We start from the raw sequence: 115343 nt of genomic DNA, 5'->3' as shown, positions 1-115343 counted from the left end.
ATAGACCACAACCCCCAGTATTCGAGCGAGTTGAAGACGAACGTCTGCACCGTAAGCAACGCCTCGCCGCTGCCTTTCGCCTGTTTGGTAAGTTTGGGTTCAGTGAAGGAATCGCAGGCCATATTACGGCTCGCGATCCTGAGTTTACAGACCATTTTTGGGTCAATCCATTCGGGACATACTTCGGTCATATCCGAGTTTCTGACCTGATTCTAGTTAACAGAGAAGGTGAGGTGGTTAAAGGCGATGCAGAAGTAAATCAAGCTGCTTTCGCCATCCATTCTCAGATTCATGAATCTCGACCTGATGTAATCGCAGCGGCTCACGCTCATTCACTTTATGGTAAAGCCTGGTCTAGTTTGGGGCGTCTCCTTGACCCCTTGACTCAAGATTCTTGTGCTTTTTACGAAGATCATGTCCTGTTTGACGATTTTACAGGTGTTGTTTTAGAAACTTCTGAAGGTCTGCGACTGGCGCAAACCTTGGGGCCAAAGAAAGCCATAATCCTACGTAACCACAGCATTTTAACTGTGGGACATACAGTCGATGAAGCTGCCTTTTGGTACATTAGTTTGGAGCGATCGTGCCAAGCCCAACTGTTGGCAGAAGCTGCGGGTAGACCGACTACGATCAAACACGAAACAGCCCGTTTAACACAAACTCAAGTGGGGTCACATGTCAGTGGGTGGTTCAGTTTCCAGCCCCTTTACGACCGGATTGTGCGCGAAGAACCTGATTTACTGAATTAGTGCTGTGTTTTTTGGCACTGGGATAATAGGCGGGCAAGTATCAAGTTAACCCACTTCCCGCTATTTTGATGTCAATTAAAGCTGAACTTTTTTATACTCCGGTAAACCTATAAGTTTATAGTATTAATATAGTTCGGAGAAATCATTTTGATGATTAACCAAATCTTTCGCCGCTTAATTCCCAAGTGGATATCGTTGATAAAATTCAGGAATATCCTCTTTAACAACCAACATAAATTATTCTTTTCTTCTGCTTTGCCAATGCTGGGGGCTTTTGTTACAGGTCTTTGTCTGAGCTTGCTATTTGCTGCCTGTTCATCGACACCGACTGTTAATGCCCCTAATCCCAGTGCCACATCTGTTAGTAATTCGGCTTCCAATAATAAAGCAACAGTAGTCAGATTTGGCTATCAAAAATCGACCATTTTGCTGAGAAATAAAGGTGTTTTAGAAAAACGTTTAGCACCAGAAGGTATTACTGTCCAGTGGACTGAATTTCAAGCGGGGCCACAACTACTAGAAGCGATGAATGTGGGTAGTATTGACATTGGCCCTGTGGGAGAATCACCGCCAATATTTGCCCAAGCAGCGGGAGCATCACTAACTTATGTTGTTGGTATTGCGGCTACTCCGGCTGGTTCCGCAATTCTTGTTCCTCAAAATTCGCAAATTCAAAAAGTTACTGACCTAAAGGGCAAAAGAGTTGCCTTTCAGAAAGGATCTAGTGCCCACTTATTGTTAGTCCAAGCTTTAGAAAAAGCTGGATTAAAATATACAGACATTGAACCTAAATATTTGGCTCCGGCTGATGCGCGTGCTGCATTTGTGAAAGGGAGTGTAGATGCTTGGGTAATTTGGGACCCCTTCTATGCAGCGGCTCAAGAGGCAACTAAAGCTAGAGTCCTGATTGATGGCACAGGAATTAATAAACAGGGAGGATATTATTTGATGACTCGCAAATTTGTCACTGAAAATCCCCAAACTGTCAAGGCAATACTGGAGGAAATTCAAAATCTCGAAGAATGGTCTAAACAGAATCGAGAAGAAGTAGCAAAAACTCTCGCACCTGTGTTAGGAATTGATTTAGAAACGATGAAAAAAGCAACTAACAGGCGGACTTTTGGGATTGTGCCAATTGACGACAATTTGATAAATCTACAACAAGGTGTTGCAGATACATATTACAAATTGAAGTTAATTCCCAAAGAGGTAAATGTGAAGGATGAAGTGTTGACAAAAGAAGAATATGCTGCTTTTTCACCAAAAACTTAAACTAGTACAATGAATCCACTGTAGGAGCATAGAGATGTTATTGGTGTCAACGTTTTGCCCTCACCCCCAGCCCCTCTCCCCAAGAGAGAGGGGAGCTAGACATTCAATTCCCCTTCTATTTTGGGAGAAGGGGTTAGGGGATGAGGGCGTGATGGATTTGCAAAACGCCTGTCTGATATAGTTTTCGGCTTAAGTTGACACCAAACAGAGATGTATCCCCCGACAAATGAAATTGGTATTAGTAGCAAAACAACTGACAATTTTGGAAATGTAAATCTTGGAATTGATTATGACTGATCCTACAGAACTACTGCGATCGCGCTACGGTGAAATTCCCTTCAATCCCGAAATTGAATGGAATGATTCGCTAACAGCACTACTATCTCACCGTTCAATTCGGTCTTATCTAGCCGATCCTTTACCACCGGGAACTCTGGAGTTGCTAATTGCAGCCGCCCAATCTGCATCTACTTCCTCGAATTTGCAAACCTGGAGTGTCGTAGCAGTCGAAGATCAACAGCGCAAAGAGGAGTTATCGAAGCTGGCGGGAAACCAAGCACATATTAAGCAGGTGCCTTTATTCTTGGTTTGGTTAGCGGATTTGGCGCGTCTAAGTTCCGTTGCTGACAGTCGTGGCATATCTCATGATGCGCTGGAATATTTAGAAATGTTTGTGATGGCAACAATCGATGCAACGTTGGCGGCACAAAATGCAACTGTAGCAGCTGAGTCACTCGGTTTAGGAACAGTATATATCGGTGGAATTCGCAACCGCCCGCAAGAGGTAGCACAGATATTGAATTTACCCTCCTCTGTGTTCGCTGTATTTGGGTTGTGTGTGGGCTATCCGAATCCTGAAGTAGAAGCGGCGATTAAGCCACGCTTACCCCAGTCAGCGATACTGCATCGTGAAACTTATAAATTGGCAGAACAAGAAGAAGCGATCGCTCACTACAACGACATCATCAAAGAATTCTATACTGAACAAAAGATGAATGTTCCTGGCGATTGGTCAGAACACTCAGCCCAACGCATCGCCACTGTTGAGGCTTTGAGAGGACGCGAGAGCTTGCGTGAAGCTCTCAATAACCTTGGCTTCAAATTGCTGTAAACAACAAGAATCAAGATTATGGATTTGGCAACTTGGGAAACTTCGATGGGGAAACCGGAAAATCCAGTTCCCTCTCCTTTGCAACTACGGTGTACACAGAAGTCTTCTAGAGTTTCAGGGGATTCCTCATAGGCTTTTGATCCCCCCAACCCCCCGATAAATTGGGGGGCAAAAGCCTCTCAAAGTCCCCCAATTTATCGGGGGATTTAGGGGGATCTCCAACGATTTTGGGTTTGTACAGAGATGTGTATACACCGTAGCCCCTTTGCAAGGGGGGAAACCGGAAAATCCAGTTCCCTCCCCGATCCATTGGGGAGGGTTAGGGTGGGGTAAAACCGATATTTATCAATGACTTCAGACTTGTGTATAGACCGTAGCGGCAAGCGGGGAGGGGCGCGATGACTGTGGGAATCATAACTAATTAGCCGGACTTGATATAAAAACTAACTTTGACTACTTTCATCATTTCTTCAATTGTTCTAAATAGACAGCAACTAGTATCATAATGCTGTTACATCTTTGTTAAGAATAGTTACAACTTCTTAACACAAGGAAATATTTATTATGGTAGTCTCACTTGAAAAGAATGCACCACATCGGGTTGTTATCGTTGGTGGCGGCTTTGGTGGACTGTATGCAGCAAAGGGTCTGAATGCAGCGAATGTAAATGTTACTCTCATTGATAAACGTAACTTTCACCTATTTCAGCCGCTTTTATATCAAGTTGCCACAGGTACGCTATCACCTTCTGATATTTCCGCACCATTGCGATCTGTATTTAGCAAAAGCAAGAATACAAAAGTGTTGTTGGGAGAAGTAAATGAGATTGATCCAAAAGCGCAACAAGTTATTTTGGGCGATGAAGTAGTAGCTTATGATACATTAATTGTCGCCACAGGTGCGAACCATTCCTATTTTGGTAAAGATCACTGGGAAAAAGTTGCTCCTGGTTTGAAAACTGTGGAAGATGCGATAGAAATGCGTCGCCGGATATTTGGTGCATTTGAAGCAGCAGAAAAAGAAACTGATCCTGAAAAACGGCGTGCTTTCTTGAATTTTGTGATTGTGGGGGGTGGCCCGACTGGTGTAGAATTAGCAGGTGCGATCGCAGAATTGGCATACAAAACTCTCAAAGAAGATTTCCGCAGCATCGACACCTCAGAAACGAGAATTTTACTATTACAAGGGGGCCCTCGCATCCTCCCACACATGGCGCCAGAGTTATCGGCATCAGCAGCAGTATCTTTGCAAAAGTTGGGTATAGAACTCCACACTCACACCAGGGTGACAAATATTGAAGGTGATATTGTTACTTTCAAGCAAGACAATGAATTTACAGAAATTGCCTCAAAAACTATATTGTGGGCAGCAGGTGTTCAAGGTTCCCCAATGGGGAAAGTCTTAACAGAAAGTACAGGTGTAGAGTGCGATTTTTCAGGACGTGTAATTGTAGAACCTGACTTGTCTATCGAGGGTTATAACAACATTTTCGTAATTGGAGATTTAGCTAACTTCTCCCACCAAGATAGTAAAGTCTTACCTGGTGTTGCACCCGTAGCTAAACAACAAGGAGAGTATGTAGGTAAACTAATTCAACGACGGCTTCAAGGTAAGACTTTGCCACAATTTCGTTACAGTGATGTGGGTAGTTTGGCGATGATTGGGCAAAATTTAGCTGTTGTAGATTTAGGCTTAATCAAACTCACAGGTTTCATTGCTTGGGCATTTTGGCTATTAGTTCACATCTACTTCTTAATTGAGTTTGACACTAAATTACTAGTAGTATTTCAGTGGGCGTGGAATTATATCACTCGTAATCGTCGCTCTAGATTGATTACAGGTCGAGAAGCTGTTGTAGAACCAAAAACTGTTAACAAGAGGGTGCAACAGCCTTCTGGCACACCTCTGTAACTTCAGGGATTGCACCCGATCGGACTCACAAGCTAGGTAATTGCTATACTTGCAAACTGCTGTAATTTAGTGCGATCGCGATCGCACTACACAAGATAGGACTTGGTTGAAAATCCCTATTTTGTTAGGGTAGCAAAGGCTATAAACCCCTTAAATTATTTACTGTCGTAGCTGGCGATCGCAACAATCGTAGATAAAGGAACTTCCGCAAAATACTGTTGCTGAAATTGTTCTTCTCGAACAGCAGCTAAAAATCGTGCAACGGCTTCCTTAGCAAGGTTTTCGGTACTATCGTTTGGATGCCAGGTAATTTGTAAACAACGATCTTGTCGTTTAACTGTGAACCCTAAATATTTTAAAGCTTTGATGCCAACAAGTAAAGTTTGGTCGCTGATGCCGATTTTCTCTAAAAGTTGTCTGCGGGTAACTAGTTGATTTGTGCGACTGAGATATTTGGCAATTCCGACAAGAGTCAGCCAAATTTGAATAGGTGGTTCGTGCTTAGGTTTTGACCAAGCGATCGCTAATTGTTGCTGATTGTCAAGCCCAGACGTAGAACGGCTTATAGCCAAACATCGTTGCAACCACATACGTAAATCATCCCAATTCGTGGGACAATCTTCAATAATCAGTCCTGTTAGCGGATAGCTAAGGTTTAGCCCATGTTGAGTTGCTGAGTGTTCCTGATTCCGTAAGTCTAGGATGAAGGGTGGATGCTGAGTAGTGAGTGCTGAGTTAACAGAAGAACGCACAGCAATTAATCTGATTTCATAACGTTTTTTGAAGGTGTTGTAGTCTAGTTCTGCTATGCAATCACACCTTCCTATGGGCAATTCATCTTTATAGTGTCCCCACCATAAACCAGGAAAAGCACTTCTGCTAGAATCATCCCGAATATCAAACTCAGTTTTAATGTACTGCACCTTTTTCCCTTGCCAATCCTGCTGATTACGATGCCAAGAATTTTCAAACCAGCAGTTTTGAATTAGCAATTTCGGAACAGGATTACCCATTCCACAAGGTTCTAGCAGTTTCAGTTCCAAAAATAACTCTTTCCCCAAGTCTGCAACTGTTACCGTCAAGTCTGCTTGTACGGTTGGCGTTAGGGTTGTACTTCCTAAAGATTGCCGCAACTGCTGATTAATCGCCGCTGTAAATAAAGGAATATTTTCGACCAACAAACTCAAACCCGCTGCAAAAGGATGTCCTCCAAAGCGATGTAACAAATGCGCTTGGTCTTTCACCAATTGGTATAAATCGACAGAATTCACCGAACGGGCGGAACCACGGGCGAGGGATTGGGAAGAGTCTTCTCCAGTACATAATCCTTCCGTACTCAACAAAATCGTCGGGCGTCCTGTTTCTTGTGCTACCTGTCCAGCGACTAAGCCCAATACACCCGCAGGCCATTGGGCATCTTCTAGGACAATGACGCTGGTGGTTGATAAATCTAATTGGGTGAGTTTTTGCGCTACTTGTGCTTGCACATCTTTTTGTAAAGATTTGCGGCGGGCGTTAGCGAGTTCTGTAACTTCGGCTAGTTCGTTACAACGTTTGACATCGCGACTAGTTAATAATTCCACGCAAAAACTGGCATCACCTTGGATGCGACTAACGGCGTTAATTCTTGGCCCCAAACCAAAAGAAATATCTGTGGGGCGATCGCCACTTTTCTGGCACAATTCTAATAATCGCCCCACACCTGGCCGCCGCCGCGCTGCCGTTGGCTGTTGAAAATCTGCTTGCAGTCGTTGAATTCCCATCTGTGCCAAGTAGCGGCAATCTCCACTTAACTGCACTAAGTCGGCAATTAATCCCACTGCGACTAAATCCAGTAAATCCTCTAAGGGATATTTTGCCACATTGGGCAAAGTTTGATATAATGCTTCCACCAATTTATAGGCTACCGCCACCCCAGAAAGATTAAATAGCTGATGTTCTTTTGGAAAATAGCGGGGATTGATAATTGCTGCAACAGGTGGGCGTTCGGCTGGTAAGGTGTGATGGTCTGTAACTATTACATCTATACCTAGCTGTTTAGCATAAATAATTTCCTCAACATTTGTGCTACCTGTATCGCAAGTAACAATTAATTTACAACCTTGTTTTGCTAAATTATCAATTCCTTGATTATTAAGTCCGTGGGATTCTTTGAGGCGATTGGGAATGTAGTAAATTAACTGGGTATTTTCAGCGAAAAACTGCCCCAATCCATCCCAAAGTACAGATGTGGCGGTAATGCCATCGGCATCGAAGTCACCCCAGATGACAATCTTTTCTTTAGTATTATATGCTTGTTGCAACCGTGCGATCGCTAGATGCATTTCTTGCCCAAACTCAAAGGGACTTGCTGGTTGATAAGCTTTATGGTTGATAAAAGCTGTTAATTGTTGATTATCTTTAATTCCCCGTTGCCACAACAATTGTGCTGCATACAGTCCACTTGATGCGGGTGTATACTGTTTTACTGCTTGGATAAACCACTCTGGTGGTTGTTCAGTTGCTAATATAGTCCACTGCTGTTGTTCTGGCATATAAATAAAGTTAGGAGTTATAAGTTAAAACTCTTAAAATACAAGGGTGTGTTAAAGCATTTAAAATTGCTAACACAGAATTAGAAATCTCTCCAGAAAGTCAAGTAACTAAAATCATACGACTTAAACCTCATCGTACTATAAAACTCCTTCTTTTCTATTCCCTATTCCCCACTTTCTCCAGTAGATTCAGGAATAGAATCGAATTGCTATACCTGCAAAGATTCAGCAGGCAGCGGAATAATTTCAAGACCATATTTTGAAGCAGCAGCCAAAGCTTTTTCTATGTCTGCGGGATTAACGCTAGGTAATTGCGTCCTCTCTGAGACTGGCACACCTACTTCCATAAAAAACTTCTCTAACCCTGCTGGTGTGTACCAGCAAAGTAATTTTGCTGGCTTTGTACCGATATTTGTCAACCTGTGGAGTTGACCTTTAGGAGAGTGAAGAAAGGTTCCAGGAATTGCTAAGATAATCTCCTCATCAAGCTGAAATTCCAATTCTCCCTCCTGAATATAAAAAGCTTCATCTTCGTGACTATGAATGTGGGGAGGTGTACCGTTTTGTGGTTGAACGGTGATCTCAATTAGAGCATAAGCTTGACCAGTTTCTTCACCTATCGCTTTATCTTCACCTATCGCCTTAAAGGTATAGCGTTTCCTCATCGACGTACATCATAGTCCCCTCCTCGCTTGCGGGGAGGGGGTTGGGGGTGGGGTTCTTGTACCTCAAGCGAGAACCGCTATATACAAATTTCCAAGCACCCAGGATGAAGAACCTTGTCCTGGTTGCTGTAATATTCCTTGTAAATTGACTGCCATAGTGATTTACTTGTCAGATGCTTTCTAGTAATTAGGTAATTTGTCGCTCAATAGCAATTGCCTATTATCTACTTTATCCACTTCTGAATTACCGAAGAATTGCTAATTTATAATTCATCCAGCACTTTTCAAGTAATTTTACTACATTAATCCCCACTCCCGTTGTATGCAAATAGCAGATGTCTCTAGTAGAATCATTTCTATCAACTCACATCTTGCACCTAACTAAGACTTACGCATTGACAGACATAACCAAATGTGCCTTACCTCTGGTTACAAGGCTCTGCCTGGAAACGAGGCAGGGCAAGACTTTTATCTTAATAAGCTTGATATCTGATGCTCAATTTTTAAAGTGCGTAAGTCCTACTAACGATTCAAATCGCGGCTACCCAAACAAAGCTTACGGAAGCTTGCTTCAAAACCCATGCAATAGGCATCTATGAGCAAAACCAGTGATGAGGAAATATTGTCGCACAAGCAAACTTGGCAGCGTGAGCGGCAAATCATAGCACGTTTGTCTTCTTTGAACTATCGAACTGGCGAACTGGGTAGCTATTTGCACAACATCGCCTGCGGAGTCAGCGAACTCATTGGAGTTGATTGGGCAGTTGTTACTTTTTGCCAAGAGGGGTTTGAAACTGTTCTAGCCAGTAGTCTCGAAATGGGCGAAGGCGAACATGTTTATTCACTACATGGTTTACTAACAGGCACTGTTATCCAAATTGGTCAATCATTAGCAGTAAAAGATGCTCAAAAGCACCCAGAGTATGGACAGGCTCCAGAAGGTTATTGTGCATATTTAGGAACACCATTACGGACTGCTGAAAATCAAGTGATTGGTACTATCTGTTCTTTTAATCATCAACCACGTGATTTTACAAAAGAAGACATCCAAATTGTGGAATTGTTTGCTGAACGAGCTGCAACAGCAATTGACAACTATCATCTCTATCAACAACAGTGCCAATTTAATCATATTCTGGAGGCTGAGGTAGAAAAGCGCACCGCAGAATTACAAGCAGCCCAAGCCAAGCTTTTAGAGCAGGAACGACTGGTAGCTATTGGTGAATTTGCTGCTATGATTGTGCATGAAATTCGTAATCCCTTGACTACAATGCTCATGGGATTGAAATATTTCCGAAAAACCATTCTGACTGAATCTGCTCAAGAGCGATTAGCGTTGGCACTGAGCGAAGCTAGTCGTTTAGAACGTCTATTGAGTGAAATTTTGCTCTACGCCAAGCCTCAAGTGTTGCAACTTTGGGAATTAGACGTTAATGAATTCATTTGTGAGTTGCTTTTATGCATTCGTGAAATGCCAGAAGCTCTAGAACGACAAATTGAATTTATTCCAGCATCGCCTACGGTAAAAATTTTGGGAGATAAAGACAAACTTAAACAAGTATTTATCAACATTATCCGCAATGCTTGCGAAGCAGTTGCAGCAGAAGATATCGTTAAATTGAAAGTAGATTGTTCGTATACAGATAAAGTTTGTATTAATGTCCATAATGGCGGCGAGCCAATTCCATCGGAAGTTATCACCAAACTTTTTCAGCCATTCTTCTCTACAAAACCTTGTGGCACTGGGCTAGGACTTGCTATTAGCAAACGCATCGTCAATGCTCATAATGGGGAACTGTTAATCTCTTCTGAACTCTTGACAGGAACTACTGTGAGTGTTCAATTACCTGTAGTTCTTCAATGAAGTTTTGATTGATATAAATGCCAAATATTTGCAATGATAATATTTATTACTTTTACTTTTATTTACAACTTGTGAGCTAAATCACACCAGCAACCTAAGCACTGAAATAAAATTACATTTATGCATAAAATATTACATACAAAATGATGGAATTACTTCAACTAATTTTGGTGCTAGGTACAGTAGTTGGTGTTGCAGACGGGAACACAATTTTAGTTAAAGATAATGCCGGACAAACAACTACAATCAAGCTAGCGTGTATTAACGCACCAGAGGCGACCGACAAGCGCTATGGTTTAGCAGCAACACAAAGGCTAAAACAGCTACTACCACCTCAAACTCCTGTCGTAATTAGAAGTACAGAACAACTCAAAAGTGGTCGCCCAACTGGTGAAGTATTTGTAGATAATCGGTCAGTAAATCTCCTTTTGGTAGAGTCAGGTAACGCCGTCGTTGAGCAAGAATCTTTACAAAATTGCTCCGAGAGCAAAACCCAATTTTTAATTGCAGAAGCTAATGCTAAAAATAAGCATTTTGGTTTATGGCAACAATCAAAATTACAGTTAAAATTCCATCCAAAGTAAGCGCTTACATTGTCAGTTATGACTAATTGCGTTTGCTTAAGTTAAGGATAATCGTAGGTTAAGGTTTTTATGGCTAACTGAACCGTATTGAGTTATGACTAATTGCGTTTGCTTAAGTTGGGGCATTTTTAGGATTGCTGTGCTTATTTTATTATTGGAGATTTCTCATATTTAGTTTTTGTAAATAGTTGCCTTTTTAATATCACCAATCAATTCATCAATTCTTGATTGAGTAGTGTTCCAAGAACACATAAAACGTACTCCTCCCACACCAATAAATGTATAAAACTGCCAGTTTTTAGCTTTTAAGCTGTGAATGACTTCTTCAGGTAATTTCACAAATACGGCGTTGGCTTCTCTAGGAAACATCAAGTCAACACCTTCTATATTTAATAGTTGATTTTCTAAGTATTCAGCACATTGATTGGCATGTCTGGCATTTTTTAGCCAAGCACCAGTTTCCAATAAACCTAACCAGGGAGCCGAAATAAACCGCATTTTTGAGGCTAGCTGGCCTGCTTGCTTGCATCGATAGTCAAAATCCTCTGCTAATGCTTTGTTGAAGAAAAGAATGGCTTCACCTAATGCCATGCCATTCTTAGTACCACAAAAACATAATACATCCACTCCAGTTTTCCAAGTAATTTCAGCAGGGCTTTTATTCATAGCGGCAACTGCATTTGCAAAACGAGCGCCATCCATGTGAATCTTTAAGTTATACTTGTTTGCAACTTCCTTAATACTTAAAAGTTCTTCAATAGAATATAAAGTTCCTAATTCAGTTGATTGTGTAATACTAATAACTTTAGGTTTAGGATAATGAATGTCAGTACGCTTGGTGACAATTGCCTCTATAGCCTCTGATGTTAATTTGCCATTTTTACCTTGAGCAAGTAATAGTTTAGAGCCATTAGATGCAAATTCAGGTGCGCCACATTCATCTGTTTCTATGTGAGATGTCTCATGGCAAATGACGCTGTGATATGACTGACAAAGAGCAGCTAAAGATAAAGAATTTGCGGCTGTACCATTAAAGGTAAAAAATACTTCACAATCAATTTCAAATAGTTTACGAAAATAATCTGTTGCTTTTTGAGTCCATTCATCATTTCCATAAGCTGGAACACTACCTTGATTTGCCCTAATCGTATATTCCAGTGCTTCAGGACAAATACCAGAGGAATTATCACTTGCAAACTGTTCTAATTGGCTACTCATAATTTCTACTTTGATTTTTAACAGTAATTGTTATAATACTAGTAAATAATTTTAGACTTTGCCAACTACAAGATTGAGGGACAGTGCTATTAAACTCTTCAATTATCTAATAATCCTGCTACTTTGAATAACTTTAGATGGCAGGAAAGTCATTTTTTCTAGCTATATTTAATAATTCCTAAAAAACAATATTTTTGACTTATATAAAAACTCGGGAGTCTTAAACTTTTGATTTTCACAACTTCAATCTGATTTTTATAAGTATCTAGGCATAAATAATTTTAAAGTTTGTAGTAAGGACTTTAGTCCTGATAATCCTTGCTCTGAGCGATAAATCGCTCACTACAAACTAGGAGTTTATTTTATATTTAATTATGTCTACCTACTTATCTTGTATCAACCGATTAATTAGCTTTTGTTGTTGTAGCTTTTCTCTGAATATTTATAACCTGAAGGAAGTAAGTCGGCGAAAAAGATTTAATGTATATGAATAAATATAAATTTGAAGTCGTAGGCTAATGCACCTTGAGTTGTTGGCGTTGCGCTGCGCGACAACGCACCCTACATTTAAATTTCTTAACATAGCTTGAAATATTAACGCCAACTTACTTAGTATATTAATACTATTAAATGACTTTGCTGATGTCTACAGAAAACCGGAATCTTATTTTCGTATTACTGAGATGTTTAATTACTACGGTGTCTTCCTCAGCCTTGCGTTGAGGATATTTTGGGACGTTAAAGATCGCAAATAACTAAATATTATGCTAAAAAAATAAAGTTTGCTAATCAGAATGCTAATTATGTACTTATAATATACTATACAATGTCTTACCAATAACTATGAAATCACTATTGGGCATATTTGTCCTTTGTTAGTTCTCAGTAGTCATTTGTTTATTTTCTAGTGACTAATGACCAATGACTAATAACTAATAACTAATGACTGAACCATTGATTGAACTGAAAGGTGTTTCTAAGTCCTTTGGTAGCCATAAAGTTCTAGATAATGTAGATTTGACAATTTACCGGGGAGAAGCACTGGGGATTATTGGCCCATCAGGGACTGGTAAATCTACTATCTTACGAGTAATGGCGGGGTTACTTACTCCCGATGAGGGAGAAATTTATGTGCAAGGAGTGCGGCGAGAGGGTTTGATTGAGGATGGTGGCCAGCAGGTTGGCATTGGTATGGTGTTTCAGCAGGCGGCGCTATTTGACTCGCTGACGGTGGAGGAGAATGTGGGATTTTTACTTTATCAAAATTCAAAGCTGTCGCGATCGCGCATCCAAAATTTGGTAAAAGAAAAATTAGAGATGGTAGGTTTGCCACCAATAGGCCACCTCTATCCCGCCGAACTTTCCGGTGGAATGCGAAAACGGGTGAGTTTTGCCCGTGCGATTATGTCTAACCCCGATAGTCCCACCGATGGCCCAGAAGTTCTACTATACGACGAACCAACAGCCGGACTTGATCCCATTGCCTCAACAGTAATCGAAGATTTAATCCGGTATTTGCAATGTTTACAGGGAGTTTGTAGTACTTATGCTGTTGTTACCCACCAAGACAGCACTATCCGCCGTACATCTGATAGACTTATATTTCTCTATGAAGGTAAAGTGCAGTGGCAGGGTACAGTTAGTGAAATATACAACACAGAACATCCCTTGATCAGACAATTTATCAGTGGAAGTGTTCAAGGCCCGATTAAAGTCGCCGGCTAGAAACTTAAAAGTCAGGAGTAAGGAGTTAAGAATAGACCTCTTGCATAAATCAAAAATAAAGAACCCCACCCCGCATTTGAGTAAAGCAAAGGCTCCCCTCCCCAAAGCATCGGCGAGGGGTTGGGGGTGGGGTGTTAGGGACTTTTGCAAGAGGTCTAATCAGGAGTTAGGAGTTAAATTCGACTACTAACTACTAACTCCTAATTGGTTGTTGATTGTTGGTGGAGGCAAAAAAATGCGAGGTCTTATGACAAGCCGCTTCGCGTCTGGGCGAACATTTAGAGAAGGTTCTGTGGGGTTATTACTCCTGCTAGGACTAGGGGTATTTGGATTACTCTATCTGTGGTTAAATAGATTCACTGCTGCTGGCCGTTCATACAAAGTTATTGTAGAATTTGCTAACGCTGGCGGAATGCAAAAAGGAGCAGCAGTTCGCTATCGTGGCGTTAAGGTAGGAACTATTTCCCAGGTTCGACCAGGACCAAATGCCATTGATGTAGAGATTGAAATTGCCCAAACTGACCTAATTATCCCCCGCAATGTAGTGGTGGAAGCTAATCAAAGCGGATTAATTAGCGAAAGTATTATCGACATCACACCAAAAGCAACCTTACCGACTGGGGTTGTGCTTGCTAAACCCCTAGATAAAAGTTGTGATACCAGTCTCATAGTCTGTAATGGCTCTCGGTTAAAAGGTCAGGTTGGCATCAGTGTTGATGAACTAATTCGCAGTTCAACTGACCTAGCTGCTGCATACAATAACCCAAAATTTTATCGAAATGTCAATAGGGTTCTAGAAACTACCACAAGTGCAGCATCCAGTTTTACTGAGTTAAGTCAGGATTTACAAGGTTTAACCAAAAGCTTACGACAACAACTTAATACATTTTCAGCCACAGCTAATTCAGTGCAACGGGCGACAAACCAACTTAATACATCCGCGAATCAAACAGTAAATCAATTCGGTGCAACTGCAACTCAAGCAAATCGGTTGCTGAACAACCTAGATAATCTGTTGACAACAAATCGTTCGTCGCTGGTTGGTGCTTTGAACAATATCACCGAAACCAGCAACCAACTGCGTGTTACAGTCAGTAGCTTATCACCATCCGTGAATCGATTGACTCAAGGAGAATTACTCAACAATTTAGAAACTCTTTCCGCAAATGCAGCGCAAGCCTCAGCTAATTTACGCGATGCTTCTAAAACCTTAAACGATCCCAAGAATGTCGTATTGTTGCAACAAACTTTAGATTCAGCACGAGTAACCTTTGAAAATACCCAAAAAATTACATCTGATTTAGATGAATTGACAGGTGATCCTAATTTCCGTAAAAATCTGCGGCAATTGGTGAATGGTCTAAGTGGTTTAGTATCTTCTACACAACAAATGCAGCAACAAGTGCAGGTTGCTACTACTCTAGACTCGGTAAAAGCTGCTGTGAGCAAACCAAATAATCTAATTCCTACCCCAGCACCAACCCAACAGGCGGTGTTTCATGACAAGTCCTTACCCGTCTATACAATTAATCCCTCACCTACTAATTTTGAAACTGCCGACACTAACCTTCAACCAACCCCCAGTCCATCTGTCTCTAATTCATCCCAAGAAGACCTCTTGAAGCAGCTGCGGGAGTATGGCAAGCAACGGGAGACGGAGAAAGAGGCAACACAGGTTGACAATTTTAAGTGAGATATAGCGGTTCTCAGTTGAGTGAGGTACAAGAACCCCACCCCCAACCCCCTCCCCGCTCTTCGAGAGGGGACTATGATGTATCTCATGTGATCAGGAAACGCTATATTTTACTGTAGACCAACTGTGTTGAAGCTGATCGACACCACTCGCCAGAACCTTGAAAACCGCATAATTTCTCTGACTGGTGTCGGTTGAACAAAGTCAAACCCAACATTAAGAACCCTTGCTTTTGTTGGGTTTGACTTTGTTCAACCCAACCTACAAATATTTTATTTTTTCAGAGTAATAAAAGAGCATTAGACACTCAGCGATCGCAGTAGATATAATTACACCAGTTCCGCCCACTCATAATAATCAAAATAGCCGGAGTTATGCGAGCGATCGCATTGCCAAAGGAAGAGACGGGAATAGCAATCAATGCCCCATGCCCTAATTCCAATCCTGTTCATCTTTCTTGCCGCGACTTTTGTAAATTCCCCCCAAATCGTGAATTTGACGAGTTTTCTCAAAAAGCTCGGCTTCGGTCAAACCCCACTGTTGCAAAACTTTATCTAGGTCTTTTTGGATGTCTCTCGCCCCTGGAAACCCTTGATAACGCATTCGCAGTCTAGCCAATTCTGCTAAATTATAATCTGTTGCCTCTTGAGCGAGTAAAATATCAATAAGGGGGCGATCGCGGTTATAAAGTGGATGTTGTTGGTCTTTACCGGACATTGCTTCAGTCATCGTCAGTCCTGAGTGATAAGTTAGGAGTTAAGATTAATATAGTGCTGAGTCTTAGTTTTTAAGTTTGGCCGAGGGCAGAGGAGCATAAAAGGCAAAAGAAAATCATCTTCTGTACTGAAAAAGAATTGTAAAATTAAGAACGTCTTAATTACTAATTATTCCTAACTCCTAACTCCTAACTCCTCATTCCTCTTAGACGGCAAGTACACCTGATGTCTTACGGCTCTCACCACTGCCACTTAACTTTAAATAAAGTTACATTAGTCCTTAAGAAAATACAAAAAACTTTAGATGAGGGTGAATTTTATCTCACCCAAAGTCCAAGCAGCGAGGGAGCAAGAACCCATTATGTTTGAACACTTCACTTCCGAAGCCATTAGAGTAATTATGTTAGCTCAGGAGGAAGCACGTCGCCTCGGACACAATTTCGTAGGAACTGAACAAATTCTCCTGGGTTTGATGGGAGAAGGAACTGGGGTTGCTGCTAAAGTGCTAGCCGAATTAGGCGTTAACCTCAAAGATGCCCGCCGCGAGGTAGAAAAAATTATTGGTAGGGGTTCTGGCTTTGTACCACCAGAAATTCCTTTTACCCCCAAGGTGAAAAGCCTCTTCGAGCAATCGTTTAAAGAAGCTCATAGTCTAGGACAGAATTACATTAACACTGAACACTTACTCTTAGGATTAACCGAGGCTGGTGAAGGTGTCGCCGCCAAAGTACTGCAAAATCTAGGGGTTGACTTCAAGAGTGTCCGCAGTGCCATAGTTCGCCGTTTGGGTGAAAATGCACCGGCTTTTGCTGGTAGTGGTAGTCAAAAGCGCACCCAACCGCTAACGATGGAAGAGTATGGCAGAAATTTGACCAAATTAGCCCAAGAAGGCAGACTCGACCCCGTAGTCGGTCGCGAGAAGGAAATTGAGCGGGCGATCCAAATTCTCGGTCGCCGTACTAAGAATAACCCGGTGTTGATTGGAGAACCAGGAGTTGGTAAAACTGCGATCGCCGAAGGTCTAGCTCAACGTATTATCAACCAGGATGTTCCTGAAACCTTACAGGGCAAGCAAGTTATCAGCCTCGATATGGGGTCATTGGTAGCTGGAACTCGCTTCCGTGGCGATTTTGAAGAACGCATCAAAAAAGTCGTGGAAGAAGTCCGCACTGTGGGCAATATCATCCTGGTGATTGACGAAATTCACACCTTGGTTGGCGCTGGTGGTACAGAAGGTGGCTTGGATGCAGCTAACATCCTCAAACCTGCCTTAGCACGAGGTGAACTCCAGTGCATCGGCGCAACTACCCTCGATGAATATCGTAAGCATATTGAGCGTGATGCCGCCCTAGAGCGTCGTTTCCAACCGATTAAGGTTGGAGAACCCTCAGTAGAGGAAACCGTACAAATTCTCTACGGCTTGCGCGGTGCTTATGAACAACACCACAAAGTCACAATTTTGGATGCGGCACTTGTCGCAGCAGCAGAATTATCAGATCGCTATATTAGCGATCGCTTCTTGCCCGATAAGGCAATAGACTTGATTGATGAAGCTGGTTCTCGCGTTCGTCTGCGGAACTCCCAAAGTTCTCCTAATAAAGAACTGAAGCGTGAACTCGCTGGCGTTACCAAAGAAAAAGAAGCAGCAGTCAGAGTCCAAGATTTTGATAAAGCTGGAACCCTGCGCGACCAAGAGTTAAAACTTGCCGAACAACTGCAAGCAACCTTTACACAAAACGATCAACCTGTCAACTCTACTGTAGTTGACGAAGAAGACATCGCCCAAATCGTTGCCTCTTGGACTGGCGTACCAGTTAACAAACTCACTGAATCTGAGTCAGAGTTGCTCCTGCACCTAGAAGACACTCTGCACCAACGGCTCATCGGACAAGAGCAAGCAGTCTCAGCTGTATCTCGCGGTATCCGTCGCGCCCGCGTCGGATTAAAAAATCCCAATCGTCCCATTGCTAGCTTTATCTTCTCTGGCCCCACTGGAGTTGGTAAAACAGAATTGGCGAAGGCATTAGCTGCCTACTTCTTCGGTGCGGAAGACTCGATGATTCGGCTAGATATGTCCGAATACATGGAAAGCCACACCGTCGCCAAGCTAATTGGTTCACCTCCTGGTTATGTGGGATACGACGAAGGCGGACAACTTACAGAAGCCGTGCGGCGGAAACCATACTCAGTGCTGCTATTCGACGAAATCGAAAAAGCACACCCCGATGTATTCAATATGCTGCTGCAACTCTTGGATGACGGTCATCTTACCGATGCCAAAGGTCGGAAAGTAGACTTCAAGAACACGCTGATCATTTTGACTTCCAACATCGGTTCCAAGGTGATTGAAAAAGGTGGTAGTGGTTTAGGCTTTGACTTCGACACTCAAGCCGACGCTAGTTATAACCGCATCCGCACCTTGGTAAATGAGGAATTGAAAGCTTACTTCCGTCCTGAGTTCCTCAACCGTCTCGATGAGATTATCGTCTTCACCCAGCTTTCTAGAGATGAAGTTAAGCAAATCGCCGAAATTATGCTTCGCGATGTTGCTGGCCGCTTGACAGAAAAGGGAATTATCCTAGAAGTTAGCGATCGCTTCAAAGAGCTTGTGGTACAAGAAGGTTATAACCCCAGCTACGGCGCTAGGCCATTACGTCGGGCAATTATGCGCCTCCTAGAAGATTCTCTCGCCGAAGCAATGCTGTCTGGTGAAATTACAGATGGAGACACAGCCCTTATCGATGTTGATGATGACTCTCAGGTGAGAGTACACAAATCAGAAAAACGAGAATTGCTGTTGGCAAATGTTGGCTAATTTTATATCCGTTCACTTTTTCCTGTAATTTTTGAGAAACACTCCAGCCTCTTGCGTAGAGCAGAGGCACAAACAGCGTCATCTCACACAAACATCAAGTGAAATGGTATTATTTCTCACCCCTAGTAGAAATGCTAGGGGTTTTTTTATGCAGTTCCTTTTGAGTGGTCAATACCCACCTACCCACATCTGTTTATAATGAGTTTAGGATATAGCAGTAATATGATTGAAAATCAGAACTTTCACATAGTTACAGCAGATTGCGAGTTGATGAGGTACAAAAATACCCCACCCTAACCCTACCCTTATAAAGGGGAGGGAAATAGATTTGCTGTTTCCCCCCAATATATCGGGGGGATTAAGGGGGGTAATTCACCGTAGCCCCTTGCCAATGGAAGGGTGTACTTCACTTACTTGCAAAGTGCTGTAAAGATACTGTCAGAACTGATGACAAAGGACGATTAACCTTGGCTACTGTTGCCATCATTACGATATTGATTCCTCTGGCAACAATTCTGATGCTGCTTTACTCTCACCCACCTCATCAGAATTACCAGATGTAGAAAAACCATCTGCTACATCTTTGATAAAACCAGCTATAGGTACCGCGACTAGTAAACCTAAGACTCCACCGACATTGGTTCCGACAAGCAAAGCAATTAATACCCATATTGGTCTAAGTCCAGTAAATTTACCTAATAATCGGGGTGCGATCGCCTGATCGATTAACTGATCAATGACAACAGCTACCGCAAAAACTTTTACTGCTAACCAAAAGTCGTGTGTAGCTATTATGAAAGTGATTACAATCAGACTGACGACATCACCAAAGGGAATTAAGCTCAAAACCCCAACTCCCAAACCAAAGAGTAAACCAAACTGAACTTGAAAACCTAAAAACAATAATGTTACTGAAACACCCATCATAAAAGCCAAAGTTACCTGACCAATCAAGTAATTTTGGAAGTTTTGCTGAATAGACTGGCTTACCTTATGAGCAAAACTTCCAGGTAATTTTTTAAATATTCCCTGCCAAATTCTTGGCCCATCTAACAATAGATAAAAAGTCAGCACTACTGTGATTAACGCTTCAGAAATACTATCAAGTGTATCTATGAGAATGCTTAAAAGTTTATCTGAAACAAACTCTAACTCATTCGGTAGTTGGTCAGTAACTCGTGCTAATAGCTGACTTAAATTCACATTTAATTTGTGCCTAAAAAACCAATCATTTACAATCTGAAGTTTTTCTTCGCTAGAATCAATCCATTGAGGAAGGACTCTAACCATCTCATTAAATTGATCTAAAAGAATAGGTACTAAAGTGATACCCAAAGCAACAACAATTACCAAGGCTAATATAAAAACTAGTGCTACTGCATAGCCACGTTTAACTCCCCCCTTTTGAAGAATCGAAACAGGATAGTTTAAAACGAATGCAAGCAAAGTAGCCAAGAGAAGAATTGTTACAACAGGTTGAAAGTTTTTAACCAGCAAAAATGCTAGCCAACCATTGAGAAACACTAGAGGAAATAGCAGCGTAAAAATTAACCATCTAAGTAGTTGATTCAGTGAAAAATTCATAATTAATTTAAAAATCCAAATTATTCTAGTTACTAGATTGAACCTGGGAATTAAATATAGCGGTTCTCGTTTACATGAGGTACACCCGTAAGGGCACGGCAGTGCCCATTGGTGTCAACTTAACGTCAAAGCAAGTCTAGAACTAGCTTTTAGATTGCCTCGTTCCCAGTCGGAGACTGGGAATGCTCGTCCTTGAGGCTCCGCCTCTCTTGCTGGCGGCAGAGCCGCCAGGAGCAGCATTTCTAGCCTCTGGCTAGAAACGAGGTTTTAAAGGAGTTTCAGCTTAAGTTGACACCAATGGGCACTGCCGTGCCCCTACATCTCTTGATGTAATGTTGTACTGCATCTGAATTGGCACCGCTATATGCCTAATGGGAGGTAGATAAGAAAAATCTTCCCCCATTCCCTACTCCCCATTATTCCGATTACTAACTTTCAGCAAAAGCTAAAAATTGCTCCTCATTTATCCGCCCTGCTTGATACAGAGTATTAGTAATTTCCGAAATAGTTAAAACCGCATGACTGCGATAACCATTTTGCTGTAACCTATCTTTCACCCCCTGTTCATGATCGATAAATACCACAATATCATTAACCTTTAATCCTGCTGATTCCAACTTTCCTGCCCCTTCCATGACACTTTTGCCGCTGATGAGAATATCGTCAACCACCACAACTGTTTCACCAGGATGAAAGTTACCCTCAATTACTCTCCGAGTTCCGTGTGCCTTCACCTCTTTACGCGGGAAAATCATTGGACAATGAAGCCGCAAAGCTAAACCAGTCGCAGTAGGTAAAGAACCGTAGGGAATACCTGCTAACCTATCAAAAATCAGATTCTTCAAAATATCCTCATAAGCTGTGAGAACTTGATTAAAAACTTGGGGATTGGAAATAATTTTGCGTAAGTCGATGTAATAAGGAAATATAGCTCCTGATGCTTGGACAAAGCTGCCAAACATAATACAGTCAATGTCATAAAGTTGTAAAATCAAATCCTGTTGTGGGTGCTGATTTAGCAAACAAACATCAGGAAACCACACAGAACATGTGGAATTTTCGTAAATAATTTCAGCTTTGATTTGATTAATTTCTGCGCGTACAGACTGGACTTCTTCAGATAATTGTGTGTTTCCCAACATATCTTGAGGAACAGGAATCAGCAAACCATCACCGTTAGTATTCAAACCTGCTTCTAAAATTTGCTTCAGATTTTGACCCTCCGCCCAGATGCTACGCGCCAGAATAATTCGTTCAGGCGCAACTGCTCGAATAAGTGCTAAAACTTCAGGATTTGTAGTCCCCACCTCCAAACCCAATTGTTCTGGAGTCCCCCAGGTTTTTGATTCTTTTACTACCTGTAAATAAAGCGGTGATTCGTTTGTAGGATATTGCTGTAAAGCTTCTGCACCGGGATTAGAAGTACAGCATAAAATAAACACTGCTTTGTCAGGATAAACCAAAAAAGGTGCTACATGATCTTGTCCTGTATAGGGACTGAGAGTAATTGCATCTACCTGCCATTCTGTAAACACAGTCCGGGCAAAGATCGTACTAGTATTTAAGTCGCTGTGTTTGGCATCTAAAATAACTGGGATGTGGGCTGGAATAGCTGCTAAAGTTTTGTACAGCAGTTCTAAACCGGGAATACCTAACGCTTCGTAAAAGCCAAGTGTCGGTTTATAGGCACAAACGAAATCAGAAGTTTCCGCAATAATGAATTGTAACCACTTCTCCAAACCAGCGATGAGTTCTTCAGATTCATAACGCACAGGCATCATTTCTGGATTTGGATCAAGTCCTACAAATAGTAGGCTTTGATTATGCAATATATTACGATTCAATTTATCAAAAAAGTTCATTTTTTTTTGTTTAAAAAAAGATCGTTTATCAAAACATTGATTCTGCTAATTCAGTACCACCAGCCTTACGCCCTAATCGAGAGTGAATCACTGCAAATAAGATAACCATCGGCACTGAGGCAAAGTGAACGATTCGCAAGGCTTGCCAACTGCCAAACAGTTCCACAATCCCAGAAAATTGAGCAGGTTTATACATTCCTATTCCTGTAAATAATGCCAACAGCAAGATAGGAATAATTGCTGTATAGGCAATACGATGCCAAGCATAAATTAGGCGCTGAGAATTTTGACTTTTTTGTAATGCTTTGAAATCATTCGCACCGACAAACCGATGTCGCCAGCGCCGGGTAATTAAAACGTAAATTCCATACCACAAGAGATTCAACGAGAATAGCCACATTGCTGCAAAATGCCAGTGTCTACCTCCTGCGAGCCAACCTCCTAAAGTAAATATCGGAGGAATGTGCAAACCTCCACGTCCACCAAAAACAGGGTTGGCGTTGTAAATTTGTAGTCCACTAGTGAGCATAATAAACAGACTAATGATGTTACAGGAGTGGAAAATTTTGGCTCCTATTGCTTGAGTGGGTCGCTTTCGAGTTTGAGTGGGAACGGTGGAAGTCATAGATTTTGACTGATGAAAGTCGCTGTTTATCTGTCTTGGGTGAATAGTCCAGCAAGTTTGGGGGTGGGCATTACTCACCTTTATTTTCCCATCATTAGATTCAGTATTCTGACATTGATGGTCTACCATCTGCTGTTTTAACTGTCAGTTTAGGTATGGCTAGGGTTGTCCTAAGCTAAATTGTCAAAATTGGGCGATGTCTTATATCATGTCCGCTTGATTACTTATTAAACCCGAATCACCCCAAACACCCCAAAGAGCAAGCGGGGAGGGGATTAAGCAAAGCCAGCGCGGGAACAGGGGTTTGCCCCATGAGCGACTGGCGGGTGGGGTGCAATGACTGTGGGAATGATAACTAATTATGCGGACATGATATTACAGCAGTCTGCTCGTAATAATACGATAAATTGTATTCCATCACTCCTCACTCAAACGACTGCTGATGCTTGAATCCCAATTTCTGCTATACCCGTATTGCCGTCACCCGAAAAGCTTTTGGCTGAAATAAACTTTCTGCAAATTTCAATAGGGCATTGGCATACTCAGCACCCTTTCCTCCGTCCAGTCAAGTCAGGGCGAATCCTCATGCCAATATTAATCACCACCATCTGTTAATTCATGCGATGCCTGGGGTTCTTGCTAGCCTACGATAAGTTGACGTAAAGTAAACATTTTTGAGGGAGAAACAAGCCTCAAACCTCTGTAGGGTAATGGAAATTGTCTCCATGATGAATTTACTGTATATTTCTGATTTCCGTGTTGTACCTACATCAATTTATATGGCAAGATATAAACTTAACAAGACTATATATAGGTCTGATTTTTAAAATATACGTAGGGTGGGCATTGGCTTCACCGGAGCTGCAAGTGTAGGAAATTTTTCCAAAATAAAACCGGAGTCCTGTATCTGATCTTTAAATGTTCACAACACTCGGAATTTGGTAACAATAGTAAATAGATAAAATTCTCATATTGTAATTACTAAACAAATAAAAAAATAAAAACAAAAAGGATTTATCAGAATGGAACCTTTCGGTATTTATACCCTGGCTAATGATGTCGTTTACGATCAACTAGTTGCTTTGCTCAATAGCATTGAGGTAAATGTTGGTGCGGATATTCCTGTATGTATTATTCCCTACGATGAAAAATTACAACTTGTGAAGCAGGAAGTTAATTCAAGACAAAATGTTTGCTTATTTGAAAACAAAACATCAATGCAGCGTTGGGAAGAATTTTATAATCAAGTTTGGAATGCACACCCCAAGGTACATCAGAAAATTCAAGGGCATTCTAAATGGTATAATAAAAGCAATTTGTTTAGAAAAATGTCTGCTTTTGATGGCAATTTTGATAGATTTGTGTTTTATGATGCCGATAGTTTAGCCATGAGTTCCTTGGATAGAGTTTTAGAGAAGTTAGACGATTATGACTTTGTGTTTGACGATTGGGAGCATGGTAAATCAACTCCTGTAGCAGCATTAAATTTTTCTTTAATTGAACATCAAATTTCTTTGTCAGAATCTGAGATTCGCTCTCAGTTACATTGCTCTAGTTTTTTCGCTTCAAAAAGTGGTATTTTTGGGGATAATCAACTAGAAATGCTCAGAGAGCTTTTGGTAGATAAGCAAGAGTATACCTGGATCAATAATCATTCCTGGTGGTGTGATGCAGACTTATTTAGCTATATGACTTTGCGATGTAATCGCCCATTATTTAACTTTACACTTAGCCCCAATGGACAGGACAGGACTGGCAACTGTGCTGATGTTGATCCATTTGTTAATATTAACAATGTTCTTTATAATCAAGATGGATTAAAAAATATCCATCGCCTTCACTATATGAATTATCCTTCAATTGATTTTACTCGACTTTCTCAAGGTGAGGATGTTAACATCCGTTATAAAAATGAATTTTTATACTATCGTTTCTTGAAAAATCCAGAGCAAAAACCAAAAAATCTCAAAGCGCCAAGTATGGTGGCTAAAACTAATAGATTCATTAAAAAGACCGTAAATAAAATCAAAAGAAAGCTGGGAGCATCTCAAAAAGTGAGATGACTCAAACCGACAATAATTCAGGACTTAGGCAAGTAATAGCTGAAACCCTGATTTTTAGGTAGGGGCAACAGCGTGTAGTTTTGCGTAAGTCCTATAATCAATAGACCTCTTGCAAAAGTCCCTAACACCCCTCCCCGATGCTTTGGGCTACGGTGTACACACAAGTCGAAAAAAGCTCGATTTCCCATTGTTTTCTTGTTCCCATGGAGAGCATGGGAATGGCTGATTAGAGGCTCTGCCTCCAGTTAGACATTGAGTCAGAGACTCAATGAATGCATTCCCATGCTCTCCATGGGAACGAGTCAAACGAGTCAAGCCTTTAGGACTTGTGTGTACACCGTAGTTGCTAAGGGGAGGGGAGACAAAGCGCAGCTTTGGCGGGGTGTGGTTTTTATTTTAGATTTATGCAAGAGGTCTAAGAGGATGTTTGAAAAGTGGTTGGCTGTGATTTTAGGCACTTCTAGATCCCCCCTAACCCCCCTTAAAAAAGGGGGGAACCTCTCTCAAAGTCCCCCTTCTTTAAGGGGGATTTAGGGGGATCTCAAAGTATTTGCTACCAAGAAGAGGACTTGTTCATTCATCCTCTAATACATTGAGGTAGGCACAGCTAGAGCCAAGGAATTGAGGCGCATTTTCTCGTTTCTATTGCGCTCCGTAAATCTTGGTTCGACTTACCTAAAAGCTGGCGTGTTTTCTAATAGCAGCATAGTGTCTTGCTGTTGTATTCATTTCAATGATCAACTCTGTCCCTTGACCTAATTTAGAATTACACTTAAGTTTACCTTGATGTTTTTCAACTATAATTTGCCGACTAATTGATAACCCTAGTCCTTGACCTTTACCTACTGGTTTTGTCGTAAAAAATGGTTCAAATATATGTTTTTGGATATGGGGAAGTATGCCTTTACCATTGTCAGAAATACGAATTATGACTTTGTGTTTTTTTCCTAGTAGTTTGTCATTTACCCAAGGTTCATTACTATTGACTAATGATAAATGACTGCTAACAATTTCTGTGTGAATAAAAATAGTAGGATTAAAGGAAAAATCATGTTTCATTCTTTCTTCTAAGGCATCAATGGCATTAGTTAAGATGTTCATGAATACCTGATTTAGTTCACCAGAATAACACTCGATTAAAGGTAATTCTCCAAAGTCTTTAATTACTTCAATTCCGGCTCTATCAGGCTTTTCTTTGAGGCGATGCTGCAAAATCCTGAGAACACTATCAAATCCTTCATGCAGGTCAACCTTTTTCATTTGACCTTCGTCAGAGGTTGAAAAATTCCGCAAGGCGAAAACAATTTCTTTGACGCGCTCAGATCCGGCTCGCATTGACCACAGCAATTTTAAAAAATCTGTCTTCACAAAACCAAGGTCGAGGCGTTGTAAATGTAAGGCAATAACTGGGGTAGGCGTGGGATAGTAATGTTGGTAAAGTTCAACAATCCTGATTAAGTCTTCAGCGTATTGACTGGCGGGATGGAGATTGCCGTAGATGAAGCTAACCGGGTTGTTAATTTCGTTAGCCATATCCGCCACCAATTGACCGAGATTAGCCATTTTCTGGTTCTGCAATAATTGCTTTTGGGTATATTTGAGTTCATTGAGGGTGATTTCTAGCTGCTGTGATGTTTCCCTAACTTGGTCTTCGCTAGACTGGCGTTGGGCAATTTCTGTTTGGATTTGTTCAAATAGTTGGTATTGTTGTGTAGCGTAGGCGCAGCCCGTCGTAGACATCGCTTTATCCTGAGTAATATCCTTGTGCGTCCCCGCCATCCGCACTGGTTTACCGAATTGATCCCACTGAAATACTTTGCCACAAGTCAGAATCCACTTCCACTCCCCGGATTTAGTCAACATTCTCAATTCGACTTCAAACACAGGTGTGCATCCTTGGAGATAATCGTGCAATACCTGGCGAATTCTCGGTAAATCCTGTGGATGTACAAGTTGCTCAAAGGATTTCTGCTCATCGTCGATTTCGTCTCCTTCATACCCCAGAATGTGCTTCCACTGGGGATCATAATAGGTTTTGTCAGTTACCATATTCCAATCCCATAACCCCAAGCCACTGGCGATTAATGCCATTTGTAAGGCGGCTTGTGAGCATTGGCAAGGATCTAAATTTTCTTGAGATAAGTCTTTTGGTTTTGGGAAACTCTGGGAATCTTGTACTGAAAGTGGAGCTTCCGATTCATGGGTAGCGGGTTCTTCGATATGCATAGCTGCTGGTACGATGAGGAAGATATCTTGTAGCTCTCTCTCTACGCTGTCTTAGCACCCTGACGATCCAGTTATGGACAAAATCGTCTACTTGGTTTATTAGGCTGTAACTTAGGTCAGGGATATATCAGCCCATATCATAAATTAGGACGGACGAATGTAACCTCTGTTGCGATCGCAATGGCGGTTTTTTAGAAAAAAAAATAGCTACATTGTGTGCATCTACATTCTAAGATATGTCTAAAAAAAGTAGTTCAAATCACATACAATTACCTAAAAAATCGGAAAAGTTTGTAAAAAAAATTCTATGATTAAGTCACGTCAAATACTTGAGGATGCAAAAAATTGTCAAGGCTAGTTTGTAGCTTTTTTGGTCAGGGCTAGCTGCTATCCATACAAGGCAGGCTACATTGACTTCCAAAGCTTAATGGTGTGAGAAAATATCATGCTGCAATTAGAGCCGATGAGTAATGACTATAGATGAACTAGTATTGCTACTAAAAGCCAGTCAAGCAACCGGTTTAACAACGCTCCAAGAGTTGATATTGCGTTCTTCGTGGGAAGGAAAAACCTACATCAATATAGCCTGTGAAGCGCACTACGCCGAAGAACGTGTCAAGAAAATTGCTGCTCATTTATGGCAAGTACTGAGTAATTTTTGCAAAGAACCGATAAATAAATCCAACTTCCGCCAGACTCTAGAAAATCACCGTCTTAGCAAAGCGGATCAGGAGTTAGTTAAGGAATTTAACCGAGCCGCGATCGCGATATCCTTAGAATTTCCTAGTGGGCCAGTATCCCTTAATTCCAGATTTTACATCCCTCGCCCGCCAATTGAAGAACTCGCTTACGCAGAAATGGTTGAACCTGGGAGCGTGATTTGCATCAAAGCACCCAAGAAAATGGGGAAAAGCTCTCTGGTTTTGCGGTTGCTTGCACGTGCTAACAAGCAAGGCTTTCACATCGTGAGTTTGGACTTCCAGCAAGCAGACAAAGCAGTATTTGCCAGTTTGGATAAATTTTTGCGCTGGTTCTGTGCCAATGTCAGTCGGGAGTTACAGCTAGAACCAAAACTTAATGATTATTGGGATGAAGATATGGGTAGCAAAGTCAGCTGCTCTATATATTTTCAACAATATTTACTGTCTGCGCTCTCAAGTCCCCTTGTTTTGGTATTAAATGAGGTGGATTGGGTGTTTGAGTATCAGGAAATTGCTGGAGAATTGCTACCATTAGTGCGATCGTGGCATGAACAAGCCAAAAGGGTAGAAATTTGGCAAAAACTGCGCCTATTTCTGGTTTATTCAACGGAAATTATTGTTCCCATAAAACTGACTCAATCGCCATTTAATATTGGTTTGACAATTAATTTACCTCCGTTTACGAAAGAGCAAGTGCAGGATTTAGCACAACGTCACGGCTTGGATTGGACAGATGGGAAAGACGCCGATAGTTTGATGGTAATGGTAGGAGGAAATCCTTTTTTGGTGCGATTGGCTTTGTATCACCTTGTGGGTAAAGGGGGATTAAAACAAGATTTAGGGCAGTTATTGCCACAAGCACCCACAGAAGCCGGAATTTATAACGAGTATTTAAGGCAGTATGTGTTAGCACTACGAGATCAGCCAAAATTAGGAGATGCTTTTTATGAAGTGATTAATACTACAAGTTATGTGAAATTAGAGCCAGTATTGGCATATAAATTACAGAGTATGGGGCTAATTAATTTAGAAGGCGATCGCTCTACTCCTGCGTGTGAATTATATCGTTTATATTTCCGACAATACCTGAAAAAAAGTGAGGATTTCAACAATACTCGTGTTGAACGGTTGAAACAAGAAAATCAACACTTGCTTGTCCTCTCTAGCTTAGATCAACTAACTCAATTAGTTAATCGCCGCTACTTTCAAACCTACCTGCAAATTGAGTGGCAAAGAGCCGCTCGTCAACGCATCCCAATATCACTGATTTTGTGCGATATCGACTATTTTAAAATTTATAATAAAACTTATGGTAATTCCGCAGGAGATGAGTGTTTGCAAAAAATCGCTAATACTATCTGTAACTGTGTCAAACAGTCACTAAGTAATAGCAGTTTCTCATACAGTAAGAGGATGAATTATTCTCAGGGTGGTGCTTTTGTGACTTCCCAGAGAGGAGATTTTAGAGACGAATGCAGTCGAGTATTAGTGGCTCGTTACGGTGGTGAAGAATTCGCCATTCTCGCTCAAGTAGAGGTTACTGCTGCAATGGACATTGCCGAATATATTCGAGAGCAAGTCAAAGCTTTGGAAATTAAATGTGAGTATCCTAGCATTGGTGGTTTACCTGCTGCTGTTTTAACTGTGAGTTTAGGCGTGGCTAGCGTTATTCCGGCAATAGAAATTGAGCCTGCTACCTTAGTGAATGCTGCTGAGGAAGCACTCTATCAAGCCAAAAGAAAAGGGCGCGATCGCGTTGTAGTTTAATATAGAAGTTATCATGAATTTTACGGTTCTGAGGTGAGGCGATGCCTGCGGCGGGCTTCGCCTACGCGCAAATATACTAAATTGTCACGACAAGCAACAGCATGAGGATGATTAACCCCTAAACGTCGCTCTAAAATATCTAAAGCTTGCAGATACAGGGGTTCGGCTTCACTGTATCTTCCCTGGCAAGAATAAAGTCCTCCCAGGTTATTGAGGCTAGTGGCAACATTAGGATGTTCTTCACCCAGTAGGCTTCGCTTTAGTTCTAAAGCTTGCAGCAACAAAGGTTCGGCTTCGCTGTATCTTCTTTGGGAACGATAGAGTTCCGCCAGGTTGTTGAGGCTTTCTGCAACATCAGGATGTTCCTCTCCCAGCAGGCGTTGCTTTAATGCCAAAGCTTGCAGTAACAGGAGTTCGGCTTCACTGTATCTTCCTTGAGAGTAATAGAGATTTGCTAGATTGTTGAGGCTTTGTGCCACATTGGGATGTTCCTCTCCCAGCAAGCGTCGCGTTAGTTCCAAAGCTTGTAAGAACAGGGGTTCGGCTTTGCTATATCTTTCTTGGGAGTAGTAGAGATTCGCGAGGTTGTTGAGGCTTGTGGCAAAATTGGGATGTTCCTCTCCTAACAGGTGTCGCGTTAGTTCCAAAGCTCCTAGTAAAAGGGGTTCGGCTTCGCTGTATCTTCCTTGGGAGTAGTAGAGATTCGCTAGGTTATTCAGGCTAGTAGCAACATGAGGATGTTCCTCTCCCAGCAGGCGTCGCAGAAGTTCTAAAGCTTGTTGTAACAGGGGTTCGGCTTCGCTGTATCTTCCTTGGGAGTAGTAGAGTAACGCCAAGTTGTTGAGGCTTTGTGCAACATTGGGATGTTCCTCTCCTAAACGTTTTTTGGTAACTTCTACACATTGCTCATACCAAGGTAAAGCTTGGTCATACAACCCTTGACCATGATAAAATCGAGCGTTACCGATGAAAGGCCAAGTTAAATCTTCATCGCTGACGTATTCAATGAGATTCTGCGCTACTTCAGCTATATGAGGTAGAGCGGGGGAGACAGCAGTAATTTGCTCAAGGATGGGTGTTTGCGGAATCTCCTTGGCGATTGTTACCATTAGCTGAGAAAAGGAACGCTTGAGTTTCTCTGCCAGTTCTGAACCTGTAAGCTTGGATTGAAAAAATTCCCTCAGCAGTGGATGCAGTTGATAGATTCCCTCACTTTTACGTTGTAGCAAATGCAGATTCAGCAGCCTGTCGTCTCTAATTTCCTCTAATTCTTCAGCGTCTTCCTCTGGTAGGCATTGTTCCACTAATTTCCAGGGTATCGGTGCGCCGGCAAATAAACTCAGCAAACAGCCCAGCTGCTTATCTGCATCGGTTAATCCGTGCCAACTCAACTCAAAGGCTGCTTGCACACCCCGTTGTGCTGTCATGTTACCTTCTGACTTTGACTTAGAGAGGGAACGTTCATCTAGTCGCTTTTGTTTCAATCGCCGCAACATTTCTGTTAGGGACAAATCTTGTTTCCGCGCCAGATATCGCCCTACCAATTCCACACCCAAAGGTAAACATCCCAGCCACTTACACAACTGATTTGCTATAGCTATTTCTCGCTCAATTCGCTCTGGTGTCTCTTTGAGTAAAGACCTTAATAACTCCAGAGCCGCCTCTGGTTGCAGCACATCCAAGGATAGTTGTGCTATGCCTCCAAAGTATTGGCGTGTAGTAATAAGCACTTTAAACTGGGAAGATAGCAATGGTAAATAAGGCTTAACTTGCTGATAGTCGCTGATATCATCCAACACTAGCAGCACATTACCCTGACACCAATGCCGAAAGCAGTATTGCACTTGGGCAAGTAAATCCAAATCCTCTGGTGGGTTTAAGTCCAACTGCGTTCTGGCAAACTGCACAACTTGAATGCCCACATCTCCAGTTTTCCCTCGTAACCAGCAAATTCCACCCTTGTAGGTTTCGTAGTGCTTGATTGCATATTGCAGCGCAAGTTCTGTTTTACCCAGTCCAGCCATACCAGCAATTGCTGCTATTGCTACTCGGCCATTTTGCTGCAACATCTGGTGGAGAATTTGGAGTTCGGCTTCACGTCCAACAAATTCCACCACCCCGCCTAAAGGAAGATTATGGCAGGTTGGTTTTACAATATTTGTATATTTCGGTGCTAATTCCGTCCTCGCAACTCCAGCCATACCAGCAATTGCTGCTATTGCCATGTAGTCATTTTGCTGCAACATCTGGTCGAGAATTTGAAGTTCCTCCTCACCTCCGATAAACTTCTCTACTACAGTCAGGGGTATGTTCTCGTAACGCGTAGGAGTGGGTTTGGCTTTTCTAGCTTCGGTACGCTGTACCCCTGGTAATTTTTCTCTACGACGTTGCCATTCTTCATCAAACTTACGCAAATTCCTTTCTTTATCACCCTTGTTGTGCCAAAGCGTCAGCTTAAAGTGCCAGTCCTCTGAACCTCGCTTATGTTCGCGCATATCTTCCAAAATTTCCATGAAATCTTGGAGCAGTCTCAGCGCTTCCCTAATTTGTTCTTTAGTTAACTTATCTGGGTATTCATCCTGTGCTGTCAATGCTTCCAGACTTCTCAAGGTTGTCCTGACAACCAGTTCGGTCTGTGTCTGCCATGTAAAATCTATTTTTAGTAGAACATTGCTATACTCGAATTCGTCATGGGTGTAATCTAGTACTGTTTGAAACAAGTGCTTCACCCGCTTTCGCGCTTGATCACCATATGAATATTTTGGCATCAGTCAAGTACAAAAAAGTATCCTAAAAAGTTCGGTAAATCATCAAACTTACTAACTACCCCAAACTCTATAACTATTATGGCACAAATATTAGAGCTGATAGTCCCTACATTTGCTTTAGGGTAGTACCCCAAAGTTATCTTCGGAAAGTACTAAATTCTACAAAAAATCCTTTACAAAAACTAAACAGGCAATAATATCTGACTGATATGTACTTATCAGTATGTATATTAGCCCTAGCAACTAGCAGGCAAGCCAGTTTGGAAAGGATGTCTAATTATGAATAAAGAAATTACACTAGAACAGGCTCGTCAAGCTAAACAAAAGGTGATCACTATCTTACAAGACCGACCAGACCTGTACACCGGAGTTGGTATAGCTTCGACTATTTCTGGTTATGCTGTCAAAGTTCACTTGTCAAGCTCTCTGCCAGAAGATTTCAGCCTTCCTGAAACTGTGCCTGTAAACAGTGAAGTTGTCGGAGAAGCTCTAGAAGTGCCTGTAAACGCTGAAGTTGTCGGAGAAGCTTACGCGTTTTAACAGGTAGATATAAATAAAAAGAACTCACAGTATTTTATACTGAAACTGTAGATAGGAACTTGCCAAGGCCTCCTATCTACAGTTTTTTAATGTATCCGAAAAGCACAGCCTTGCCGCTGTAGATTCAGTGTAAAAAACCCTAGAGCAATTAAAGTGGCGCTCTTTGCCACTAGGTTAGTAGCGCTATCTGGGATTTATTCAAAATCTAATTTTTTCCAAATAGGCGCTAATGGTGCTAGGACGAAGAAAATTTAGAAGCAAAAGGATAAAGTCCAGTTATGCATTTAGAAAGCGTAAGAGAGCTAAAAATAGAAGCTAACCAACTAATTGAGAAAATTATTAAAGAATCGGTTATCCCACAATCATTCTCCAAGAAGCATGATTCCTGGAGTTGGACTGGTTTAGGAATTCATCCAACAGGCAAAAGGGATGATTACAAGCTAGCTATACACGTGAATGATAAGTCTGACCTGGCGCTGATTAAAGAAAAAGTCGAATATCTGGCAAAGGGAGAGGTGGATATTAGGATTACGGGTAATGTTTACCCACAACATAGTGTCAGACCTTACTACAAACGTCCTTTATCGATTGGTCTCTCAATATCTCGAACTCATCCGACTAGCGCCGGAACTCTTGGTTGCTTTGTACAAAAGCGTGGTCAAGCAGACCTTTTAATTTTAAGTTGTAATCATGTTTTGGCAAATACAAATAATGCACATATTGGTGACTCTATAATACAACCAGCAGTGGAAGATGGCGGTAATCCTGAAACGGAATGCATTGCTAATCTATACGAATTTATTCAGCTAAGAGCAGGTCAACCTAATTTCGCTGATGCAGCTATTGCCAAAGTGAACAATATTAATGAGATAGAAAGATTATGCCCTTTTCATGAAAGTAATTTACTCCAACTTTTTTGCCGAGGAGAATATTTAGAAGAAACCAGGCATTTAGTAGTTGCAAAAGTTGGGCGTTCAAGTAATCTAACTGTTGGAAGAATCAATGCAGTAGAAATGGAACAACAAGTGTTGTATGAAAATAATGGAAATTATATGAAAGTTACTTTCCCCAACCTGACTGCAATAGAAGGATTAAACAATGAGCCATTTAGTGAACTAGGAGATAGTGGCTCAATTATAGTAAACATAAAAGGCGAACCAATTGGTCTATTGGTTGGTGGCGCCAGAAAAAATCAATTGATTAGCTACGCCAATCCAATTGATTTAGTTTGCCAAGAGTTAAATATAGAGCTAGCACATAGGTAAAAACATTACTACATAGGAAGGAGTATAATTAAGACTGTGAATAGTAAATTACAGTTGTATAGGAGAATGTAAAATGTCCGAGCAAAACGAATTTAATATCCATGAATTTCAAGAAAAAGTTTTAAAAGCAGTTGAGGTGATATCCTATTCAGAAAAATTGACTTCAGACATTATTCAACCGCAGTCAACAGATGGGTTTGAAAAATCAAAGCAAGAAGTTGAGGAAGCATTAAAAAGTAAAGATATCAAGAAAAGAATCTGTCCTGCTTTAAAAAGTGTTACTGATGAAGCTTCAAATATCGCTAACGCAATTACACCTGTCTTAGTTGGAGCAGTCTTAGGGGGAACTTTGGTAATTCCTCTCAACCCTATTTTCTTCGGTTGGATGGCTGTGGTGATTGCCAAGGCAGGGGCAGCAGCTCTTTGTGCTGATTATGATAGTAAAGAAAATTAATAAATATTAGCTAATATTTGGTCGCATACTCTTAAGCTTAAAGAATTGGTAAGGATTCAGGAGGTCGTACTAAAATCTCTCTAATCGTTTCCTGATAAGGGTTTATGGGGATTACCTATAAATCTATATTCTCAATAATAATCACATAAAGTAAAGCCTATGCTTTCGTACATTATTGCGACTAAAGGTATGTTAATAAACCGAAGCCAATTTTGAAACTGGCTCTGTGGCTAGGTTTCAAATATCTGAATCCTTAATTAAATGGGGTTTTATTCACTTTCCTTCTTGAGGGAATCTCAAAGTCAACACACCAACTAATGCAATTTGATACCCAACTGCTACCACGCATTAATGCCACAGCCAAGAGAGAAAATGGTAAACAATATTATGTAGATGGTAAGGGAAATCGCTTTCCTAGCGTTACTACAATACTTAATGCCACCAAATCACAAGCAGACCGAGACAGATTATTAAACTGGAAAGCGCGTGTTGGTACAGAAGAAGCTACCCGCATTTCTACAACTGCTAGTCGTCGGGGAACCCAAACACACAAACAAATTGAGCGCTACCTTCTTGGTCAAAATCCTGTTTGTCCCGAAGCGAGTCGCCCTTATTGGGAGAGTATCAAGCCAGTTTTAGAACAAATCGACACAGTTAGACTCGTGGAAGGCTCTGTTTTTCATGATAATTTGGGTTATTCTGGCAAAGTTGATTGTATTGCTAGCTATCAAGGTATTCCCTGTATTTGCGAGTGGAAAACAGCAGACAAACCCAAAGGCTCAGTTGAGCATTTATACGAACATCCACTGCAACTTTCGGCGTACATAGGAGCAGCTAACGAGTATTATCAAGATTATGGCATTCAGCTAAAGCACGCTCTTTTGGTAGTAGCGATTCCAGAAATGCCAGCTGAGGTATTTTGGTTTGAATCAGCAGTCATTAAAGATTATTGGGAACAGTGGGAAAAAAGAGTTGCTGAATATTGGGAACGCAGAAGTGTTTGGGGTTAGCCAGTAGGATTGCACAATTACCGAAAGACTGCATGTTCGTAACGTGAAGTAAATTTTCACAAGTAGTAACAACAAGCAATCTAACCTTGTAATGGCAAGATAGTAATTAACCCAGAAAATCTGGCAAAATCACTTGTGTTGTGAGTGAGTAACTGAGGAATGCCATGAACTAGCATCGTGGCGACAATATTTGCATCATGAACTTGCTTACCACCGCTAGGAATTTGCTCTATGAGTATTAGTAACCTTTCTGTCACTTGAGAATTATCTTCAGCCACCCGAAAGCGGTTATAGAAATAGCGGAGATCCTGAATTACTATTGCAATGGGTAGTGGGTTGACAAACTGTTGCAGACGGGTAAGGGTAGCCAAATATTCCCGCAATACTTGTCGGCTAATCCACAACTCAACCCCTGCATCATAAAAACCTTGGATAGCCTCCATAGCAGCTTGGTGAAATGGAGACTGAATCTGACTAGCGTACACCAAGATATTTGTGTCTAAAAAAACAGGATCAGCGTCCCCAATCTCCTTACATATCCTCACGTCTTAAAGAAAGATTTTCAGGCCAAGGGCCATAATTATGCACAGGAAAGTTTAGAGGAGGACGCTTTTTCTTGCTCTCTGCTTTCTCACTCAAAGGCTTTTCATCAATTACTATTACCACCTGATGCTCACCTTCTGGAATATCCAATGGTAACTGCGCTGTAATCTTACCATCTTTGGTAACTGTGGCAATTGTTTCTATAGTTTTCATCTCATTTCTCCTTAATCAATCCATCACAGCTAATACAGCTTTCGGCAATAACTTATCTTTAAACCAAACAATTCTGGCGGGGACATCATTTAATTTTACTCCCGCCTTTTCTAAATTAAGTCGCTCGGAAATTGCCAAAATTAAGTCATCACGTCCAGCCCGTCGCACCTGAGAAAACTTCTTTTGTAAATATTCTGGTCGCCAATAACCAACAATTTCTAATAAGAAGGTGCGTCCATCAGAATGCACCAAACGGAAATCGGGAATCATCACACTACCGGGAATTGGGATCAAATCAACTTCTCGCTCTAACGCCCAACCACTTTTCAACGCATCCCACTTATCAGCAAAAGATGCTTCTAGCATACTATCGTAAGGCTTACCTGGTGGATAGTGGGATACCAAACCACATTCAGAGTTGAGGGTGAAACGTCCAGTTTTCCAACTATTGGTATAGGCGTCGCGGGTTTGGAGAATAGAAGAAAGACTCCATTTAGTAACGTGAAGTAAAGCGGGAATAAGTTTAGCGATCGCTAACCCATATCGTGTACTAGGATTAAACAAACTCGTCGGCCCATCTATCGTAATTGTAAACCCGTGGTCAGCATCACCTTCAATATAAGCCATCAATTGAAACAACTTTAAATAGCGAAATAACAGCTTATATTCACCCGGAACATTGCGATGAGCATTTAACACCAGTTTACTGGCCTTATAAAACACACCCTGCACCTGAGATAAGTTATATCGATTTAACACATCTGGCGCTGTTGGTGCATCAAAAACAGTCAAAATCTTATTTTCAGATAAATCAGCATATAGTCCATTCCGAACCTGTTCTAATAAAACTTCCCGCTCAAGTTCTTGAGTTAACTCATCAGCAATTTTATTCAGAGTAACCTGTGTAGATTCTCGACTAGAAACCGACTTTGCAGCCAATGAAAACACCCGTTCTCTTAACATCTGTGGTTCCAGAGGACTAACCACCTCAAAAGTGCAAAAACTGCTTTTGAGAATATAAGCTAATCCCCGCTTCAGACGATAATCTGTAGAATCTCCTTCAAAATCAGTTAGTTGTCGCTCAAGCACACCCTGAGTCTTCCCCACTGCTGATTGAAAATAATTAATTAACTCAATCGCTAACTCCGAAGTTTTCTGATCAATCTTCAGTCTCTTCGGAATGATCTCCTCCCCGTTTTGGCGATGCATCAGTAAATCTGTCGGTAACATCAGCTGAATTTTGGATTTTAGATTTTGGATTTTGGATTGAATAATTAATTTCTAACTGTTCCGCAGCCTTCAAACTTCTTTCCTTCCCACTCCCATACACAACCTCTAACTTCCCCTTCTTTTCCTCGTCCTCTCTGCGTCCTTGGCGTCTTCTCTCCGAGACGCTACGCGAAGGCGGTTCGTTATTTCTCTCCCCTCTGCGCCGCGCCGAAGTCGCTTCCTCACTCGTATCCTCCGCCACCACCTCATACAAAATCGCCTGTTTATTCTCAATATTCCCCTTCCGTAAAATCCTCCCCAGTCGCTGAGTATACTCTCTAGCCGAACCTGTTCCCGATAAAATAATCGCCACAGAAGCCGCAGGTACATCAACCCCTTCATTCAACACATGAGAAGCAACCAAAGTATTATATTTACCCTCTCGAAACTTTGTTAAAATCTCATGGCGTTCTTTCACAGGAGTTTGATGAGTAATTGCTGGAATTAGCAACTCTTGAGAAATGCGGTAAACCGTCGCATTATCAGCAGTAAAAATCAGAATTCGTGCCGGATAATGTTCTGCCAATAAATTAACCAGAATTCGCAATTTACCATCAGTACCCAAAGCAATATCTTTAGCTTCCCGATGCGCTAACATCGCTCTCCGTCCAGATTGCGATCTAGCACTCATTTGCACAAACATTTGCCAACCTTGCAAACTCCCCAAAGAAATCTTCGATTGCTTCAAAAAGTCGTTGCGAGTTTGAATTAACTGGTTGTATCTTTCCCGCTCAAGTTGCGATAACTTAACCTTAATTTGGACAATTTCATGTTCTGCTAACGCCTTCCCTGCCAAATCTTCAGCGCGTTTGCGATATACTTCTTGGCCAATGAGGATATTTAAGTCAGCGTGTTTACCATCGGTGCGTTCTGGTGTAGCGGAGAGTCCCAGGCGATAAGGTGCGATCGCATATTCAGCAATCACCCGATTAAAATCTGTCGGTAAATGATGACATTCATCAAAAACAATCAACGCATATTGATTTCCCAAGGTTTCAGCGTGAATTGCTGCACTATCGTAAGTTGCAACTAAGATAGCTGTTCTATCCCGCGAACCACCCCCCAGCAATCCCACCTCAGCATCAGGGAAAGCCGCTACTAAATGTGCATACCACTGATGCATTAAATCCAAAGTTGGCACTACAATCAACGTCGTGCGCGGCGTTGACTGCATCGCCATTTGCGCTAAATAAGTCTTTCCCGCCGCCGTGGGAAGCACAACGACTCCTTGTCTACCCGCCAGTTTCCAAGCTGCTAGGGCCTCAGTCTGATGGGGATAGGGTTCCATTTCTAGACTGGGAACCAAATCTACAGGATAAAATTGCTTGGCTTCATCGATAAAATTCACATCTTCCGCTTGTAGTGCTTCGATTAGCGATCGGTATCTAATCGCCGGAATGCGGAATTTTTCAACTCGATCATCCCACGTAGCATAATCCATCCAACCTTTGCCGCGTGGTGGTGGATGCAAAATTAATGTGCCACGATCAAAATTTAATGTGGGGGTGCGAACCATTTAGAGCCTTATCCCGACTTTTTAGCATTTAATTGGGTATTGGTTAGAGAAGAGGTGACAGGTGATAGGGAATAATCTGTACCCCACTCCCCATAGGTGTCAACTTAGCGTGAAAACCTGCCTAGAACCAGCTTTTAGATTGTCTCGTTCCCAGTCTCCGACTGGGAATGCCGTTCTAGAGGCTCCGCCTCTTGAAAAGCGGCAGAGCCGCCAAGAGCTGCATTTCCAGCCTCTGGCTGGAAACGAGGTTTTAAAAGGCTTTGCGCTTAAGTTGACACCAATGCCCAATCCCTACTCCCCACTCCCTACTCCCTTAATTACTAATAACGCAAAAAGTGCATGATTCATCCAAATAACTCAAACAAAACCCAACTAGATACGCTCATTAGTCACGGAATGTCCTATGGGCAAATCAACAATAATCTTGCCGAATCCTACAAAGAACAGCGACAGAGCTTTCAGCTGAAACGGCTGCAATTGCAAGCGCAGATTATCCTAGTAGCTGGCTTGACTTTGATCGCTTTTTTTCTTTGGGCAAATTCACAATTAGAAGGCAAGATATACGCCTTTAAAATCGGTCTTTTAGTAGAACTATTCACGTTCATTTGTTGGGGTTTATGTAAAATCTCTATAGGTCGTCGTTACCCAAACTTAATTTTTTTGAGTTTATGCTGGTCTGTAACTTGTGCTGTCCAAATTGATATAGCTTTGTTGTTTAATAGTCTGGAACCTAGAAGTAATATTTGGACTCTGATGTTTCTCACTCAGGCTACAATCGTTCCAGTGCAATGGTGGATACATTTAATTTCGCAAATTGGCACAATTGTTTGCTATTTAATTTTATATATTTTATATAATCCTATATTAAAAAATCCATTCGCTTTTTACATGGAGCAGGGTTTATACTTATTTTGGACTTGCCTAGTTTGTGTCTTCTCTGTCTATTTATACGAACGCTTGCGAAAAAAAGAATTTTACGCCCGCAAGGCAATGGAACTAGCGCAGCAAAAATCAGAAATGCTGCTACTAAATATTCTCCCAGAGATGATTGTAGAACAATTAAAACAACAGTATACAACTATTGCCAATAGCTTTCTAGAAGTTACGGTGCTATTTGCCGATATTGTTGGCTTTACAGAGCTTTCAACTCGGACATCTCCTGCCGAATTAGTCGAGTTATTAAATACAATATTCTGTTTATTCGACCAATTAGCAGAACGTCATGGGGTTGAAAAAATCAAAACCATTGGCGATGCATATATGGCTGTTGCCGGGTTGCCAAATCAGTCTAACAACCATGCTCCAGCAATAGCTAATATGGCTTTAGATATGCAAAAGGCTATAGCTACATTTAACGAAGAAAATAACCAATCCTTTCGCATCCGTATTGGGATTAGTACAGGGCCAGTAGTAGCAGGTGTGATTGGGCTGAAAAAGTTTGCCTACGATCTTTGGGGAGATACAGTCAATACAGCTAGTAGAATGGAATCACATGGTATAGCAGGTAGTATCCAGGTTTGTGAAGCAAGTTATCAGCTTTTAAAGGATAAATACTTATTGGAGAAACGAGGTTTAATTCAGGTTAAAGGCAAAGGAGAAATGATGACTTATATACTAAAGAAAATTAATTGAAAAACTTAATAAATCTATACTCTTTGACGGGAACTCAAAAACCAAATATATAATTAGAGCGATAATTATCAGGTTATTGAACCTTTGCGAAAACTAAGCTTTACTACTTTAGATAGATCCGCAGCAATAACTGCTTGGGTATGTATTTTTCCGATGCATAATAGGTGTTGAGTGATGTCTACGACGGGCTACGCCTACGCATTTTGTAGCTGATTTTGGGAATAATCCTTTAGCTAGCTGCATAAAAGGAGAAGCTACATTGAAAGGAATACGTTCCCTTCTAGCGCCCTATGCTGTGGCATCATTGGCTGTTGGTAGCGTATTGCTACTAACACTATTGCTACAGCCACTACTGAAACAAACTATTTTCCTGCTGTTTTTTGCTGCCGTGGCGGTTAGTGCCTGGTATGGCGGCATGGAAGCAGGGTTACTGGCTACTGCTTTGTCTACTTTAGCCGTCAGCTACTTTTTCTTAGAACCAGTGTTTTCGCTCTTGGTTGCAAGTCTAGACAACATCGTGGGCTTAGGCTTGTTTGAAAAGTCCTCTTGTCGGGATCAAAACATTTTAGATCCCCCTAAATCCCCCGATAAATTGGGGGACTTTGATTCCGGTTCCCCCCTTTTTAAGGGGGGTTAGGGGGATAAAAGTGCCTAAAATCACAGCCAAATACTTTTCAAACATCCTCTTAGGCTTGTTTGTGCTGGTGACAACAGTTATTAACTTGCTGAACTCAGAGTTACGCACTGCCAAACAACATCTTCAAACGAGTTTGCAGAAACTACAGGTGAGCGAAGCCAGGTTTAGAAGGTTGGTAGAGTCCAACATCATTGGGTTAATTGTAGCCAATGTAGAATTACACGGTGGCACAGTTTCGGCCGAAAGTCCAGGAATTGGACAGGGGGCGACATTCGTTGTCAATCTGCCAATGAAAGCTATTTAGGATGGAGGCAGAGGGGCGGAGGGGAAAAACTTACTGCAACTTCTCCCTTACTCCCCATCGATAAAATACTCAAGATTAAGTGTCCGAGCTTGCTTCATTGGAAAGGATTGTAATGATTTCATCCAAGGGGCGATCGCGATTAGACTCTTCTGGTGTTTCCTTACCCAAGGAGGTTTCTTTCACCAAACGGTAAACATCAGCGGCTCCGTCAAAAATGCGCTCAGTTAGACCCAACTCTTTAAAGGTTTCTGCAATCTCTTCCATTTCTCCTACCCAACGATGCGCTTTCGGTGTCATCGATGGAATGGAACGGGTTAAGATGCTAGCAAGTTCTTCTTGGCTACTAGATAATTCATCCCATAATTCTTTATCCAAACCTAAACGATGGGCTGCAATTAGTAATTCTGTGCCGATTGCTGTAAGTCCTTTTGTCAGGGCTGCGTAAGACATTTTCAACCCGGAAGCCTGACCAATTTCCTCACCAATCACCCGTACATCCAAGCCATGATCTCGTAGTTGTAGGAGTTGACTGGCCTGTTTTCCGGAAGTGTAAATGCGGGTGCGATTGGGAACTCGCGGCGGTGGGCCAATAATTGATGCATCTACGAATGTTCCCCCAACTGATTCAATGAGTTGGCCGATATTTATGACTTTTTGAGGTGCGATCGCATTACAGTCAACGTAGAGAATGGGTTTACCAACATTGCCGATCGCCTCAGCTACTTGCTGCGCTGCTTGGGTAGCCGCTGCGGGGACTAGAACTGACAAAACTACATCAGATTCAATTACCAGTTGTCTGAGGGAACCCACATCTTGGATGTTGGCTACGGCTGCTAATTGCCGAGTTCGTTCACTGCGATCGTCTAGGGCGGCAATAGTTTTCAATCCATGTTGATTGAGAACAGATGCGATCGCTTGTCCCATATCACCCGGACTTAAAATACCAATAGTTTGGATAGGCATGGAAAGTTTTATATTTATTTCGTGGCTGACAAGTTAATTCAGGTATTGAGTCGTCAACAAACTACGATAAATTAATGTAGATACCGTACTATATCAAACCACGGATAAGCTTAACAAGCAAGGTATGAGGACTTACGCACACTCTACAAATTCTTCTCTACGAGATAATTACCCTTAGTGGGAGTTTGACCAATTTGCAGTACACAAACTGCGGCAATTAAACAGAGAACGCCTGATAAAATAAATGCTTGTAAATAACTACCTGTCCAAGTTCTCAACACTCCGGCTCCGAATGCTGCTGTGGCTGCACCAAGCTGGTGTCCGGCGACAATCCAACCGAACATCACGCCGACATTTTCTTTACCGAAGATGTTGGCAACAAGACGTACTGTCGGTGGTACGGTAGCAATCCAATCAAGTCCATAGAAGACGGCGAAAATGGAAAGTCCATAGAAGGAAAAGTTGAAACTGAAGGGTAAGAAAATCAAAGATAAACCCCGCAGTCCGTAGTACCAGCACAATAAGTAGCGATTGTTCCAACGGTCAGATAACCAACCGGACATAGTAGTTCCAAAAAAATCGAATATTCCCATGATTGCCAAAAGCCCAGCAGCCTTGACTTCAGGGATGCCGTGGTCAATACAAGCGGGAATCAGATGAGTTCCAATTAACCCATTTGTGCTTGCGCCACAGATAAAAAAGCTACCAAATAACAGCCAGAAGTCTCGATGACGCATTCCTATCCAGAGGGCGTTAAGAGTGGAGGCGATGGAATTGACTTTGGGCTTGAAAACTTCCACAGTTTCGCTGTTATCGCCAAAGGCTCGCAAACCGACATCCGCCGGACGATCGCGCATAAAGACTGCGATCGCTGGAATAATTAGGAGTGCTGCACCAGTCAGAACTAGAGCGGCAGTTCGCCACCCAAAGCGATCGGCGATTGAGGCCAGCATGGGCAGAAATACTAGTTGCCCCGTGGCTGTACTGGCGGTTAAGATGCCCAGAACTAGACCCCGCTTTTCCAAAAACCAGCGATTGACGACAATAGCACCCAAAACCAGGGCAATAACTCCGCTACCACTACCGACAACTACACCCCACAGCAAAACTAGCTGCCAGGAAGTTGTCATCAAAGTTGTTAAACCGACACCGAGCGCAATGACAGCAAGTGAGAATACCATCATCCGGCGAATGCCGATTCGCTCCATAACTGTGGCAGCAAAAGGGCCAATTAATCCGTAGAGTACTAAGTTAATGGAGATTGCCAAAGATATAGTCGCTCTACTCCAGCCGAACTCATGTTCGAGGGGCACTATAAAAACTCCAGGAGCAGAGCGAATTCCGGCTGCCACCAGCAAGGCTAGGAATGTTAAACCCGCGACGATCCAAGCATAGTGGAACGAACGACGCGCTAGGAAGGAGGGTAAGGACATGGTTTGCAGGGGCAGGGGGTGGGCGGCAGGGGGCAGGGGGCAGGGGGCAGGGGGCAGGGGGCAGACGAGTGGAGATCAAAGACTCATTAACGAATGGCACTAAGAAAAGATACAGCCCTTGCCCTGACTGGTTCCTAGCCTATAGGCTGGGAACCAGTCAGGGAGGCGGAGCCTCCAGTAGCTTGACCAGAGGCAGAGCCTATGAGAATACATTCCCAGCCTGGAGTCTGGGAACGAGGTGACACAAGCCTTTGGGCTTTTCTTAGTGCCATTCGACTCATTAACGGAGTTCAAAGACTCGTTCACGAGTATCAAAGACTCATCCCCAATGCCCCATTCCCAATTTAGAGAGAATTACCCTGCATAAGGGTTGCCAATCCTGTCTACAGAGACGTTGGAGGAGAATGGCAAACGACCGGGATTTAAACGTGCTTCGGCTGCATAGCCAACAGGAACTAAAACAGCGATCGCTAAATCTGGATTATCTCCTGCACCAATCACTTCTTTTACCTGATCCTCAATCCACCCGTTCATAAAACAAGTGGATAATCCCAGACTTTCTGCCGCTAACACCAAATGGGTAGCCGCAATGATGGCATCTTTGATCGCATATTCGCGTCGCTTCTCGCCCAGCCCAGCTTGAAATTGTGGCACAGAATTTTTAAAGTAGTTGACAGTGCCTTCATTCCATGCTCCAGTCTGAAGTCCCTGCTCCAGAATCGGGGTCAAATTTTGTTCGCCTGCATTAGGATCGGCAGCAAACACAAAGGTTACAGGTGCTCGGACAATTTGCTGTTGATTAAAAGATGCTGCTGACAGTGCTGCCTTTTGCGCCTCATCTTGCACAAGAATAATTTGCCAGTCCTGGATATTATAGCTGCTGGGTGCAGCCACGGTTAACTCTACTAGTTGCTTGAGCAGTTCTGGGGTGATGGGATCTGTTTTAAAAGTTTTGATGGAACGGCGTTTAGCGATCGCACTGGGTACATCTAAAGGTTGGGTTTGAGTGATGGAATTCATCAGATTCTCCTGATAGTTGAGTTATGAGAGGGTTTCGGATCTTATACCTAAAGTGATTAAGAGCGAATATGTTCCTCTCTAATTGGCAATATTAACCGGGTTAGAGATATGCTCGTGGATAATGCGCTATTGTCCCTCTCGCTTCTCCAGATGGATTTGATACTTTAGAGTGCGGAAAGTGGGTTTTAATTATTTAGATGAGAAGAATTAGGCATTGACCACCTGCTCGTTAGCAGCCGACCAAAATGGATAGTCTGTATATCCCTTTTCATCACCGCCATAAAAGCTTGCTTGATTTGGTTGATTTAGTGGTGCATTCAAAGCCAAGCGTCGGGGTAAATCAGGATTTGATATAAATAATGTGCCAAAGGCAACTAAATCTGCTGCTTTGTTTGCCAGTACTGCATCGCCTTTTTCACGGGTATAACCACCATTGACGATGAGTGTACCTGTAAAGCGATCGCGTATATGACTAGTGGGTACAATTATTCCACCATGTCTAATGTCTGCCTCTGTTGCCTCAAAAATATGCAGATATGCCAAATTAAATTGGTTCAACGCTTGAGCCGCATAACCAAATGTCTCCAGGGGATTGGAGTCATGCATATCGTTAAAAGTACCACTGGGAGAAAAACGTACCCCAACTCGGTTAGAATCCCACACACTAGTTACCGCCTCTGTCACCTCCAACAGGAATCGAGTCCGATTTTCAATCGAACCCCCATATTTATCTGTGCGTTGATTCGTGCCATCCCGGAGAAACTGATCTATTAAATAACCATTAGCTGCGTGAATTTCTACCCCATCAAACCCAGCCGCTAGAGCATTTGCCGCTCCTTGACGGTACTGTTCGACTATCTGCGGTATTTCCGACGTTTCTAAAGCACGGGGAGTCACAAAGGGTTTTGGCCCCTCATAAGTTGCAGCGTCACCTTTAGGAGCAATGGCAGAAGGTGCCACAGGTAAAACTCCATTCGGTTGTAAGTCAGGGTGAGAAATCCTACCTACATGCCATAGTTGCAGAAAAATTCTTCCTCCCTGCTGATGTACAGCATCGGTTACTAACTTCCATCCCTCCACCTGTTCTGATGAATGAATTCCTGGTGTCCCAGGATAGCCCTGTCCTTCAGGAGTTACCTGTGTTGCTTCGGAAATAATCAGTCCGGCGGAAGCACGTTGAACGTAGTAGGTAACGTTAAGTTGGTGTGGTACGTTTCCCTGACCTGCCCTATTTCGGGTTAAGGGTGCCATTATTATCCGGTTAGGTAATTCCAGATTTCCTAATTGGTAAGTAGAGAATAAGTTGATATCAGTAGTCATGTTGCTTCGCTCCAATTCAAAATTCAAAATTCGGAACCCCACATCTGGGATTAAATAGACCACGCGGTAAGGATACAGCATTGCTCATTGGTGTCAACTTCAGGTAAAACCCTTTTCAAACCTCGTTTCTAGCCTCTGGCTGGAAATGCACTTCAATTGCGGCTCTGCCGCGAGTTACGGAGGCGGAGCCTCAAGGACGGGCATTCCCAGTCTGAGATTGGGAACGAGATCGGAGATAATCTCTAAAAACTTGTTCTAGACTGGCTTTCACCTGAAGTTGTACACCCATGAGCATTGGTGTGCCCCTACAACAGATGTATGTCGTTCAAATACTAAACAATTGACCGAATAACGCCACCATCTACCCGCAAAGCTGCACCATTAGTTGCTGATGCTACGGGACTAGAAAGGTAAACAACGATCGCTGCTACTTCTTCATTAGTTGCAAAGCGTTTGATTAGGGAACTTGGACGCACATTCTGAAAAAATTCAGTCTCAACTTCCGCTGCACTAATGCCACGTTCCTGTGCAAGCTTGGTGATAAACTCTTCAACTCCTTCTGAACGGGTTGGCCCTGGTAGGACTGAGTTTACCGTGACTCCAGTCCCAGTAGTCATTTCTGCTAGACCTCTTGCAATGGCTAGTTGCGCTGTCTTAGTTGTGCCGTAGTGAATCATTTCCACTGGAATCTGAATAGCAGATTCGCTGGAGATAAAAATTATCCGTCCCCAGTTTTGCTCTAGCTGCTTTTGCAGATATTGCCGACTCAAACGGACTCCACTGAGGACGTTAACCTCAAATATCTTTAACCAGTCTTCATCAGTAATATCAAAGAACGTTTTTGGCTCATAAATACCTAAATTGTTTATGAGAATATCAACGTGAGGAACTTTTTGAAAAATTTGCTCTATCCCTGATACAGTACCTGCGTCAGCAACAACACCAGAAACTTTCGCGTCGGGTGTAGAATGCTTAATTTTGGCGATCGCTTCAGCTACTCTTTCTTCAGACCGACCATTGATAATCACTGATGCACCTTCTTGAGCTAGCCCAAGAGCGATCGCCAAACCAATACCTCCGGTTGAACCACTCACCAATGCGGATTTACCATACAATTTCAAGTCCATTTCGCTCTTTCCCCGTTAGTTGAAACAAAATGATCTGGGACTGGCTAGAAGGCAAAGGGGACAAGGAGAAAAGTCTCAGCGCCGACTTCCGGCGCTCAGAACTTGGGAGAGACAAGGGGGACAAAGAATATTGAAGAAGTCTCTCCCTAATCCCTAATCCCTAATCCCTAATCGCCAGTCCCTAATCCCCAGTCCTTACTCCCCTTCACTTAAATTAAAGATGCTGTGCTAAGGTCTTATTCAAGGTGGTTTTTGGGACTGCCCCTACGACAGTATCAACCTGCCGACCTCCCTTAAAAACCATCAGCGTCGGAATGCTGCGAATTCCATAATGGCTGGCGACAGTAGGATTTTGATCTGTGTTCAGCTTCACAAATTTCACCTGTCCTTCGTATTCAGCAGCAACTTCATCGACCACTGGGCCCACCATTCGGCAAGGGCCGCACCACGGCGCCCAAAAGTCCACTAATACCGGAATTTCACTTTCTAAGACTTCTTGCTTGAATGTGGCTTCTGTAACGTTTGTAATGGATGACATAAATTGCCTTCCTAATTAATTCTATAATTCGATAATATCGAATAATCAAAATATATGCCACCTGATGAGATAATGCAACTATGAGATTTCTTTATCATCCAGATCGAAAAAATATTTCTTTACCGGGCGTGTTGTATGCATTGGGCGATCCGGTGCGGCTAGAGATTGTGCGGTTGCTGGCGACTGAGGGGGAACAATGCTGTGCGAAGTTTGATTTTGCGATCGCTAAGTCTACTATGTCCAATCACTTCAAGATTTTGCGGGAGTCGGGGATAGTCTTGACACGTAAAGAAGGGACACATCATATTAACATCTTGCGGCGTGAAGATTTAGAGGTGCTGTTTCCAGGGTTGCTGGATGCAGTATTGAAAGCCGCTCAACCATTACCTGTTGAACCCGCCGGTATTAAACAAACAGCTTCCAGGATTTAGGGGCATTGGGCATGACGTGTTTAAGAATCTTCTCGTTTTTTAATTTGTGTTTCTAAATCAGCAAAGATATCATGTTGTTCTCGAAAAGCCCTTGGAGTATGAGATAAACCTAAATCTGTAGATAGCAAATCAATACCGTCGATAATTCTGGGTATCTGCGCTTGATCAACTTGCAGACTGAGAAAGCATTTCTCCCTGTAATCTGGTCTTTGCTGAAATAGTGCGATGTCTACGACGGGCTACGCCTACGCTCTTTTCAAAGGGCGCATAACCTGATATGCTTTTTCAGCCTTCTCAATTGATACTTGAGGTATTGGCGATCGCAGCCTGAGAATTGCTAGATCAATTAAATCTCTTGCCTCAACGCTGTCATCCGCGTAACGGTCAGAATTTGACAGCAGCTTAGAGGTAAAACAATCATTGAAGCTTAAGCAGGGAACGAGTGACCACTTTGGATATCTTGGTGGGTCTAGTTGAAAACGAGTTTCGGCAATAATTTCCGTTTTAATCGGCACATCATCCACAAAAACGATCATCCGAATTCCATATTGGTCAGTTGTGCTACGTCCAACTTGAATTTTACTTAAATCCCGAAATAATGCTTCATGCCCACCATCAAATACCACTGTACGCAAGTATTTGTAACCTTCTGTACCAACAGAAGCGATAAAATCAACATCCTTACTCCAGCGATATTCTTCAAACTCAAATGCCAGAAGGGTTCCGCCACCGAAGTAAGCAGAACCCTTCCTAAGTATGTCCGAATTTAAGGATTCAAGAACTGTGAGAATTTGATTATGATGTTTAAATCTGGAGGTCATAAATAAACTTGCAACCAGGATTTATAGCGTCTGGCGAGTTCCTGAAGAAAATTGAGTTCTTCACCCTCAAGATTATTGAATAGATTGTGATATTGCCAACCACGCTCGTAGCGACTCAGCATTTCTTCTGAAGTAAATCGGTAGACATCAGCAGTTTGCCAACAAATTGACTCCAGAAAAGGCAGCTTTTTGGGGACAATAACAGGATTATTTGCTGGTGTTGCGGTTGCCATAATTCTTTTAATCAACCACTTTAGGCTTAACTTTAGTTTTATCCCAATTATAAATTATCCGAACTGGGATAAACTCTCCCTTTCCAAGCGCCGCCGCGTCCTTGCCAGTGACGGAGTGCTGAGTCTAAAGTCATGAGGGTATAGAGAAAAGCGATCGCAGGTAAACTAAAAGCTAACCAAAAAGAACATTTATAAAAACGGATCGTTGGGTAGTAAGCGAAAGTCATTAACAACCATCCTAATAAACCCGTAAGTGCGATCGCCCAATTACCCCAAACTGCACCTAGAATCACACACACAGGTGGAACTAAATAAATCAGAGGCATTCCTACCAAAGTTCCCAATAGTAGTAATGGAGAATAATTTAGTTGAGTATAGGCAGTACGAGCAACCATATCCCAAATCGTCGCCAGGGAGTCATAAGCACGCAAACTGCGAGTCAAGGTACTCAATCCTAGCCAGATACGGCCGGGGCGAGCAGGGGAGGCAGGGGAGAAAGAAGATTTACTTTGTCTTTTAGTCTTCTTCACAGCTTGAGCTAGGGCACAATCGTCAATTAAAGCTTGGCGAATGACTTGAATACCCCCGATTCGCTCTAAAGCTTCACGGGCGATCAGAATAGATCCCCCAGCGGCTCCTGCTATGGGATTGTTGGGATTATTTACCCAGCGAAAGGGATAGAGTTTTTGGAAGAAAAAGACGAAAGCCGGAATCAAAAGTTTTTCCCAAAAGCTTTCACACCTAAGTCGCACCATTACCGAAACCAAATCTAAATCTTCCTGCACAGCTTTGGCTACGAGTCGGCGGAGATTACCAGGATCGTGTTCGATATCTGCGTCAGTCAGCAAAAAATAGTCAGGTGCGAATAAACTCGCGCTCTTTATACCTTGCTCAACTGCCCAAAGTTTCCCCGACCAACCAGGAGGCAGTGATTCACCTGAGATAATATGCAATTGCTGGGGTTTACCGACAGCGTGTGCAACCCCTTCGGCAAAATTTGCTGTCCGATCTGTACTGCGATCGTCTACTAAGAACACGTTTAAAGAACCAGGATAATCTTGAAGTAGGAGCGATCGCAGTGTGGTTGGTATTAACTCAGCTTCGTTACGGGCTGGAACCACGACACAAACCACAGGTAACGATTCTAACTGAGTTTCTGTAACCTCTAATTGCTGGTCTGTCCGCCAAAACTGTCCCCAAAAACACAGTAATCCTAACCAAATTGTCAAGGATAACAGCATCAATCCTAATACAATTACATCCATGACCTATTGCAAATTTTCAGTGACTCAGACACAATACTATGTCTACTGATAGAGGAAAAATTTTTTTCACTGTAGTGCGGTGTTCATAACTGAATGGCACTAAGAAAAGCTATAAGCTTTGCCCTAACGGGTTAAGAGCCTGGAGGCTCTTAACCCATTCTCGGAGGGCTGCCGCCTCCAGTGGCTTGACCAGAGGCAGAGCCTCTTGGAATACATTCCCAGTCTTCAGACTGGGAACGAGGTGAGACAAGCCTTTCGGCTTTTCTTAGTGCCATTCGTTCATAACTAGTGTTGGGTGTTGAGGTTAGATAGTATTTGATGCAAACACAAGACAGGGTAAAAGTCAATCAAGTCGCAACTGCGATCGCAGCCAGTCAAAAATATTTGCTTTCGATTCAAAATCCGGCAGGTTACTGGTGGGCAGAGTTGGAATCTAATGTCACCATCACGGCTGAAGTCGTCCTCCTGCATAAAATTTGGGGAACAGACCAAACCAGACCTTTAGACAAAGTTGAAGCATATTTGCGTCAACAGCAACGGCAGCATGGGGGTTGGGAACTTTACTATGGTGATGGCGGAGAAATTAGCACCTCGGTTGAAGCTTACATGGCGCTGAGACTACTAGGTGTACCAGCAACCGATCCGGACATGATTCGGGCGCAAGCTTTTATTCTCCAACGAGGTGGGATCAGCAAAACTCGGATTTTTACCAAGTTGCACTTAGCCTTGATTGGCTGCTACAACTGGCGCGGTATTCCCTCGCTACCAGCCTGGGTAATGCTGTTACCAAAAGCTTTCCCTGTCAATATCTACGAGATATCTAGCTGGGCACGTTCTAGTACAGTACCGCTGTTGATTGTATGCGATCGCAAACCTGTTTTTCTCACCAACTCAGCAATCAATCTAGATGAGCTATACGCTGAAGGTATCGATCGAGTCCAGTGGGAATTACCCCAAAGTGGCGATTGGACAGATTTATTCCTCACCCTCGATCGGGGTTTCAAGTTGGCAGAAAGTCTGAATTTAGTACCTTTTCGTGAAGAAGGCATCAAAGCCGCCGAAAAGTGGATTTTAGAGCGCCAAGAAGCTACAGGCGACTGGGGCGGGATTATTCCGGCAATGTTGAATTCAATGCTGGCTTTGCGGTGTCTGGATTATCACCCAAGCGATCCCATTGTGCAACGAGGTTTGCAAGCAATTGATAACTTTGTCATTGAAACCGAGAATAGCTATCGAGTACAGCCTTGTATTTCACCCGTCTGGGATACAGCTTGGGTGATGCGTGCTTTGGTAGAATCTGGTTTTGCACCAGATCATCCCGCCGTAGTAAAGGCTGGAGAATGGTTGCTGCAAAAACAAATTTTGGATTACGGTGATTGGGCTGTCAAAAATCGCCAAGGAAAACCAGGGGCTTGGGCTTTTGAGTTTGACAATCGCTTTTATCCCGATGTAGATGACTCGGCGGTGGTGGTGATGGCATTAGATTTGGCGAAACTCCCTAATGAAAAAATCAAGCAAGCTGCGATCGCTCGTGCCTTAAACTGGATTGCATCTATGCAATGTAAACCAGGCGGGTGGGCTGCTTTTGATTTGGATAACGATCAAGATTGGCTCAACTCCATTCCTTATGGCGACTTGAAAGCGATGATCGATCCAAACACCGCAGATGTTACGGCTAGGGTACTAGAAATGCTGGGTGCTTGTGATTTGGCAATTGATAGTGATAATTTGGAGCGATCGCTTACTTATCTTTTGCGCGAACAAGAAACCGAAGGCTGTTGGTTTGGTCGTTGGGGTGTAAATTATATTTACGGTACCAGTGGCGTTTTATCAGCCTTGGCGTTAATCGATCCTCAAAGGCATAAACTCAGTATAGAACGGGGAGCAGCTTGGTTAGTTGGATGCCAAAACCCAGATGGTGGTTGGGGCGAGACTTGCCGCAGTTACGACGATCCCAGTCTCAAAGGAAAAGGTAATAGTACTGCATCTCAAACTGCTTGGGCAATAATAGGGTTGATAGCAGCAGGTGAAGCAACTGGTAAATTAGCTTTTGAGGTGATTGAGCGGGGAATTGGCCATTTGGTGGCAACTCAACAGCCCGATGGTACTTGGTTTGAGGCAGACTTTACAGGTACTGGTTTCCCTTGCCATTTTTATCTCAAGTATCATCTGTATCAACAATACTTTCCTTTAATCGCGCTAGGTCGCTATCAAGCAGCGATTCAAAAAGGTTAAGAGTATATTTATATGCGTTTGCCCTACCTCCCCAACCCTCCCCTTGGTCAGTGCTAAGGTGTACACACAAGTTCTAAAAACCTAGCTTGATGAGGCTTGACTCATTCTCATACATAGCATGGGAACGAGAGAAATAGCATTGTCAGTCGATGCAATGCCATTGTCAGTCGATGCAATGCCATTGTTAGTCGATGCAATGCCATTGTTAGTCGATGCAATGCCATTGTCAGGCGATGCAATGCCATTGTCAGTCGATGCAATGCCATTGTCAGGCGATGCAATGCCATTGTCAGGCGATGCAATGCCATTGCAGGTCAAGAGATTTGTGTGTTGTACACCGTAGTTGGTAAAGGGAGGGTGCGTGTTAGCGCAGGTGGGGTATCTGTCGCAAACATTTTTTAACTGGTATTATTACAGAATGTTTTTTGTATAGATAATGTATATTGTTTTCATAAATTTATGAAAAAGCTGATTGTAACAGTTGCAAAAGCGATATAAACTAATCAGCGGAAATATAGCTAGTAGATAATTAGCGTCACCGATAGCGTAGCGTTAGCGGTAGCGAGTCCGCGTTCGCGCAGCGTCTCGTAGAGAGCGTCCGCAGGAGCGTCATAGCCCGTCGTAGATATCGCAGTTATCCTGATTAAGAAATTCCATATAAAAGCGCATTGCTTTACTGATTTATGATTGTGGCACTTTATAAAAATACTTTCAGTTTAGAACACGGAATTTCAAGTTTAGAACCCTGAAACCCACTCGCTGACTGATAAAAAATAAATAAAGGAGAAAATCATGGCTAATTCATCATTTAATCTCTCTAATCTGAATGGCACTAATGGCTTTGTTATCAACGGCATTGCAGCACTTAACACTTCAGGCTGGTCAGTCAGCAATGCGGGGGACATCAACAACGATGGCATTGACGACCTGATTATTGGGGCAGATAGTGCCTCCCCCAACGGCAAATCTCAGGCTGGGCAAAGCTATGTGGTCTTTGGGGGGACGAATGTGGGCAGTGGCGGCACCCTCAACCTCTCTGATTTGAATGGCACTAATGGCTTTATAATTAACGGCATTGCAGCAGATGACTACTCAGGCTGGTCAGTCAGTAATGCGGGGGATATCAATAACGATGGCATTGACGACCTGATTATTGTGCGCCAAAATGCCGAAAAGGGTTTTGGGCAAAGCTATGTAGTGTTTGGGGGGACGAATCTGGGCAGTGGCGGCACTCTCAACCTCTCTGATTTGAATGGTACTAATGGCTTTATAATTAACGGCATTGCAGCAGATGACAGATTAGGCATCTCAGTCAGCAATGCGGGGGATATCAATAACGATGGCATTGACGACCTGATTATTGGGGTACGAGGTGTCTCCCCCAACGGCATCACTGAAGCTGGGCAAAGCTATGTAGTGTTTGGGGGGACGAATCTGGGCAGTAGCGGCACCCTCAACCTCTCTGATTTGAATGGCACTAATGGCTTTATAATTAACGGCATTGCAAAATATGACTACTTAGGCACCTCAGTCAGCAATGCGGGGGACATCAACAACGATGGCATTAACGACCTGATTATTGGGGCATCAGGTGCCTCCCCCAACAGCAACCCTTATGTTGAGCAAAGCTATGTAGTGTTTGGAGGGACGAATCTGGGCAGTGGCGGCATCCTCAACCTCTCTGATTTGAATGGCACTAATGGCTTTATAATTAACGGCATTGCAGCATTTTACGGCTCCGAGCGGTCACTCAGCAATGCGGGGGATATCAATAACGATGGCATTGACGACCTGATTATTGGGGTACGAGGTGCCAACCTCAACGGCAAATATGATGTTGGGCAAAGCTATGTAGTGTTTGGGGCGACGAATGTGGGCAGTGGCGGCACCCTCAACCTCTCTGATTTGAATGGCACTAATGGCTTTTTCATTAACGGCATTGCAGCAGATGACTACTCAGGCTGGTCAGTCAGCAATGCGGGGGACATCAACAACGATGGCATTAACGACCTGATTATTGGGACACCTGTTGCCGACGCCAACGGCAACTATGATGCTGGGCAAAGCTATGTAGTGTTTGGGGGGACGAATGTGGGCAGTGGCGGCACCCTTAACCTCTCTGATTTGAATGGCACTAATGGCTTTTTCATTAACGGCATTGCAGCAAATGATTACTCAGGTTCATCAGTCAGCAATGCGGGGGACATCAACAACGATGGTATTGACGACCTGATTATTGGGGCATTTGGTGCCTCCCCCAACGGCAAACATCAGGCTGGGCAAAGCTATGTAGTGTTTGGGGGGATCAATCTGGGCAGTGGCGGCATCCCTCGTAACCTGACTGGAACTCCTGGTGCAGATACCTTCTTTGGCACACCTAGCAACAACATCAATGAGTTAGTCGATAGTGATACCCTAACAGGCAACGGCGGTCAAGATAAATTTGTATTTCGCCCTAGCGATCGCAATGACACCATCACCGATTTTGGTGGCGTTGGTAAAGGCTCAAACCCTTTGGCGGCAGTAATTGCCAATGTTGATACACTGCAATTTACAGGTAGTGGTTTAACTGCTCAAAATCTGCAATTAACTCAAAATGATAACAACTTAGAAGTTACCTTTGAAAATGTGGCTAATACCAAAGTCACTCTGCAAAACTTCCAACTAGAAAACCTCGATAACCTACTTGCTTCTGGAGCAAGACCTGCCATTGCCAATATCCTGTTTGATGGGCAAACCAAGATTGCCGACAGCTTTGATGTGATTAATGCCAACTCCACTCAAACTAGCCTGTTCAACAAGAACACAGTCACATTCTTCAATGACCTGAATAACAGCATCATAGGTTTTGAAAACTCCAACGATGTGATTAATGCTCAAGGGGGTAATGATATTATCTACGGCTTGAGTGGCAATGATCTATTGCGAGGCGGCGTTGGAAATGATACTCTCGCCGGCGGTTCTGGTAATGATGTTCTCACCGGTGGTGCGGGTGCTGACAGATTTCTTTACAACACCAATGCTGTATTTGCCAGTGCTGCTGTTGGTGTAGATGCGATCGCTGACTTCAAACATTCCCAAGGCGATAAGATTATCCTGGATAAAACTACTTTTAGTGCTATTACTTCAACTGTGGGAACCTGTTTTAGTAATGCCAGTGATTTTAAAATCACTTCTTCAGCGGGGACTAGCACAGCGAAAATTATTTACGACGCTGTGAGTGGGCAGTTGTTCTACAACCAAAATGGTAGTGCGGCTGGTTTTGGCAACGGCGGTTTATTTGCAACCCTGACTGGTGCGCCAACTCTCAATGCATCAGATTTTGTGGTGCAAGCGTAGGATCACACATCTGTTATCTCTGTCAACTTCAGTAAGTTAGCACACCTATGCTTCCCTACTGTGTTTTAAATTATACGAAAACAGCTATGACATCAGCGATCGCATCAACTATATATACTCAAGTGAAGAAAGTTTATTCTCTTAATATTTAACACCCAAAATCAAGGTATTTCTATTCTCTAGCAATGACAATATCGTTAGATTTAATAACTGCATAAGCTTCTTTTCCCTCAGATAATTCCAACTCTTCTGCGGAAGCTCTAGTGATAATCGAAGTTAATTCTACTTTGTGAACAATCTCCAGAGTAACTTCACTATTAACTGCTCCATAAACAACTCGTTTAACCACACCTTTAAGAATATTGCGAGAGCTAACTTTTAGTGATTTCTTTTGAATACTACTTTCGATGTCAGGCTTTTGAGTATAGTAGATATCTTCCTGTTTTTCCGGCTGAGTTGGTGGTGATATTGGTGCCAAGGTTTGCTGAGTGAGACTACGCACGAGTTCGCGTAGAATCTCAGTCTTGGTGCGTTGAGACTGTTCGCAAAACTCCTCTAGAATCTTCCGCTCGTCCTCTGAAGTTTGAAATGTAACCCATCCTTGTTCTTTTCTTGGCATAATAATATTATCAATTTTGGTTATCTTGGTAAAATTCTACCAAGTATCAATTCGATACGTCGTTTTAGTAATAACATTTTTTTTGTCAGGATTTTCGGCATTTTTATCGCAAATTAATCAACTAATCTCATCTAGTTAACTACATATATATTTATTTTTTTCTAGATGCGAAATATTTTGTTACTTGAAATTGTCTAAATCATCACTAAAATGATACCAACTAAGATGGTATAAGATGAGTCTATGATATTTGTTGGGATAGCGATGCCTACGCAAGGTTAATCTAGCAAAAAATTTCGCTGGCGTAGGCGTAGCCCGTCGCAGACATCGCGTGAGTGCCGTAGGATTATTTAACATGAGTTCACAGCCGGGGAATGATATCATGTCCGGCTGATTAGTTGTCATTGCGAACGAAGTGTTCGCGGAGCGTCTCCAAGAGTTGCAATCTCCGAACCCTTGTGATTGCTTCGTTCCACTTCGTTGCACTCGCAACGACTATCGTAAGTTATTAAGCGGACATGATATGAAACACCTAAAATCGCGTTCTCAAGACCTGCGGAGTTTATTTGAGAACAATATCACCATTGAATACGTGGCAGAACCCCTGAAAGCTATGCCAGCTGATGCACAGGTAAAAGAAGTGCTGCATTGGATGCAGGCACAGAACTTTGATGTTATCGGCGTTGAGACAGGAGATATTATTAGCGGTTATGTAGAACGCTCTAGTTTGATTCCAGGCAAAGAAGGCAAATGTAGCGACTATCAACGAGTGTTTCATCCCAAAGAACTAATAGCCATTTCCACTCCCCTGATGAAGTTGCTACCCATTTTGCAACAAACTCCGCGATTATTTGTTTTGGATTGCAATCAGGTAAGTGGTATTGTTACCTGTGGCGACTTGCAGAAAGCACCCGCGCGAATGCTACTGTTTGGCTTGGTGACGCTGCTAGAAATGAATTTGCTGCGGCTGGTGCGGATTTACTATCCCCAAGATTCTTGGCAAAAAATCCTTAAACCTGAACGCTTAGAAGTTGCTCAACGGCTATGGCGAGAGAGCCAAGAAAGAAACGAAGCTACCGATTTGTTAGATTATCTCCAATTCTGTGATAAGCGAGAGTTGATTTTAAATCAACCAGAACTGCTCCAGCAACTAGGACTAAAGTCCAAGCGGTTTGGCGAACGCTTCCTCAAGTCTGCTGAACAGTTGCGAAACCGATTAGCTCACGCCCAAAATTTAGTTAGTGGTTCCTCTTGGACAGAGTTGATTTCTCTAGCCAAGGAGATGGAAATGCTGTTAATTCACTGTGAGGAAGTTGAGTGAAGTGGTCAGCTTTCTTTAACAGTATTTACGAAATACGCAACTGCGTTGCTGTTTCTCAGGGGTTTTCAGCATTTTCCTGATAAAATTAAGCTTTAACGCGGCTTGTTGAGTGAATCACTCACTTGAGTACCTGTATAATTGGGAACCCACCCTTCGGCAAGCGCAAAATAGCGTACCCCTTTGAAATTCAACGATGCAGTCGGACTGCACCAATGCTCAACGCCAGCAGGGATGTAGAGATAATCTTGTGCCTGAACTAAAAGCTGTACCTGGCTGCCATCAGGTCGCACGAAGCCATAAATCATTTCTCCTGCCAACACGTAGAGGGGTTCAGCCGCAGGATGAGTATGGTAACGTCCGTAGGTTGTTATCAGATGGTGAAGATTGAAGGAACCTGGATGGACATTTAGTAAGTCACACCAGAGAGCGCCATTTTCTTGCTGAATAAATTCAAAGACGCTGTTATGGAGTTCTACACAATAACGTTTCTCAGGCTCAGTTAAAACGTCCTGGTCAAGTAAGTTAGGGAAGAGAAGCGACGTTCCTGGGTCGTAGTGTCTGAGTTGAATGCCAAGAGGAGCAAGTTCACCAGCTATTTCGCCTAAATCGCTCTCAATCGTACCGTCGTCAAGTAGTAGGTTAGCCATGACAAAAAGACTAATTAACTGTTAAGAAGAGTATACTCAATTTTGATCTAAAAAGCCACTATTCCCGATTGACAAACCGGAGAATGAGTTATTTGTTATGGAGCATGGAGAATAACTAATGCCCAATGCCCATTTAGAGAATAAATTTATCGCCAGAATGATGTTGATTAGTACCACTAACATCTAAGCTAGTACGGGTGAACTATATCCAGTATGCAATGTCTGACTTAACTCTGTTTTGGCATCGGCGCGATTTACGCATTTCTGACAATACGGGACTGGCTGCGGCAAAACGGCAGAGTCCGAAGGTGGTGGGCGTGTTTTGCCTCGATCCGCATATTCTGGAACGGGATGATATTGCTCCTGTGAGAGTAACTTATATGATTGGCTGTTTGCAGAAACTCCAAGAGCGATATGCTCAAGTTGGTAGCGAGTTGTTAATACTCCACGGTGATCCTGTACAAGCGGTACCAGCTTTAGCAGAGGCAATAAATGCCAAAGCTGTTTTTTGGAATTGGGATGTAGAACCTTATTCACAAGAACGCGATCGCACCATTATAAATGCCCTCAAAGAAAAAGGTATTGAGTTTCTTAACCAAAACTGGGATCAAATTCTCAACTCCCCAGAGGAGATCCGCACGGGTGGTAACAGTCCTTACACGGTTTACACCCCCTTCTGGAAAAATTGGATTACTAAACCAAAAAGTCAACCAGTAGAAACACTGCAAAATGCTGAAGGGTTAACAGAAGCTGAACAGAAAATTGCCAAACTTGCAGGAGCGATCGCACTACCTTCAGCAAAAGATTTAGGGTTTATCTGGGATGAAGAATTAATTATTGCACCGGGAGAGGTGGCGGCGCAAGAACGATTAGAAGAATTTACTCATAAAGCCATTACTGAATACCAAGAACAGCGAAATTTCCCCGCAGTCGATGGCACATCGCAATTAAGTGCAGCTTTGAAATTTGGCGTAATTGGCATTCGCACTGTTTGGCAAGCCACGATAGAAGCACTAGAGAACAGCCGCAGTGAGGAAACAGCAGTTAATATTCGCACATGGCAACAGGAATTAGCTTGGCGGGAGTTTTATCAACACGCAATGTATAACTTCCCGGAATTAGCTGATGGTGCTTTCCGCGACACCTTCAAAAACTTTCCTTGGGAAACTAATGAAGAACATTTCCAAGCTTGGTGTGAGGGGAGAACAGGCTACCCCATTGTGGATGCAGCAATGCGTCAGTTAAATGAAAGCGGCTGGATGCACAACCGTTGTCGAATGATTGTCGCCAGTTTCCTGACTAAAGATTTGCTAATTAATCCCCAATTGGGAGAAAAATACTTTATGCAAAAGCTGATTGACGGAGATTTATCTGCCAATAATGGCGGTTGGCAATGGAGCGCTTCTAGCGGTATGGACCCTAAACCCGTGCGGATTTTTAACCCAGCCAGTCAAACACAAAAATTCGATCCAGACGGGGAATATATTCGGCAATGGGTGTCAGAATTGCGGTCTGTAGATACAGAATATTTAGTTACTGGGAAAATTCCACCTTTAGAACGTCATGCTGTTGGCTATCCTGACCCAATTGTGGATCATAAAATACAACAACAGCAGTTTAAACAGCGTTATCAGCAACAAAAAAATATTAGTAGTGGTGAGTAAAATTGTGATTTTTTTAATGTTTATTTATAGTATGTCCGGCTAATCAACCTGACTTCAAAAATGTTCGTAGTCAGGATTTAAGCCCTGATTTTGTTTGTGTAGCGTCTCATAGAAAGGACTAAAGTCCTTACTACAAACCTATGGGTATTTTGACAGACATCATATTACGTCTTCACAGGTAAACGAGAAATTGTCCATAAGATGAGTAGGAAGATTAAGTAAATTGCGCCAACCAGTCCAAACTCAATCATAGGGATATAGCTGATTTCGTAAATTCTGCCCAAGCCGCGTTCAGTCAGTCCATAAACCGCCAGTACACTTACTAAAAAGGCTCCGTAAATAGTGCGTTTAGTCCAGATACCCACAGGTAGACCGTGAAGCTGAGTAAGCACCAGAATGCCAAGAAAACCAAAGAGAAATGTTGGCCACTTACTTTGTCCTAGCATCAAGGACACAATGACACTATGTAAAACCACCGTAATTTCTAAAGTGAATGTCCACCAACGGTTTGCATGGGTGCGGTTAAAGATTAACGACGATTGGAGCAGAAGCAAGAACATATAGAGAAAACCAATTAAGTGCCCCAGAGTCGCTTCCATTGGATGATACCAAAAGGTGTAGATAGCGGCGAAGGAGAAAAAATAGCCGTGGTACAGTTTGATAATTTGCAAAAACTGTTGATGGAATGGAACAGAATTGCCAAAAAACAAACCGCGTCGAGGCGTTTCTAAAATCAGTACGAACACCAGTAGGAGGACAACCGCACCTTGAGAAGTCCAAATTGAAGTATCTTGAGCTAAAGCATCGTACCAAATATAAGTTTGGAGAAAGTGTAAAGCAATGAATACACCATTGATGGCAAGCATGAGGTAATTAATCGGGTGCAACGCTGATTTGTATTTCAGCTGCGATCGCTGCGCCCACAAGATACACGCCCAGATGCTAAACTGATGCCCAAGGTACATGCCCCAAGCTGTCGCTCGACTCCAAAAGGTTGGTTGGGGAAGCTTCCAATAGTACCAGTTTAATCCTTGGTCAGGAAGTTTGATGATGCTTGCAGGAATGCTCCCACCGATCCAAATTGCATAGGTGAGGAGGATGCTTACAAAGATGCCTAAAAACAATACTCGGCGACCTGTCATATTAATTCGTAATACTCGCCAAAGGCGAGAAGCAAGCTACGTAATGAGGCTCGATGACTCGCTAGCGCTGCGCTAACGTAATTCGTAATTAAGACCTAGATTGTGAGGCGACACGTTCTGTGTTTGGTTCAGATGCGCTTTTAGTCACTCGCAAACTAAGAGTCAAAGCTACCAGTATTACTATAAATCCACTTAAAAAAGGAGCAGAACTGCCAAATTTCATAAAACTAACCCCTGCCCACGTTGGCCCTCCGATACGTGCCAAAGCAGAGCAAGAACTGGCAATTCCTAATATTTGTCCTTGTTCTTCTGGCGCTGTCATTTGGGAAATCAGGCTGTTCAATATTGGTTGACTAACACTAATTCCCCATGCCATAAGCGTGGAGGCGACCAACAATAAAATTAAGCTTTGTGAGAATCCAATTAACAGTAATCCTAAACCTAACCCTAATATCCCCAAGATAAGTAACTTGATTTCACCCAATTGTTTCTTGAGGAATCCGATCAGTCCTCCTTGAATAATTGTGCTGACAATCCCCATGAAGGCAAAAAGATAACTAGTTTGTTGAGGCCCCCAGTTTAATTGTTGCTTAGACCATAAAGCCAATGTAGAATCCATAGCCGCAACAGCAAAGGTTACTAAAAAGTAGATGCCAGCAAGCACACAAAACTGTGGACGCTCTGATAGTTGTAGTAAGTTCAGCCGTCGTTGATGATAGCGATGAACTTGCATTTTGGCTTTAGTTTCAGAATTTAGAGATTCTGGAAGTAACATCAAAGCACAAAGAAATGCCAATAAAGATAATCCGGCGGCAAACAACGACGGTAGATGAAAGTTAGCGTTGTCTTGAGAGGGCCCAATCAGAAGACCTCCAATGGCTGGGCCGAGAATGAAGCCAAGACCAAAAGCTGCCCCGATTACACCCATGCCACGAGCTCGATTAGTTGGCGTGGTAATATCTGCTATGTATGCCTGAGCAGTGGCAATATTCCCTGACATAATCCCGGCAAGACTACGAGCAATAAACAAAATCCATAATGAATTGGCAAAACCTAACCCTGCGTATGCAATTACCGAACCGAATAAAGTAAGTAATAAAATCGGACGGCGACCGTAGCGATCGCTAAATCTGCCCCATAATGGTGCAAATAAGAATTGCATTAAAGAATAAATAGCTACAAGTAGAGTTGCTTCATTAGGTTTTGCACCGAATTGTTCGGCATACAAAGGCAGTATCGGCAGAATAATTCCGAAGCCGAGCAAGTCTATAAATACAGTCAAAAATAAGACGAATATAGCCCTGCCATTATTTTTACTCTCCATAGATGCAATTCCATTTCATAAAAATATGTGTAACTTGGATTATTTTTATAGACATCAGGGAATGCTTGATCGTAAATAGCTATTGAATGCAACCAGTAATCAGTACAAGCAAAGTGTTTGAATTTCAGTGTGGTTGAGCAAAATAGCATGGAACAAACCCATGATAAAAATCAAGCCAATAATACTACTAATAAAAGCAACTATAATTTCGTGCTTCCGTATAGCTTTTTGGATCTTAGCGTCTATGATGTTTTCTAATTCTTTGTATAACATTGAGTTGAATTTGGTTAAAAACAATAATTATGTTGAAGTTACGTACTTACATAAGTTTGAGTATGTCCGAAACTTCTAACTTATTAAATGAAAGATATTTCGACCCTGTGAGAGTATCAAGTACGTTGGCGTCGTTTTAAAACAGCACCTGAAACACCAAAAGCTAATATCGCTAAGGTAGAAGTTGGTTCGGGAACTGCAATAATACTTACCTGATTAATAGCTAAACCGTATTGTTGATTAGAACTGCTAAAAACAAGTCGTGAGATGTTTGGAGTGTCACTACGAATCCCTAAGAATACTGCCGAATTATCTAATGCTAGGGACGAAATATTTGGAACTGAGAAAGTACCCAATAGGTTATTGGCGTTATCAAAAGCGGCGATCGAAGTTTCAACTTTCAATTTACTAGTGTCTACAGATATCTGAGTACCAGCGCCCAAAACAGGCTGGGCAAAACTAATCGTAAAAGGCCCGCTGTTCCCCTGAGTACCAGGATCAGGAGTGCCAGGAGGAAGAGGGATAAAACCTGTTGGGTCTATACCTCCAAAGAGAATAAAATCACCTTTAGCGAAGTTACTCCGAATGCCAGGGGAAGGTAAAGTTTGAAAGACAAACGGTGGAGTAATCTGAGGATTATTAGTTGGAGTTATATTTATATCCAACCCTAAACCACGTTGCGATGTTGCTAAAAAAGAGTTGGGTAAAAAAGCAGAAAATTCCGGAGCGGAGGGATTAAATACTTTACCTAAACTTTCCCAATCAACTTGATCGTTGCCTCCTAAACTAACGCGTTCAGTTACTAAAAATGTAGCGGCTTTAACTGGTAATGGGAGAACCGTTATGATGGCTGTGATTGCTGAAAAATATTTTACAGATAAGTTAAATAATTGATTGATCGTAAATGCCACAAGGTTTATTCCTTAATTTTTTAAAATAGTATCATCAAAATGCAACAATTAAACAACCAGGATGAGGCAATGCATTGCTCTGGTCGAGAGAGTGAAATCAACTGCTGTCATCACTGCAAACTCGATCATCTGCGATCGCACGTTCTTTAAGTATAAATGCCATCTTTGCCATCAATGCTATCATCACGCAGACTGCCCTTAAATGTGTTATTTCTGCCATTACTACCCAACTTGTCATTGTCCTCTCCAGCATCGATTAGGTTATTTCCAAGACCAGTAGAGATATTGTCATTGCCTCCACGAGCAAAAATCTAATCGTCACTACTAGTATCCAGCAAAAAAATTATCGTTAGAAGTATCAACAATAATGGATATAAAATATACCTTTATAATTTTCAAGGTTAGTTAGATTTCATTCTTGTAATATTTGCATATTACAAGAATAAAAATTATGAATTTCTGATGAAATATACTTCAAAATAGTTAATCTTATTTTATATCTCTTGTGAGAGAAAAATGCAATGATCTATTTGCTAAAATTATTAAATTTCTTCAAGGTTATCAAAAAAGCGGGCGCTATTGTGTCGGAAATTATTGGTAAACAATAAAATATAGGACTCATACAGCAGATTTCAGCTTCTCTACAGAGGCTGCACCAACGTCAGGTACAGTAATAACCCCACCCGCGCGATCTCGCGCACCCGAACTCGCTCTTAGCGCACTGCATTGGGCGGGCAATGCCCGACTTGTTCGCTCTGAGGTTCCCGCGATGAAAGCAAGTGGTGTGAGGGTTGGGGAAGAGTATACTTCCAACAAATAGATTATCCAATATTGTGGGGTATTTTTTTTATTTGTCAGTCCCCTATGGCAATTTATAGCTACCAACGCGTAGATTTAACTGGCCTTGGCGCGGGTTCTGGCTGAATATAAATGCGCCTTCTTCACTTTCTCCACTAGATAAAAAGTCGATTTGTTGCTCTCCTGTTTCTGTAACTTTGCCGTTAATCAGTAACTCAGCCATAATCTGAACTGACTCAGCTGTATCTCCTTCACTATTCACGACTTCAAAAGGTACATAAAACTGGCCATTAACTTCTCGAATTGTTTGTTTTTTAGTGACAGAAAGAATGGGAGGTTGATTTTTTTCATTCAGCCAAGTGTAGCCTACTAGACTCACAATGATTGCTAGGATAAATGAGGCGATGCTGAATGTTATCCACTCAGCTATTGAGCGCTTTGGTTGCTCTGTTTTAGTCATATTGCTAACCTTCCGGCTGCACCACCAATAGTTGCAGGTAAGCCCAGTATCAATGTATGATCTAACCACATTGTCCAGGGGTCGCTAAGAGGTTGTTTGAAAAGTCCTCTTGTCGGTATCAAAATATTTTAGATCCCCCTAAATCCCCCGATAAATTGGGGGACTTTGACTCCGGTTCCTCCCTTTTTAAGGGGAGCCAGCGCGGTCTTCTCTACGAGACGCTAAAAGCGATAGCGAAGCGGTAGCGAGTCATCGAGCGTCTGGGGTCTCCCCAAGTGGAGCGACTGGCGTGGGTTAGGGGGGATCAAAGTGCCTAAAATTACAGCCAAATACTTTTCAAACATCCTCTAAGAGTTAACTTTTGAAAGAACCACAACATAAAAGCGCCTGCTAGCAATGATACTAAGTAGGACATAATGGTTTCACTCGATGGTCGTTGGAAAATTCCCTTTTGCTCTTTACGTTTTTGCTGGTCAGAAAAGCCTGCCTGAAATACAATGCCATAAGAAATCAGCAAAGATGCGGCGATCATTGCCAACTCCCAAGGTGGAGAGGTTGCGGCTGCAAGCATAGGAATTTCATCTGTTGGAGCAATGTTAAATGCAATTATGGTTGCACCAATCAGGGTTCCACCCACATCAGCAAAGGTGGCGTGTAACTGATCCCCTTTGTTCTTGGTTGTGCTATTTTCGCGATCGCTTCTACGGTATCCATTGCGGTTTGAGCAGCTAGCCAGCTATATCTGCGTTTCCGAAAGCCTTCTATCTGATTGAGTAAGTAAACCACAATAAACATTAATGCGATCGCCATCATTATCAGTTGTGGTTTTGCCAGCGATCCAATCCACCAAACCTCCATTGTGTAGAGTAAGGGTATGCCAAATAAAAAACCTCCACAAGCACCTCGAATCATGTCATTAATCTCATTCTTCCAGACATTTTTTTGACTTTTTGTTGGCACTCCTTTATTTTCCTTTGTTTAAATTTTGCTTTCACTTATAGTTCATTTATCTGGGAAAAAGTTATTTTTTTAATATATATAAATCTTCTTTATCAGATGTTCATATTTTACATTGTGTGCTACGTGCTGAACGACATCTATCTTAAGATAATATAATTTACCAAAATCTTCTCTCGGTTGATGGAAGTAAAAAACAATATACAGATGTTAGATTATTTAATAGCTTAGGGACTTCCAAGTAATAAAATAAGCGAATATTTTATTACTTGTAGGATGAGCGTCTTACCCTTCCTATGAAATAGATGGGCTTTTCGACCCACTTTGCAAGTAGTAGTAATTTATTTTTGGAGTTCCCTGAATCAACTACAGGCTGGAGATAAAAACCATGAGTGCCGAAAAGAGAATAGAAGCGACTGCAAAAAATATTGAAGGAAAAATTCAAGAGGTTGTGGGCGAAATAACAGGTAATCCCCAAGATAAAACTGAAGGACAAGCAAAGCAAGCTGAAGCCCAAGTTTCTCACACCGTAGAAAATATTAAAGACGAACTTAAGAAAGCTTTAGACTAATTTCGCTTGTCCACCGCAAATAGCGATTTTATCGATGATTTACTCCTAAACTTGTAACATTAATCGCTCCACTTTCTATAAGTTAGTGGGGTTTTTTATCGCTTAAAATACGAAAGTGTTAGTTACTAAAAACTTTGTTCTAAAGTAAACGAGGAGTTAATTTTTCATTCTTTAAATAATAATTGATTTTATCATGACTAATATTTGACAAATGTTCTGCTAGATTAGTCATTGTATAGTTAATTTGGCTGCTCAGTAAATATTGACAATAATTAAGTTTAGTAAATCTCATCACTAACCAACTTTTTGATGCACCTTCTATCAATTTTCTCAGAAAATTTTGAACAACAAGATACATTATTGATTATTGTTACTAATTCGAGTCAAGCCAATCAAACACATTCTCGCTAATTGAATACGTATGTACTACTGTCTAGCGATCGCACTGTGCCAGTTGCGTAAGTCCTGATTAAATTCCATGACTTTTACCAATTACCCAATTACGGCGGAAAAACCGAGCTAAAGCTGATTCTTCTAAGGATAGATAAATTGGGCGTCCGTGGGGACAGGTGCGGGGGTTGCGAGTGCGTTGCCAATTATCTAAAAGTGTCTGCATTTCTTGTTGATTCATCGGTGTACCGTTACGAATGGCACTGCGACAGGCGACAGCTACTTGGGCAGTTTGTAAGTCGCCTCCCCAACTAAGTTCTAAAATTGCTTCTGCACAATCGTCTCGCGGCTGCAAAGGTGCGGGGATATTACGGACTGCCCAAAGTTGTTCGCCAAAGGGTTCTATTTCTAAACCGATGCGTTGCAGTTGCAATACTTGCGCTGGCGATAATTGATAAAGAATTATTGATGGTTCGACGGGTACGAGTTGCCAATCATCGCATAATTGCTCATACAAAACTCGCTCATGGGCAATGTGCTGTTCCACTAACCACATACCACCTGAATGTTCCGCCACAATATAAGTGTTGCTAACTTGAGCGACAGCTTTTAAGGAGTTAGGAGTTTGGTGATTTTCGTTGGGATTTTGAGGATTGAAATTGTAACCGCCTTTAGCTTCTGCGGCTTTGAGTAATTTACTAACTCGTGTTGTATGAACAGCTTCTTTGAGATTGGTAGAAGAGATGCTGAGTGCTTGGTTAATTGCCAGGGTAATTTGCTCTTGCCAATAAATGATTTCGTTAAGGTAAATTTCTGTTTTTGCTGGATTGCGATTCCAGTTAATTTGATCGGGGGAAATGGCAAGATGTAGGAAACAAATTGGATAGCGATCGCGTGGTAATGTTCTATGAAATGCTGATAATATCGTTTGCTCTAGTTCCGGTGTCTTCACTATCCTGCCGTTAATGGCTACACGTACCCAGTCTGGACGATGACGATGAGTGCGATCGGGTAATCCTACCACTAAATTTAGTGCTGAGTGGGGAGTGGGGAAGGTGGAGTCCCCTCTGGGGATAAGGGGTAATGGGGAGTGGGGAGGGTTGGGTATTTCTAATTTCACTTCTTGCAAGTCACCTTGTCGCACCTGCGGTAAAATCTGCTGTAGTAGTTGCCCAGTTGTGGCAGCGGGACAGATGGTGAACCATTGACGATCATTTTGCCAAATCTGCCAGGTGACGCGGGGATGACAGAGGGCGATTTGGTGAATTGTGGCTTGCACGGCTTTCATTTGCTGTGCTGCTGTGGGTAATCCCTGACGACGAGATGAGCAATTACCAAAAAGATGAGAAACTGTAACTACTGTACCAGGTGCGATCGCAGTTACTTCAACTTCCACAACTTTCCCGCCATCGCCATAAATCATCCGCCATCCTAATTTTCCACCCACAGGACGACTCAAAATTTCCAAATCTGCCAGAGTGGTTAAACTGTGCAACGCTTCACCACGAAACCCCAAACTGTTAATTTTCCATAAATCGGCACTAGAGCGAATTTTACTAGTGCTGTGGGCTGTGGCTGCTTGTTGCAAATCATCTAGGTTCATTCCACAACCATTATCTGCCACACGAATTTGCCATTGCTGCGGCCATAAAGAAACCACAATTCGCGTTGCACCTGCGTCTAGGGAATTTTCTACCAATTCCCGCACCACAGAAGCTAAAGAGTCGATTACCTCTCCAGCTGTAATGAGATATACAACTTCTGTTGGTAGAGCTTGAATAGTAGATGCCATAAATTATAGTTTATAGCTTCTGGGGGCACGCTATATACGACTTATAACAAGAATCCTTTCTCAGCAACAAAAGAACCACAAATAAACACTGATAAATTATCTGTGTGCATCTGTGGTTTAATTTCTAAAACATTAATTATTGCAAGATATCTATTATGCATTACAACTTTTTCTATGGCATCAGAAAAAATTATTAATTGCAACATTAATTAACATTAAATCACCTGAATTTATGAATATCTTTAGGCGATTCGTTAATTAGTATCTCTCAGGGACAAAATTTTAGCTGGTTCAGGTTTCAGTAAACCGTTCAACAGGGATGCGGGACGTTGACTGTAAGGCCAAGCAAAAGCATGGCGGAAAGCTGCATCTTGACAAGCTTGTAGTTGTGCAAAATTAATAATGTCGTAAGTCAAGAGATTCTCATACTCAAATGGCAAACGCACATTGTGCAACCCAGCATTGTCAGTACAAATAGCAATATCTACCCCAGCATCAAAACAACGGTCAAAAACTAATTTGAGTTGACGTATATCCTGCAAAGTTCCAGTTTTCAGGTAAGTTGTCGGACAAACCTCCAAACACTGTCCGCGTTTAGCCACATCATTAAGTAGCTCTGGATATAGTAGGGGAATTTGAATGCCGTGACCGATTCGCATTAAATATGGTAACAGTTCTGGGTAACAACCGGCGGTAGTTTCATATAGATGTCCCGTGGTGTTAACGCCCAGCGATCGCGCATAATCATATAAGCTAATCCATTCTTGTAAGCGATCGGCGTAATAACTATCACCTCCCGCTACATCTACTGCACAGACATACTGTTTATTTTGCGCCGCCAAATCAACAATCGCCTTGTTCACCTCATAAGGTAGGCGCGTGTGCATACAGAGAATTTGGCTAGTAACAATTGGATATTCTGGCTGGTGGCTGGCAAGTCCTACTACTTGCACAATTTCTGCCATCTTGTCAATTCTTTCCGATTGACTCAGATGCTCAGGTGTCCGTAAATAGGGAGTGTAGCGCAGTTCCAGATAAGCCAAATTTTCAAAAATGTAAGCACCCCGCAGCAAGCGATAGATAAAGTAAGGCAAAGTGTCCACAGTTTGCACACTTTCTACCAAGGTGTGTAATTCTAGATACTCATCTAGGGTGTTGCGTGGGCGGGTATAAAAATCTTCAAATTCTGAATAGTCAGCAAAGCGGGAAATTAACTCCGAAGAATGCCGCTCGAAATACCGCCATAAAACTCGTGGTACGACCGAGCCGCCTAAGTGTCTATGTAATTCAGCATATAAAGCCATAGTGGTATTTATAGGTACAAATTTCAATAATTGTAACAAAAACATAGAAAGAAAAAATCTGTACTCGAAAAAATTTAGTTCCAGAGAAGTTAGAGCAGAGGTTTCCCGCCATCTGGATTTATGAATAGAGGCGGCGCGAAAGTTGGGATTTTATGCTGATTTTCTGAAAATCCAGCATTTCTATAGTGTTTTGAGTATAAATAAACTTGACATTATCAAGATTAAATTGATACGATTTGAAGATTTTAATTTTTGTGTTACACTTAAAGAAACATTGCTATTGTTGAAGAACTGAAGTATAGCAATATATTTTTCCTTTAACTAAGCAAATTCCTGGGCAAGGTTGGTATTAATTGAAAATTCAAGCGTTGGAAGTCAAGGCTGGCGATCGCATTATTGCTTACTGCAACAACAAAATGCAAACCTGCAAGGTAAAACGCATTTTAGATCCCGGTCAAGCTAATATCACACTATCAGTATTCACTTCTGAGAATTATCGCGGCTGCTCAGTTTCATCTATAGTCCGCTTTCGCAGCACCGCCTTGGTTGATTTAGTAAGTTAAAAATCAAGTAAATATTCGATTTCAAAAAGCTCTCTAGCTCTTGTCCAGCCTCAAACTGGATATTTTTCTGATTAAAGGTGCGATGCCAGCGGCGGGCTACGCTTACGCACATACAAATCTGTTAATTGCGGCTGAATGATTTTCCATAAAAGCGCCCTCACACCATACCAATGCAGGCGACAGTAATTTATAAAATTCTGAGAGGAAAAATTGGGAGTGTGATGGCGCAAAGCTTTCACCCTAAGCGATGTTTAACCACAAGCCGCATTACGAATGCCTCTAGGCATTATTAAGATCACCTTCCAATTGCTGGCTTTTGTTAGTTCTTTTTCACATCACGAGCCATATTGAGGTAGTAGTCGTCAAGTTTGGCATTAGGACGACGGCGGTTATTGGTAGGAATTTTAACACTGTTATCCTGAGCCTTTTCAATTGGCCGTTTAGTAGAAACTTGCTTTATGTCTTGCACCTCATCAGATTCTAAGAAATAATCAGACTGAGAGAATCCGAAAAGCTTGGCAAAAAAACCAAATAAATTTCCGAAAAAATTAGAAAAACTTTGGAATAAAACACCAAACAAGCCTTCAAAACGAAGGAACAAGTTCCGAATAATTTGAGTTAGACGAAGCATAACAGCACCCTCTATGATTGCCTATTATCATTGTGACTCAATTCGGATTAGGGGATTGATGCTATAGCAAAAATCTACCAGTGGGTAGGTATAGCTCAAATAGGACTTACGCAAGTGTCATATTTTTATCGTAGTTAAATTTACTGCATCAGTTGTATCGTTAGACCCTAGTTTTCCTGAACCAGCAAAACTGACTTCACCGGGCGCTTGATAGAATTTCCCTCCAAATTAACCTTCCCGTAAAAGGTTTTGCCCTTGTAATAAAGCGAAGACGAACTCCCTCCATCCAGATTCATCGCTTGATTAGCACCAAGGGTTTTCATCAAATCAGCTAATGCTGGCAAAGATATCCCAGAGTTAGCGCCAGCCGAGGGTTTTTGAGCCACCATAACTAAAACAACGCTGCCATCACGAGTGATACCTACGGCAGTTCTGGCATTGGGTTGGTTGCTGCCAAGTGCATCTCGTTTATTGGCATTATCCACAAAGCCCTCTTTTGCTAACGTCAGTTCTGGTAATAGGCTTGGACCAGCACCTATAGCATCGACTAACTGACAACCTGCTGGTGGTGACTGACTGTGTAGGGCAATGGAATAGCTGATAGTTTGCCCACATAAGTAGCGACGGAATTCTGTGCGATTCAATATTTGACCCAGATAAGGTTTTAAGTTGGGATTGTTCACCAGTCGCTCGTTTTCCTTGGGGTTAGCCACCAACTTCCCTTGTATGACAACATAAGATGTAGTTTTTTGGTTGGCTGGGTCAAAAAAGCCTGCGTTCAAAATAGCTACGGCTCGATGCTTTTGAGCAAATTCCTCTACAGTGGCTACCTTCTGTGATAGTGCAGGTGTTACCAAAAATCTGCTATTAGCTGGAATTAACACGATGTGAGCGATGCTTTGGGGCAAAGTGCGCTCGAAGTAGCGGATAGTTTTTGGTGGTGAAGATACAACAGTCGATATTGACGGTGTTGAGGAACGCAAATTAAACCATAACGCCATTGCCAAACTAATTAATATCAAACTCAGTAGTTTAATTTTTCTCACATTTAAACCCACTTGTGGTTAGCTCAAACAAAGTTAAGTCTTAAAAAAAAATAGTGCAGGAGAAACACAAGCATAAGTTAACCGTTTAAAGGTGCTGTTCCCATTGTTACAGGGCGATCGCTAATTTTTGGCTGATGGTAAAAATGCTCTCAAAAGCCCTACTCGGCTATAACTGTCGCACACCTTGCAGTATAAGCATTTTAAAGATTTTTCACTTGAAATTTACCCTACACTTACCCTACACTATTTACATAGTTGCAAAACACCTTATAGCGTTTCCTAATCACATGAGGTACGTCATAGCCCCCTCCTCGCAAGCGGGGAGGGGGTTGGGGGTGGGGTTCTTCTATCTCACTCAACTGAGAACCGCTATATCCCTCATAGGGATTGAAACGCTTCAAACTTACTAAATCCCCGTGAGGGGATTGAAACTAAGACCATGTTAGAAACCACAAACCTAAAAAATATCTCCAAAAAATTCGCTATAGCTAGAAATTCTGCTTCTTTCAAAGAAAATGAGGCAATGAGAGCGATCGCATATAGCATGGATTTACTACTACCTGGTTTGTATATATGGCTACTTGGTTTTAGTATTCGCATTGGTGGGAGCGTACCAGATGATATTCCCTATAAATATCCCGGTAAAATTCACAGTAACACTGGAATTGCTTTAGTATTACCAGGATATAGAATTTTTACGACTTACCAGGGTAGCTATGACCCTAAACAGACATCAAATACAGGGACTAACAGCAATTAAAAAGTACAGTTCTCAACTCAAATACTTTTGAAACCTTAATGACTCAGGCAGGATATTCAATCTCAGGTAGCGCACCTGCACAGTCTAATAGAATAAAAGTATGGTGGATTCATAACGAATACCCAAGAGTCGAGTCCGTATATAGTTCAGACAAGAGAATAGTGATTACGGCTTATCATATCAACTAATATTTTTTATTTCTATTAACCAATTTCCAACGTGGGCAGAAAGTTTTGGTTGATAGAATTTTTGTAGTCTGTGATATTTTCACCACCAAAATCAATTAGCCATCTCCTATAACCGATTCCAATTCTTGAGACAGCGAATGTGTATCTCTGAATGTTGAGGCAGGTAAGTACACTGTAAATTGAGTACCTCTGCTTACCTGACTGTAAACATTGACAAAACCACCGTGATTCTTAATAATACCCAACGCTGTGGAAAGTCCTAAACCTGTACCTTTGCCTACGTCTTTGGTAGTAAAAAATGGTTCAAAAATCCGTTGCTGAACTGACGAGGACATCCCCATACCAGTATCCGTTACCACGATCGCAATATAAGAACCCACTTTCGCATCAATGTTTATCTGGGTAGAATGTTCACCAATCACCAGATTTTCCGCCACAATCCTTAAAATACCGCCATTGGGCATGGCATCGCGGGCGTTGATTACTAAATTTATCAACACCTGATGCAGTTGAGTTGTGTCTCCACGGACGTACCAGAGATTTTTGGGGATATCTATTTGACAGATAATAGATTTGGGGAATGTTTGAGCGATAATTTGCTCAAATTCTGCCATCAATGGCTGAATTTGGACAATTGTCCGTTTGCTTTCAATACCCCGTGCAAAAGATAACACTTGCTTGAGCAAATTAGCACCGCGTTTAACATTATTTTCTAAAGTTTGCAGTATTTGCTGACTCTGCGAATCAGGCAATTTCTTCTGCAACAGTTGAACTGACATTAAAATTGGGGATAATATATTGTTGAGGTCATGAGCGATACCGCCAGCTAGAGTACCGATACTCTCCAAACGTTGCGATCGCAGAAGTTGAGCTTCTAGTTGTTTCTGCTGGGTAATCTCAGTGTTCACACTCAAAATGGATTTGGGTTGTCCATTATCATCTCGGATCAGTGTCCACCGACTTTCAACGATAATTACTTTGCCTTCCCTTGTCAGTTGATGCAACTCACCCCGCCACTCACCCGTATTCATCACCCTCAAGTAAGCATCTTCTAGCTGTGGTGAAATCTCTTTATACAAAAGTTGCAAAACATTCTTACCCACAACGTCCTCAGCCTTCCAGCCGTATAGATTCTGGGCACCTTTATTCCAAACTAAGATTTGGTTGTGGATATTTCGCACCAGAATCGCGTCAGTTGATACATCCAGCAGCGCTGCTTGTTCAGAGATTTTCTGTTGTGCCTGTTTTTGCTGGGTTATATCTCGCATCACTGCCAAATGGATGAACGTCCCATCAGATTCGTTACGCAGTGGTACGGCATGAGTTTCTATGTAGCGGCGGATGCCTTTAAATCCCACGATTTCAAACTCCAAAGTCCCCTTGTTACCTTCGCAGACACTTTCATGCAAGTCGGCAAAGGCTGCTTTATACTCTGGCACAATTACAACATCAATTGGTTTACCAATTAATACATCGGCACTTTCCACTTCCATCATTGCCAGCCCTTCTGCATTAATTTCTAAAAGGGTGCCATTCCTAGCAATTAACTGGATGCATTCTGGTTCTGCATCTATCATCGCTCGTAAACGATTTTCGCTTTGGCGTAAGGCCAGTTCCGTTTGCTGAAGTTGCCTGATATAACGCCACAACAAGTCATATAGCAGCGCTACCAGCACCAAATCCACAATAGCAGCAATAAAAAATGTCACTATCGCTTTTTGGGAATTTGCTTGTGACTGCTGCATTCCCTGATGTAACAAATTTTGCTCCGCTTTTAAAGAGTCGTGAATCAGCTGTTGGATTTCTTTGCCGATTTGCTTATCTTTATCAGATAAGATTAGCTGCCGAACTGCTTCTAATCCCTGATTTTGTCTGAGGTAAATTTCTTGTTGCAGAATGTTGAGCCTGTTGGTAATTTTCGGCTCCAGCCAAGAAATCCACTGCTGCTTTTGATGCTTCTCGGCAGTTAATTTGCTGAGAATCTGAATATTGCTATTAGTTTGTTGCTCGGCTACAAGATAAGTTTGTAAATCATCTGCATCTGCTGTAATTAGGTAATTACGTTGTGCAGTTTCCGTATCTTTGAGTGTAGATTGGATACTTTCAAGTTGGGTAATAACTTTATATGAGTCTGTCACCCATTGCTGATTGTGAATCAGCTTCACAGTGTTGCTGTATGAGACTACAGCATTAGTAAATACAACTGCCAATGCTAGAACAAATATTGCTTTCAGCTTTTGGACTCGATACCATTTTTTGCTCATGCGATCGCCCTTTCTGCCGCAGATGCCCTCCATCAGTTAAAATTAAAGATTAAAAGTAAATACTGAGAATATTTTAATGATTGTGACAGCACAGGTAACAAAATACAATCTCTTAAAGTTGTAAATATTTGGATTTTTTGGGATGATGATTTATACATAATAGTCACAAATAAATCCGCTAGTTTTTAAGATAAATTCATTTTTACAGTCATCTGGGCAATGCAGTTTAGATCAGATAAGTTGCCTATTAACAGAGAGTAGGCAATAATACCAAAAATGACTAAAGACCAAATCACCACGTTGCATTGTCTGCAAGACAACTTTTTTACAGGGTCATAGCTTTTACACTGGACTCTGTGTTGAGTGTGGAAATCTTAACTTCAGCAAACTGCTTTGATTATTGACATGATTCACGCAATATGTTAATAATTATAGTTTGTGGAAACTTTACTTCTTAATATAAGCTCTTGGCTAACGTCATTGTCATAGGTGCCCAATGGGGCGATGAAGGAAAAGGTAAAATAACAGACTTACTCAGCCGTTCCGCAGATGTTGTGGTGCGTTACCAAGGGGGTGTCAATGCTGGACACACAATTGTAGTCAAAGGTCAGACCTTTAAGCTGCACTTGATTCCTTCGGGTATTTTGTATCCAAATACCGATTGCATTATCGGCTGTGGAACAGTCATCGATCCACAGATTTTGATCGCAGAACTCGACCAACTAAAAGAATTAAATATTTCCACTGACCACCTGCTGATATCTGAGACAGCCCACGTCACAATGCCTTATCATCGATTGATTGACCAGGCATCGGAAGAACGACGGGGAAGCTATAAGATCGGTACGACAGGTCGGGGCATTGGGCCGACTTATGCTGACAAATCTGAACGTACAGGCATTCGGGTTTTAGACTTGATGAACCCGGATGGGCTACGTGAGCAGTTGGAGTGGACGATTAATTATAAAAACGTCATTTTAGAAAAGCTTTACAACTTGCCGCCTCTAGATGCACAAGAGGTGATTGAACAGTATTTGGGTTATGCAGAACGCTTGCGCCCTTACGTGATTGATACATCGTTAAAAATATACGATGCGATTCAGCGACGGCGGAATATTTTGTTTGAAGGCGCACAAGGTACGCTCCTTGACCTAGATCATGGAACTTATCCTTATGTCACCTCCTCTAACCCGGTGGCCGGGGGGGCTTGCGTTGGTGCAGGGGTAGGGCCGACAATGATTGACCGGGTAATTGGAGTGTCGAAAGCCTACACAACGCGGGTGGGAGAGGGGCCATTTCCCACGGAATTGGATGGAGAGTTGGGAGAATTGTTGTGCGATCGCGGTGCCGAATTTGGCACAACCACCGGACGCAAACGGCGCTGTGGCTGGTTTGATGCTGTCATCGGTCGCTATGCCGTGCGGATTAACGGCATGGATTGTATGGCGCTCACTAAACTAGATGTTCTCGATGAATTAGAGGAAATCCAAGTTTGTGTCGCATACAACATAGATGGCCAACGCAGCGAACACTTCCCCACAAGTTCTCGTCAATTTGCGAGATGTCGCCCCATCTACAAAACCTTACCAGGATGGAAAGTGTCAACAACTCACTGCCGCACCCTGGAAGACTTGCCACAGCAAGCACTGGACTATCTAAAATTCCTCGCTGAATTGATGGAAGTCCCGATCGCGATCGTCTCACTAGGAGCAAGCCGCGATCAAACCATAATCGTAGAAGACCCCATCCACGGGCCCAAACGTGCTTTATTGCAGGCCGACGGCACACCTGCTACCCTGCTCAGTGCGTAAATTGGCCATTAGTCATTAGCAAAGGACTAATGACTAATGACTAATGACTAATGACTAATGACTAATGACTAATGACAAAGGACAACTTCTATGACTATTACAGTCGAATCTCAAAAACGTCCAGAAGGCAGCAAGCCAAGAGCTTTGCGCCGTTCTGGATTGATCCCTGCCAATTTGTATGGTCATAAGGGTACAGAATCCATTTCTTTGACCATTGATGCTAAAACTGTTGAGCGCTTGCTCAAAAGAGTTTCAGTCAACAATACATTGATTGAGTTAAATGTTGCTGATGCACCTTGGCGCGGCAAAGCCCTACTGCGGGAACTTCAGATCCATCCCGCAAAAGGTACGCCTTACCACCTCAGCTTTTTCGCGGTTGCTGGCCACGGCGACACCACTGTAGAAGTTCGGCTGCGTTTTGTGGGAACTGCTGTTGGTGTTAAACAAGAGGGTGGTGTCTTAGACACCGTAATCAGCGAATTGCAAGTGAGTTGTGCGCCAGAAAACATCCCAGATGTCATCGAAATCGATGTCTCTAACTTGCAAATTGGAGACAGCTTGAGTATTAGTGATATACCCTTTCCTGAAGGTGTTACACCTCTAGCTGAATTGGAGCGACTTGTTGTCAGCGTTTTGCCACCGCAAATTAGCGCTGAAGATGCTGGGACAGAAACTGAAACTGAAGCAGCTTCTTAAGCTAGATAAACTGTGTAATAATTTTTGATGATACCAGGGGGGAACTCCTGGTTTTTTTGTATTTGAACCGCAAAGGCGCAGAGAGCGCAGAGGACAGAGATGACAGAAGCGACTCTTCCAGCTTTAATTCAGCAAATGTTGCAGCCGGGATTTTATCCACATCCGGTAACTGAACCTATTCAACTAATTCAAACCCACATTTCTTATGTGCTGTTAACTGGGGATTACGCTTATAAGCTGAAAAAACCTGTGAATTTTGGCTTTTTGGACTTTTCTACCTTAGATAAGCGGCAGCATTTTTGTCAGGAAGAATTACGGTTAAATCAGCGGGGTGCTGGTGAACTGTATTTAGAAGTTTTGCCTATAACTTTGGTGGGAGAGCAATATCAGTTAGGGGGAACTGTCGAGGCTGTAGAATATGTGCTGAAGATGCGCCAGTTTCCTCAAGAGTCGCTATTAAGTACACTTTTTGAAGAAGGTAAGTTAAATGAGACACGCCTAGAAGAGTTGGGACGGGTGGTGGCTCAATATCATGCCGAAGCTCAGACGAATGATTACATTCGCACTTTTGGTGAAGTGCCAAATGTTCGGGCTGCCTTTGATGAGAATTATCAGCAAACTGAGAAGTATATTGGTGGCCCCCAGACTCAGGCGCAATTTACAGAAACAAAGCAATATACAGATAACTTTTTTGCTGAACGTCCAGAATTATTTGCTAGCAGAATTCACAACGACTATATTCGTGAATGTCACGGGGATTTACACCTGAGAAATATTGCCCTGTGGCACGATAAAATCTTGTTGTTCGATTGCATTGAGTTTAATGAGCCGTTTCGCTTTGTCGATGTGATGTACGATGTGGCGTTTACGGTGATGGATTTGTCAGCTCGGCAGCGCAAAGACTTGGGTAATGCGTTTTTGAATGCCTATATAGAGCAAACTGGAGACTGGGAAGGCTTACAGGTGCTGCCCTTATATTTAAGTCGTCAGGCTTATGTTCGGGCAAAGGTGACATCTTTTTTGCTAGACGATCCGAGTGTACCGGCGACGGTAAAGTCAGAAGCGACAAAAACCGCCGCTGACTATTACAAACAGGCTTGGGAATACACTAAACCAAACTTGGGACAACTAATTTTGATGTCGGGGTTGTCGGGTTCTGGTAAAAGTACCACAGCAAGGTCTTTAGCCCGTCAGCAGGGAGCGATTCACCTGCGTTCTGATGCGGTGCGGAAGCATTTAGGGGGAATTCCTTTGTGGGAACGGGGTGGCGATGATTTGTATACACCGGAGATGACCGAGAAAACTTACACACGGCTGTTGGAATTGGGAATTATCCTGGCTCAACAAGGTTTTGCAGTAATTTTAGATGCCAAGTATGATAGACAGCAGTTACGGCAAGAAGCGATCGCCCAAGCTACAAAGCACCAACTTCCTATTCAGATTATCCAATGCACAGCACCACTTGAAGTTCTAAAAGAACGTTTGAACAATCGCACTGGTGATATTGCTGATGCCACCGCCGATTTATTAGCCTCACAAATCAAACAAGCTGAACCTTTTACTGAAGAGGAACAACCTTATGTAAAGATTTGGGATACAACTCAACCACAACAGGCACAATTAAAATAATTCGTAATGACGCTCTCTACGAACGCGAACAGCGTGTCGCAGACAGACGCTAAAAGCGTAGCTTGCAACTCTTACAGAGTACGCGGACTCGCTACCGCTGCGCTAACGTAATTCGTAATTGAATCGAAAATTACGAATTACTACTTAGTAATTAGTTAATAAGTTTTTGATTCTATGGCAGACAAAAAGAACGACTTTTTCAGTATTTCTCCCAGCTTCTTTTCTCAACTATTATTTGGGGCATTTTTAACATTTATATTAATAATGACCGGCTCTGCACCAGCCCTGAGCATCTTCTTAGGAATCATGGGCGGTTTCATCTTAAGCTGGATCGCAAATTTAACCGATAATAGCCCCCAGACTCCAGCTGTCGCCTCCTCTGATGGTGTCGATACAGGATTGAAATACTGGTTATTTTTTATGCTGGGCTTTGTATATTTGGGCTATCCAGCACCCATGAGTATCTTGCTGGGTGGAATAGGCGCTTTAGCTGGAGGCTGGATTACTGCTTGGTGGGGAAGTAAGGAAGAAACTAGAACTCAGTTACAAGTTGAAGAGTCAGAAGAGATCGAAGTTGAACCAACGAACGAGAGGATAAACAAACGCCAAACAAGAAGAGTCGGCCGCCGTTACCGTCGTGGTGCTGGAAGTAGTTTCAATTTCAAGTTTTGGGAAAAGTAGTAATTTGGGCATTGGGCTTTGGGCAATAGTTCTTCTTTTCCCACTCCCTCATCTGCTATTCCCCATGCCCCAATAATATGTTTTTATATCTATCCAAATTAATACCACTATTTTTTTATCCACTAGGATTAGCCTGGTAATTGCCTAAATTCAAAACTTCCAACCCCGACTCTTTACTTTATGTCTAAAAATTTACCTTATATTATGCCATCCCCTCAACACCAAGTTGAGGAAGCTTTTGCCTCTTACCAAACAACCCATCAGTTTTACCACGAAGTTCGGTCACGGTCAGAGTTTCAGCGTTATTGTGATTGGTATTATACAACAGCAGAACAAAACCGCCAAGAGCTTAAAAAAATGCGCGGCGAACTGAATATTTTCCAGTGGTTTCGCCGCCGATAAGTGATTTAGATGACTTCTAACTCATTTTCACGTAAATGGGCTTTAAACTTTTTACTAAACTGGACTACAATCGGCAGATTAGCGCTTACTGGTCTGTCTCGCCATTGGGTGGCAATACCGATGACATCGCCTTCTGTGCCTTTGATGTCAAAAGGCTGATTCCGATGTTCAGGATGATGATACACCACTACCGAATCTTTAACGCGGACGCGATCGCCAACTTTCATCACAACATTTACATCTAGCATTTTGTTTTCCACAAGTATCTGCTACAAAATATATGATTAAATCGCTGAGAATTTGATTTAATCAGCTATTTCTTGACGCTTCATCGGGGTGCAACGGCACATTTAACTCTTTTATCTTCACTCTAGGATGTTCCCCAGGTCAACTCTCTTACCAATTTTCGTACATGGCAGATGCGTTGCGATCGCTTTCTTTTCTTATATAAGTGCAGGGATTGAAAAACTGATGGAAGTCAGGATATAGTTTGGCTGTTCTAAATTTGGCAAGATTTTTAAATATTTGTAATCAATTCAAACTTTATATATTCATCTTATACATCTCAAACCTGTGTAAAACATAAGATCAAGCAGATATCTGTAATGCTACATAAATACAGATTGAGCGCTGATGGCAGCAGTTTGAGATGAGCAACTTTTATCAACGGTGCAAACCCCTTTGGGAGAAGAAGATGCCTCTGTTGCCACCAGCCTGAAGAAGCTAGCATAACTCTACTATTATCAAGGAAGCTATGACCAAGCCTAACCGCGGAGTGCTGTTTCTGCAAGCTTTAAAACAGAGAAAACGGCTGCTGGGAGAAAAACATCCTTCTGTCGCCACTAGCCTGGAAGAGCTAGCAGGACTTTACTATTATCAAGGACGTTATGACCAAGCCGAAAAGTTGTTATTGGAAGCTTTAGGACAGAGAAAACTGCTGCTGGAAGAAAAACACCCTTCTGTCGCCACTAGCCTGGAGGAGCTAGCAGAACTCTACTATTATCAAAGACGCTATGATCAAGCCGAAGAGTTGTTATTGGAAGCTTTAGCACAGAGAAAACGGCTGCTGGGAGAAAAACATCCTTCTGTTGCCACTAGCCTGGAAGAACTAGCAGAACTCTACTATTATCAAGGACGCTATGACCAAGCCGAAGAGTTGTTATTGGAAGCTTTAGGACAGAGAAAACGGCTGCTGGGAGAAAAACATCCTTCTGTCGCCACCAGCCTGAAAGAACTAGCAGAACTCTACTATTATCAAAGACGCTATGACCAAGCCGAAGAGTTGTTATTGGAAGCTTTAAAACAGAGAAAACGGCTATTGGGAGAAAAACATCCTTCTGTTGCCACTAGCCTGAACAACCTAGCGTCACTTTATGATTCTCAAGGACGCCACGATCAAGCCGAGCCGCTGTATGTGCAAGCTTTAGCAGTGTTTAAACACCTGCTGGAGACTTATCCGAAATATTAATTTAGTCTTCTGTGGTGCGATCGCTAACCTAATATTGACTCACTAGTTATCGCCACTTTACTGTCCGTCATCCTGAATATAGCAGCCGTTCTGACCAACATTGCAATATTCCTCATCAACATTGCAACACTGATAATGAATATTGTAATATTTCTGAGCAACATTAAAATATTCCTTATCAATATTGCAATATTCCTCATCAACATTACGACATCCATAAGGAATATTGCAATATTTGTCATCAACATTACAATATTCCTTATCAATACTGGAATATTCCTCATCAACATGACAATATTTCGGTATAACCTATTCCCCAATTCCTATTTTCCAGTCGGACAGACTTGCTGCACTCTTTGGGGAAGTTGCCGACACATCTGTTGGAATCCTTGAGGATTAATTTGCCACCAAGCAAATAATCCCAGACTTGTGCCCCCCATAAGCAACGCTAATATTCCCCCCAGGATTACCAAAGGTTTACCCAGATTAGGTTTTGTAATTAAGGTTGGTGGAATATCTGGGCTAAGAGGTGGTTCCTCTGAAAGCTCCAAATCTAGATCCAAATCTAGCAGCGATCGCGAACTTTCTGTAAAGAAAATTAATTCCTCTTCTTTCTCCTGTTCCTCTGAATCTTCTGGTTCCTCTTGTATTTCTGTTTCTATAATCTCTTCTGGCAACGCCGGAGTCACAGGTACTAAGTATTCTGGGGAGACACGGTAATAAGTGAGAACAACCGACGTATTATCACGCCCATTTTTTTCATTTGCCAAGTTAATCCAGTTGTAGACAGCATCTTCAACTGTCAATTCACCAGTTAACACGGGTATTGCATAATCCTGCCAAGATTGTTCTACCCAGTTATTATCACTTAAACCATCAGAACACAGTAGCAAGATGCCATCTTCTTCAACAATAAATCGCTGAAGCTTGAGACGCAAAGATTCTGAATCTCTTGTTCCCAATGCTTGAGTTAAAGCACTAGCATCTGGTCTTAAAAGTGCCTTTCGATACAAGCTTTTAGCAAAACGTACTTCCCGCGTTGCCACATCATCATCTACTGTGAGTAGCTGGCAATAATTGCGAGTAATCCAATAAGCACGGCTATCCCCAACATTAGCCAAGTAAAGTTCATGGGTATTATTTGATTGCCAGCCAGTACTTGTCTGCACTCGTTGCGGAACTTGCACCGCCATGACAATAGTTGTAGCCATGCGTTCTCTGCCCTGGCGTTTTTGTTCATTGTTGCGGGCACAAATCAGATTATTTACTACCCGTAAGCTTGCTTCTAATTGTTCCTGCAACAACTCCGGTGCTACAAGTACAGTTTGTTCTGTCACCTCAGCTAATAAGGCGCGAATTTGCAACTTTACAGACTGCACTGCTAACTTACTGGCAACCTCCCCGCCTTCGTGTCCACCAATGCCATCGCAAACAATCGACAAATGGCGCAATAAAGATTCATCTAAATCACTCAAAGCATTGGGGTAGCAAGCATCTTCATTTTGCGCCATAATTGGGCCAATATCTGTAGAACCTGCCACCTTCAAGACTAATGGCAATTCCGCAGCAGATGCTAGTAGTAAATTATTGAGTTGAATATTAATCGCCTCTAACTCAATCTCCGTTTCACACATCTCCTGCACTATATTCTGTAACCCTTTGGCTACTGATGTCTTTGCAGACGCTACCCAAAACTGCCAACACTCCCCCAGATTTTGTAAACTCAGCTTCTCATCTGCTGGTGTTTGGTAGAGTTCTAACAGTCGCACACACCACCCTTGGACTCTCAAGTTATCTGTTACCAATAAACTCTGGCTAAGTCCCAATTCTGATAGAGGTGTCCAAAGTTGGAGAATTTGCCACAGCCAATAAACTTGTCGTACCGCCGTAGCTTGCTCCCATGCCTCAACAATAGTTGGATAGATATTTCCTGTCTTATCTATCGGCACATTTTCCAATAAGAGGATATCAGTTATATCTTCCTCAAGATTACTAGCAAACCCATAAGCCTGGGGCAGATGTAACCGCTCTTGATATAGCCGTAGATAAGGAATTACTTCCGTTGGCAATTCTTCAGCTACATCTGGCGGTAGTCCCGGTTGAGTATCCAGCCAAATCTGTTGTTTAATTACCTCATACCTGTCTGCAACCTTTGTACCTGGTGAGATTTGAGCAGACAATGAGCCAGTCGCCCACAGATAGCGGTGAACTAAAGGAGTTTGGCAACTGGCACAAACACTATCCCCTATAGGATTAATCGGGCTATTACAGTGTGGATTTATACAATAAATTACCAGTTGAGTAGAAATCATAAAGGTATAAATTATAAAAAACTAGTCAACTCATGAACTTCGATTAATTTTAGCTGGCAATGAATTGAAGGCTAGAATAAACTTGATTTATGTACAGCTAGCTACACCTTGTTACTGAAATTAATCAAAATTATTGGTAGAAATACTAAGTTTTGTTTTCTGTAAAGAACTTACGTCTGGCTGTATCTAATCGTAGAAATGCATTTACGTCAATGTAGAGACTAGGATGGCGCTATGCCAAGTTTTACCTTAATCTGGCTTCTGGCAGGAGCAGTTTTGTGTTTAACAGAACTGTTCTTACCATCGGCGTTTGTCGCCTTCATGATGGGAATTAGCGCTTTTGTGGTGGCGCTGCTGTCTGGAGTGGGTTTGGGAAGTGTATGGTTGCAAATTGTGGTTTGGCTTTTACTTTCCACAACACTAATCGTACTTTCTCGTCGGTTTTTGCAACCAAGACAACGCAAATCGAAAATTCGGGATGCAGTCATAGCTGAAACCTTAACAGAAATTCTCCCTGGGAAAACAGGGCGGGTGCGGTATGAAGGAAATTCTTGGCAAGCACGATGTGACGATGACAAATTTACTGTACCACCCCATCAAAGAGTTTATGTAGTTAGGAGGGAAGGTACTACTTTGATTGTGATACCAGAAAATCTGTTGAATTCTTAGTTATTGGGAATGGGGCATTGGGCAAACAGGGCATTGGGTATTGCGATCGATAACCAATAGTTATTCTTGTCCTTCTTCCCCTGCTCCCTCATCTCCCCACTCCCCTTCCCTTTGTTAAAAATTAGGAGATTCACAATGGAACAGTTCTTTTTACTAGTATTTTTAGCCCTTGGCGGTTCTGCTGTAGCAGGTTCGGTGAAAGTCATCAATCAGGGCAATCAAGCTTTGGTGGAAAGATTGGGTAGTTATAACAAAAAACTGGAACCAGGATTAAACTTTGTCGTTCCTTTTTTAGATAGAGTTGTCTACCGAGAAACTATCCGCGAAAAAGTCTTAGATATTCCTCCCCAACAGTGCATCACCCGCGACAACGTTGGCATTGAGGTGGATGCAGTATTTTATTGGCGCATCGTGGATATGGAAAAAGCCTGGTACAAGGTAGAAAATCTCCAGTCGGCAATGGTAAATATGGTGCTGACTCAAATTCGTGCTGAAATGGGACAACTAGAGTTGGATCAAACCTTTACTGCTCGTTCTCACATCAGTGAACTTTTATTACAGGATTTGGATGTTGCTACCGATCCTTGGGGTGTGAAAGTGACACGGGTAGAACTGCGAGATATTATTCCGTCTCAGGCAGTGCGAGAATCGATGGAATTGCAAATGTCGGCAGAACGACGCAAACGAGCAGCAATTTTAACTTCTGAGGGCGAACGCGAAGCTGCTGTCAATAGCGCTAGAGGTAAAGCTGAGGCGCAAATATTGGATGCGGAAGCTCGTCAAAAATCGACAATTCTGCAAGCAGAAGCTGAACAAAAGTCGATTGTTCTGAAAGCTCAAGCAGAACGTCAGCAGCAGGTTTTGAAAGCCCAAGCGATCGCTGAATCAGCAGAAATTATTGCCCAAAAGCTCCAGACGAATCCCAATGCCAATAAAGCAGTGGAAGTTCTGTTTGCTTTGGGCTATCTGGATATGGGCGCGACAATTGGTAAAAGCGATAGCAGCAAAGTCTTATTTATCGATCCGCGCACTATTCCTGCTGCTTTTGAGGGTATGCGCTCTGTGATCTCAAATGGTCAGCTTGACTCCAACGAGTTGTTTCCTAAGCAAATCCCAGGATTAGAAAATAACCGCCCTGGTTAGGAATAGAGAGTGCGGGAGATGAGGGGGATGAGGGGGAAGCAATGCTCAATGCCTCATGTCCTACATCAGCAACTCTCATCTCCAATACTTCCATCTCTAATAGTTCCATCTGGCATAATGGTGTTTTGGAAGGATACTCTCCTGAATTCAACACCGTCCAAATTGGCTCCGGTCAAGTTAGCTCCATACAAGCCAACGCTATCAAAAATAGTATTGCTGAAGTTAGCTCCACTCAGGTCAGTTCCCCTGAATCTAGTATCGTCGAGCCTAGCTCCGCTCAAGTTAGCACTACTGAGATTAGCACGGTGAAAGCTAGTCATCCCCAAATCAGCACCACTGAGATTAGCACCACTGAGATTGGCATCGCTAAAACCACTTTGCCACAAAATAGCACCACTGAGATTGGCACTACTGAGATTGGCTCGATCAAAGAGGGTTTGGGGCATATAAACTCCACTCAGGTCAGCCCCACTCAAGTTGAAATCAGCCATGTAAACCGCAATTTCGGAACCACTCAAGTTAATTCCACTCAGGTTACAGCCTCTCAATCCTTCGTCACTTTCAATGAGATAAATACCAACAAAATTTCTCTCCCCAGCAGCGTAACGTCTCAACAATTCTTCAACAGTAATTCTTTGTCTTTTGACCTTCATTATTCAACACCATTACTCGCTTTGGTTCAGACGGTAGCACTATAGCTAGTGATATCGGTGAAGCCCTTATGCAGTAAATTTTCAGCGTAAATAGATTTCCTTCTACAAGACTATTAACCTTCTACGATACCTGACGGTAAACTGGCGCCATGTCTACGATCGGCGTAGCTGCGGCACTAATTTTTCCATTCTTCTAGTGATAAAATAATCAAGCTTTGATAAGTTGTAAATTATGACATTATCTATTCAGCCAACCACAGCACTAAGTTTAGAAGAGTTCTTAAAACTACCAGAAACCAAACCAGCAAGCGAGTATTTTAACGGGCAAATCTCCCAAAAACCTATGCCACAAGGAAAACACAGTACGTTACAAGGCAGTTTAGTCACAGGTATTAATGAGATTGCTAAACCGCAAAAAATTGCTTATGCTTTTCCTGAATTACGCTGTACATTTCAAGGTCGTTCAATAGTACCAGATATTGCTGTGTTTGAATGGCAAAGAATTCCCCTTGATGCAAAAGGCAGAATTACAAATAAATTTGAAATTCTCCCGGATTGGATAATTGAAATTCTCTCACCAGATCAATCACCCAACCGAGTTATCCGCAAAATTACTTTTTCTATCCAAAATGGAGCAAAGTTAGGTTGGTTGCTCGATTCTGATGATGAGTCAATCATGATTTTTGAACCCAATAAATTACCAGAATTAAAAGAACAGCAAGATATTTTACCCGTTTTGAGTGTTATTGAAAATTGGCAATTAACAGTTGCAGATGTATTTAGTTGGTTGAGTTTTGTTTGAATAAAGCATTTATTACAGCAGAATTCAGGAGTCGGAATTCAGAATGGGCTGCGCTAACAGAAGTAAAACACGCTTTATTCCTCTCATAGAATTGGTATGATTATTGACCAATCTCAGTAGCTTGATTTACCTGGCATTGACTGCACAACCCAAAAAACTCTAGGGTGTGGTAAAAAACTTTAAACTTATGGCTGGTTTCTAACTGGTCTTCTAGGTCATGGACGGGGCATTGATTAATCGGAATTGAGACACCACATTGCAAGCAAGTTAGGTGGTGTTTGTCTTGCTGCGCTAGGCTATAGAGGGCTTCACCGTTAGCCAAATTTCGCACTTGTACCATGCCTTCTAGTTTTAAGGCTTCTAGAGAACGGTAAACTGTTGCTAAACCCATACTCTGATTTGTGTTACGTAGTTCCACGTAAATATCTTGGGCGGAAATGCCTTTTTTGATGGTTTTCAGTAGGTTGAAAATACGCTCTTGACTGCGGGTGCGTATGGCTCTCATAGACAATTATTTAAATATCCCACTGTAGTTGAAGCTGTTAGATGGGCTAATTGATCAATTAACTTTAACCGCTTCGTAATCTTATTTTCACTCAGTTAGAGCATAAAGTTATAGTATACCGATCGCAGCATTCAGCAAAAACCGTGCAAACCAAGTATCTAGCCAAAATTTTCGTGACCCTTCGTCCTTCAGTCTTAGACCCCGCTGGTGTGGCTGTACAATCCGGTCTTAAGCAACTGGGATACGATAACGTTGACCAGGTGCGGATTGGCAAGTACATTGAACTCACCATCACCTCAACTGATGAGAAGAAAGCGCGTCAAGACCTTGATAAAATTTGTGACCAAATGCTATCAAATCCCGTAATTGAAAATTACCGCTTTGATATGATTGAGGTCGAAACTCAAACTGGGGTATTTTAGGGATTGGGCATTAGCCTTATTCGTTCTCCCCCTGCCTCCTGCCTCCTGCCTCCTGCCTCCCCACTCCCATTGAGTAATCATGAAATTTGGTGTTGTTGTTTTTCCCGGTTCTAATTGCGATCGCGATGTTGCCTATGTAACCAGAGATTTACTGGGGCAACCAACTCGCATGGTTTGGCATCAAGAAACAGATATTGCTGATTTGGATGTCGTGATTATACCTGGTGGCTTTAGTTACGGGGATTATCTGCGCTGTGGTGCGATCGCGCGTTTTTCACCCGTGATGCAGCAGGTTGTGGAACACGCCCAAAAGGGTAAGTTTGTCCTCGGTATTTGCAATGGGTTTCAGGTATTAACTGAAGCTGGACTTTTGCCAGGGGTGTTAACCAGAAATCAAGATTTGCATTTTATTTGCGATCGCGTCCCCTTGAAAGTCGAGCGTACTAATCTCTTATGGACGCAAGCTTATACAACTGGTGAAGTGATCACTTTGCCCATTGCCCACGGAGAGGGGCGATTCTACGCTGATGCAGCCACTCTCGCAGAAATTGAAGATAACGGACAAGTCGTGTTTCGCTATGAAGGAGAGAACCCCAACGGTTCACTGAACAACATCGCCGGGATTTGCGATCGTCGGGGCAATGTGTTGGGAATGATGCCGCACCCAGAAAGGGCGTCAGACGCAATGCTGGGGGGTAGTGATGGCTTGAGGTTGTTTCAGGGATTGTTAGAGAAGGTAGCGGCATTAGCGTAGAGCAAATATCGGGCAAATAGGTTAGGCGTTTGGCGATCGCTGTCTGAAAGATAGATGAACATTCTTCTACAGACGGCGATTATATTTATTTTGGTGGAGACTTTGAAGCATTTTTCACAACCAAATCACGACGCATTAGTACGGTTTTAGGGCTAGCAATGCCTGCGGCGGGCTACGCCTACGCATATCAGATTTTGGTAGAAAAACATCAGGGTAAAATTACTTATTTGTAATCGGTTGAGCGATTTCTCATCCTTGAGCTAGTAGCTGTTAAAATTTTATTCGTTCATTATAAAGCTCACGTGTTTTAATCTTTTAGTAGACTTACAAAAGTGCGTGTACACAAAAAACTTCCAGCCAGTTTTGACAAGTTTTTAAGAACAAAGAGAGAAACAAACTTATGGGACTTTTCGATCAAATTCTTGGTGCTGTCACTAATCCCAATCAACAGGGGAGCATAGGTCAACTAGGAAGTATTGTCAATACTGTACAGCAGTTAAGCAGTAGCACAGGCGCAGACCCTTCTACCATCGAATCAGTTTTGTCAATTGTGGGTGGTCAAGTGCGTTCTGCTTTACAAGACAAACAAGCCACAGATGGTAATGAAGCCACACAAAATTTAGTCAGTCAATATGCTGGTACTTCTCCCAACCCTCAAGCCGTCGATTCGCTATTTTCCCCTCAGATACAACAGCAAGTAGCTGAAGTTGCTGCCCAGCGCACTGGTTTGGATGCTGGTATAGTTCAACAATTGCTGCCTTTGGCAGTACCTTTGGTGCTAAAGTTTTTGCAATCAGGTGCCAATGCTCAAAATCCCCAAGCTGGCGGAAATCCTGTATTAAATTCCTTCTTAGATGCTGATGGCGATGGTGATGTCGATATCGCTGATGCCATCCAAATGGCTAATCGGTATATGAGACAGTAACACTTTTCTCCACTCCTAACTCCTAACTCCCCACTCCCTTGCGATAAGCCAGACATCGACAATTAGACCTTGCGAGATTTTTAGCTAAGACATAGGCTGAGAACATGATAAATTTGCAAATATAAATCAGACAGTCTATGTCTAAATTATTTGACTCTATTACTGAGGAACTGCAAGACTTTATTGCTGCACAACACCTTTTCTTTGTTGGCTCTGCACCTTTGAGTCCTACAGGTCATGTTAACTTGTCTCCTAAAGGTCAGGACTGCTTTCGCATCCTTTCCCCCAACCGTGTAGGTTACTTAGACCTTACAGGTAGTGGTAACGAAACATCAGCCCATTTGCAAGAAAATGGGCGGATAACCTTCATGTTTTGTGCCTTTGAAGAACCCGCGTTTATCCTGCGTCTTTACGGTCAAGGAAGCACGATTTTACCGAGTTCTCCAGAGTGGGACTCGTTGTATTCTCAGTTTTTGCCGATACCTGGAACTCGTCAAATTATCGTCGCTGACATTGAAAAAATCCAGACTTCGTGTGGTTTTGGCGTTCCACTCTATGAATATCGAGGTCAGCGCCAGACTCTAGTAAATTGGGCCAGCAAAAAAGGCGAAGAGGGAGTTCGAGAATATCAACAGCAGAAAAATCTTGTCAGCATTGACGGTTTAGTGACACCACTGAGTAAATTACCCTAACTTTGCCTGATGGATTATTCTATTCATCCATATATTATTAGATGTTGGGGCAATTATTAGTAATTAAAGTAAAGGAGTCAGCAATCGAGAGACTCTCACAGCTAACTTGAACCAAAAAGGTTTTTTATCGTACTCATTAAGATCGACAGCAACACAAACCGCTAAATCATCCTCTAACATCTTTTTCACACTTTGGACAAAGCCAGACTCGGTAACAAAACCCATAACTTCAAAATTTAGGGAAAAAGAGCGATTATCTAAGTTAACAGTTCCTACCCCTGCTAGATTCTCATCAATGACTATAATTTTCTGGTGCATAAACCCATTTTTGTAACGATACAATTTGATACCGATTTTTTCCATTTCGGTGTAGTAAGAGAAGGAACATAAATAAACAAATAAATGATCGGGTCGATTTGGTAAGAGAATTCGCACATCGACACCTCGCATTGCTGCCAGTTTTAAGGCTGACAATGTTGCTTCGTCCGGCACAAAGTATGGACTAGCAATCCAGAGATGAGTTTGAGCTTGATTAATTAGTTCAACGAAAAAAAGCTTACAAGCTGGTAGCTGATCTGCGGGGCCTGTAGGAAGTATGAATACAGTTTGATTAGTTTCGCGATTAATTTTTACCTGCCAGTTAACTTCGATAAGTTTTCGAGTCGCCCAATACCAATCTCGCACAAAGGAGTTTTGTAGGCTTTGTACACTTGGCCCTTCAAGCATGATATGAGTGTCGCGCCAAGGACTCAAGCGAGGATTTTTTCCTAAATATTCATCACCAATATTTAGTCCACCTACAAATGCTATTTCTCCATCCACTACTAGAATTTTCCGATGATTGCGAAAATTAAATTGGAACCGATTACCCTGACCTTTTGTAGTGTTAAATGCACTCACTGCAATTCCATGCTGTTGTAGAGACTGGATATAAGGGTGAGATAATTTCTTTGAACCAATTTCATCGTAGAGAAAATAGATACTTATTCCTTGCTTGGCTTTAGCAATCAACGCTTCTTTAAACTCATTACCTGATTGGTCATCGTTAACAGTATAAAATTGAAACAAAATATAATTTTTCGCCGATGCAATCTTTTTCAGCATCGCTTCATAGGTTTGCTGACCATTAATTAGTAATTCGACAGCATTGCCTGATGTGAAAGCAATTTCTGTAAAAGCCTCCGCTAAGGGTTGCAACTGGGCTAGATTATCTGGTGGCGCAACCTGAAATTTAATCAGTTCACTATAAGTCGAATGAAAAAGCTTATAGTGTTGTGCATAGACAGAGCGGAGTGTTTCAGCATATCCATGAAATTTAGTTCTTCCTAAAATCCAATACAACGGAATCGCTAGCCAGGGAAAGGTAATTAGAGAAATGCTCCAGGCAATTGCCCCTTGGGAAGAACGCACATTCATCACTGCATGGGCTGCATGTATAACTCCCACGAGATGAACAACAACTGTAGCTGTGCTAAAAATAGCTAGAACACCAGCATCTACAAGCATCTTAATTTTTATTGAGTATTGGTATAAGTAAATTCTGCCAGCAATGGCTTATGATCGGATGAACAAATTTGGTCTAGCACTTTAGCACTAGCTTTCTTGACACTGATATCTCGATAAAAGATATGATCTAAAGGAGGTGATAACAGAAAGCGTTTAATTTTCTCCTTCTCATCAGGTGCGAAAATTACAGGCGTTAATCCTAATTGCGTTGTTACTTGATTGAGGATAACTGCTCTTTTTCGACTCCAAGTATTGAAATCCCCTGAAAATATTAGTGGCCCCCGATGTATAGATAAGGCTCGCTCTAATTCATTTAGTTGGATTTTAAATTTATTTAAATCTACAAAGTTGATCAGATGAGTATTGATTGTCAGGAGAGTTGTGCTTTGTTCAGATAGCAGATACTCAGTGATTAAAGAAATTTTAGGAGTTTTAACAATCGGCTCATAATGTTTAGTAGTTATAACTTTTTTGGTAATTGGACTGATTGTCGATGCTGTAAAGATTCCTGAATAAGTTTGATGATGAATATCTAGAAAATTAGGAGCAAAATTCCAATTCATTTTCAGCCATTTCGACCATTCGTCTGCTTCTAACTTTAGAGAAAACTCTTGTAGGAATATGAGGTTTGGTTGATCAGCTTCAATTATTTTTGAAAAATCTTTTAGCCAAATTTTATTATAGTTTTGTTTAGCAATATTCCAACTGAGAACTTTAATGGATTTACCGTTAATTTCTGTTTGAATGGAATTCTTTTTATCAATTGTGAGTTCTTCTAAACGAAGAAATCTATAACTCGGAATAAATTTCGTAACGAGAGTGTTTACGTGTTCTGGAATATTAGGCATTACTAATATTAAAATGGATTTATTCTAGGTTAACGCTATTAAACAGTCGTTAGAGAAGAATAGCACGTTTGGAAAGCTATAATCTATGCTCCATAAGCACTAGAGCTTGAACAGTGTCGGGATGGAACGGGCGATTTTCCTGGATATAACTTACAGTTTACCAGGGTGGCTTAAGAGAGCGATCGCAATCCTAAACGATTGACAATTTAGTGGGAGACTAAAATCCAAAAATTACGAATTACGTAGCTTGCTTCTCGCTGGAGGTGAGTATTAAGAATTAGTTAAACCGATGCCTCCTTTAGCGAATTCTTCAACAGTTTTTTGTGAGAATTCATGAGTTGCGATCGCTTGCAACATTGCCAGTGGTAAAGTCAAATGATCCGCCCCGGCTTGCAATGAGGCGGCTGCTTCTTCAGGAGATTTGATACTAGCTGCCAAGATTTCCGTATCACTACCCTTGAGTACGCTAGCCATATCCCGCACTAAAGCAATACCGTCACCTAACAATCGGGTAGCTCGATTTACATAAGCTATGGCAATTTTAGCTCCTGCTTCCCGTGCTACTGCTGCCTGGGCTGCACTATAAATCGCTGTCACCGAACAGGTAATTTCTGTTGATAGACTCGCCACCACTTCAAAACCTAACGGTGTTGCGGGAATCTTCAAAATTGTTTGTGAACCAATAATCTCGAAAGCTTTTCTACCTTCAGCTAGCATCCCAGCTTTATCGGATGCCATAAGTTGATAGTATAACGGGCCATTCGTCAAGGCAACCAATTTTTTGAGCGTGGTTTCTGGTGGAGTATCGCTTTGAGCCAACAGCGTGGGATTTGTTGTAATGCCTTTCACCCATCCCCAAAGCTTAACAACTTCAGCTTCCGATGCGATCGCCGAGTCTAGATAAATTGCCATAATTTGTCCCTGATCAACTCTCAGATATTTCAGATATTAATGTACAATAGCCACACGTGATTCGGGACAAGTTACAGCAGTTATAAATTTAATTTTTAATCAAGTTTTTAAATCAGGCAACCAACAGTATATCGTTACGTTTTATACTTAATAATTAAGAAATGAGTATTTATCTTAGTCTTATTCGGCTAATGTGTACAAGTATCAATCACGTATAGCCAGTTATAGCATTTCTCATGAATCGTTACTCGTTAGCCAAACGATGTTTTGCGGAAGCTCTAGGTACAGCTTGGTTGGTTCTGATGGGCGTGGGTACTGCGGTTATCTCTGGTACAGTACCTTGGGTTGGAGTTACTGGGGTGGCGATCGCTTTTGGCTTAAGTTTGTTGACTGCTGCTTATACTTTTGGTTCTATCAGCGGATGTCACATCAACCCCGCAGTCACAATTGGTTTTTGGGTAGCCAAGCAATTTTCTTTCCGAGACGTTTTGCCATATATAGGAAGTCAGATTCTCGGCGCAATTTGGGGGACTACTATCCTGTTTTTGATTTGCATGGGCAAGCCTGGGTTTACAACAGCCGACTTTGGTTCTAATGGGGTGGGAATTCACTCACCTGGTAACTATAGCTGGTGGGCTTGTGCATTAGCCGAATTGACTGTTACCTGTGGCTTTGTGCTGCTGATCTTGAGCGTCACATCTTCTCCCGCTTTCAAGCAGTCTGCACCCATCCCCATAGGTTTAGGGCTTACCTTGGCGCATCTTATCCTGATTCCAGTGACAAATGCCAGCGTCAATCCCGTGCGATCGCTAGCTACAGCTATCTTTACTCGCGGTTGGGCATTGACTGACCTTTGGATTTTCATCGTGTTCCCAATTTTAGGTGGAGTTTTGGCGGGCATGGTTGTCCGATGGTTGCAAGAAGCAGACATTTAATACTACTCACAGGCACATTCTCACCTAACAGCTTTATGACTTATGCACGAGTCACGGAAGAATCAAACCGCATAGGTACAGAGGAAGCATTGTAATAAGAGTTACGAAATTATTTGCATAAGCCCTGAACTTCACTGAGGCGGTGGCGATGCCATACGCCAACACGGAATCATGGGTATATGGAACGGACATGATATAACTTGTCATGTATCGCCACACGCAGATATTTTGACATACCCTTTCAGGGATAATTCTTGTTATACAGCAGCCTAGAGGGAGAACTTAATATGACATCTCCAGAAACGGTTATATGGCTACAAGAACGCACAAGTTTAGGAATTCTCTCAGATGAAGTGTTAAATGCGATCGCACAAGTAATTGAAAAACAAGTTGTGAGTGCCGAAACTGACTTAGTTAGCGAAGGCAATTCTCCAGAAGCCCTTTATATTCTTGTAGAAGGTCAACTCGAAAGCAATACTACCAATCAAACCAATCCAGCTTTAGCTTGTGGATTCCTTCCCGGTGCAGTGATTGAACTCAAAGAATTGCTGTTGGATGAATTAACTGCATTCACAATTACTACAGTAACCGAATGTCACTTGTGGGTTGTACCTGCTGCTAAATTTCGGGAATTAGCCACCCAATACCCCGAAATTGCTCAGGCTTTTTCGCGTCAATTAGCTCAAGAATTAGCTCAGGTAACATCTGCACTTGGCTATGAACAAGAACGTTTCCTCGCCTTGCGGCCATATTTAGTCACCAAGGCGCAACGGGGAATTGTCGGTACAAGTCGCTATGCTGTGCGGCTGCGGGAGCAAATTCGCGAAGCAGCTGCTGACCGCGAATCAGTGGATATTTTCGGAGAACCAGGGTTAGAAAAAGACAATATAGCAGCCCTCATCCACTTTGGTTCTCCCAAACGGCGAGAACCAATTATTAAAGTAAATTGTGGTATTCTCCAAACTAGCGGTGCAGATTTATTCGGTCGCGCTGGCGGCAAACCAGGACTTTTGGAATGGTTGGGGGAAGGTACTCTAGTTCTCAACAACATCCAAGAATTACCTGAAGAATTATTACCTCCCGTGACGCAGTTGCTCAAAACTGGTACATATACCCCGGTCAGTCGTTCTGGAGAGCCAGCCACCCAACCTCGTCCCAGTAAAGCCAGAATTCTGATTGTTTCAGAAAAAACTCAGCCGGCAGTTGAACGTTCTGTTGGTCACATTATTAAAGTACCACCGCTACGGGTGCGGAAAGCTGATATTCAAACACAAGTTGAATATTATACCAGTCTCTACACTCGCTCTAGAGGCGTTTCTAAACCGCACATGACCCCAGAAGCTCTACGTCGCCTCCAGTCTTATGATTTTCCTGGCAACCTCAAGGAATTGAAAAATCTGGTAGAAAGAGCGATCGTGCAAGCTGAGGGTGCCAATGAATTAACAGAAGAAATTTTCTGGCCAGCCGAAACTAAGAAAAAACGATTTCGGGTGAATCTGTTAAATGCCTATCCTCCTTTGCGGCGGTTTTTACGTAGTCCCTGGTGGCCCGATCGCATTAACTATGGTTTGACTGCAACGGCTTTTGCGATTATTGTTGCAGTCTTATTTATTGGGCCACAAACTCGCGATCGCAATTTCGTCTTAAATCTATTTTGGGCTTGGTGGTGGCCTTTCTTCTTATTTCTCTTTCCCTTTTTGGGACGTATCTGGTGTTCTGTTTGTCCCTTCATGATTTACGGGGAAATTACCCAAAAGCTCTCTTTATGGCTGTGGCCTCGAAAACTCAAGCGCTGGCCGAGAGAACAAGCTGAGAAATGGGGCGGATGGTTCATGTTTGGTTTGTTCTCCCTAATTTTCTTATGGGAAGAACTCTGGCATTTAGAAAATACAGCCTACCTTAGTGCTTGTTTGCTGCTGTTAATTACTGCTGGGGCGATGATTTTCTCTGCTCTTTTTGAGCGGCGATTCTGGTGTCGGTATCTGTGTCCCATCGGCGGGATGAATGGTTTGTTTGCCAAACTCTCAATGACGGAACTCCGGGCACAGCAAGGGATATGTTCTGCTAGTTGCACCACTTATCAGTGTTATAAAGGTGGGCCGCAAAAAGGCGAAGGGCTGGAAACTAATGGATGTCCTTTATACTCCCACCCAGCCCAGTTAGAAGATAACAGAGATTGCGTATTGTGTATGACTTGCCTCAAAGCCTGTCCCCATCGTTCCGTTGAATTCAACTTGCGTCCCCCTGGTATTGAACTGTGGACAACTCATGTACCCCGCAGCTATGAAGTAGCATTATTATTTCTGCTATTGGGGGGTATATATCTGCATCGCTTGCCAGAATTGCAATCTTGGTTGGGCTTACAATTCGATTTAACTCAGTTTTGGCAGCACTTGGGATTATCGCTGCTAGTGTTAATTATCCCAGCGGCTTTTACCTTCGCGGCTTATGGCTTGCTCCAAGTCTTCAACTTTAACCGTAAGCCGCGAAAATTTGTAGAGCTTGCATATAGCTACCTACCATTAGTTTTGGGGGGAAACTTAGCTCACTATCTACGTTTGGGCTTGGGTGAAGGCGGGCGAATTTTACCCGTGACCTTTGCGACTCTTGGTTTGAGTGGTGAACAATTGCCAATATTAGTTGCTCACCCAGCTGTGATTGCCTTTTTGCAAGGTGCAACGATAATTTTCTCCGTGTTACTGACTATGTTATTAACGCAAAAGATTGCCAAGCAACCAGTGCGATCGCTCCTTTGGCAACACCTAGCAGCGATTGGGTTGGGAGTAAGTATGTGGGCGATTATCGTCTTTTAAGCTTCACATCCTCCACCAGGCGGTTTCTAATCGCCTGGGCTAGGTGCAAAATGTGAGTTAAGAACATTCTTCCCTACGAACGTGATAGAAAATACTTATATGATTTATGATTTTTGACTCATAGTATAAGGATTACAGATAATGCACGTTCTAAAAAGATCGATCAAACCAGCAAGTTATATATCGTTTCTCCACATTTACCAAACTACTTGGGGGACTGCTGGTGATATTTGTTTAATCCGTGAATCTGTAGCTGATGATAGTACAGCGAAGTTTGTTGGGCACAAAATCCAACTAGCAATTCCCAAAGGGTTAGAGCGCGATCGCATCGCCAACTGTCCGATCATCAAAGTTGCAGGTAATGTCGGCGACGGACATCCTAAAGAGCATCCCTTGGAATGGGAAGCTTATGAAGGTGTAAGTGAAGAAGTAGCTTTAGCAGCTCTCAAACCTTGGGGATTCAAGTTAATTGAGCTTTAATGCGGCAATCTGACAAGCTCAACTCGCTTTCGTTCTTCTGAAACTATTTTTTCCCCTAGTGCCATCAGACATTGGCTTAAATGGAAAAATTCATCTAATAGACATAGGAGTGAAATTAATTATGCGTTGCCCGAAATCCTTGGTAGGCATAATTCATAAATTGTACCTACGTTATTTTCACTCCTACGTCTAATGTACCAAACCAGGTTTCTAAATCCGCGATCGCCTGAAAATCCAATAATGCTTCACCGAGATTTTCTAATTGTTCTAAAGAGAGAGTTTCAATACGGTCTAGCACTTCTTGGGGTAATTCTCCCACCCGTCGAGTGAGTTGACGGAGAATGAGCAATTGCCCTTCCGCTTTTCGTCCGCGTTGTTCCCCACGTTGTTCTCCCCGTTTTTCTCCCCGTTGTTCGCCTTCAGCGAGAATTTCTTGATAAATTACTGACTCGCGCATCATACCCTCCCGAAATAATTGTCGAATCAAATCCTGATTGTATTTTAACCCCGCTAAGATTTGGGTGTAGGCGGAAATTTCTGGTCGTTGCCTTGGCTCAAGTTGATTAACTTTTTCCACAACTTGTTGTAATAAGGCTTGAGGTTGCATGGTTGCTGCCAATGGTGCTAAGGGTAATAAAGCTGGGTCATTGAGGAATGATTCAGGATTTTCTGACCACATTTGAATTACGCGATATTCATGACGAGTAGTTTCGACTGAAAAGACAGTTTCAATTACGGTTCCTGGTGCAGGAGGAAGTAATAATACGACAACTTGGGTTATGGGTAGACGATACAAACGATACAAGCGTACCCAATAATCTAGCATCCGCAACGGTAATGGTGGTGTAGATTCTAGTTTGGTTTGAAATTCCAGGTGGAGAATGCGTCCTTCTAGCTGTAAGAAGGTAACGTAATCAGCGCGAATCGGTTCAATACTCAATTCGGTTTTGAGAACTTTGACGGAAGTTTGCTCTGTACCCAAAACCCAACTAGCAAAACGTTCGGGATGTTTTTCGGACAGTAGTTTGCAGAGGTTATCAAAAGACATTAGCGATCGCTAACAATCAAACGAAGTATTGTTATTATCTCGTGCAGTGGTTTGAGTAGGCGATGTCTACGACTGGCGTAGCTGCGGCACCATCGCTCAGGGAAGCTCATTATTATTCTCTGGGTGTATCTTTTTAAATTCCTGTAGTATTTACATTAATATTCCATTTCTGGCTAGGTTGAGTTATCAGACGGTAAAAAGATAACTGTAGCGGTTCCTGATTTACTACTAAAAAACCTAACTCCCTTCTCTTTCTTTACCAGAGAAAGGGCACAAAGAGGCTTTATTTCTAAATAAATTAGGAATTATACAAATGTATCTGCACATAATTAAAAAGCGATCGTCGCCTTTTTACCTTTTTACCTTTATCCTGCTGTTGACTCTCCTCCTTGCCCTGCCTGGGGTAAGCACGAAAGTGCTTGGGATAAACAGGAATAATACGCTTGTGGTAAGCACGAAAGAACAGCCTAAGCCCAAACCAGAAGCATGGCAGATTAACGGTATCGTTGTTGCCCTTGAAGATGGATATGACGGAGTAAAGGGGTCTGCACTAGACAAATTAGTTAAATATGATCTAAAAGATTTAAAATCTCTGGGAAAGAAACCAGAAGATATTGCTCAAAAAGCTGCCAAAATCCTCAAGGATAAATCCGTTGACAAATATGTTCGTTCCAGTGCAGCATCGGCATTGGCAAATCTGGGGGAGGCTGCCAAACCCTACGTTCAAGACATTGCTGACATCCTCAAGGATAAAACCGTTGACTCAATTGTTCGTTCCGGTGCAGCATCGGCATTGGCAAATCTGGGGGAGGCTGCCAAACCCTACGTTCAAGACATCCTCGACTTCCTCAAAGATAAAACCGTTGACTCAATTGGTCGTAGAGGTGCAGCATTGGCATTGGGAAATCTGGGGGAGGCTGCCAAACCCTACATCAAAGACATCCTCGACTTCCTCAAGGATAAATCCGTTGAGGCTGATGTTCGTTCCGGTGCAGCATCGGCATTGGGAAATCTGGGGGAGGCAGCCAAACCTTACGTCAAAGACATCATCGACTTCCTCAAGGATAAATCCGTTGACTCAATTGTTCGTTCTGGTGCAGCATCGGCATTGAGAAATCTGGGGGAGGCAGCTAAACCCTACATCAAAGACATTGCTGACATCCTCAAGGATAAATCCGTTGACTCAATTGTTCGTTCTGGTGCAGCATCGGCATTGAGAAATCTGGGGGAGGCAGCCAAACCCTACGTCAAAGACATTGCTGACATCCTCAAGAATAAAACCGTTGACCCCTCTGTTCGTTCCGATGCTGCATCGGCATTGGGAAATCTGGGGGAGGCAGCCAAACCCTACGTCAAAGACATTGCTGACATCCTCAAGGATAAAACTGTTGACTTAAGTGTTCGTTCCGATGCAGCATCGGCATTGGGAAATTTGGGGGAAGCAGCCAAACCCTACGTTAAAGACATCCTCGACTTCCTCAAGGATAAAACCGTTGACAGTGTAGTTCTTTCCAGGGCAGCATCGGCATTGGGAAATCTGGGGGAGGCAGCCAAACCCTACGTCAAAGACATTGCTGACATCCTCAAGGATAAAACTGTTGACAAATATGTTCGTTCCAGTGCAGCATCGGCATTGGGAAATCTGGGGGAGGCAGCCAAACCCTACGTCAAAGACATCCTCGATTTCCTTAAGGATACAACCGTTGACAGTGTAGTTCGTTCCGATGCAGCATCGGCATTGGGAAATCTGGGGGAGGCAGCCAAACCCTACATCAAAGACTTCCTCAAGGATAAATCCGTTGACAGTGTAGTTCGTTCCGTTGCAGCACAGGCATTGGGAAATCTGGGGGATGGAGTCAAACCCTACGTTAAAGACATTGTTGACATCCTCAAGGATAAAACCGTTGAGAGTATAGTTCGTTTCGGTGTAGCAGAGGCATTGGGAAATCTGGGGGAGGCAGCCAAACCCTACGTTAAAGACATTGCTGACATCGTCAAAGATAAAACCGTTGAGAGTATAGTTCGTTCCAGTGCAGCAAAGGCATTGGGAAATCTGGGGGAGGCAGCCAAACCCTACATCCTCGACTTCCTCAAGGATAAATCCGTTGAGGCTGATGTTCGTTACGGTGCAGCATCGGCATTGGGAAAGATAGAACAACTCAACCTAAATAATATTGTTGTAATTCTGGATAGCATCTATGATGCAGGTCAATCAGAATTTGCACAGTGGCGATTTTTGACATATTTTCTGGGTGGCGGCACTGATGAAGTCAAAACACTGCTTAAATGGCTGGGCAGACCAAAAGCAATTCCTGCTCAATTGAGCCATGATCAAGGTGATAAAACTCTCAAACTCTTTGCCCAAGTTTGGGAACCAAGTCGAGATTTTGCACGATTACGAGAAGACTTAGCAAAGCAAATTGCTGTAGTTGCGAGAAAAGTCTCTTGGAAACCACAAGATATTGTGATTTTAGAAACTCACTACAACAACCTCAAAAACGCCGGATACAACGAAGCTGATTCACTGCAATCAGTAATAGTTAACCTCAAGGGTTGGCAGTGGTTTCTCAACGCCCGAACTATTATTTTAATTCACGCTGCCTTTTGGCTTCTCCTCATCTTCGCTTATCCCAAATTTCCCCAAGTCCAAGCCATCTTCTTCTGGAACCCTTGGGTAAGACGCATCTTAGGCGTGGGCTACGTCGGCTTTCTCCTCGCTTGGATTCCCTTTTTCCGTCGCAAATTATTTGAACCCTTCAAACCTTCTTTGTTAGCCGATGCCGGGTTAGATAATTTTAACCCCCAAACATACTTCCCAGAATCTCAGGTGAAAGTTCCCAGTGCAGAAAAACCCCAAGCAATTACCCAGGTGCTACCCAGCATCACCGGGCAAATTGTTCTAGAAGGTGATTCCGGCTTGGGTAAGTCGATGTTTCTGCGCCATCTGGTAAAAACCTCACCGCGCATTGTGGTTTATCTCCCAGCCCGCAAGTGCGACAAGGGGGTAATTGAAGCAATTCAAGCCAAGCTGCACGGGCAAGCACAAGATGCTGATTTTCTCAAGAATTTAATTTACAGTGGTGCATTAGATATCTGCATTGACGGACTCAACGAAGTCACAGCCGACACCAGGGCAAAAATTTGTCAGTTTGTCGAAAGCTACTTCCGGGGTAACATCATCATGACTACCCAGCCCCTAGAGTGGACACCACCCTCAACAGCCAAGATATATAAATTACAGCCCCTTGAGCCAGCCCAAATTCAGCAATTTTTGCTTACCCGTCAGCCACGATTCCCCAAAGATGCCAAAGTACAAAGTAGTGATTACAAACAAGCCTGCAATAATTACTTAACTCAAGCCTTCAGCAACCAGCAATCATCAGAGGAATTAGCTGCTAATCAAAGGGTTCTCTCTAACCCAATGGATTTAACTGTTGTGGCGTTAATGATCTCCCAAGGCGAATACCCCGACCTGTTTCACCTGCAAGAACAGCAATATAATTTGATGGCAGCCGAATACCTGCAAGAGTGGAACCAGGAATTTCCCTTAAAAAAATTCTCCGATGCTGTTTATCAAATGCGGCTTAACGATGAACAGGCGCTACCTGGAGATAAATTTCAGCAGGTAGTCCAGTCTTTAGAAGATGAGAAATATAAAATGGTCGTCAGCCGTCAGTGGCAAAACGAAGAAGGTGCAGCCAAGAGAGAATGGTATTTCCGCCACGACAAGATTATGGATTTCTTTTTAGTGCAGAACTTTCTGGGCGATAGTGATGAAGCGAAAAATCGGCTGATTGACCACATGGGCGATTCCCGTTTTCGTGGTGTCTACTTTTTGCTAGTCAACTTACTGCCTTTAGATGCTGCTAAAGAACTGAAGGAAAAATTAGTTCAATACGCCGCCGATACTAAAGACCATACTGTAAGTGATACCTTCGTGCAACTGTTGCGGCCAAGGTCGTGATATTAATTCGTAATTCGTAATGGGCTACGCCCCGCGATGCTAACGTAATTCGTAATTAAGAAAGAGACTTATAGGCTGAGGGCAAATTCTTGATTCAATTAAATTGAGTCTTTGATACTCGTGAATGAGTATTTGAACTGGATGAATCCACCTCTGAACTCCGTTAACGAGTCTTTGAACTGGATGAATCCACCTCTGAACTCCGTCAACGAGTCTTTGAACTGGATGAATCCACCTCTGAACTCCGTTAACGAGTATTTGAACTGGATGAATCCACCTCTGAACTCCGTTAACGAGTATTTGAACTGGATGAATCCACCTCTGAACTCCGTTAACGTAATTCGTAATTGAGAAAGAGACTTCTAGACTGAGAGTAAATTCTTGATTTAATAAAAATCTGACTTTTCACGTCATGTAGAAAAGCTAACGCTAAACCTGAGCAACGATCAAGTTTCCTTACTACGGAATGGAAGCGAGGTTTTCTAGATAAGAGTGAAAAGTCAGATATTAGAATGAGTGGAAAAAGAGATTGTGTTTGTCCTATCGCCAAGTAGAATCAATTCTCAGTTCACTTGGAACTAAGCTTAATAAATAGGCAAAAGGATTAACCACGTCCCCAGTCGCGATCGCGTTCATAGCGACGGTTATTGTCATAAATGTTGCGAAGGTTATTATCACGCTCATAACGACGATTATTATCGCGCTCATAACGGCGATTATTATCGCGCTCATAACGGCGATTATTATCGCGCTCATAGCGACGATTATTCTCGCGCTCATAAGGGCGATTATTATCGCGCTCATAGCGACGGTTATTGTCGCGCTCATAGCGACGGTTATTGTCGCGCTCATAGCGGCGATCGTTGTCACGAATGTTCCGAAGGTCGTTCTGGCGGTCAGAGTCATCATTTCTATGGTGACGACTCTGAAGTTCGTAGTTACCATCATCGTTGCGTTGATAGCCGTAGCTATCTAACCCAGCAAGATAAGACGCTGGTGTCTTAGCATCAGCTTTTGGAGAAATAGCCAAAGCTGAAGCAGATGCTATCAAGCCGGCGAGCAAAATAGAGGTAAAGCGGTTCATGATGTGAGTCAAAAATTATTGACAGTAATTTATGCAAGTCCAGTCTGTTTAGGAAGAGCAGATTCCACAAGTCTTTAAATCAATCCTAACAGTGTTGAATAACTAGAAAAGTTTTCTTGGGTGCGGTGATTGAGAAAAGTTTTGTCGTCTGTGATACTTTCTAATTTTCCACAGCCCGTTAAAAGTCAAAATTAAAATAAATCTTTCAACTCCATTAATAGAAATATGAGTGAAAAAAATGTAGAGACGTAGTACTGCTACGTCTCTACAAGAGTTCTGGATAACGCATATTTAATTTCTGGATCTATCTAATTAAGTCTTTGATTTAAATACGTTACGTAAGCGTTTGCGTAGCGTCTCGTAGAGAAGCTCGTCGTAGACATCGCTCCTTTCCCAACACCTAGACCATCGATTCAGTAAGCCTCAATACGCTACTAGGCAAGACGCACACTAATTATGATTAGTGTGCGTCTGCGGTTAGATTTTAGAAATTCTCGAACTTAGCGATCGCATCCTTCATCTTATCCACCACCTCATCTACAGGTATAACTCCCAATTCCCCAGAGGCACGGGTACGTATACTCAAGGTGTTGGTTTCGACTTCTTTCGCTCCCACCACAGCCATCACGGGTATTTTTTCTTTCTCTGCATTGCGAATTTGTTTACCCAAGCGATCGCCACTGGTATCAACTTCTGCACGGATGCCTAAGGCTCTCATTTTCGCCACCACATCTTTAGCAAAGTCTAGCTGTGTATCACCTACCGGCAATAATCTAGCTTGCACTGGCGCTAACCACAAAGGGAAATCGCCTGCATATTCTTCAATTAAGATCCCAATCAGCCGTTCCAGTGAACCAAAAGGCGCACGGTGAATCATCACTGGGCGTTTGCGAACACCATCTTCAGCAACGTACTCTAAATCAAAGCGTTCTGGCAAATTGTAATCTACCTGTACAGTTCCTAATTGCCACTCCCGATCTAGGGCATCACTAAAGATAAAGTCAAGTTTTGGCCCATAAAATGCCGCCTCTCCAATACCTTCAAAGTGTTCCATCCCCAAGGTTTCAACCGCACGGCGAATTGCACCTTCGGCTTTGTCCCAAACTTCATCATCACCGATGTACTTATCACTAGCAGGATCGCGGAAACTGAGTCTAGCTTTAAAGTTCTTCAGTTGCAGACTATTGAACACCGACAAAATCAAATCCACCACACTGAGGAATTCACTATCTAGCTGTTCTGGGGTGACGAACAGGTGAGAATCATCCACAGTAAAACCGCGTACCCGTGTTAAACCACCCAATTCGCCTGATTGTTCGTAGCGGTAAACAGTACCAAATTCCGCCAAGCGCATCGGTAGTTCTCGATAAGAGCGTAACTCACTCTTATATATTTGGATGTGAAAGGGGCAATTCATCGGCTTCATGACGAAGCCCTGTTCCAGTGCGGCAGCTTCCTGATCATCTGCCATTAAGGGGAACATATCTTCTTTATATTTCTGCCAATGTCCAGAGGTTTTAAATAAATCTACTCTGGCAATGTGAGGCGTTACTACAGATAAATAACCCCGTTTTAACTGTTCTTGCTTGAGGAAGTCTTCTAAAGTACTCCGTAACAAAGTACCTTTGGGTGTCCACAAGGGTAAACCCGGCCCCACTAGATCAGAAAATATAAATAATCCCAGTTCCTTACCCAGTTTTCGGTGATCTCGCCGCAGCGCTTCTTCTTTGCGTCGCTTATATTCGGTGAGTTGTTCTGGACTTTCCCAAGCGGTGGCATAGATGCGTTGTAATTGGGCTTTAGTTTCATCCCCACGCCAATAAGCACCAGCAACGCTTTCTAGTTCAATAGCTTTCGGGTTTAATTCACTAGTATTTTCCAGATGAGGCCCCGCACACAAATCCCACCATTCATTCCCCAGGTGGTAAATCGTAATTGGTTCCTCTTTGATATCTCCCAGAATTTCTAGCTTGTAAGGTTCCTTAATTTCCTGAATCCGGCGTGCAGCTTCTTCGCGGCTGACTTCTTCCCGAATTACTGGCAATTTACGATTGATAATCTTCGCCATCTCTTTCTTGATGGCTTTGAGATCATTTTCGCTAAATGGTTCTGGATTGTCGAAGTCATAGTAAAAACCGTTTTCAATCCAAGGGCCGATTGTAACTTGCGCCTTGGGAAACAGCTTTTGTACTGCCATTGCCATTACATGGGAAGCAGTGTGGCGAATCTTTTTTAAGTTCTCTGATTCGCTGGTACGCGGTAAATAAATTTTTTCAACTTGTTCTGACTGTTGTGACTGATTTGATGAATTTGGCGACATTGGCTGCTGAACCATTGGCGAAGTGATTACAAAAGGTGATTTATCTGAATCTGTAGGCTTATTCAACTATAACGACTTTGATTATCAAAACAGAATTCAAGAGTCAGGAGTCAGAATTAAGCATGAATTGGAGTCCAACAGGCGGATGAATTAAGGGGTTGAAGATTCCCACTAAATATACTTTCTTGAGTGGTGCTTCTAGGTAACGCGTTTGAATCCCCCACTATATTGATTTTGATTTCTGACGACTGAATTCAGAAATCAATCAGGGATAAAGATAAATTTTTGATTTCTTACCTGAGTGTCAAATTCAGAATTGCCCGCGTAGGCGTAGCCCGTCGTAGACATCGCCAAATTATCTGATAAATTGCAATTCGGTGTCATATATACCTACTAGATGCTTCTCCCAAGGCACTGTACAAACCTGATATCAAGACTATATAATAAATTATGTGTTTTTTGTTACATATTTTTACCTCCTCTAATTATGAGAGAAATCAAAAAAGTGTTAAGAAACGTAAATAACGTTAATATTAGTAAGCAAGTTTGAAATATACCTCTCATTTATGTCAGACTCAAATTTACCAGGGACAGAGTTGTTGAAAACGGTTTTAGATCCGCTGCTGGAAGATTTTCAGCATTGGTTTATGCGATCACGCCATTTACTCGAAACTGAGGAACTATCATTTATGAGTCCCCAACAGCAATCTGACTTGCTCTTGCGGGTTAAGCAAGCGCAAGATGAACTAAATACGGCAAAGATGCTATTTAATGCAACTGATAAACAAGTCGGCATTGATATGGCAACGTTAATGCCTTGGCATGACTTAGTAACAGAATGCTGGAATGTCGCAATGCGCTTTCGTCAAGGACGTGAAGTCTAAGCAGCCACTGGGAGCATCTGCTAAATTTCGGCAGACTAATTAGCGATGTTTAATGACGAGGCAAGGAAGCGTCTACGCAAGATGGTAAATCAGTCGTTAAAGAGATAGTAAAAACAACTTAACAATTTCTTAACATTATTTGGATTAACAAGACAATGTATCCTATGCTACCGTAAGTGAAATAACGGTTGACAAATAGCTTCATATAGATGTAAGCGCATGAAAAGTGCGTAGAATACTCGTCTTAACTGTGAGTCACAGTATCGGCGAAACAAAGCGTTACAAAATAAAGTTTTAAAAATTGCTGCTCTGGAGGAAAATCCAATGTTACATCTGCTTTACATTCTTGCTTTTACAATCCTTGCATTTATAGCTGTTGGCAACTTAATTCGTAACCTGATCATGTTCAGTTTTGATCGGGAGCGAACTTACCCGACGAATTCCTCGCCAATGAATAATCAAGGCAACTATGGTTATTATTCATCAAAGAAACAGTTTGTACCCCATCCAGAGTTATTAGATAGCGCGGGCAACTTAATTAAAGAGCCACTTTTGGTAATGCGTTCAATTAACGTTGAAGATGCGCGTCAACACCTCGATGCACTTTACGAAGCATCTCCAGGACATAAAAGAGAAAATTCTGAGGAAGCGTAAAAGAGACGCGATTAATCGCGTCCGTACAGGAGTTAGGAGACGCGATTAATCGCGTCTGTTTGGGTGTAAATTATGATTCAGCCTTGAATTGTAATTGTAAACTTTTACAACAAAGGTATTGACAACGTAAATACATCTTGCCTAAATTATGAGGTCGGATGTTTTTTCGTGGTTAATGGTGTCACCTTGCTTTGGAACGAGTAGAAAGCTGGGATTAATCCAAGCAATCATGACGGCATAAGATTTCAGCAAGCCGTAGAAGCTTTCTTCGATCCTTTTCTAGTGGTTGTTGATGCAAGCCGCAATAATGAGTAGCAGGAGTTATCTGCTTGTGTTCAGGGTTACTAGCATAGAATAACCTGTGATCTATTATTTAGAAGTGTATTGACCAGATTTGAGTTCATAGTAGATGGGCCACCAGTATCACAACAAGCTCGTAAGCGCAGTAAGGGTAATTCCATTCAAGATTGGAAAACGACAGTGCGACAAGAGGCTGAAAAATACTGGTCTTCGGAACAAAAAACAGCTACTGGGTTGGTTATGCTCCAGATAACCTATTTCTATGATTCTGATAAAATGGATGTAGACAATACAGTGAAGCCTATTCAAGATGCAATTAAAGGATTAGCCTACATCGATGATAAGCAAGTAAGCGACCTCCTAGTTAGAAAGAGGAATTTGTCAGGTAACTTTAAAGTAGAAAACATGACCTCGACATTGACTGAAGGCTTTGCCCGTCGCAATGAGTTCTTACATATTGTCGTAATTGATGCTCCTGATCAGGAGGTACTTACTTGATGGCAACTTCAACCGCAAACTTAGAAAGAGAGCGATTACTGAAACTAGCAGAAGAGTATCGTGAAAAGGGTTACGAAGTTTTTTTTCATCCAAGTCTAGAAGACTTGCCTGACTTCCTTAAAACCTATCGCCCCGACATGATAGTACGTCGTGGAGAAGAAAATGTAGTTATTCAAGTCAAGTCACGCTCCTCACTTAACTCTTCTTCTAATCAATACTTAGGTAATTTAGCTCAAGCGGTAGAAAGACATCCTGGTTGGAGATTTGAATTAGTAATGACCAACCCAGAGGATATAATGTATTCTCTGAAAGCAGAGGGTTCTCTTCAAGAACATGAAATAGAATCACAGTTGCAAGTAGTAAGGCAACTTACAACGCAACATCCAGAATCAGCTATTCTATATTCTTGGTCTTTGGTAGAAGCAACTTTGAGACTTATTACCGAAATGGAAGAGCTAAGTTTAGAAGGATTTGATCCACTCTACTTAGTAAAGCAATTAGCAACTGAAGGTGTAATTTCAAAAGCTGAGTATCAGTTACTAATGAATGCACTCTTATTACGTAATGCGATCGCTCATGGCTTCAAAACTACAGAACTTACGCAAAATTCTGTATATGAATTGATTGAGCTTACAGAGCAACTCTTGAAAACTCTACACACTGGCGATGAAGCGGGCTAACACTGGATTGTTGGAGTGGATGGCACTGCGCGACGATCGCACCAAGCATAAAATAGGGAGTGGTAAATTCCCTACTCCCTACTCCCTACTCCCTACTCCCTACTCCCTACTCCCTTCCTATGCTTCGATAACCACCCGCAGATTGCCCCGTTTTTTCGCAACGCGACAAGCAGTCGTAGTCCCAGAACGCTCGAATTCCAAATCGAGGATGGTGGGGCCGACTCGCAAATTATGAAATGACAGACGATTAATCGATTCTGGCAAAGCGGGGTCGATTATTCGCAAGCAGTTATTTTGAGCATCAGGCACCAAGTTGACCATCATTTGCAGTAATTGGAAAATACTGCCAGTAGCCCAAGCTTGGGGAGTACAGGCAACCGGATACTGCACAGGTGCATTATCACCGTTTCGTTCGTAGCCGCAGAAAAGTTCTGGAGGACGTTGATAGGGTTGCTGCTCAGTCATGTCGAATAAACCTTGGAATATTTCTAAGGCTTGATCGATTAAACCGAGCGATCGCAATCCCATTGCAATCAGAGCGTTATCATGGGGCCAAATCGAACCAATATGATAGCCCATTGGATTATAAGCAGGTGACAAACTACTCAGAGTCCGAATGCCCCAACCATTAAACATATCTGGTGCCCGCAACCGTTCTGCTACACTATGAGCTTTTTCGTGTGTGAATAGACCCAAATGCAGACAATGGCCAGGATTTGAGGTAATACTGTCTACTGGCTTGCCATCTCCATCCAAAGCCAAAGCGCAGAAATCTTGGTCTTCCACCCAAAAATCTCGATTAAAACGAACCTTAAGATTTCTCGCCTCTTCTTGCCAACGATCTGCCAAATCAAGCCGCTTCTTCATCCTAGCTATTTCTGCTAGGCGCATTTTTGCAGCATAGACGTAAGCTTGCACTTCACACAGGGCAATTGGCCCGTTGGCTAATTCTCCCTTGTGGTTTACGATACAGTCGCCAGAATCTTTCCAACCTTGGTTAACAAGACCGCGTTTGGATTTACGGAAGTAGCTCAGGTAGCTGGTTTGTTTAGTATTGCGATCGATCCACTCCATTGCTGCTAGAGCATTCGGCCAAAGTTGCTCTAGGAGTTCTTGATCGTGAGTCCAAGCATAATGTTCGGCGTAGAGCATCAGCCACAGAGGAGTAGCATCAACTGTACCGTAGTAAGGCGTATGGGGAATTTCTTGACAACGAGCCATTTCTCCCAAACGTAACTCGTGCAAAATCTTACCCGGTTCTTCTTCGCGCCATTCCTCGTCGATTTTACCTTGGTATGCCGCCAGTAATATCAGGGTTTCTTTGGCGATTTGCGAGTTTAACATTAGGGTTTGAGAAGCTGTAATCAGCGAATCTCGCCCAAATAGTGTCGAAAACCACGGCACTCCGGCGGAAACAGTCTTATGCTTACCAAAAGACTGGCGCAACAAATACATATCTTGTTCAGCCCGCTCAATCACTCGATTGAAGGTACTCTTATCTGAGCTAATACGGGTAATTTGCTGTACCCAGTTTTGCTCCTCCATCAACTCAGCAGCTTTCGCCTGTCCTAATGTAGTGGCGGCACTCACGGTTGAACTGGACTGGTTGTTTCTCAACATATTCACTCGGTAGCCCAGCTTTTGAGTTTCGTGAGAAGCCAACTCTAGCTGCCAAACCGCAGTGTAACCCTTGAAATAGTCTGGTTGCCGATGCTGGAATAGAATCCGGGATTCCATCACTGAGCCATCCAGACCTTGATAGGCGAGTGTCAAGGATTCTTCCCTAGAGGCGGATGGCTCTTTGAGTACAGGCGGAATGCCATCGAATAGAGAAAATGTTCCTTCCTCAGCCGTCGGTTCTACTAGGCGTAAAAGCCGACCTCGTTTTTCTCTGTCATAGCCCCGGACTTCAAATAAATCAACAAAATCCGCATCAAAGCTAATGGTTAGTTCAAAATTGACAGTGGTTGTGCTGTAGTTAGATACTTCTATTTCTTCAAATAGTGCCCCATTCAGCACGATTTCTCGGCGAATTCCGATAGTCTCGGCTTTCAGGCGTTCGTCGATTTTGGGGGTAGTACACAAAACTGAGAGTGAAAACCCTTTCTCAGCAGTACTACTGAGAAGTACAGGCGATCGCCCTTCAATTTGCAACTCTAAGCGATTGAGAAATCTCGTATCACAACAAAACAGTCCCATACTGCGATTACCATCGTTGAGGGAACAGCCAGAAATATTCCCGATAGTATCTGTCACAAAAAATAAATCATCATCTTTAACCGTCAGTGTCGGTTGTGATCTTTCACTCACAACACAAGGCCACTCCGGGATAGGTAATTGTTCGGCAGGAATAAAAGTTTTTCCATCCAGAAAAATTTTTTCCGGGGTCATTAGCGTATCCAGTGTCATTAGACAAAGTTCCGTGTATGGGTCTATTTTTAAGTAGAAGTTTCTTACCCAAGAGGCAGAGAGGAAAAAAGACATATCCTCTTGCTTTGGAACAGAACAACTAGATTTATTTAGGTCGAAAAAAGAAATATTTGTGTCGAGACACGTAGCGCAAACAAAGAACAGCGTATCTTACAGAGACACAAGGTGCAGAGTCAAGGTCAGTTATCTTGCCCTGCTTTTACAGAGCTTTTCAAGTAATTGAACTACACTACCCCTTACTCCCTACTTCCCGTCTCAGTCGTGGTCTAAATAACTGAAAATCTCTCTAAGTATGGGTTTTCCCTTTGCCCCTATCCTCTCTGCTTCTTGTCGATCCTCACAACTTCCGAAAAAAGACGCTCTCTAAAACTCGTTTGAGCCATTCGAGCCAAAATAATCCTGACATATTGATGACAAAATAGCAGCGCTCAAATCCTTATAAGCAAATCTTGATCAATTTATATTTGATTAAGTGTAAAGTCAAGACTGAAAACTGAGCATTTTGAGATAATTCATTAGTAGTTGAACTTTCAAAGACACAAGATATATAGTATACTCAGCAAAAATGTTAAATTTACAATTTTTGTTGGGCATAGAAAATATTTATTCTTTACTAGTATACGATTTTGTTTTAAATATCTTTGGTATTTGATTAGACTAATTTATGATAATTAATTAATTGATTAAATTTAATCACTAATCATGGATTAAATTAGGTGAATGTCGCAATCATGATTTTTGGGTAAGAAAATTTCTTTAGTGAGCAGAAATCAACGTCGGCAAAGTAGGCGATGTCTACGACGGGCTACTTTGCCGACGCGTGGACTATCAATCAATCATCCGTGGTTATTAGTGAACATAGTAGTTAAAATAATACAATAATTAATGTTTTAGTACTTACTTGTGAAAGATTTTACCTGTGCAAGCAAAAGCATCAGTTGGTCGAGAATGTATATTGGGCGTAGTAGGTTGTCAATCAACAAATCAAGTTGTATGCACGCCCCTTAGTTGGTAACGAAGTGTTGCGACTGCTTTGGCGAAAAGCCCTTTTTAGCGTTCTTTACATATTGCAACTGTCTATTTAACTTGAGAGTCCCTTGGAATTTGTACAATGCAGCTGTGACGTGGATCTGATCGAGGTTGAGCGTTTAACAATAATTCATGAGCATTTCGACTTTTGTGCTGAGTGATCTGCTAAAGTCCCTACCCTACTTGCGGCCCCAGCTATATTTTAAGGCTTCACTAACGGCGCTCTCCCACGCGATGGAAGATCAAGTTTTGGCTGCGACTTTAGCGCAACCCCTTGTAATTGCTAGTTTCCAGCGAGAGCGATTCTACCGCCAAGAAGCTCATCGCTACCAGCGACTTGCCTTGCGAAGTAATCAAATATACGTATTATCTGCTCCAGAAACGGATTTCACCAACAGTTCGGAACACTACGAAAAAGTGGCTTTTGAGCCAACGGATGGCTTAAGTCAGGAGTGGCATTTGGTAGTGATTGCTGACAATTACGCGACTTGTCTGGTTTGCCGAGAAAACCTTGGTTCTCTTGCCAAAAACAAGCAACTACCGGAACTTAGCCCTAATCTGGATATAGACACAGCGCGAAGATTTGAGGGAATTTGGACATCGGAAAGGGGAGTTAGTCTGAAAGCCGCCGAATTGCTCTTAGACAGGATTTTGGTTTACAGACCAGAACTGGCAAGTAAAATTCAACAGGCACGTCAGAGGTTTGGCATCGGGCAGCCACGAAACCACTCTGGAGCCGAACAGGTAAACGAGTATGCCTGTGACATTGATACAGATCCCTTTGTGCAGCGCTTAGTAACTTATTTGCAAGCTAGTCAGTACAAATTGCACAAAGCTTACCGTTCTATTGCTGCCCAAGCACGAAAAGAACGATTAGTCAACTCTATTAGTACTGCCATTCGGCGATCGCTCGATCCTCACGAAGTTCTCCAGGTGGCGGCACAAGAATTAGGACAGCACCTAGAAGCTTGTCGCTGTTTAATTTATCGCGCTCAAGCCACAGATAGCCAAGCCATAATTGAACACGAATTTTTGACTCCCGGTGTTTTATCTGTTCGTGGGCAAACCTGGGAGTTAGAGAACAATTCCCTATTTCGGGACATCGTGGAACAAGGCGAAGGTGTTTGTGTGAGCGATACGCTGAGTGACCCTCGCGTTACCAATTCGCCAGGACTTTCGATGATCGCCAAAAAGTTTGCCATTCGTTC

At 42.4% G+C, this 115343-nt stretch carries 102 protein-coding genes and 2 pseudogenes (3 of these 104 running past the window's edge); 50 read left to right on the top strand and 54 right to left on the bottom strand.

Annotated features, from left to right (window positions below):
- Window positions 1–4 carry the final stretch of a hypothetical protein gene (locus V7K62_RS22355; RefSeq protein WP_334867926.1) on the top strand. 671 nt of this gene lie to the left of the window's left edge, so the window shows 4 of its 675 coding nt (coding positions 672–675); its start codon lies off the left edge, out of view; its stop codon occupies window positions 2–4.
- Window positions 1–749, top strand: the 3' portion of a protein-coding gene (locus tag V7K62_RS22350; protein WP_334867924.1) for a class II aldolase/adducin family protein. It extends 13 nt beyond the left edge of the window; the window shows 749 of its 762 coding nt (coding positions 14–762); its start codon lies beyond the left edge, outside the window; its stop codon occupies window positions 747–749. Before V7K62_RS22355 ends, V7K62_RS22350 begins: the two co-directional genes overlap by 17 nt.
- Before the next feature lie 150 nt (window positions 750–899).
- Complete coding sequence (locus V7K62_RS22345; protein WP_334867922.1) at window positions 900–2021, top strand: sulfonate ABC transporter substrate-binding protein; 1122 nt, start codon at window positions 900–902, stop codon at window positions 2019–2021.
- A 289-nt stretch (window positions 2022–2310) separates the two neighbouring features.
- Window positions 2311–3132 (top strand): NADPH-dependent oxidoreductase, encoded by an 822-nt coding sequence (locus V7K62_RS22340; RefSeq protein WP_334867920.1) that lies wholly within the window; start codon window positions 2311–2313, stop codon window positions 3130–3132.
- A 564-nt stretch (window positions 3133–3696) separates the two neighbouring features.
- The gene (locus V7K62_RS22335; protein ID WP_334867918.1) at window positions 3697–5043 is read left to right on the top strand and encodes an NAD(P)/FAD-dependent oxidoreductase; all 1347 of its coding nucleotides are present in this window, start codon (window positions 3697–3699) and stop codon (window positions 5041–5043) included.
- Window positions 5044–5198: 155 nt separating this feature from the next.
- Here V7K62_RS22335 and recJ read toward each other — a convergent pair whose 3' ends face one another.
- Both recJ and V7K62_RS22325 read right to left on the bottom strand, forming a co-directional pair.
- Complete coding sequence (gene recJ / locus V7K62_RS22330) at window positions 5199–7577, bottom strand: single-stranded-DNA-specific exonuclease RecJ (RefSeq protein ID WP_334867916.1); 2379 nt, start codon at window positions 7575–7577, stop codon at window positions 5199–5201.
- A gap of 209 nt (window positions 7578–7786) precedes the next feature.
- On the bottom strand, window positions 7787–8242 hold the full coding sequence (locus tag V7K62_RS22325; protein WP_334867913.1) for a cupin domain-containing protein: 456 nt from the start codon (window positions 8240–8242) through the stop codon (window positions 7787–7789).
- Between the two features lie 595 nt (window positions 8243–8837).
- On the opposite strand from V7K62_RS22325, the gene V7K62_RS22320 reads away from it, so the two are divergent.
- Both V7K62_RS22320 and V7K62_RS22315 read left to right on the top strand, forming a co-directional pair.
- Window positions 8838–10106 (top strand): ATP-binding protein, encoded by a 1269-nt coding sequence (locus V7K62_RS22320; protein WP_334867911.1) that lies wholly within the window; start codon window positions 8838–8840, stop codon window positions 10104–10106.
- Between the two features lie 143 nt (window positions 10107–10249).
- Entirely contained in the window at window positions 10250–10690 is a 441-nt protein-coding gene (locus V7K62_RS22315) for a thermonuclease family protein (protein ID WP_334867909.1), read from the top strand.
- Window positions 10691–10861: 171 nt separating this feature from the next.
- Here the strand turns inward: V7K62_RS22315 and V7K62_RS22310 are convergent, their stop codons facing one another.
- Entirely contained in the window at window positions 10862–11908 is a 1047-nt protein-coding gene (locus V7K62_RS22310; RefSeq protein ID WP_334867907.1) for a threonine aldolase family protein, read from the bottom strand.
- 942 nt (window positions 11909–12850) lie between these two features.
- Here V7K62_RS22310 and V7K62_RS22305 point away from each other — a divergent pair.
- Together V7K62_RS22305 and V7K62_RS22300 are read left to right on the top strand one after the other, a co-directional pair.
- Window positions 12851–13633, top strand: coding sequence for an ABC transporter ATP-binding protein (locus tag V7K62_RS22305; protein ID WP_334867905.1), 783 nt, complete (start codon window positions 12851–12853; stop codon window positions 13631–13633).
- A gap of 235 nt (window positions 13634–13868) precedes the next feature.
- Window positions 13869–15326 (top strand): MlaD family protein, encoded by a 1458-nt coding sequence (locus V7K62_RS22300; protein ID WP_334867903.1) that lies wholly within the window; start codon window positions 13869–13871, stop codon window positions 15324–15326.
- A gap of 307 nt (window positions 15327–15633) precedes the next feature.
- Here the strand turns inward: V7K62_RS22300 and V7K62_RS22295 are convergent, their stop codons facing one another.
- Both V7K62_RS22295 and V7K62_RS22290 read right to left on the bottom strand, forming a co-directional pair.
- On the bottom strand, window positions 15634–15768 hold the full coding sequence (locus V7K62_RS22295) for a hypothetical protein (RefSeq protein ID WP_334867901.1): 135 nt from the start codon (window positions 15766–15768) through the stop codon (window positions 15634–15636).
- Window positions 15759–16055 (bottom strand): DUF3288 family protein, encoded by a 297-nt coding sequence (locus V7K62_RS22290; RefSeq protein WP_334867899.1) that lies wholly within the window; start codon window positions 16053–16055, stop codon window positions 15759–15761. The genes V7K62_RS22295 and V7K62_RS22290 overlap by 10 nt, the downstream gene beginning before the upstream one ends.
- 348 nt (window positions 16056–16403) lie before the next feature.
- On the opposite strand from V7K62_RS22290, the gene V7K62_RS22285 reads away from it, so the two are divergent.
- Window positions 16404–18857 (top strand): ATP-dependent Clp protease ATP-binding subunit, encoded by a 2454-nt coding sequence (locus V7K62_RS22285; protein ID WP_334867897.1) that lies wholly within the window; start codon window positions 16404–16406, stop codon window positions 18855–18857.
- Window positions 18858–19343: 486 nt separating this feature from the next.
- Here the strand turns inward: V7K62_RS22285 and V7K62_RS22280 are convergent, their stop codons facing one another.
- The 3 genes from V7K62_RS22280 to V7K62_RS22270 form a co-directional block, all read right to left on the bottom strand.
- Complete coding sequence (locus V7K62_RS22280) at window positions 19344–20441, bottom strand: AI-2E family transporter (protein WP_334867895.1); 1098 nt, start codon at window positions 20439–20441, stop codon at window positions 19344–19346.
- A 428-nt stretch (window positions 20442–20869) separates the two neighbouring features.
- Complete coding sequence (locus V7K62_RS22275; RefSeq protein WP_334867893.1) at window positions 20870–22303, bottom strand: bifunctional orotidine-5'-phosphate decarboxylase/orotate phosphoribosyltransferase; 1434 nt, start codon at window positions 22301–22303, stop codon at window positions 20870–20872.
- Window positions 22304–22331: 28 nt separating this feature from the next.
- The gene (locus V7K62_RS22270) at window positions 22332–22928 is read right to left on the bottom strand and encodes a cytochrome b/b6 domain-containing protein (RefSeq protein WP_334867968.1); all 597 of its coding nucleotides are present in this window, start codon (window positions 22926–22928) and stop codon (window positions 22332–22334) included.
- Between the two features lie 1022 nt (window positions 22929–23950).
- On the opposite strand from V7K62_RS22270, the gene V7K62_RS22265 reads away from it, so the two are divergent.
- Window positions 23951–24991 (top strand): Npun_R2821/Npun_R2822 family protein, encoded by a 1041-nt coding sequence (locus V7K62_RS22265; RefSeq protein WP_334867891.1) that lies wholly within the window; start codon window positions 23951–23953, stop codon window positions 24989–24991.
- A 675-nt stretch (window positions 24992–25666) separates the two neighbouring features.
- On the opposite strand, the gene V7K62_RS22260 is transcribed toward V7K62_RS22265, so the two are convergent.
- On the bottom strand, window positions 25667–27217 hold the full coding sequence (locus V7K62_RS22260) for a PAS domain-containing sensor histidine kinase (RefSeq protein ID WP_334867889.1): 1551 nt from the start codon (window positions 27215–27217) through the stop codon (window positions 25667–25669).
- Window positions 27218–27687: 470 nt separating this feature from the next.
- Between V7K62_RS22260 and V7K62_RS22255 the strand changes: the two genes are divergently transcribed.
- On the top strand, window positions 27688–29685 hold the full coding sequence (locus tag V7K62_RS22255; RefSeq protein WP_334867887.1) for an AAA-like domain-containing protein: 1998 nt from the start codon (window positions 27688–27690) through the stop codon (window positions 29683–29685).
- A 20-nt stretch (window positions 29686–29705) separates the two neighbouring features.
- On the opposite strand, the gene V7K62_RS22250 is transcribed toward V7K62_RS22255, so the two are convergent.
- The gene (locus V7K62_RS22250) at window positions 29706–32453 is read right to left on the bottom strand and encodes a tetratricopeptide repeat protein (RefSeq protein ID WP_334867885.1); all 2748 of its coding nucleotides are present in this window, start codon (window positions 32451–32453) and stop codon (window positions 29706–29708) included.
- Window positions 32454–32732: 279 nt separating this feature from the next.
- Here V7K62_RS22250 and V7K62_RS22245 point away from each other — a divergent pair, with 279 nt between their 5' ends.
- The 4 genes from V7K62_RS22245 to V7K62_RS22230 all read left to right on the top strand — a co-directional run bounded on the left by V7K62_RS22245 (window position 32733) and on the right by V7K62_RS22230 (window position 35722).
- Entirely contained in the window at window positions 32733–32993 is a 261-nt protein-coding gene (locus V7K62_RS22245; RefSeq protein WP_334867883.1) for a hypothetical protein, read from the top strand.
- 278 nt (window positions 32994–33271) lie between these two features.
- On the top strand, window positions 33272–34258 hold the full coding sequence (locus tag V7K62_RS22240) for a hypothetical protein (RefSeq protein ID WP_334867881.1): 987 nt from the start codon (window positions 33272–33274) through the stop codon (window positions 34256–34258).
- 73 nt (window positions 34259–34331) lie between these two features.
- On the top strand, window positions 34332–34712 hold the full coding sequence (locus V7K62_RS22235; protein WP_334867879.1) for a hypothetical protein: 381 nt from the start codon (window positions 34332–34334) through the stop codon (window positions 34710–34712).
- A gap of 317 nt (window positions 34713–35029) precedes the next feature.
- On the top strand, window positions 35030–35722 hold the full coding sequence (locus V7K62_RS22230; protein ID WP_334867877.1) for a PD-(D/E)XK nuclease family protein: 693 nt from the start codon (window positions 35030–35032) through the stop codon (window positions 35720–35722).
- An 80-nt stretch (window positions 35723–35802) separates the two neighbouring features.
- Here V7K62_RS22230 and V7K62_RS22225 read toward each other — a convergent pair whose 3' ends face one another.
- Genes V7K62_RS22225 through V7K62_RS22210 form a run of 4 tightly spaced genes read right to left on the bottom strand, consistent with a single transcriptional unit; the run spans window position 35803 to window position 39263 of the window.
- Entirely contained in the window at window positions 35803–36267 is a 465-nt protein-coding gene (locus V7K62_RS22225; protein ID WP_334867875.1) for a type II toxin-antitoxin system VapC family toxin, read from the bottom strand.
- Window positions 36254–36478, bottom strand: a complete 225-nt coding sequence (locus V7K62_RS22220) for a hypothetical protein (protein ID WP_334867873.1) — start codon at window positions 36476–36478, stop codon at window positions 36254–36256. Before V7K62_RS22220 ends, V7K62_RS22225 begins: the two co-directional genes overlap by 14 nt.
- Before the next feature lie 15 nt (window positions 36479–36493).
- Window positions 36494–37708: a DUF790 family protein gene (locus V7K62_RS22215; protein WP_334867871.1), complete on the bottom strand. Its 1215-nt coding sequence runs from the start codon at window positions 37706–37708 to the stop codon at window positions 36494–36496.
- Complete coding sequence (locus tag V7K62_RS22210) at window positions 37638–39263, bottom strand: DEAD/DEAH box helicase (protein ID WP_334867869.1); 1626 nt, start codon at window positions 39261–39263, stop codon at window positions 37638–37640. Before V7K62_RS22210 ends, V7K62_RS22215 begins: the two co-directional genes overlap by 71 nt.
- 339 nt (window positions 39264–39602) lie before the next feature.
- Between V7K62_RS22210 and V7K62_RS22205 the strand changes: the two genes are divergently transcribed.
- The 3 genes from V7K62_RS22205 to V7K62_RS22195 all read left to right on the top strand — a co-directional run bounded on the left by V7K62_RS22205 (window position 39603) and on the right by V7K62_RS22195 (window position 41836).
- Window positions 39603–40895: an adenylate/guanylate cyclase domain-containing protein gene (locus V7K62_RS22205; protein WP_334867867.1), complete on the top strand. Its 1293-nt coding sequence runs from the start codon at window positions 39603–39605 to the stop codon at window positions 40893–40895.
- A gap of 259 nt (window positions 40896–41154) precedes the next feature.
- Complete coding sequence (locus V7K62_RS22200) at window positions 41155–41532, top strand: DUF4118 domain-containing protein (protein WP_334867865.1); 378 nt, start codon at window positions 41155–41157, stop codon at window positions 41530–41532.
- Window positions 41533–41542: 10 nt separating this feature from the next.
- Window positions 41543–41836, top strand: a complete 294-nt coding sequence (locus V7K62_RS22195) for an ATP-binding protein (protein WP_334867863.1) — start codon at window positions 41543–41545, stop codon at window positions 41834–41836.
- A 75-nt stretch (window positions 41837–41911) separates the two neighbouring features.
- Here V7K62_RS22195 and V7K62_RS22190 read toward each other — a convergent pair whose 3' ends face one another.
- From V7K62_RS22190 to trxA, 7 genes are all read right to left on the bottom strand, one after another.
- Window positions 41912–42799, bottom strand: coding sequence for an NAD(P)-dependent oxidoreductase (locus tag V7K62_RS22190; RefSeq protein WP_334867861.1), 888 nt, complete (start codon window positions 42797–42799; stop codon window positions 41912–41914).
- 143 nt (window positions 42800–42942) lie between these two features.
- Entirely contained in the window at window positions 42943–44232 is a 1290-nt protein-coding gene (locus V7K62_RS22185; protein WP_334867859.1) for an MFS transporter, read from the bottom strand.
- A 134-nt stretch (window positions 44233–44366) separates the two neighbouring features.
- Window positions 44367–44504 carry a hypothetical protein gene (locus tag V7K62_RS22180; protein WP_334867857.1) on the bottom strand — a complete coding sequence of 46 codons (138 nt, stop codon included), beginning with the start codon at window positions 44502–44504 and terminating at the stop codon, window positions 44367–44369.
- 82 nt (window positions 44505–44586) lie between these two features.
- Window positions 44587–45252 carry a nitroreductase family protein gene (locus V7K62_RS22175; RefSeq protein ID WP_334867856.1) on the bottom strand — a complete coding sequence of 222 codons (666 nt, stop codon included), beginning with the start codon at window positions 45250–45252 and terminating at the stop codon, window positions 44587–44589.
- 207 nt (window positions 45253–45459) lie between these two features.
- On the bottom strand, window positions 45460–46572 hold the full coding sequence (locus tag V7K62_RS22170) for an alkene reductase (protein WP_334867854.1): 1113 nt from the start codon (window positions 46570–46572) through the stop codon (window positions 45460–45462).
- A gap of 332 nt (window positions 46573–46904) precedes the next feature.
- A complete protein-coding gene (locus V7K62_RS22165; RefSeq protein ID WP_334867852.1) occupies window positions 46905–47699 on the bottom strand; it encodes an SDR family NAD(P)-dependent oxidoreductase in 795 nt (264 codons plus the stop codon).
- 214 nt (window positions 47700–47913) lie between these two features.
- On the bottom strand, window positions 47914–48237 hold the full coding sequence (gene trxA / locus V7K62_RS22160) for a thioredoxin (RefSeq protein ID WP_012412473.1): 324 nt from the start codon (window positions 48235–48237) through the stop codon (window positions 47914–47916).
- 80 nt (window positions 48238–48317) lie between these two features.
- Between trxA and V7K62_RS22155 the strand changes: the two genes are divergently transcribed.
- Window positions 48318–48668: an ArsR/SmtB family transcription factor gene (locus V7K62_RS22155; protein ID WP_334867850.1), complete on the top strand. Its 351-nt coding sequence runs from the start codon at window positions 48318–48320 to the stop codon at window positions 48666–48668.
- Window positions 48669–48913: 245 nt separating this feature from the next.
- Here the strand turns inward: V7K62_RS22155 and V7K62_RS22150 are convergent, their stop codons facing one another.
- From V7K62_RS22150 to V7K62_RS22135, 4 genes are all read right to left on the bottom strand, one after another.
- Entirely contained in the window at window positions 48914–49489 is a 576-nt protein-coding gene (locus tag V7K62_RS22150; RefSeq protein WP_334867848.1) for a nucleotidyl transferase AbiEii/AbiGii toxin family protein, read from the bottom strand.
- On the bottom strand, window positions 49486–49722 hold the full coding sequence (locus V7K62_RS22145) for a hypothetical protein (protein ID WP_334867846.1): 237 nt from the start codon (window positions 49720–49722) through the stop codon (window positions 49486–49488). Before V7K62_RS22145 ends, V7K62_RS22150 begins: the two co-directional genes overlap by 4 nt.
- A 47-nt stretch (window positions 49723–49769) precedes the next feature.
- A complete protein-coding gene (locus V7K62_RS22140) occupies window positions 49770–50987 on the bottom strand; it encodes a glycosyltransferase (RefSeq protein ID WP_334867844.1) in 1218 nt (405 codons plus the stop codon).
- 149 nt (window positions 50988–51136) lie between these two features.
- The gene (locus V7K62_RS22135) at window positions 51137–51262 is read right to left on the bottom strand and encodes a hypothetical protein (RefSeq protein WP_334867842.1); all 126 of its coding nucleotides are present in this window, start codon (window positions 51260–51262) and stop codon (window positions 51137–51139) included.
- A 43-nt stretch (window positions 51263–51305) separates the two neighbouring features.
- Here V7K62_RS22135 and shc point away from each other — a divergent pair, with 43 nt between their 5' ends.
- Complete coding sequence (gene shc, locus V7K62_RS22130) at window positions 51306–53222, top strand: squalene--hopene cyclase (RefSeq protein WP_334867840.1); 1917 nt, start codon at window positions 51306–51308, stop codon at window positions 53220–53222.
- A 107-nt stretch (window positions 53223–53329) separates the two neighbouring features.
- Here shc and V7K62_RS22125 read toward each other — a convergent pair whose 3' ends face one another.
- On the bottom strand, window positions 53330–53530 hold the full coding sequence (locus V7K62_RS22125; RefSeq protein WP_334867838.1) for a hypothetical protein: 201 nt from the start codon (window positions 53528–53530) through the stop codon (window positions 53330–53332).
- A gap of 484 nt (window positions 53531–54014) precedes the next feature.
- On the opposite strand from V7K62_RS22125, the gene V7K62_RS22120 reads away from it, so the two are divergent.
- Window positions 54015–56561, top strand: a complete 2547-nt coding sequence (locus V7K62_RS22120) for a hypothetical protein (RefSeq protein ID WP_334867836.1) — start codon at window positions 54015–54017, stop codon at window positions 56559–56561.
- A gap of 172 nt (window positions 56562–56733) precedes the next feature.
- Here the strand turns inward: V7K62_RS22120 and V7K62_RS22115 are convergent, their stop codons facing one another.
- Window positions 56734–57180, bottom strand: coding sequence for a TOBE domain-containing protein (locus tag V7K62_RS22115; protein WP_334867834.1), 447 nt, complete (start codon window positions 57178–57180; stop codon window positions 56734–56736).
- Window positions 57181–57703: 523 nt separating this feature from the next.
- Between V7K62_RS22115 and V7K62_RS22110 the strand changes: the two genes are divergently transcribed.
- On the top strand, window positions 57704–58501 hold the full coding sequence (locus V7K62_RS22110) for a hypothetical protein (RefSeq protein WP_334867832.1): 798 nt from the start codon (window positions 57704–57706) through the stop codon (window positions 58499–58501).
- Window positions 58502–58593: 92 nt separating this feature from the next.
- Here the strand turns inward: V7K62_RS22110 and V7K62_RS22105 are convergent, their stop codons facing one another.
- Entirely contained in the window at window positions 58594–59148 is a 555-nt protein-coding gene (locus V7K62_RS22105) for a cupin domain-containing protein (protein WP_334867830.1), read from the bottom strand.
- Between the two features lie 218 nt (window positions 59149–59366).
- On the opposite strand from V7K62_RS22105, the gene V7K62_RS22100 reads away from it, so the two are divergent.
- Entirely contained in the window at window positions 59367–60812 is a 1446-nt protein-coding gene (locus V7K62_RS22100) for a deoxyribodipyrimidine photo-lyase, 8-HDF type (RefSeq protein ID WP_334867828.1), read from the top strand.
- Between the two features lie 164 nt (window positions 60813–60976).
- Here the strand turns inward: V7K62_RS22100 and V7K62_RS22095 are convergent, their stop codons facing one another.
- The 8 genes and pseudogenes from V7K62_RS22095 to V7K62_RS22060 all read right to left on the bottom strand — a co-directional run bounded on the left by V7K62_RS22095 (window position 60977) and on the right by V7K62_RS22060 (window position 66680).
- Window positions 60977–61954 carry a hypothetical protein gene (locus V7K62_RS22095; protein WP_334867826.1) on the bottom strand — a complete coding sequence of 326 codons (978 nt, stop codon included), beginning with the start codon at window positions 61952–61954 and terminating at the stop codon, window positions 60977–60979.
- A gap of 88 nt (window positions 61955–62042) precedes the next feature.
- Window positions 62043–63278: an MFS transporter gene (locus V7K62_RS22090; RefSeq protein ID WP_334867824.1), complete on the bottom strand. Its 1236-nt coding sequence runs from the start codon at window positions 63276–63278 to the stop codon at window positions 62043–62045.
- A 389-nt stretch (window positions 63279–63667) separates the two neighbouring features.
- A complete protein-coding gene (locus V7K62_RS22085; protein ID WP_334867822.1) occupies window positions 63668–64462 on the bottom strand; it encodes a PEP-CTERM sorting domain-containing protein in 795 nt (264 codons plus the stop codon).
- Window positions 64463–64559: 97 nt separating this feature from the next.
- Window positions 64560–64700 carry a hypothetical protein gene (locus V7K62_RS22080; protein WP_334867820.1) on the bottom strand — a complete coding sequence of 47 codons (141 nt, stop codon included), beginning with the start codon at window positions 64698–64700 and terminating at the stop codon, window positions 64560–64562.
- Between the two features lie 380 nt (window positions 64701–65080).
- A complete protein-coding gene (locus tag V7K62_RS22075) occupies window positions 65081–65278 on the bottom strand; it encodes a hypothetical protein (protein ID WP_334867818.1) in 198 nt (65 codons plus the stop codon).
- A 46-nt stretch (window positions 65279–65324) separates the two neighbouring features.
- Window positions 65325–65720: a TIGR02588 family protein gene (locus tag V7K62_RS22070; RefSeq protein ID WP_334867816.1), complete on the bottom strand. Its 396-nt coding sequence runs from the start codon at window positions 65718–65720 to the stop codon at window positions 65325–65327.
- Window positions 65717–65791 (bottom strand): DUF2391 family protein, encoded by a 75-nt coding sequence (locus tag V7K62_RS22065; RefSeq protein WP_442937322.1) that lies wholly within the window; start codon window positions 65789–65791, stop codon window positions 65717–65719. The genes V7K62_RS22070 and V7K62_RS22065 overlap by 4 nt, the downstream gene beginning before the upstream one ends.
- 248 nt (window positions 65792–66039) lie before the next feature.
- A pseudogene (locus V7K62_RS22060) lies at window positions 66040–66680 on the bottom strand (TIGR02587 family membrane protein).
- 385 nt (window positions 66681–67065) lie between these two features.
- On the opposite strand from V7K62_RS22060, the gene V7K62_RS22055 reads away from it, so the two are divergent.
- Window positions 67066–67248 carry a CsbD family protein gene (locus V7K62_RS22055; protein ID WP_334867814.1) on the top strand — a complete coding sequence of 61 codons (183 nt, stop codon included), beginning with the start codon at window positions 67066–67068 and terminating at the stop codon, window positions 67246–67248.
- 142 nt (window positions 67249–67390) lie between these two features.
- Here the strand turns inward: V7K62_RS22055 and V7K62_RS22050 are convergent.
- From V7K62_RS22050 to V7K62_RS22040, 3 genes and pseudogenes are all read right to left on the bottom strand, one after another.
- Window positions 67391–67540: pseudogene (locus V7K62_RS22050) on the bottom strand (IS701 family transposase); the annotation flags it as partial.
- Between the two features lie 177 nt (window positions 67541–67717).
- Entirely contained in the window at window positions 67718–69430 is a 1713-nt protein-coding gene (gene mutL / locus V7K62_RS22045) for a DNA mismatch repair endonuclease MutL (protein ID WP_334867812.1), read from the bottom strand.
- Window positions 69431–69684: 254 nt separating this feature from the next.
- Entirely contained in the window at window positions 69685–70734 is a 1050-nt protein-coding gene (locus V7K62_RS22040; protein WP_334867810.1) for an adenosine deaminase, read from the bottom strand.
- A gap of 353 nt (window positions 70735–71087) precedes the next feature.
- Here V7K62_RS22040 and V7K62_RS22035 point away from each other — a divergent pair, with 353 nt between their 5' ends.
- Window positions 71088–71297: a hypothetical protein gene (locus V7K62_RS22035; RefSeq protein WP_334867808.1), complete on the top strand. Its 210-nt coding sequence runs from the start codon at window positions 71088–71090 to the stop codon at window positions 71295–71297.
- 319 nt (window positions 71298–71616) lie between these two features.
- Here the strand turns inward: V7K62_RS22035 and V7K62_RS22030 are convergent, their stop codons facing one another.
- Complete coding sequence (locus tag V7K62_RS22030) at window positions 71617–71928, bottom strand: threonine dehydratase (RefSeq protein WP_334867806.1); 312 nt, start codon at window positions 71926–71928, stop codon at window positions 71617–71619.
- A 167-nt stretch (window positions 71929–72095) separates the two neighbouring features.
- A complete protein-coding gene (locus V7K62_RS22025) occupies window positions 72096–72974 on the bottom strand; it encodes a phosphodiester glycosidase family protein (RefSeq protein WP_334867804.1) in 879 nt (292 codons plus the stop codon).
- Between the two features lie 439 nt (window positions 72975–73413).
- Here V7K62_RS22025 and V7K62_RS22020 point away from each other — a divergent pair, with 439 nt between their 5' ends.
- A complete protein-coding gene (locus tag V7K62_RS22020; protein ID WP_334867802.1) occupies window positions 73414–73734 on the top strand; it encodes a hypothetical protein in 321 nt (106 codons plus the stop codon).
- A gap of 283 nt (window positions 73735–74017) precedes the next feature.
- Here the strand turns inward: V7K62_RS22020 and V7K62_RS22015 are convergent, their stop codons facing one another.
- Window positions 74018–76219, bottom strand: a complete 2202-nt coding sequence (locus V7K62_RS22015; protein WP_334867800.1) for a PAS domain S-box protein — start codon at window positions 76217–76219, stop codon at window positions 74018–74020.
- 434 nt (window positions 76220–76653) lie between these two features.
- Between V7K62_RS22015 and V7K62_RS22010 the strand changes: the two genes are divergently transcribed.
- From V7K62_RS22010 to V7K62_RS21990, 5 genes are all read left to right on the top strand, one after another.
- Window positions 76654–77997, top strand: a complete 1344-nt coding sequence (locus tag V7K62_RS22010) for an adenylosuccinate synthase (protein WP_334867798.1) — start codon at window positions 76654–76656, stop codon at window positions 77995–77997.
- A gap of 90 nt (window positions 77998–78087) precedes the next feature.
- Window positions 78088–78693 carry a 50S ribosomal protein L25/general stress protein Ctc gene (locus V7K62_RS22005; protein ID WP_334867796.1) on the top strand — a complete coding sequence of 202 codons (606 nt, stop codon included), beginning with the start codon at window positions 78088–78090 and terminating at the stop codon, window positions 78691–78693.
- Between the two features lie 99 nt (window positions 78694–78792).
- On the top strand, window positions 78793–80322 hold the full coding sequence (locus tag V7K62_RS22000; protein ID WP_334867794.1) for a bifunctional aminoglycoside phosphotransferase/ATP-binding protein: 1530 nt from the start codon (window positions 78793–78795) through the stop codon (window positions 80320–80322).
- A gap of 174 nt (window positions 80323–80496) precedes the next feature.
- Window positions 80497–81003: a hypothetical protein gene (locus tag V7K62_RS21995; RefSeq protein ID WP_334867792.1), complete on the top strand. Its 507-nt coding sequence runs from the start codon at window positions 80497–80499 to the stop codon at window positions 81001–81003.
- Window positions 81004–81183: 180 nt separating this feature from the next.
- Entirely contained in the window at window positions 81184–81405 is a 222-nt protein-coding gene (locus V7K62_RS21990) for a hypothetical protein (RefSeq protein ID WP_334867788.1), read from the top strand.
- 5 nt (window positions 81406–81410) lie between these two features.
- Here the strand turns inward: V7K62_RS21990 and V7K62_RS21985 are convergent, their stop codons facing one another.
- Complete coding sequence (locus tag V7K62_RS21985) at window positions 81411–81632, bottom strand: ferredoxin-thioredoxin reductase variable chain (protein WP_442937321.1); 222 nt, start codon at window positions 81630–81632, stop codon at window positions 81411–81413.
- A gap of 527 nt (window positions 81633–82159) precedes the next feature.
- On the opposite strand from V7K62_RS21985, the gene V7K62_RS21980 reads away from it, so the two are divergent.
- Entirely contained in the window at window positions 82160–82873 is a 714-nt protein-coding gene (locus V7K62_RS21980) for a tetratricopeptide repeat protein (RefSeq protein ID WP_334867784.1), read from the top strand.
- Between the two features lie 323 nt (window positions 82874–83196).
- Here the strand turns inward: V7K62_RS21980 and V7K62_RS21975 are convergent, their stop codons facing one another.
- Window positions 83197–85185 (bottom strand): protein phosphatase 2C domain-containing protein, encoded by a 1989-nt coding sequence (locus V7K62_RS21975; RefSeq protein ID WP_334867782.1) that lies wholly within the window; start codon window positions 85183–85185, stop codon window positions 83197–83199.
- Between the two features lie 234 nt (window positions 85186–85419).
- Here V7K62_RS21975 and V7K62_RS21970 point away from each other — a divergent pair, with 234 nt between their 5' ends.
- The gene (locus V7K62_RS21970) at window positions 85420–85854 is read left to right on the top strand and encodes an NfeD family protein (protein ID WP_334867780.1); all 435 of its coding nucleotides are present in this window, start codon (window positions 85420–85422) and stop codon (window positions 85852–85854) included.
- Between the two features lie 135 nt (window positions 85855–85989).
- Complete coding sequence (locus V7K62_RS21965; protein WP_334867779.1) at window positions 85990–86997, top strand: SPFH domain-containing protein; 1008 nt, start codon at window positions 85990–85992, stop codon at window positions 86995–86997.
- Between the two features lie 65 nt (window positions 86998–87062).
- Here V7K62_RS21965 and V7K62_RS21960 read toward each other — a convergent pair whose 3' ends face one another.
- Window positions 87063–87650, bottom strand: coding sequence for a pentapeptide repeat-containing protein (locus tag V7K62_RS21960; protein WP_334867777.1), 588 nt, complete (start codon window positions 87648–87650; stop codon window positions 87063–87065).
- Window positions 87651–87882: 232 nt separating this feature from the next.
- Between V7K62_RS21960 and V7K62_RS21955 the strand changes: the two genes are divergently transcribed.
- Window positions 87883–88452, top strand: a complete 570-nt coding sequence (locus tag V7K62_RS21955; protein WP_334867775.1) for a Uma2 family endonuclease — start codon at window positions 87883–87885, stop codon at window positions 88450–88452.
- A 100-nt stretch (window positions 88453–88552) separates the two neighbouring features.
- Here the strand turns inward: V7K62_RS21955 and V7K62_RS21950 are convergent, their stop codons facing one another.
- Complete coding sequence (locus tag V7K62_RS21950; RefSeq protein ID WP_334867773.1) at window positions 88553–88957, bottom strand: Fur family transcriptional regulator; 405 nt, start codon at window positions 88955–88957, stop codon at window positions 88553–88555.
- 143 nt (window positions 88958–89100) lie between these two features.
- Here V7K62_RS21950 and purS point away from each other — a divergent pair, with 143 nt between their 5' ends.
- From purS to V7K62_RS21930, 4 genes are all read left to right on the top strand, one after another.
- Window positions 89101–89379, top strand: a complete 279-nt coding sequence (purS, locus tag V7K62_RS21945) for a phosphoribosylformylglycinamidine synthase subunit PurS (RefSeq protein WP_334867771.1) — start codon at window positions 89101–89103, stop codon at window positions 89377–89379.
- 79 nt (window positions 89380–89458) lie between these two features.
- Window positions 89459–90133: a phosphoribosylformylglycinamidine synthase subunit PurQ gene (gene purQ / locus V7K62_RS21940; protein ID WP_334867769.1), complete on the top strand. Its 675-nt coding sequence runs from the start codon at window positions 89459–89461 to the stop codon at window positions 90131–90133.
- Window positions 90134–90533: 400 nt separating this feature from the next.
- Entirely contained in the window at window positions 90534–91058 is a 525-nt protein-coding gene (locus V7K62_RS21935) for a DUF937 domain-containing protein (RefSeq protein ID WP_334867767.1), read from the top strand.
- Between the two features lie 137 nt (window positions 91059–91195).
- Window positions 91196–91750 carry a pyridoxamine 5'-phosphate oxidase family protein gene (locus V7K62_RS21930; RefSeq protein ID WP_334867765.1) on the top strand — a complete coding sequence of 185 codons (555 nt, stop codon included), beginning with the start codon at window positions 91196–91198 and terminating at the stop codon, window positions 91748–91750.
- A 63-nt stretch (window positions 91751–91813) separates the two neighbouring features.
- Here V7K62_RS21930 and cls read toward each other — a convergent pair whose 3' ends face one another.
- From cls to V7K62_RS21915, 3 genes are all read right to left on the bottom strand, one after another.
- Window positions 91814–93256, bottom strand: coding sequence for a cardiolipin synthase (gene cls, locus V7K62_RS21925; RefSeq protein ID WP_334867763.1), 1443 nt, complete (start codon window positions 93254–93256; stop codon window positions 91814–91816).
- Window positions 93257–93264: 8 nt separating this feature from the next.
- Window positions 93265–94104, bottom strand: a complete 840-nt coding sequence (locus tag V7K62_RS21920) for an endonuclease/exonuclease/phosphatase family protein (RefSeq protein ID WP_334867761.1) — start codon at window positions 94102–94104, stop codon at window positions 93265–93267.
- A gap of 270 nt (window positions 94105–94374) precedes the next feature.
- Complete coding sequence (locus V7K62_RS21915; protein WP_334867759.1) at window positions 94375–95016, bottom strand: transaldolase family protein; 642 nt, start codon at window positions 95014–95016, stop codon at window positions 94375–94377.
- A 236-nt stretch (window positions 95017–95252) separates the two neighbouring features.
- Here V7K62_RS21915 and aqpZ point away from each other — a divergent pair, with 236 nt between their 5' ends.
- The 3 genes from aqpZ (at window position 95253) to V7K62_RS21900 (ending at window position 99244) form a co-directional block, all read left to right on the top strand.
- The gene (aqpZ, locus tag V7K62_RS21910; RefSeq protein ID WP_334867757.1) at window positions 95253–95951 is read left to right on the top strand and encodes an aquaporin Z; all 699 of its coding nucleotides are present in this window, start codon (window positions 95253–95255) and stop codon (window positions 95949–95951) included.
- Between the two features lie 287 nt (window positions 95952–96238).
- The gene (locus V7K62_RS21905) at window positions 96239–98764 is read left to right on the top strand and encodes a sigma 54-interacting transcriptional regulator (protein WP_334867755.1); all 2526 of its coding nucleotides are present in this window, start codon (window positions 96239–96241) and stop codon (window positions 98762–98764) included.
- Window positions 98765–98905: 141 nt separating this feature from the next.
- On the top strand, window positions 98906–99244 hold the full coding sequence (locus V7K62_RS21900) for a hypothetical protein (protein ID WP_334867753.1): 339 nt from the start codon (window positions 98906–98908) through the stop codon (window positions 99242–99244).
- 166 nt (window positions 99245–99410) lie between these two features.
- Here the strand turns inward: V7K62_RS21900 and V7K62_RS21895 are convergent, their stop codons facing one another.
- The gene (locus tag V7K62_RS21895; protein WP_334867751.1) at window positions 99411–100292 is read right to left on the bottom strand and encodes an Rpn family recombination-promoting nuclease/putative transposase; all 882 of its coding nucleotides are present in this window, start codon (window positions 100290–100292) and stop codon (window positions 99411–99413) included.
- Window positions 100293–100737: 445 nt separating this feature from the next.
- Between V7K62_RS21895 and V7K62_RS21890 the strand changes: the two genes are divergently transcribed.
- Both V7K62_RS21890 and V7K62_RS21885 read left to right on the top strand, forming a co-directional pair.
- Window positions 100738–104256, top strand: coding sequence for a HEAT repeat domain-containing protein (locus tag V7K62_RS21890; RefSeq protein ID WP_334867749.1), 3519 nt, complete (start codon window positions 100738–100740; stop codon window positions 104254–104256).
- A 141-nt stretch (window positions 104257–104397) separates the two neighbouring features.
- The gene (locus tag V7K62_RS21885) at window positions 104398–104607 is read left to right on the top strand and encodes a hypothetical protein (protein ID WP_334867747.1); all 210 of its coding nucleotides are present in this window, start codon (window positions 104398–104400) and stop codon (window positions 104605–104607) included.
- Between the two features lie 253 nt (window positions 104608–104860).
- Here V7K62_RS21885 and V7K62_RS21880 read toward each other — a convergent pair whose 3' ends face one another.
- The 3 genes from V7K62_RS21880 to V7K62_RS21870 all read right to left on the bottom strand — a co-directional run bounded on the left by V7K62_RS21880 (window position 104861) and on the right by V7K62_RS21870 (window position 108044).
- Window positions 104861–105340 (bottom strand): hypothetical protein, encoded by a 480-nt coding sequence (locus tag V7K62_RS21880; RefSeq protein ID WP_334867745.1) that lies wholly within the window; start codon window positions 105338–105340, stop codon window positions 104861–104863.
- A gap of 484 nt (window positions 105341–105824) precedes the next feature.
- Window positions 105825–107675, bottom strand: coding sequence for a threonine--tRNA ligase (gene thrS / locus V7K62_RS21875; protein WP_334867966.1), 1851 nt, complete (start codon window positions 107673–107675; stop codon window positions 105825–105827).
- 246 nt (window positions 107676–107921) lie between these two features.
- A complete protein-coding gene (locus tag V7K62_RS21870; protein WP_334867744.1) occupies window positions 107922–108044 on the bottom strand; it encodes a hypothetical protein in 123 nt (40 codons plus the stop codon).
- 182 nt (window positions 108045–108226) lie between these two features.
- Here V7K62_RS21870 and V7K62_RS21865 point away from each other — a divergent pair, with 182 nt between their 5' ends.
- The 4 genes from V7K62_RS21865 to V7K62_RS21850 all read left to right on the top strand — a co-directional run bounded on the left by V7K62_RS21865 (window position 108227) and on the right by V7K62_RS21850 (window position 110676).
- On the top strand, window positions 108227–108544 hold the full coding sequence (locus V7K62_RS21865) for a DUF2605 domain-containing protein (RefSeq protein ID WP_334867742.1): 318 nt from the start codon (window positions 108227–108229) through the stop codon (window positions 108542–108544).
- A 324-nt stretch (window positions 108545–108868) separates the two neighbouring features.
- Window positions 108869–109198: a DUF2973 domain-containing protein gene (locus V7K62_RS21860; protein ID WP_104905415.1), complete on the top strand. Its 330-nt coding sequence runs from the start codon at window positions 108869–108871 to the stop codon at window positions 109196–109198.
- A 384-nt stretch (window positions 109199–109582) separates the two neighbouring features.
- The gene (locus tag V7K62_RS21855) at window positions 109583–109996 is read left to right on the top strand and encodes a RusA family crossover junction endodeoxyribonuclease (protein WP_334867740.1); all 414 of its coding nucleotides are present in this window, start codon (window positions 109583–109585) and stop codon (window positions 109994–109996) included.
- Window positions 109996–110676, top strand: coding sequence for a hypothetical protein (locus tag V7K62_RS21850; protein ID WP_334867738.1), 681 nt, complete (start codon window positions 109996–109998; stop codon window positions 110674–110676). The genes V7K62_RS21855 and V7K62_RS21850 overlap by 1 nt, the downstream gene beginning before the upstream one ends.
- 117 nt (window positions 110677–110793) lie before the next feature.
- Here the strand turns inward: V7K62_RS21850 and V7K62_RS21845 are convergent, their stop codons facing one another.
- The gene (locus V7K62_RS21845) at window positions 110794–113085 is read right to left on the bottom strand and encodes an amylo-alpha-1,6-glucosidase (protein ID WP_334867736.1); all 2292 of its coding nucleotides are present in this window, start codon (window positions 113083–113085) and stop codon (window positions 110794–110796) included.
- Between the two features lie 1182 nt (window positions 113086–114267).
- Here V7K62_RS21845 and V7K62_RS21840 point away from each other — a divergent pair.
- Window positions 114268–115343, top strand: the 5' portion of a protein-coding gene (locus tag V7K62_RS21840; protein ID WP_334867734.1) for a DICT sensory domain-containing protein. 934 nt of this gene lie beyond the right edge of the window; 1076 of the gene's 2010 nt are visible here — the first part of the coding sequence; the start codon lies at window positions 114268–114270; the stop codon falls past the right edge of the window.

Source organism: Nostoc sp., assembly GCF_036917935.1.
Taxonomy (GTDB): domain Bacteria; phylum Cyanobacteriota; class Cyanobacteriia; order Cyanobacteriales; family Nostocaceae; genus Nostoc.
Note: the sequence above shows the minus strand (reverse complement) of the source record. Positions and strands in the feature narration are given on the sequence as shown.

What these genes read in the sequence shown, in the direction of transcription:
- V7K62_RS22190 (WP_334867861.1), bottom strand. Translation starts at nt 42,799, where the DNA reads ATGCCTATCCAAACTATTGGTATTTTAAGTCCGGGTGATATGGGACAA.
- V7K62_RS22120 (WP_334867836.1), top strand. Translation starts at nt 54,015, where the DNA reads ATGGCTAATTCATCATTTAATCTCTCTAATCTGAATGGCACTAATGGC.
- V7K62_RS22080 (WP_334867820.1), bottom strand. Translation starts at nt 64,700, where the DNA reads ATGACAAGTTGGGTAGTAATGGCAGAAATAACACATTTAAGGGCAGTC.
- V7K62_RS22175 (WP_334867856.1), bottom strand. Translation starts at nt 45,252, where the DNA reads ATGAATTCCATCACTCAAACCCAACCTTTAGATGTACCCAGTGCGATC.
- V7K62_RS22340 (WP_334867920.1), top strand. Translation starts at nt 2,311, where the DNA reads ATGACTGATCCTACAGAACTACTGCGATCGCGCTACGGTGAAATTCCC.
- V7K62_RS21865 (WP_334867742.1), top strand. Translation starts at nt 108,227, where the DNA reads ATGTCAGACTCAAATTTACCAGGGACAGAGTTGTTGAAAACGGTTTTA.
- V7K62_RS21930 (WP_334867765.1), top strand. Translation starts at nt 91,196, where the DNA reads ATGTCTAAATTATTTGACTCTATTACTGAGGAACTGCAAGACTTTATT.
- V7K62_RS22310 (WP_334867907.1), bottom strand. Translation starts at nt 11,908, where the DNA reads ATGAGTAGCCAATTAGAACAGTTTGCAAGTGATAATTCCTCTGGTATT.
- V7K62_RS22210 (WP_334867869.1), bottom strand. Translation starts at nt 39,263, where the DNA reads ATGGTTCGCACCCCCACATTAAATTTTGATCGTGGCACATTAATTTTG.
- V7K62_RS21965 (WP_334867779.1), top strand. Translation starts at nt 85,990, where the DNA reads ATGGAACAGTTCTTTTTACTAGTATTTTTAGCCCTTGGCGGTTCTGCT.
- V7K62_RS22325 (WP_334867913.1), bottom strand. Translation starts at nt 8,242, where the DNA reads ATGAGGAAACGCTATACCTTTAAGGCGATAGGTGAAGATAAAGCGATA.
- V7K62_RS21955 (WP_334867775.1), top strand. Translation starts at nt 87,883, where the DNA reads ATGACATTATCTATTCAGCCAACCACAGCACTAAGTTTAGAAGAGTTC.
- V7K62_RS22260 (WP_334867889.1), bottom strand. Translation starts at nt 27,217, where the DNA reads ATGCATATCGAAGAACCCGCTACCCATGAATCGGAAGCTCCACTTTCA.
- thrS (WP_334867966.1), bottom strand. Translation starts at nt 107,675, where the DNA reads ATGGTTCAGCAGCCAATGTCGCCAAATTCATCAAATCAGTCACAACAG.
- V7K62_RS22055 (WP_334867814.1), top strand. Translation starts at nt 67,066, where the DNA reads ATGAGTGCCGAAAAGAGAATAGAAGCGACTGCAAAAAATATTGAAGGA.
- V7K62_RS21920 (WP_334867761.1), bottom strand. Translation starts at nt 94,104, where the DNA reads ATGCCTAATATTCCAGAACACGTAAACACTCTCGTTACGAAATTTATT.
- V7K62_RS22030 (WP_334867806.1), bottom strand. Translation starts at nt 71,928, where the DNA reads ATGCTTCGTCTAACTCAAATTATTCGGAACTTGTTCCTTCGTTTTGAA.
- V7K62_RS22215 (WP_334867871.1), bottom strand. Translation starts at nt 37,708, where the DNA reads ATGTTACCGACAGATTTACTGATGCATCGCCAAAACGGGGAGGAGATC.
- V7K62_RS22185 (WP_334867859.1), bottom strand. Translation starts at nt 44,232, where the DNA reads ATGTCCTTACCCTCCTTCCTAGCGCGTCGTTCGTTCCACTATGCTTGG.
- mutL (WP_334867812.1), bottom strand. Translation starts at nt 69,430, where the DNA reads ATGGCATCTACTATTCAAGCTCTACCAACAGAAGTTGTATATCTCATT.
- V7K62_RS21850 (WP_334867738.1), top strand. Translation starts at nt 109,996, where the DNA reads ATGGCAACTTCAACCGCAAACTTAGAAAGAGAGCGATTACTGAAACTA.
- V7K62_RS22110 (WP_334867832.1), top strand. Translation starts at nt 57,704, where the DNA reads ATGAAACACCTAAAATCGCGTTCTCAAGACCTGCGGAGTTTATTTGAG.
- V7K62_RS22280 (WP_334867895.1), bottom strand. Translation starts at nt 20,441, where the DNA reads ATGAATTTTTCACTGAATCAACTACTTAGATGGTTAATTTTTACGCTG.
- V7K62_RS22040 (WP_334867810.1), bottom strand. Translation starts at nt 70,734, where the DNA reads ATGGCTTTATATGCTGAATTACATAGACACTTAGGCGGCTCGGTCGTA.
- V7K62_RS22115 (WP_334867834.1), bottom strand. Translation starts at nt 57,180, where the DNA reads ATGCCAAGAAAAGAACAAGGATGGGTTACATTTCAAACTTCAGAGGAC.
- V7K62_RS22335 (WP_334867918.1), top strand. Translation starts at nt 3,697, where the DNA reads ATGGTAGTCTCACTTGAAAAGAATGCACCACATCGGGTTGTTATCGTT.
- V7K62_RS21975 (WP_334867782.1), bottom strand. Translation starts at nt 85,185, where the DNA reads ATGATTTCTACTCAACTGGTAATTTATTGTATAAATCCACACTGTAAT.
- V7K62_RS21960 (WP_334867777.1), bottom strand. Translation starts at nt 87,650, where the DNA reads ATGAAGGTCAAAAGACAAAGAATTACTGTTGAAGAATTGTTGAGACGT.
- V7K62_RS22105 (WP_334867830.1), bottom strand. Translation starts at nt 59,148, where the DNA reads ATGGCTAACCTACTACTTGACGACGGTACGATTGAGAGCGATTTAGGC.
- V7K62_RS21885 (WP_334867747.1), top strand. Translation starts at nt 104,398, where the DNA reads ATGAATCCACCTCTGAACTCCGTTAACGAGTCTTTGAACTGGATGAAT.
- recJ (WP_334867916.1), bottom strand. Translation starts at nt 7,577, where the DNA reads ATGCCAGAACAACAGCAGTGGACTATATTAGCAACTGAACAACCACCA.
- V7K62_RS21905 (WP_334867755.1), top strand. Translation starts at nt 96,239, where the DNA reads ATGACATCTCCAGAAACGGTTATATGGCTACAAGAACGCACAAGTTTA.
- purQ (WP_334867769.1), top strand. Translation starts at nt 89,459, where the DNA reads ATGAAATTTGGTGTTGTTGTTTTTCCCGGTTCTAATTGCGATCGCGAT.
- V7K62_RS22220 (WP_334867873.1), bottom strand. Translation starts at nt 36,478, where the DNA reads ATGAAAACTATAGAAACAATTGCCACAGTTACCAAAGATGGTAAGATT.
- V7K62_RS22305 (WP_334867905.1), top strand. Translation starts at nt 12,851, where the DNA reads ATGACTGAACCATTGATTGAACTGAAAGGTGTTTCTAAGTCCTTTGGT.
- V7K62_RS22240 (WP_334867881.1), top strand. Translation starts at nt 33,272, where the DNA reads ATGCATTTAGAAAGCGTAAGAGAGCTAAAAATAGAAGCTAACCAACTA.
- V7K62_RS21995 (WP_334867792.1), top strand. Translation starts at nt 80,497, where the DNA reads ATGGCAGACAAAAAGAACGACTTTTTCAGTATTTCTCCCAGCTTCTTT.
- V7K62_RS22145 (WP_334867846.1), bottom strand. Translation starts at nt 49,722, where the DNA reads ATGGCAACCGCAACACCAGCAAATAATCCTGTTATTGTCCCCAAAAAG.
- V7K62_RS22230 (WP_334867877.1), top strand. Translation starts at nt 35,030, where the DNA reads ATGCAATTTGATACCCAACTGCTACCACGCATTAATGCCACAGCCAAG.
- V7K62_RS22245 (WP_334867883.1), top strand. Translation starts at nt 32,733, where the DNA reads ATGAATAAAGAAATTACACTAGAACAGGCTCGTCAAGCTAAACAAAAG.
- V7K62_RS22095 (WP_334867826.1), bottom strand. Translation starts at nt 61,954, where the DNA reads ATGACAGGTCGCCGAGTATTGTTTTTAGGCATCTTTGTAAGCATCCTC.
- V7K62_RS22290 (WP_334867899.1), bottom strand. Translation starts at nt 16,055, where the DNA reads ATGACTGAAGCAATGTCCGGTAAAGACCAACAACATCCACTTTATAAC.
- V7K62_RS22125 (WP_334867838.1), bottom strand. Translation starts at nt 53,530, where the DNA reads ATGGCATTGCATCGCCTGACAATGGCATTGCATCGCCTGACAATGGCA.
- V7K62_RS22140 (WP_334867844.1), bottom strand. Translation starts at nt 50,987, where the DNA reads ATGGATGTAATTGTATTAGGATTGATGCTGTTATCCTTGACAATTTGG.
- V7K62_RS22015 (WP_334867800.1), bottom strand. Translation starts at nt 76,219, where the DNA reads ATGGAGGGCATCTGCGGCAGAAAGGGCGATCGCATGAGCAAAAAATGG.
- V7K62_RS22155 (WP_334867850.1), top strand. Translation starts at nt 48,318, where the DNA reads ATGAGATTTCTTTATCATCCAGATCGAAAAAATATTTCTTTACCGGGC.
- V7K62_RS21980 (WP_334867784.1), top strand. Translation starts at nt 82,160, where the DNA reads ATGACCAAGCCTAACCGCGGAGTGCTGTTTCTGCAAGCTTTAAAACAG.
- V7K62_RS22270 (WP_334867968.1), bottom strand. Translation starts at nt 22,928, where the DNA reads ATGACTTCCACCGTTCCCACTCAAACTCGAAAGCGACCCACTCAAGCA.
- V7K62_RS22000 (WP_334867794.1), top strand. Translation starts at nt 78,793, where the DNA reads ATGACAGAAGCGACTCTTCCAGCTTTAATTCAGCAAATGTTGCAGCCG.
- V7K62_RS22100 (WP_334867828.1), top strand. Translation starts at nt 59,367, where the DNA reads ATGTCTGACTTAACTCTGTTTTGGCATCGGCGCGATTTACGCATTTCT.
- V7K62_RS21985 (WP_442937321.1), bottom strand. Translation starts at nt 81,632, where the DNA reads ATGAAAGTTGGCGATCGCGTCCGCGTTAAAGATTCGGTAGTGGTGTAT.
- V7K62_RS22250 (WP_334867885.1), bottom strand. Translation starts at nt 32,453, where the DNA reads ATGCCAAAATATTCATATGGTGATCAAGCGCGAAAGCGGGTGAAGCAC.
- V7K62_RS21845 (WP_334867736.1), bottom strand. Translation starts at nt 113,085, where the DNA reads ATGACACTGGATACGCTAATGACCCCGGAAAAAATTTTTCTGGATGGA.
- V7K62_RS22180 (WP_334867857.1), bottom strand. Translation starts at nt 44,504, where the DNA reads ATGGCACTAAGAAAAGCCCAAAGGCTTGTGTCACCTCGTTCCCAGACT.
- V7K62_RS22265 (WP_334867891.1), top strand. Translation starts at nt 23,951, where the DNA reads ATGGAACCTTTCGGTATTTATACCCTGGCTAATGATGTCGTTTACGAT.
- V7K62_RS21880 (WP_334867745.1), bottom strand. Translation starts at nt 105,340, where the DNA reads ATGAACCGCTTTACCTCTATTTTGCTCGCCGGCTTGATAGCATCTGCT.
- V7K62_RS21900 (WP_334867753.1), top strand. Translation starts at nt 98,906, where the DNA reads ATGCACGTTCTAAAAAGATCGATCAAACCAGCAAGTTATATATCGTTT.
- V7K62_RS22285 (WP_334867897.1), top strand. Translation starts at nt 16,404, where the DNA reads ATGTTTGAACACTTCACTTCCGAAGCCATTAGAGTAATTATGTTAGCT.
- V7K62_RS22320 (WP_334867911.1), top strand. Translation starts at nt 8,838, where the DNA reads ATGAGCAAAACCAGTGATGAGGAAATATTGTCGCACAAGCAAACTTGG.
- V7K62_RS21915 (WP_334867759.1), bottom strand. Translation starts at nt 95,016, where the DNA reads ATGGCAATTTATCTAGACTCGGCGATCGCATCGGAAGCTGAAGTTGTT.
- V7K62_RS21990 (WP_334867788.1), top strand. Translation starts at nt 81,184, where the DNA reads ATGTCTAAAAATTTACCTTATATTATGCCATCCCCTCAACACCAAGTT.
- V7K62_RS22135 (WP_334867842.1), bottom strand. Translation starts at nt 51,262, where the DNA reads ATGGCACTAAGAAAAGCCGAAAGGCTTGTCTCACCTCGTTCCCAGTCT.
- V7K62_RS22275 (WP_334867893.1), bottom strand. Translation starts at nt 22,303, where the DNA reads ATGAACTTTTTTGATAAATTGAATCGTAATATATTGCATAATCAAAGC.
- V7K62_RS21970 (WP_334867780.1), top strand. Translation starts at nt 85,420, where the DNA reads ATGCCAAGTTTTACCTTAATCTGGCTTCTGGCAGGAGCAGTTTTGTGT.
- trxA (WP_012412473.1), bottom strand. Translation starts at nt 48,237, where the DNA reads ATGTCATCCATTACAAACGTTACAGAAGCCACATTCAAGCAAGAAGTC.
- V7K62_RS22165 (WP_334867852.1), bottom strand. Translation starts at nt 47,699, where the DNA reads ATGGACTTGAAATTGTATGGTAAATCCGCATTGGTGAGTGGTTCAACC.
- V7K62_RS22315 (WP_334867909.1), top strand. Translation starts at nt 10,250, where the DNA reads ATGATGGAATTACTTCAACTAATTTTGGTGCTAGGTACAGTAGTTGGT.
- V7K62_RS22235 (WP_334867879.1), top strand. Translation starts at nt 34,332, where the DNA reads ATGTCCGAGCAAAACGAATTTAATATCCATGAATTTCAAGAAAAAGTT.
- cls (WP_334867763.1), bottom strand. Translation starts at nt 93,256, where the DNA reads ATGCTTGTAGATGCTGGTGTTCTAGCTATTTTTAGCACAGCTACAGTT.
- V7K62_RS21895 (WP_334867751.1), bottom strand. Translation starts at nt 100,292, where the DNA reads ATGTCTTTTGATAACCTCTGCAAACTACTGTCCGAAAAACATCCCGAA.
- V7K62_RS22255 (WP_334867887.1), top strand. Translation starts at nt 27,688, where the DNA reads ATGACTATAGATGAACTAGTATTGCTACTAAAAGCCAGTCAAGCAACC.
- V7K62_RS22070 (WP_334867816.1), bottom strand. Translation starts at nt 65,720, where the DNA reads ATGACTAAAACAGAGCAACCAAAGCGCTCAATAGCTGAGTGGATAACA.
- V7K62_RS21935 (WP_334867767.1), top strand. Translation starts at nt 90,534, where the DNA reads ATGGGACTTTTCGATCAAATTCTTGGTGCTGTCACTAATCCCAATCAA.
- V7K62_RS22090 (WP_334867824.1), bottom strand. Translation starts at nt 63,278, where the DNA reads ATGGAGAGTAAAAATAATGGCAGGGCTATATTCGTCTTATTTTTGACT.
- V7K62_RS21950 (WP_334867773.1), bottom strand. Translation starts at nt 88,957, where the DNA reads ATGAGAGCCATACGCACCCGCAGTCAAGAGCGTATTTTCAACCTACTG.
- shc (WP_334867840.1), top strand. Translation starts at nt 51,306, where the DNA reads ATGCAAACACAAGACAGGGTAAAAGTCAATCAAGTCGCAACTGCGATC.
- V7K62_RS22170 (WP_334867854.1), bottom strand. Translation starts at nt 46,572, where the DNA reads ATGACTACTGATATCAACTTATTCTCTACTTACCAATTAGGAAATCTG.
- V7K62_RS22205 (WP_334867867.1), top strand. Translation starts at nt 39,603, where the DNA reads ATGATTCATCCAAATAACTCAAACAAAACCCAACTAGATACGCTCATT.
- V7K62_RS22150 (WP_334867848.1), bottom strand. Translation starts at nt 49,489, where the DNA reads ATGACCTCCAGATTTAAACATCATAATCAAATTCTCACAGTTCTTGAA.
- V7K62_RS22020 (WP_334867802.1), top strand. Translation starts at nt 73,414, where the DNA reads ATGTTAGAAACCACAAACCTAAAAAATATCTCCAAAAAATTCGCTATA.
- V7K62_RS22345 (WP_334867922.1), top strand. Translation starts at nt 900, where the DNA reads ATGATTAACCAAATCTTTCGCCGCTTAATTCCCAAGTGGATATCGTTG.
- V7K62_RS21870 (WP_334867744.1), bottom strand. Translation starts at nt 108,044, where the DNA reads ATGACACCGAATTGCAATTTATCAGATAATTTGGCGATGTCTACGACG.
- V7K62_RS22300 (WP_334867903.1), top strand. Translation starts at nt 13,869, where the DNA reads ATGCGAGGTCTTATGACAAGCCGCTTCGCGTCTGGGCGAACATTTAGA.
- V7K62_RS21860 (WP_104905415.1), top strand. Translation starts at nt 108,869, where the DNA reads ATGTTACATCTGCTTTACATTCTTGCTTTTACAATCCTTGCATTTATA.
- aqpZ (WP_334867757.1), top strand. Translation starts at nt 95,253, where the DNA reads ATGAATCGTTACTCGTTAGCCAAACGATGTTTTGCGGAAGCTCTAGGT.
- V7K62_RS22005 (WP_334867796.1), top strand. Translation starts at nt 78,088, where the DNA reads ATGACTATTACAGTCGAATCTCAAAAACGTCCAGAAGGCAGCAAGCCA.